The sequence below is a fragment of the Pseudomonas sp. UV AK001 genome (assembly GCF_046097675.1).
In the GTDB taxonomy this organism is placed as follows: domain Bacteria; phylum Pseudomonadota; class Gammaproteobacteria; order Pseudomonadales; family Pseudomonadaceae; genus Aquipseudomonas; species Aquipseudomonas kribbensis.
This window is the reverse complement of the sequence record NZ_JBJUVZ010000002.1, coordinates 227,785-338,783: the sequence shown is the minus strand read 5'-3', so window position 1 is coordinate 338,783 and position 110,999 is coordinate 227,785. Positions and strand designations below refer to the sequence as shown.

Here is a 110,999-nt window from a genome sequence, read left to right as displayed (position 1 = left end):
AGCCCCAGCGCACTCGCCAGCAGAACCACGGTGGCGACCATGTGCGCCGTTTTCAGGGCAGTTAACGTTTCCATTGTCGAATTTCCTTATGGCCTGCCCATCAGCGTAGCCGCTCAGCCAAGAAACAGCTGATAGGCCGGGTTGTCGCTTTCATCCCAGTACGGGTAGCCGATTTCCGCCAGTGCTGCGGGAACCAGATGTCGCTCGTCGTGAGGCACTTGCAGGCCGGCGACCACACGACCGTCCGCCGCGCCGTGGTTGCGGTAGTGGAACATCGAGATGTTCCAGCGCCCGCCGAGCTTGTTGAGGAAGTTAAACAGCGCGCCCGGACGCTCCGGGAACTCGAAGCGCAGCACCACTTCATCGACCACCTGCGCCGCGCGCCCGCCGACCATGTGGCGGATATGCAGCTTGGCCAGTTCGTTGTCGGTCAGGTCCAGTACCGGGAAACCCTGTTCGGTCAGGCTCGCCAGCAGCGCGCTGCGCGGGTCGTTTTCCGGGTGAGTCTGCACGCCGACGAAGATGTGCGCTTCGCTGCCGGTGTTGTAGCGGTAGTTGAATTCAGTGATCTGGCGCTTGCCGATGGCTTCGCAGAACGCCTTGAAGCTGCCGGCCTGCTCCGGGATGGTCACGGCGATGATCGCTTCGCGGCCCTCGCCCAGCTCGGCGCGCTCGGCGACATGGCGCAAGCGGTCGAAGTTGACGTTGGCCCCGGAATCGATGGCGACGAAAGTCTTGCCGCTGACGCCGCGCTGTTCGACGTACTTCTTGATCCCGGCCACGCCCAGAGCGCCGGCCGGTTCGGTGATCGAACGGGTGTCGTCGTAGATGTCCTTGATCGCCGCACAGATCTCGTCGGTGCTGACGGTGATCACCTCATCGACGTAATCCTTGCAGATATCGAACGTGTGCTGGCCGATCTGCGCCACTGCCACACCGTCGGCGAAGATGCCCACGGTCGGCAGCACCACGCGTTCGCCCGCCGCCATCGCAGCCTGCAGGCAGTTGGAGTCGTCGGGCTCGACGCCGATGACCTTGATGTCCGGCCGCAGGTACTTCACGTAGGCCGCGATGCCGGCGATCAGGCCGCCACCGCCCACCGGCACGAAGATCGCGTCCAGTGGCTGCGGGTGCTGGCGCAGGATTTCCATCGCCACGGTGCCCTGCCCGGCAATGGTGTGCGGATCGTCGTACGGGTGGATGTAGACGTAGCCTTTTTCATCGACCAGTTTCAGCGAGTAGGCCAGGGCTTCCGGGAACGAATCGCCGTGCAGCACCACTTTGCCGCCACGGGAACGCACGCCTTCGACCTTGATCTCCGGGGTGGTCTTGGGCATCACGATGGTCGCTTTCACGCCCAGCACTTTCGCCGCCAGGGCCAGGCCCTGGGCATGGTTGCCCGCCGACGCGGTGACCACGCCACGAGCGCGTTCTTCATCGCTCAACTGGGTCAGCTTGTTGTAGGCGCCGCGAATCTTGAACGAGAACACCGGCTGCAAGTCTTCGCGCTTGAGCCAGATGTCGTTGCCCAGCCGCTCGGAGAGCTGGCGAGCGTTCTGCAGCGGGGTTTCTACGGCAACGTCATAAACGCGCGAGGTGAGGATCTTCTTGACGTACTGTTCGAGCATCGGAAAGCATCACTGGCGATTGGGCGGGACCAACGAGTCTAACCCGGCTTTCGGCCGGACGACCACACGATTGCAGAGGTTTTAGCCCGGCTTGCGGCTATAATGCCGGCCTTTCCGTTCTTACCTTGCCCGCTTCCGGAGCCCGCATGACCCAGGATCAACTCAAACAGACCGTGGCCCAGGCCGCCGTCGACTTCATCCTTCCGAAACTCGACGACAAGAGCATCATCGGCGTCGGCACCGGCTCCACCGCCAACTGCTTCATCGACGCCCTGGCCCAGCACAAGGGTGCATTCGATGGCGCGGTCGCCAGCTCCGAAGCCACCGCTGCGCGCCTCAAGGGCCACGGCATTCCGGTGTACGAACTGAACACGGTCAGCGACCTGGAGTTCTACATCGACGGCGCCGACGAAAGCGACGAGCACCTGAACCTGATCAAGGGCGGCGGCGCAGCCCTGACCCGCGAGAAGATCGTCGCGGCCGTGGCCAAGACCTTCATCTGCATCGCCGACGGCAGCAAACTGGTGCCGGTGCTCGGCGCGTTCCCGCTGCCGGTGGAAGTGATTCCGATGGCTCGCAGCCACGTCGCCCGCCAACTGGTGAAGCTGGGCGGCGACCCGGTCTACCGTGAAGGCGTGCTGACCGACAACGGCAACATCATCCTCGACGTGCACAACCTGCAGATCACCAACCCGGTGGAGCTGGAAGCGCAGATCAATGCAATCGTCGGCGTGGTCACCAACGGCCTGTTCGCGGCGCGTCCGGCGGATCTGCTGTTGCTGGGTACGAGTGAAGGCGTGAAGACCCTCAAAGCTGAATAAACCAGGCTGCACACATATTTGTGGGCAGATGAAAAACCTGTGGGAGCTAGCTTGCTCGCTCCCACAGTGTTTTGTGGTGTTGGTTAATTCTGCGCAGGCTTCTTGAAGACGTAAAACAGATTCGGCTCGCTCACCAGATACAACGTCCCGTCGTCATCCATCGCGATGCCTTCCGCCTGCGGCACGGTTTTTTTCAGTCCCTGCCGACCACCGCTCAACGACATCGTGCTCAACGGGCGTCCGTCCACATCCAGCTCCAGAATCAACCGCGACTCGTCCGACAGCGCCAGCAGATGGCCGCTGCGTTCGTCGTATTGCAGGCTCGACAGGTCACGCACGAACATCCCGGCGTCGCGCTTGGGGTTGTTGATCACATGCACTGCGTAGGACTTTTCCGGGTTGAAGTGCGGAAAGCCGTGCACTTCATAGATCAGCATCGGGTCGCGCTCCTTGGCCACGAACAAACGCTTGCCCACCGAGTCGTAGGCCAGACCTTCGAAACCCTTGTTGCCGCTCATGTGTACGCCGAGTGTCATCTGCTCGGCGTCCGCCGCATCGAGGAACGCGGTGTCGTGCTCCAGATGAATTTTGATCAACCGCTGCTGACGCTCATCGCTGATGACGTAGGTATCGGCGCTGATGAACTCCACCGCCTCCGCATCGCCGAAGCCGATCAGTGCGACACGGCGCAGGATCCGGCCCTCCAGCGATAGCTCGATCAGCTCGGCATTCTTGTTGGTGACGGTGAACAGGCTCTTGCGCACCGGATCGTAGGTCAGCGCCGAGACGTCATCGTTAAGCCCTTCGATGACCCGGGCCTCGATGTCCACGCGGTACTGATCCAGATTGATCGCTTCGATGCTGTGGGGCTGCCAGTGGCTTTGCAGGTTGAACCAGGCGCGCTCGAACAGACGCAGGTATTGGCCGATCGCAATCAATGCGATCAGGGCAATCACCGAAAGGATGATCAGAAGTGGCTTGGGACGGACAAATCGACGCATGCGGGCTGGGCTCGGGATCAAAACAGGCGGATGAAATATCACGCCTGTCTGAATCGAAGCTTAAAGGCCACTTGCTCGAAACGACAGCCTTGCGGCGGCGGGCAGGTTATTTCTGCTTTTCGAAGCGGTAGAACAGGTTCGGCTCGCTGACCATGTACAGCGTGCCCTGCTCGTCCATGGTCACGCCTTCGGCGCGGGGAATGGTGTTCTTCAGGCCGTTGAAACCGCCGAGCAGGGTCATGAAGCTGACTTGCTCGCCCTTCTCGTCCAGCTCAAGCAGCAGATGCGAATCGGCGGACAGCACCAGGGTATGGCCGGTACGCGGGTCAATTGCCAGCGCCGAGAGGTTGCGGATGTCCAGATCGTCGTTCGGCAGCTTCTGCTTGTCGCCGGTGAGGGTCTGGCTGCCGTCGCTTTTCCAGGTGAACAGCGCCGGTGGCCGCTCTTCGCCCAGCAACAGTCGTTGATTGCGGGCGTCCCAGGTGATGGCTTCGAAGGCCTTGTTCTGGTTTTTCGACGGACCGAGGTCGTATTTCGGGAAATCGTCGCGCTTCAGCTCGCGGGTATTGGCATCGACCTTGACGATCGACAGCATGTGCTCACGCTCGTCGACGATGGCCAGCAAGCCGTTGCCCATGACCGTCACGCCTTCCGGGTTGATCCAGCCCACCAGCGGCATCTTGCGCAGCACGTCGCCCTGCAAGGTCAGCTCGACCAGGAACGGGTTCTTGCCCATCACCGAAAACAGGGTCTTGGTCTGCGGGTCGTAGGACAGGTCCGAGGCCTCGTCCTTTTCCATGCCCGGCAGCAATTTGCCATCGATCACCACCCGATAGTCCGGCAGCCAGACACTGTCCTTGCGCTCGGTCGGGCTTTCGAAGCGCTCGCGCACCCAAAGCAGGCCGCGGTCATCCCAATGCATGGCATGCGCCAGACCGTACGCGGCAGCAATTACCAGCAACAGCCAGTAATACCAGCGCAGGGCGAAACGTGAGCGACGGGCAGGGTTGAGCTGAGTTTGAGATGACATCAGAGGACGCGTTCCGAAAATTCAGGCTATGGGTAATAGCACAAAGAGGCCGGCTCAGACGCCAGGATGACCGGAATTATCCGGACAAGATGTGAAAAAAACGGCAAATGGCGGGATTGCCCTGCGTCTTTGCAGGCTCGATCACAAAACAAAAACGGGAGGTTGCCGGCTTGAGCATTCAACTCAAACCGGCAACCTCCCGCTCGGGAACGCGATACCCGGATCAGCGCACGCTGCTGGTGAAGCGACTGGCGCCCGGCAGTTCCAGCACGATGTCATCGCCAACGTTCAGCGGTCCCACGCCCACCGGCGTGCCGGTGAGGATCACGTCACCGGCCTGCAGCGAGAAGCAGCCGGCCATGTGCTGGATCATCGGCACGATCGGGTTGAGCATCGCGCTGCTGTTGCCGTCCTGGCGCACTTCGCCATTGATGGTCAGGCGGATGCCGATGTCGGTCAGATCGGCAAAAGTGCTGCCAGCCACGAACGGTGCGATCACCGCCGCGCCGTCGAACGACTTGGCGATTTCCCACGGCAGGCCCTTGGACTTGAGTTCGGCCTGCTTGTCGCGCAGGGTCAGGTCCAGTGCCGGAGCAAAACCGGAGATTGCGTCCAGCACTTCTTCACGACTCGGTTTGGTCGACAGCGGTTTGCCGATCAATACGGCGATTTCCGCTTCGTAATGCACGGAGCCGCGCTCGGTCGGAATGCTGAAACCGCCTTCCAGCGGTACCACGCAACTGCCCGGCTTGATGAACAGCAGCGGCTCGGTAGGGACCGGGTTGTCCAGTTCCTTGGCGTGTTCGGCGTAGTTACGGCCGATGCACACCACTTTCCCCAGCGGAAAATGAATCCGCGTACCGTCGACATACTGGTGCTGATAGCTCATTACCGACTCCTGCCTTCATTGATTCATCAGGGATTGCCAATCAAACCGCGAAGATCTTGCCCGGGTTCATGATGCCGTTCGGGTCGAACACCGCCTTGACCGCTTTCATGTATTCGATTTCCACCGGCGAGCGGCTGTAGGTCAAGTAGTCGCGCTTGGTCATGCCCACACCGTGTTCGGCGGAGATCGAACCGTTGTACTTCTCGACGGTTTCGAACACCCACTTGTTGACGGTGGCGCACTTGGCGAAAAACTCGTCCTTGCTCAGGTTGTCGGGCTTGAGGATGTTCAGGTGCAGGTTGCCGTCGCCTATGTGGCCGAACCAGACGATTTCGAAATCCGGGTAGTGTTTGCCGACAATCGCGTCGATTTCCCGCAGGAACGCCGGGACTTTCGACACGGTGACCGAGATGTCGTTCTTGTACGGCGTCCAGTGGGAGATGGTTTCGGAGATGTACTCGCGCAACTTCCACAGGTTCTGCAACTGGGTTTCGCTCTGGCTCATCACGCCGTCCAGTACCCAGCCCTGCTCCACGCAATGTTCGAAGGTTTCCAGGGCGCTGTTGGCCACTTCTTCAGTGGTCGCTTCGAATTCCAGCAAGGCATAGAAAGGGCAATCGGTCTCGAACGGTGCAGGGACATCGCCACGGCCCATGACCTTGGCCAGGGCCTTGTCGGAGAAGAATTCGAATGCGGTCAGGTCGAGTTTGCCCTGGAAGGCGTGGAGCACCGGCATGATCGAGTCGAAATCGGCGGTGCCGAGGACCATCGCGGTCAGGTTTTTCGGCGCGCGATCCAGACGCATGGTGGCTTCGACCACGAAACCGAGGGTGCCTTCGGCGCCGATGAACAGCTGGCGCAGGTCATAACCGGTGGCGTTCTTGATCAGGTCCTTGTTCAGTTCCAGCACATCGCCCTTGCCGGTGACGACTTTCATGCCCGCCACCCAGTTGCGGGTCATGCCGTAGCGAATGACCTTGATCCCGCCGGCATTGGTGCCGATGTTGCCGCCAATCTGGCTGGAACCGGCGGAAGCGAAGTCCACCGGGTAGTACAAATGATGTTCTTCGGCCGCGTTCTGCAGTTGCTCGGTGACCACGCCCGGCTGGCACACGGCGGTGCGGTCGGTGAGGTTGATGTCGAGAATCTGGTTCATGTAGTCGAACGAGACAACCACTTCACCATTGGCGGCCACGGCAGCGGCGGAAAGACCGGTGCGTCCGCCCGATGGCACCAGCGCCACTTTATGTTTGTTGGCCCAGCGGACGATGGCCTGCACCTGCTCGATGGTCTTGGGAAACACGATGGCGCTCGGCGCCGGGGCGAAGTGCTTGGTCCAATCCTTGCCGTACGCGTTCAGGGAGTCGGCATCGGTCAGGACCTTGCCAGGCTCGACCAGGGTCTTCAGTTCATCAATCAGGGCAGGATTGGTCATCGACAGAACTCTCGAACAATTCATGGTCATCCTGAGAACGCTTCACGTCGCAGGAATGAGTGATTAGCGGGGCGGCTATGCTAGCATACCGACCCCGCAGGCCAGTGCCCAACGGCGGTTCTGCGGTGACGGCTTTCTTGTCGTCAAGGTCAATGTCTGTTGACCATTTCCTGCCATTTTTCTCCGGGATACAGGTTTACGCAGATGAGCAAGACTTCTCTCGATAAGAGCAAGATCAAGTTCCTTCTTCTCGAAGGCGTCCACCAATCGGCTGTCGACGTCCTCAAGGCGGCGGGCTACACCAGCATTGAATACCTGACTGGCTCCCTGCCGGAAGACCAGCTCAAGGAAAAGATCGCTGACGCTCACTTCATCGGCATTCGTTCGCGCACCCAACTGACCGAAGAGATCTTCGATCACGCGAAGAAGCTGGTGGCAGTCGGCTGTTTCTGCATCGGCACCAACCAGGTCGACCTGGAAGCGGCCCGCGAGCGCGGCATCGCCGTGTTCAACGCACCGTACTCCAATACCCGCTCCGTGGCCGAGCTGGTGCTGGCCGAAGCGATCCTGCTGCTGCGCGGCATCCCAGAGAAAAACGCTTCCTGCCACCGTGGCGGCTGGATCAAGTCCGCAGCCAACTCCTTCGAGATCCGTGGCAAGAAACTGGGCATCGTCGGCTACGGCTCGATCGGTACTCAGCTGTCGGTCCTGGCTGAAGGCCTGGGCATGCAGGTGTTCTTCTACGACACCGTGACCAAGCTGCCGCTGGGCAACGCGACCCAGGTCGGCAACCTGCACGAGTTGCTGGGCATGTCCGACATCGTCACCCTGCACGTTCCGGAAACCGCTGCGACCCAGTGGATGATCGGCGAGAAGGAAATCCGCGCCATCAAGAAGGGCGGTATCCTGATCAACGCTGCACGCGGCACCGTGGTCGAGCTGGACCACCTGGCCGCTGCGATCAAGGACAAACACCTGATCGGCGCCGCCATCGACGTGTTCCCGGTCGAGCCGCGCTCCAACGACGAAGAGTTCGAAAGCCCGCTGCGTGGCCTGGACAACGTGATCCTGACCCCGCACATCGGCGGCTCCACCGCTGAAGCGCAGGCCAACATCGGTCTGGAAGTGGCAGAAAAACTGGTCAAGTACAGCGACAACGGTACCTCGGTATCGTCCGTGAACTTCCCGGAAGTGGCCCTGCCGGCTCACCCTGGCAAGCACCGTCTGCTGCACATCCACGAGAACATCCCGGGTGTGATGAGCGAGATCAACAAGGTCTTCGCCGAAAACGGCATCAACATTTCCGGTCAGTTCCTGCAGACCAACGAGAAGGTCGGCTACGTGGTCATCGACGTCGACGCCGAGTACTCGGAGCTGGCGCAAGAGAAGCTGCAACACGTCAACGGCACCATCCGTAGCCGCGTGTTGTTCTGATCCGGCGCTGAGCCACAAAAAAGGGAGCCCCTCGGGGCTCCCTTTTTCATGCCGGTGGAAAAATCATTCCACGGTGATGGTGATTTTCTTCGAGACCACGGGCGGATCGAAAGCCATGTGGTTCTTGTCGCCCAGCTCCAGCTGCAAGGTGTGCTTGCCTGGCGCCAGTTTGATCTCGGCGAAGGTCTGGGCCTTGCCGAAATGCATGTGGTTGGCGTCGGTCGGTACCACTGCGCCGGCCGGAACAATCTCCTTGGCGTCGATCAGCAGATGGTGGTGACCGGTATTCGGCGTGGCATCACCGGCCGGTGCCAGCGCGACATCCTTGGTGCCGAACTTGACGGTGAAGGTCTGCGAAACCTTTGCTCCGTCTTCGGGAGAAACGATGAACACTTCGGCCCCCTTCGGGGCAGGCGTGGCCGCACTGGCCAGCACCGAAACGCCCATCAGTAAACCAGCCAAAGCAGCACGTGACATGAATGTTTTCATTCTCTTCTCCAGTTTTTCCGTAAAATCCGCGCGGTCATGACAACTTCATGACCATTCGTTGTCGAAGGCACTCGACAACCATAGCAAAGCGAGCCTGACCAACAGGCCGCGACAATGATTTCAAAGGAGTGACCATGCGTTTTCTGCCTGGCCTGATCTGCCTGCTACCCCTTCTGAGCCCGCTGGCTCACGCCGAACTGATTGATGACGTCAACGACCGTGGCGAGCTGCGCATAGCCCTAGAGGCTAATACACCGCCCTTCAATTTCAAGGACGGCGACACACTCACGGGGTTCGAGGTCGAGCTTGGGCAACAGCTGGCCAACGAACTGGATGTACGCGCCGACTTCATCGTCACCGACGAAGCCGATCTGCTCCAGGGCGTCGAAAGCGGCAAGTACGACGTCGCGCTCAACCACATAGCACTGACCCCGGAACTCAAGGATCGTTTCGACGTGAGCCAACCTTACACGCAGGTCAATGCGCAGCTGCTGGCGAAAAAGGATGAACAGCCCCGCCCGCTGGTGCTGGTCCAGGCGCTGACGGAAGAGAAAACGAAGGTCGGGCCGCCGGTGGATCTGGCGATTCCGTTTCAGAAGGGCAACCCGGCGTTTCAGGCGAGTCTGGAGAATGCGTTGCAGCGGATCAGGGCGGACGGGCGGCTGGAGGCGTTGTCGAAGAAGTGGTTGAGCGTGCAGGCCTCTGAAGACCTGAAGTGACTGTGTCTAGTCGAGTGCCTTGAGCACTTGTGCAGCCTGCGGCAGTTCGAGTTCGCTGAAGACCTGCACCCCATGGCGCTTCAGCAACGCAGCAGTAACCCCCTCGCCACTCACTTTCACCCCACTGAACGTCCCGTCATAGGTCAGCAGATTCCCGCACGAAGGGCTGTTGGCCTTGAGCACCGCCACTCGGATCCCGTGTTTCTGCACCAGCGCCAGCGCCTGGCGGGCGCCATCGAGAAACTGCGCACTGACGTCCTCGCCTTCAGTGGTGATCACCGCCGCAAGGCCATCGAGCACTTCACTGCCCTGCCCGCCCGGAATCTCCGCCGCCGCCCGAGGCGTCGGCAAGCCGCCGGCCACTTCCGGGCACAACGGTACGACGCGTCCCTCGGCAATCCACCGTTCCAGCAGATCGAACGGCCCGCTGGCCCCACCGTCGTAACGCACGCGGTGGCCGAGCAGGCAGCGACTGACGAGGATCTTCTGCATCTCAGAACGGCTCGTTGCCACGGCGGCGGAACCAGCCGGTCAGCGACAAGCGTTCACGCTGCGCCGGCAACACTTCGTGGGGCACTTCACCGGAGAGGAACACCACCAGACAACCGCCGGTAGGTTGCACGTCATGGACCCGATCACCTTCCAGATACATGCGCAACTGCCCGCCATCCTCCGGCAGCCAGCCGTCGTTGAGGTAGATCACCGCCGAAACCATGCGCCGGTCATCGTCGCGAAAGCGGTCGACATGCTTGCGGTAGAACGCGCCCGGCGGGTACAGGGCGAAATGGCATTCGAAATCTTCCAGACCGAGGAACAGTCCGCGATTGAGGGCCTCGCGCAGGCTGTCCATCAGGTTCAGATAACGGTCGCTGGCCTCCGCCTGACCGGGATCGATCCATTGGATATGGTCGCCGCGAATGCCCTCGCGGACCTCCGAAAACGGCCCGCGTCCGACGCCCGCCGGTGCCAGTTCACCTTCGGCCTCACGTTTACGGCACTCGGCGGCCAGCGCGCGGGTCAGATCCGCAGGCAGGAATATGTTCTGCTGCGACCAGCCACGCTCGGCCAGGTCGTCGACGATACGTAACAGCAGCGGGTGTTCAGAGGATATTTGCATGGCGCGCATAGTATGCCTGCGGCAAGAATTCCGACAGAGCCACGCGGCGGCTTGATACGAATTCTCGACAAGTACTGGCACCGCACGGAGAATAGTCCGCTGCCGACAGGAGTCCCTATGCGCCGTTTGCTTTTTTCACTGTTGATGTTCTGCGTTTTGCCCGCCTGGGCAGACGGCCACGACCAGTTGTACAAGGTCGCCGGCTGGCCGGACCAACGTGCGCATTTCAATGACGCCCTGAGTGCCGCGCAACAGCGCTACCAGAGCAGCCTGCCGCCGGCGGTGTTTCAGGCGCTGGTGAACAACAGCAATCAGCGCTTTGCTCCGCAGGCCGTGGATCAACGCGCCGAAGCGCAACTGCGCAAGAACCTCGCCGATCCGAAACCGGCCCTGTCGTTCTTTCAGTCACCGCTGGGCAAGAAGATTGTCGCCGCCGAACTGCTGGCGACCCGTCGCGATCAATTGGCGAAAAACGCCAAGGGCCTGCCAAAGATGCCGGCCAGTGACAGTCGTTTGCTGATCATCGGCCACCTCGCCCAAGCCCTGCCCGCCCGCGAAGCCGGCGCCGAAGTCAGCCTGGCGATTGCCGGCGTGGCGGCGGACAGCCTAAGTTCGATGATCCCCGGCCTGCTCGGCGGTGGCCAGGCCCAAGGCATGTTGAACGGTCAACGTCAGCGCCTGATGGATCAGATCGGCGCCGACCTGAACAACACGCTGCTGTACGTTTATCGCGATCTGTCGGATGAAGAACTGGAGGAGTTCGCGACCTTCGCCGAATCCACCGAAGGCAAGGCCTACTATCAGGCCGCGCTGGCAGCGATTCGCGCCGGGTTGGCCGTCGGCCAGAGCACCTCGAACCTCAACCAGTGATCTAGGGATTGCGGCCCTTGATCCGCTTGTTCAGAAACTCGAAATACTCCTCGCGCATCGGCGCCGTTTCATTGGCCAGGTGATGCCGCGCCTCGGCCAGCAGCAGAATCTGCGGCCGGTCGAATTTCCACTTCATCACTTGCAGGTTGTGCTGCCAGTCCACGGTCATGTCTGCCTGCCCCTGGACGATCAGCGGCCGACGCGTACTCTTCTTCGCGTATTCCACCCGTTTGATCCAGCGTGACAACGCCCCGACCCACGCCGTCGGCAGGCGTTTGGGCTGCAACGGATCGGCCTGCAGGAACGGCAGGAAATCCGGGTCGTTGGAGTTCTCGCTGAAACGCCGGGCGATGCCCCGGACGAAGGGCCGCAACAGGTAATAACTGAACTGCGACCAACCCCAGGCCCGTGGACGCACCAGCGGCGCCAGCAAAATCAACTGGCCCTGGGCCGGGCTGTTCTCACCGTGATTGAGCACGTGATCGACAATGATCGCCCCGCCGGTGCTTTGCCCGCACAGGTGCCACGGCTGCGGCAACGCAATCGAGCGCGCCTCGGCGAACAAACCCTGCAGCGCATCCTGATACTCGGAGAAATCGCGGATGCTCGCCCGTGGCCCGCTCGACAGACCATGCCCGGGCAAGTCACAGGCAATCACCGCAAACCCCTGATCCAGCGCCCACTCGATCACATGCCGGTAAAGACCGGTGTGGTCATAAAAACCGTGCACCAGAAACAGCGTGGCCTTGGCCGTTTCCGCCGGCCACCAGCAATGGCTGACGAGTTCATAACCATCGACGTCGAAGCGGCCCATGCCACGCCAGACATCGCGCTCCGGGAAGTCGGTCTGGTAGAACCGCTGATACGCCTTCGCCTCCTCGGACAACGGCTGCCACTCGGCCAACGGCTTGAGGCTCGCACGCAGATGATCGGGATCGAAAGCAACAGACATGGGCAATTCCAGAACGGTAAACGGACTTTATCGGCCTGCGATATTCATCTGTAGAAGCAAGCATGGCAAGCTAGCGCGCCTCTGAGGATCGAAAACCATGCGCCCGCCCTACCGCACCGCACTGTTTGCCAGCCTGCTCGCCATCGTGTGTGCCGGCGTGCTGTGGGCTGCGTACGACTGGTTTCAGGGCCGCTATCTGCGGGCGTTCAGCGAACATACCGCGGTGTTTTCCGGCGACCCGCTGCGCCTGCCCGACGACCTCGCCGGCCCCGGCAATATCCGCCTGGTGCACTTCTGGGACCCGGCCTGCCCGTGCAACGTCGGCAATCAACAGCACCTGACCGAGATGGTCGAACAGTTCGGCCCCAAGGGCGTTGAATTCTTCGCCGTGCAGAAGGCCGGCAGCCACGGCCAGTTACCGGCCACCCTCAGCAACCTGAAGACCATCGCGGTGCTGCCCGGCTCCGAACAGATTCCCGCCAGCCCGGCCGTGGCGATCTGGGACCGCAGCGGCAAACTGGCGTACTTCGGCCCCTACAGCGAAGGCCTGACCTGTAATTCCAGCAACAGTTTTATCGAACCGATCCTGCAGGCGTTGAGTGACGATCGTCCGGTGAATGCCACCCACACGCTGGCGGTCGGTTGCTACTGCCCGTGGCCGGTGGAGACGAAGTAAGGCATTCCGGACATTTCAAGGACAGCGATGCACGGCACACGAGGCGTGTGCTAATTGTTTGCAGCCCGACGGGCGGCAATCCCGAATGCACAAGGAGTCACCATGAAACGCGTCTTCACCGTTCTTGCCTTGCTCATCGTTGTCCTGCTCGCCGCCGGCGGCTGGTACGTGTACAGCAAGCAACCGACGCGTCAGGGCCAGGTGGAACTGCGCAACCTGCAAGGCTCGGTGACCGTGCGTTACGACGAGCGCGGCGTGCCGCACATCCGTGCCGAAAACGAAACCGACCTCTATCGTGCCCTCGGTTATGTGCACGCCCAGGACCGGCTGTTCCAGATGGAAGCCATGCGCCGCCTGGCCCGGGGTGAACTGGCCGAAGTGCTGGGGCCGAAACTGCTCGACACCGACAAGCTGTTCCGCAGCCTGCGCATCCGCGAGCGCGCCGCCAGTTACGTGGCCGGTCTCGACAAGCAGTCACCGGCGTGGAAGGCCCTGCAAGCCTATCTGGACGGCATCAACCAGTATCAGGACTCGCACGCCGCCCCGGTCGAGTTCGACGTGCTGGGCATCCCCAAGCGGCCGTTCACCGCCGAAGACACCATCAGCGTCGCCGGCTACATGGCCTACAGCTTCGCCGCTGCGTTTCGCACCGAACCGTTGCTGACCTACGTGCGCGATCAGCTCGGCGCCGATTACCTCAACGTCTTTGACCTCGACTGGCAGCCCAAGGGCGTGCTCGCCAAGGGCCGCGCCGGCACTGCACCGGCCCTCGCTGCCGATGACTGGAAAGACCTGAACGCCCTCGCCCGCCTCAGCGAACAGGCACTGATCGACAACGGCCTGCCGCAGTTCGAAGGCAGTAACGCCTGGGTGATTGCCGGCAGTCGCAGCAAGGGCGGCAAGGCGTTGCTGGCCGGCGATCCGCACATCCGTTTCTCGGTGCCGTCGGTGTGGTACGAAGCGCAGCTGTCGGCACCGGGTTTTGAACTCTACGGCCATCATCAGGCGCTGGTGCCGTTTGCGTTTCTGGGGCATAACCTGGATTTCGGCTGGAGCCTGACCATGTTCCAGAACGATGACCTGGACCTGATCGCCGAGAAGGTCAATCCGGACAACCCGAATCAGGTCTGGTACCACGGCCAGTGGACCGACATGGTCAGCACCGAGCAGCAGATTGCGGTGAAAGGCCAGGCGCCGGTGACCATCACCCTGCGCCAGTCGCCCCACGGGCCGATCGTCAACGACGCCCTCGGCACTGCGGCCGGAAAAACCCCGATTGCGATGTGGTGGGCATTCCTCGAAACGCCAAACCCGATCCTCGAAGGTTTCTACCAGCTCAACCGCGCCGACACCCTGGCCAAGGCCCGTGCCGCAGCAGCCAAAGTGCAGGCACCGGGGCTGAACATCGTCTACGCCAACGCCAAGGGCGATATCGCCTGGTGGGCCTCGGCGCTGCTGCCCAAGCGGCCGGCCGGGGTCAAACCCGAATTCATCCTCGATGGCAGCAGCAATCAGGCGGACAAGGACGGCTACTTCCCGTTCAGCGCCAACCCGCAGGAAGAGAACCCGGCGCGGGGCTATATCGTCTCGGCCAACTTCCAGCCCGTGTCGCCGACCGGCATGGAGATTCCCGGTTACTACAACCTCGCCGACCGCGGCCAGCAGCTCAACCGCCAGCTCGCCGACAAGAACGTGAAGTGGGACAACGAAGCCAACCAGAAGCTGCAACTGGGCACTACCACCGGTTATGGCCCGCGCGTACTGGCGCCGTTGTTGCCGGTACTGCGTGAAGTGGTGACCGACCCGGCGCAGCTGAAACTGGTCGAGCAACTGGCGCGCTGGCAAGGCGACTACCCGCTGGATTCGGTCAGCGCCACGGTGTTCAACCAGTTCCTCTACGACCTGGCCGACGCGGCGATGCGCGATGAACTGGGCAACGACATGTTCGAGACACTGCTGTCGACCCGCGTGCTCGATGCAGCGCTGCCACGCCTGGCGGCGAACGCCGATTCACCGTGGTGGGACAATCGCAACACCCCGGGCAAGGAAACCCGCGCCGACACCGTGCGCACCGCGTGGCAGGCCAGCATCACGCATCTGAAGCAGACCCTCGGCGACGATGCCTCCGGCTGGCTATGGGGCAAGGCACACACGCTGACCCATGGTCATCCGCTGGGGCAGCAGAAGCCGCTGGACCGCATCTTCAACGTCGGCCCGTTCGCCGCACCCGGCTCCCACGAAGTACCGAACAACCTCTCGGCGAAGATCGGCCCGGCGCCGTGGCCGGTGACCTATGGGCCGTCGACCCGGCGACTGGTGGACTTCGCCGATCCGGCCCACAGCCTGACCATCAACCCGGTCGGCCAGAGCGGCGTGCCGTTCGACAGCCACTATGACGATCAGGCGGAGGCGTATGTGGACGGGCTGTATGTGCAAGCGCATTTCAGTGATGAAGAGGTGACGGCGAATACGCGCAGTACCTTGAAGCTGTTGCCGGCGCGAGCGGCGCAATAAGCGTCGCTCAAACCATCGCCGCAAAATTCAGCCGAAACTGATGCGGCGTCACCCCCAGCCGCCGGTTGAAGACACTGCGCATGTGTTGCGCATCGCGAAACCCGCACTGATACGCCACCGTCTTCAGCGGCGCCGTAGTGCTTTCGAGCATCACCCGCGCCGCATCCACCCGCGCCCGCTCGACGAACTCCGCCGGAGTGACTTTCGCTTCCCGGGTAAACACCCGGGAGAAATTCCTCGCACTCATGTTGGCGGCATTCGCCAGGTCGGCGATGGTCAGGTCGCCGGTGAGATTGGCCAGCACATACAGCTGCACCATCGCCACCGCCGACGTCGGTTCGGCATGCGGCGTGAGGAACGGGCTGAACTGCGACTGCCCGCCCGAGCGCTGGGTAAACACTACCAGCCGCTTGGCCACGCTCAGCGCCACTTCGGCACCGTAATCACGTGCCAGCAGGTAAAGCGACAGATCGATCCCCGCCGTCACCCCCGCCGAGGTGTAGAGCTGACCATCCTCGACGTACAACCGGTCGGCCTCGACCCGGCTCGACGGGCACAGCTGCGCCAATGCGTCGGCGTCGTTCCAGTGAGTGGTGACCGTGCGCCCGTCCAGCAGCCCGGCACGGGCGAGCATGAACGCACCGTTGCAGATCGAACCGAACCGCCGCGCCCGCCCGCAGGCCTCGCGCAACCACGCATCGAACGCCTCACCGAAATCCAGGAACGGCAACTGCGGTCCGCCGGCCACCAGCAGCAAGTCATAAGCTTCCCGCACGTCGCTGAAGTGCCGATGCGCACTCAGGGTCAGCCCGTTGGAACACGCCATCGGCCCGCACTCGACGCCGATCACCTCGAGCCGGTAATGATCCTGCGCCGCCAGAAAGCGATTGGCCTCGGCGAACACATCCATGGGCCCGCTGACGTCCAGCGCCTGCACGCCGGGGAACACCACGATGGCGACGGTTCTGTTCATGGCGATGTCGGCTCCCTGGGAATGGCGAATCAGTGCCAACCCTAGCCAATCCGCGCCGCAGAAGCGAGCTGGCACGATTTGCAGGTGGAATGGCAAGGATCGCAGCCATGGATCGATTGTCCGGTTTTTCCCCCGGGAACAGACTTTCTCCATCAGCGCCGTGACGGCGTTTTCGACGAGGAAGCTCAACATGACCACGACCATCGCCGGTATCAAGATCCCCGACAGCGCCCTCGCCCGGGCCACCACCGAGTACATCCGCGACATCGAATCCGACCTGCTTTACCACCACTCGCGCCGAGTGTTTCTGTTCGGTGCCTTGAGCGGTGAGCGCAAACAACTGGCCTACGATCCGGAGCTGTTGTACGTCGGCGCGATGTTTCACGACCTGGGTCTGGTCGAAGGGCACCGCAGCGATAACGAACGTTTCGAAGTCGATGGCGCCAACGCGGCGGCGGCGTTTCTCAAGCCTTACGGGTTGAGCGACGACGACATCGAACAGGTCTGGCTGTCGATTGCCCTGCACACCACGCCGGGCGTGCCGAAGCATCTGCGTCCGACCGTGGCGCTAGTGACGGCGGGTGTCGAGATGGATGTGCTGGGCATGGACTACGCGGCGTTCACCACGGTGCAGCGCGAGGCAGTGGTGCATGCGCACCCACGGGGCGAAGGCTTCAAGGAGTGCATCATCTGCGCGTTTGCCGACGGCTTGCGTCATCGCCCGCAGACCACGTTCGGCAATGTGAAGACCGATGTGCTGAAAGATCAGATGCCGGGGTTCAAGCCGATGAATTTCGTCGAGGTCATTCGCCAGTCTCCGTGGATTTCCTGACCGACATAAAAAAACCTCGCGGCCGTTACCGGTCGCGAGGTTTTTTGTGTTTGCAGACTTAAGCCGCTTCCGGCGTCTGCGCCCGGCGCACGTCCGGTTGTTTCCACGAATCGGCAGCGCTTTCTTCGATGGCTTGCTGGATCGCCTTGCGGCGCGCCTCTTCGGCACGGCGGCTGAAGAACCAGACCATGAAGGTCACCAGCGACACCGCCAGCAGAATCAGGCTGGCCACGGCGTTGATCTCGGGCTTCACGCCCAGACGCACCGCCGAGAACACTTCCATCGGCAGGGTCGTCGAGCCCGGACCGGACACGAAGCTCGCCAGCACCAGGTCGTCCAGCGACAGGGCGAACGACATCATGCCGCCCGCCGCCAGCGACGGCGCGATCATCGGGATGGTGATCAGGAAGAACACCTTCCATGGCCGCGCACCCAAGTCCATCGCTGCTTCTTCGATGGACAGGTCCAGCTCACGCAGACGCGCCGACACCACCACCGCCACATACGCCGCACAGAACGTCGTGTGGGCGATCCAGATGGTGACGATGCCACGCTCCTGGGGCCAGCCGATCATCTGTGCCATGGCCACGAAGAGCAGCAACAGCGACAGACCGGTAATCACCTCAGGCATCACCAGCGGCGCAGTGACCAGGCCACCGAACAGCGTGCGGCCCTTGAAACGGGTGATGCGGGTCAGCACGAACGCCGCCAGCGTACCCAGCGCCACCGCCGCGACGGCGGTGTAGCAGGCGATTTCCAGCGAGCGCACCACCGAGCCCATCAACTGGGTGTTGTCGAGCAGGCCGACGTACCACTTGATCGACCAGCCGCCCCACACCGTCACCAGTTTCGAGGCGTTGAACGAGTAGATCACCAGGATCAGCATCGGCAGGTAGATGAACAACAGGCCGAGCACCAGCATCAGGCTGGAGAAACGGAAGCGCTTCATTCTTTACCCTCCATTTCCTTGGCCTGACTGCGGTTGAACAGGATGATCGGCACGATAAGGATCGCCAGCATCACCACCGCCAGAGCGGACGCCACCGGCCAGTCACGGTTGTTGAAGAACTCTTGCCAGAGCACTTTACCGATCATCAGGGTTTCCGGACCGCCGAGCAGTTCCGGAATCACGAACTCGCCCACCACCGGGATGAACACCAGCATGCAGCCGGCGATGATGCCGTTCTTGGACAGCGGAACAGTGATTTTCCAGAAGCTGTTGAAGGTGCTCGAACCCAGGTCGGACGCGGCTTCCAGCAGGCTGGTGTCGTGTTTCACCAGGTTGGCGTAGAGCGGCAGGATCATGAACGGCAGGTACGAATAGACGACGCCGATGTACACCGCGAGGTTGGTGTTGAGGATCTGCAGCGGCTCGTCGATCAAGCCCATGCTCATCAGGAAACCGTTGAGCAGGCCGTTGTTGCTGAGGATGCCCATCCACGCATAGACGCGGATCAGGATCGCGGTCCAGGTCGGCATCATGATCAGCAGCACCAGCACCGTCTGCACTTCCTTGCGGGCACTGGCGATGGCATAGGCCATCGGGTAGCCGATCAGCAGGCACAGCAGCGTGCTGAAGAACGCCATCTTCAGCGAACCGAGGTAGGCCGAAATGTACAGTTCGTCGTCGCCGAGCATCGCGTAGTTGCCCAGATTCAGCAGCAACTGCAGCTTCTGCTCGGCGTAGGTGTAGATCTCGGTGTACGGCGGGATGGCCACGTCTGCTTCAGCAAAGCTGATCTTCAGAACGATGAAGAACGGCAGCATGAAGAACAGGAACAGCCAGATGAACGGCACCCCGATGACCAGCTGGCGGCCACCGGGAATTATTCGATTGAGCCGGCGTTTGAATTTGCGCATGTTCATGAGCGAAGTACCACGCCGCTGTCATCTTCCCAGTACACGTAGACCTGATCGCCCCAGGTCGGACGTGCGCCACGGCGTTCGGCGTTGGCCACGAACGACTGCACCAGCTTGCCGCTCGGCAGTTCGACGTAGAACACCGAGTGCCCGCCGAGGTAGGCGATGTCGTGCACCTTGCCGCTGGACCAGTTGTACTCGCAGGTCGGCATTTCGGCGGTGACCAGCAGTTTCTCCGGACGGATCGCGTAGGTCACGGACTTGTCCTGCACCGAGGTGCTGATGCCGTGGCCGACGTAAATCTGCCGGTCGAGGTCCTTGCAGGTGATGGTCGCGTGGCCTTCGGCGTCGTCGATCACTTCGCCTTCGAAGATGTTCACGTTACCGATGAATTCGCAGACCAGACGGCTGGTCGGGGTTTCGTAGATGTCGATCGGGCTGCCGATCTGGGCGATCCAGCCCAGGTGCATGATCGCGATGCGTTCGGCCATGGTCATGGCCTCTTCCTGGTCGTGGGTCACCATCACGCAGGTCACACCCACGCGCTCGATGATTTCCACCAGTTCCAGCTGCATCTGCGAACGCAGTTTCTTGTCCAGTGCGCCCATCGGCTCGTCGAGCAGCAACAGCTTCGGCCGCTTGGCCAGCGAACGCGCCAGCGCCACACGCTGACGCTGGCCGCCGGACAACTGGTGCGGCTTGCGCTTGGCGTACTGGCTCATCTGCACCAGCTTGAGCATCTCGGCCACGCGGGCGTCGATCTCGGCTGCCGGGATCTTGTCCTGCTTGAGGCCGAAGGCGATGTTCTGCGCCACGGTCATGTGCGGGAACAGGGCGTACGACTGGAACATCATGTTGATCGGTCGCTCGTACGGCGGCATGTCGGTGATGTCGACGCCGTCGAGGAAAATGCGCCCCTCCGTGGGCCGTTCGAACCCTGCCAGCATCCGCAGCAGAGTGGATTTGCCCGATCCCGAACCGCCGAGCAGGGCGAAGATCTCGCCCTTCTTGATTTCCAGGGACACATCGTCCACGGCAACCGTCTCGTCGAACTTCTTCGTGACCCGGTCGATTTTAACCAGCACCTGTTTCGGTGTCTGGTCGCCCTCGAGGGCTTTCTTATAGGCGCCGGAGGCAACTGCCATTTACGAAACTCCCAGAAAAAAAAGAGTGCAGTTCGCCCACGCAAGACGAACCCAGGATGGTTTGCGCGTTATTTACCCGACTTGACCTTGGTCCAGCTGCGGGTCATCAAACGCTGAATATTCGGTGGCAACTCGATCGACACATAGGTCTTGTCGAGGACGGCCTGCGGTGGATAAACCGCTTCGTCGGTGCGGATGGACTGCTCCATCAGCTTGTCCGAACCCGGGTTGGGGTTGGCGTAACCGACGTAATCACTGACCTGGGCGATCACCTCAGGTTTCAGCAAATAGTTGATGAAGGCGTGGGCCTCTTTGACGTTGGCCGAATCCTTCGGAATCGCCAGCATGTCGAACCAGAGCGCGCCGCCCTCTTTCGGAATGGCGTAGGCGATGTTGACGCCCTTCTTGGCTTCTTCGGCACGGTGCTTGGCCTGGAAGATGTCGCCGGAGAAACCGATGGCCACGCAGATGTCGCCGTTGGCCAGGTCGCCGATGTATTTCGAGGAGTGGAAGTAGGTCACGTAAGGACGCACCGCCAGCAACTTGGCCGTGGCCTTCTCGTAATCCTTGGGATCGGTGCTGTTGGCGTTCAGGCCCATGTAGTTGAGCACGGTCGGCATCATTTCATCGGCCGAATCGAGGAACGCCACGCCGCAGCTGTGCAGTTTCTTGATGTTCTCGGGTTCGAACAGCACGCTCCAGGAATCGATCTTGTCGACGCCGAGCACGGCCTTCACTTTGTCGACGTTGTAGCCGATGCCGTTGGTGCCCCACAGGTACGGCACGGCGTACTGGTTGCCCGGGTCGTTCTGTTCCAGGCGCTTGAGCAGCACCGGGTCGAGATTGGCGTAGTTCGTCAGTTGCGCCTTGTCGAGCTTCTGGAACGCGCCCGCCTTGATCTGCTTGCCGAGGAAGTGGTTCGACGGCACGACCACGTCGTAACCGGTACGCCCGGCGAGCAGTTTGCCTTCCAGGGTCTCGTTGGAATCGAACACGTCGTAGACCGGTTTGATCCCGGTTTCTTTCTGGAAATCGGCCAGGGTGGTCTCGCCGATGTAATCCGACCAGTTATAAATATGCACAGTACCGGCGGCTTGGGCACCGACAGCGAACGTCAGGCCGGCAGCGGCCAGCAGGGCATTGCGCAAAGAAGAAAAAATAGGCAAGTGGAGGTCCTCTAATTTAGTTGGGCCCAAGTTGCCCCGCGCTGCATGACAGTCACGGTTGCCCGGCAACAAAACCGGCGCGCAACTTACCCTCGAAAAACCGTTCCAGCAAAACTTTCTGTCATTTAATTGCACCGCTGGCCGCCCGGATGAAGGCGACGGCCAGCGGTTGCGGCTTCAAACCGGCTTATTTGCCGGATTTGATCTTGGTCCAGCTGCGCGTCATTTCACGCTGGGTTGCCGCCGGCAGATCGGCGATGGCATACAGCTTGGCCTGCACGTCGGCTGGCGGGTAGATGCCTGGATCGCTGGTGATGTCTTTCTCTACCAGTGGTGTTGCAGCAGCGTTACCGTTCGGGAAACGTACGGCGTTGGTGATGCCGGCCATGACTTCAGGCTTCTGCAGAAAGGTCATGAACTTGTAGGCGCCTTCAACGTTTTCGGCATCCTTCGGAATGGCGACCATGTCGAAGAAGCTGCCAGCGCCTTCCTTCGGAATGGCGTAGCTGACTTTCACCTTGTCACCGGCCTCGGCGGCACGGGACTTGGCCTGCTGCACGTCACCCGAGTAGCCGACCGCTACGCAGATGTTGCCGTTGGCCAGGTCCGAGATGTACTTGGAGGAGTGGAAGTAGGTGATCGAAGGACGAATCTTGAGGAACAGGTCCTCGGCTTTCTTGATGTCTTCTTTCTTTTGGGAGTCGGTTGGCAGGCCCAGGTAGTGCAGCGCGACCGGCAGCATTTCGGTTGGCGAATCGAGGAAGCTCACGCCGCAGCCCTTGAGCTTGGCGATGTTTTCCGGCTTCAGCAGCACGTCCCAGGAATCGATCTTGTCGACGCCCAGCGCAGCCTTGACCTTCTCCGGGTTGTAGCCGATGCCGATTGAACCCCACATGTACGGGAAGGCGTGCTTGTTGTCCGGGTCGCTGACCGACACGGCCTTGAGCAGGTCCTGGTTCAGGTTCTTCCAGTTAGGCAGCTTGGAGCGATCCAGTTCCTGGTACACACCGGCCTTGATCTGCTTGGCCAGGAAGTTGTTGGACGGCACGACCACGTCGTAGCCGGACTTGCCCGCCAGCAGCTTGGCTTCCAGGGTTTCGTTGGAATCGAATACGTCGTAGACGACCTTGATCCCCGACTCTTTCTCGAAGTTCGCGATGGTGTCCGGAGCGATGTAGTCGGACCAGTTGTAGACGTGCAGCACTTTGTCGTCCGCGTGAACCGCGCCCGCCATCATGCCCGCGACGGACAGGGCCAGAAGAGTCTTGCCAGCAAGCTTTTTACCTAATGCCTTCATGCGTCATGCTCCAAATTTTTCTTTTTTGAACCACTTTGTTCAGCGGCCGAACCCGGACAACTGGAACCGCGGCTAGTCTGGCAAGATACGAGGCGGTCTTTCAAGAAAAGACCAGCCTTTCCAACTGCTCCGAGCGACAGCGCAACAGCTCCATCGCTCAGAGCCTAGCACTTAGCCCTGCAATGCACTGAGGGTCAGGTCCAGGCACTTGCGGGCCTTGGTCACCAGTTCATCGATCTCCGCCTTGCTGATCACCAGCGGCGGCGCAATGATCATGGTGTCGCCCACGGCGCGCATGATCAGTCCGTTGTCGAAGCAGAACTGGCGGCAGATCATGCCCACACCCTTGCCTTCGTAGCGCTTGCGAGTGGCCTTGTCCTGCACCAGCTCGATGGCCCCCAGCAGACCGACTCCGCGTACTTCCCCCACCAACGGGTGATCGTTCAGTTCGCGCAGACGTTTCTGCAAATACGGTGCCGTTTCGTTGTGCGCGTTTCCGATAATTTTTTCGTCGCGCAGGATCCGGATGTTTTCCAGACCCACCGCCGCCGCCACCGGGTGACCGGAGTAGGTGAAGCCGTGGTTGAAATCGCCGCCCTCGTTGAGCACCGCCACCACTTCGTCGCGCACGATCAGGCCACCCATCGGGATGTAGCCGGACGTCAGGCCTTTGGCGATGGTCATCATGTGCGGCTTGAGATCGTAGAAATCGCTGCCGAACCATTCGCCGGTACGGCCGAAACCGCAGATCACTTCGTCCGCCACAAACAGGATGTCGTACTTGGCGAGGATTTCCTTGATGCGCGGCCAGTAGGTGTCTGGCGGAATGATCACGCCGCCGGCGCCCTGGATCGGCTCGGCAATGAAGGCACCGACGTTGTCGACGCCGACTTCGAGAATCTTTTCTTCCAGCTGATTGGCCGCCCAGATCCCGAACTCTTCCGGGGTCATGTCGCCGCCTTCGGCGAACCAGTACGGCTGGGCGATGTGGACGATGCCCGGAATCGGCAGGTCGCCCTGCTCGTGCATGTAGGTCATGCCGCCCAGGCTCGCGCCGGCCACAGTGGAGCCGTGATAACCGTTCTTGCGGCTGATGATGACTTTCTTGTTCGGCTGGCCCTTGATCGCCCAATAGTGACGAACCATGCGCAGCATGGTGTCGTTGCCTTCGGAGCCGGAACCGGTGAAGAACACGTGGTTCATGCCTTCCGGCGCCACGTCGGCGATGGCCTTGGCCAGTTCCAGTGCCGGCGGGTGCGCGGTCTGGAAGAACAGGTTGTAGTAAGGCAGTTCGCGCATCTGCTTCGCGGCAGCATCCGCCAGCTCATCGCGGCCATAACCGATCGCCACACACCACAGACCCGCCATGCCATCGAGGATCTTGTTGCCCTCGCTGTCCCACAGGTACACGCCCTTGGCGTTGGTGATGATCCGCGGACCCTTTTCTTTCAGCTGTTTGAAGTCGCTGAACGGGGCCAGGTGGTGCTCGCTGCTGAGGGCTTGCCACTCACGGGTTTGCGGGTTGTTGCTGGTCATGCCAATTCTCCTTGTTATCGGTGAAGGCGCGGCGGCTGGCCACCGCGCCCGGCGTATCAGACGGCGAAGAGCAGGTACTCACGCTCCCAGGAACTGATCACGCGCTTGAAGTTTTCATGCTCGGCCCGCTTGACCGCGACGTAGCCGGTGATGAAGGTCTTGCCCAGGTATTTCTCGATGGTTGCGCTGTTTTCCATACGCTCCAGCGCATCTTCGATGGTCAGTGGCAGACGCAGGTTGCGGCGCTCGTAACCACGGCCCACCACCGGCGCGCTCGGATTGATGCCTTCGACCATGCCGATGTAGCCGCAGAGCAGGCTCGCGGCGATTGCCAGGTACGGGTTGGCGTCGGCGCCCGGCAGGCGGTTTTCCACCCGGCGGTTCTGCGGGCCGGCATCCGGGACGCGCAGGCCCACGGTGCGGTTTTCTTCACCCCACTCCACGTTTACTGGCGCGGAGGTGTCCGGCAGGAAGCGGCGGAACGAGTTGACGTTCGGTGCGAACAGCGGCAGCAGCTCCGGGATCAGCTTCTGCAGGCCACCGATGTGGTGCAGGAACAGCTGGCTCATGGTGCCGTCGTCATTGGAGAACACGTTCTTGCCGGTTTCGATGTCGATGATGCTCTGGTGCAGGTGCATCGCGCTGCCGGGCTCGCCGGTCATCGGCTTGGCCATGAAGGTCGCGGCCACGTTGTGCTTGAGGGCGGCCTCACGCATGGTGCGTTTGAACACCAGAATCTGGTCGGCCAGGGACAGGGCATCGCCGTGACGGAAGTTGATTTCCATCTGCGCTGTGCCGTCCTCGTGGATCAGCGTGTCGAGGTCCAGCTCCTGCAGTTCGCACCAGTCGTAGACGTCTTCGAACAGCGGATCGAATTCGTTCGCCGCTTCGATGGAGAACGACTGGCGACCGATTTCCGGACGCCCGGAACGGCCGACCGGCGGCTGCAACGGATAGTCGGGGTCGTCGCTGCGCTTGGTCAGGTAGAACTCCATTTCCGGCGCCACGATCGGCTGCCAGCCCTTGTCGGCATAGAGTTTCAGGACTTTCTTGAGGACGTTGCGCGGCGACAGCTCGATCGGGTTGCCTTGCTTGTCGTAGGTGTCGTGGATCACCTGGGCGGTCGGCTCGATGGCCCATGGCACCAGGTACACGGCGTTCTGGTCGGGGCGGCAGATCATGTCGATGTCGGCCGGGTCGAGCAGTTCGTAATAGATGTCGTCTTCGACGTAGTCGCCGGTCACGGTCTGCAACAGAACGCTTTCCGGCAGGCGCATGCCTTTTTCGGCGATGAACTTGTTGGTCGGCGAGATCTTGCCCCGGGTGATGCCGGTCAAGTCGCCGATCATGCATTCGACTTCTGTGATCTTGTGGTCTTTCAACCAATCGGTGAGCTGGTCGAGGTTGTTGCTCATAAATGCCTCTGGGCTGAGTCTCCTGACACGTGTCAGGCAGGTTTGACGCACGGGGCGTCGCGTTAAAGGGGGCTTGTTTGCGCGCAGTACCGGCTTACGCCTGGCACCGCGCATCGACAATGAAGGAGGAGCTTACCTGCCCTTTACGCTGGCGTTGCATTTCCTGTGCACATACAGGGTGTGCAGAATCACGGGCACGGCGACGGGCGCGGTGCAGGCCGGGAGCAGGAAAGAGATCTATATTGAAAGGAGAACCGCTGAAGAGGATGCCCTTCCCCGCGTCCAGAATATCGGACGCCGGCGCCTGATCCGCCATGGACAAAGAGATCGCTGGCAGAATGCGAGCCTGGCTTTCGGCTGCGCTGCGGACGGACGTGTCGCCACTGATGTGATAAGCATGCAGACCGCACTGCACGGAGCAGTCGGTGACGCCGATTAACGGCAGGCGAGACATGAAGCACCCCGGTATTATTGCTGTTATGGGTTTGACCCGAGCTTAGCCTTGTTCATTTTTTTACACAACACCCCCGTAAAAAATACAACACGGCCTGCTCAAGCCTGCGGGTGGCGCGTCTTTCACGGATAAAAAAATGCCCCAAAGTGCCCCATAAATGCCCTCGCGGCGCTTTTTCGGGGCAAAAAAGGCCTCGCTTGACTTCGGCATGCCGTTCGGGTTGACTGAAACCAGAAAAGATCAATGATTGATATTTTTAACAACAAAGGTGTTGCATCATGTCGGTACCCCCGCGTGCCGTTCAGCTTAACGAAGCGAACGCGTTCCTTAAGGAACATCCTGAGGTTCTGTACGTTGACCTTCTGATTGCGGATATGAATGGTGTGGTGCGCGGCAAGCGCATCGAACGCACCAGCCTCCACAAGGTTTACGAGAAAGGCATCAACCTGCCGGCCTCTCTATTTGCTCTGGATATCAATGGTTCGACGGTGGAAAGCACCGGCCTGGGCCTGGACATCGGCGACGCCGACCGGATCTGCTATCCAATCCCCGATACCCTGTGCAACGAGCCATGGCAAAAGCGTCCTACCGCGCAGCTGCTGATGACCATGCACGAACTCGAAGGTGACCCTTTCTTCGCTGACCCGCGCGAAGTGCTCCGTCAAGTTGTTGCAAAGTTTGACGAGCTGGGCTTGACCATCTGCGCCGCATTCGAACTCGAGTTCTACCTGATCGACCAGGAAAACGTGAACGGCCGCCCTCAGCCGCCACGCTCGCCGATCTCCGGCAAACGCCCGCATTCGACCCAGGTTTACCTGATCGACGACCTCGACGAATACGTCGACTGCCTCCAGGACATTCTGGAAGGTGCGAAAGAGCAAGGCATCCCGGCCGACGCCATCGTCAAGGAAAGTGCCCCGGCGCAGTTCGAAGTGAACCTGCACCACGTCGCCGACCCGATCAAGGCCTGCGACTACGCGGTCCTGCTCAAGCGTCTGATCAAGAACATCGCCTACGACCATGAAATGGACACCACTTTCATGGCCAAGCCTTACCCTGGCCAGGCAGGCAACGGTCTGCATGTGCACATTTCGGTTCTCGACAAAGATGGCAAAAACATTTTTGCCAGCGAGGATCCCGAGCAGAACGCCGCGCTGCGTCACGCGATCGGCGGTGTGCTCGAGACCCTGCCCGCGCAGATGGCTTTCCTCTGCCCCAACGTCAACTCCTACCGTCGTTTCGGCGCACAGTTCTATGTGCCGAACTCGCCGAGCTGGGGCCTGGACAACCGCACCGTGGCCCTGCGCGTACCGACCGGCTCCGCCGATGCGGTCCGCCTGGAACATCGCGTTGCCGGCGCCGACGCCAACCCGTACCTGCTGATGGCTTCGGTACTGGCGGGCGTGCATCACGGCCTGACCAACAAGATCGAGCCACCGGCCCCGACCGAAGGCAACAGCTACGAGCAGAACGAGCAGAGCCTGCCGAACAACTTGCGCGATGCCCTGCGCGAGCTGGACGACAGCGAGGTGATGGCCAAGTACATCGATCCGAAGTACATCGATATCTTCGTCGCCTGTAAGGAAAGCGAGCTGGAGGAGTTCGAACACTCCATCTCCGACCTTGAGTACAACTGGTATCTGCACACCGTTTAAGCGGACTGCAGCACATGAAAACGCCGTTGGCTTCCCAGCCTGCGGCGTTTTTTTATTGGCCTCTGTGGCAGAGATTCAAGCTCTGCGTACAATGCCCGCTGCCCCGCAGGAGACTTTCATGACGCGTCCCGCCCCCGTCCGCAAACCCCGTGCCCGCAGTCAGGCGCGGATCGATTCGATACTCGACGCCGCGCGTACGCTGCTGGCCGCCGAGGGCGTGGCGAGCCTGTCGGTCTACAGCGTCGCCGAACGGGCGCAGATCCCGCCCTCCTCGGTCTACCATTTCTTCGCCAGCGTCCCGGCGTTGCTCGAAGGTCTGACGGCAGATGTCCACGCCGCCTTCCGTGCCTGCCTGCAAGCACCGATCGATCACGACGCCCTGCGCGACTGGCGTGACCTGTCCCGGCTGGTCGAGCAACGGATGCTGGAGATCTACGACGAAGACGCCGCCGCCCGCCAACTGATCCTCGCGCAGCACGGCCTGACCGAAGTCACCCAGGCCGACCGCCAGCACGACCTCGAACTGGGCGACCTGATGCACAAGCTGTTCGACCATCACTTCGAACTGCCCAAGCTACCGGATGACGTGGACGTGTTCGCGCTGGCCATGGAACTGGGCGACCGCGTCTACGCCCGCTCGGTGCAGCAGCACGGGCAGATCACCCCGCGCATGGCCGAGGAAGGGATGCGCGTGTTCGATGCCTACATCGGGTTGTATCTGCCGCCCTATCTGCCCAAGCGGGCTCTTTAGCACCGCACGATAGTCACAAAAAACCCCGAAGGGCTCACACCCTCCGGGGTTGTTTTTTACTCACAGGCTTACAACTTGGCGATGGACACCTCGGTGGATTTCACGAAGGCGATCACTTCGCTGCCGACCTCCAGTTCCAGCTCCTTGACCGAACGGGTGGTGATCACCGAAGTGACGATACCGGAAGCGGTCTGCACGTCGATTTCCGACAGCACGTCGCCGAGAACGATCTCCTTGATTGCGCCTTTGAACTGGTTGCGTACGTTGATGGCTTTGATAGTCATGGCATTGATTCCTGTCGTTTGCTTGAGTTATTGAGCCCAACGCAATTGCGTAGGCAAGGGTGAAACGGGTTCCGGCGCCGGCGGCTCGCCGGGCAGGGACAACACTCGGTTGAGCACTTCGGTTTCCAGCGCGGCCAGTCGATGGGAGCCACGGACCCGAGGGCGCGGCAGCTCCACTTGCAGGTCGAGACCGACTTCGCCGTCCTCGATCAGAATCACCCGGTCGGCAATCGCCACCGCTTCGCTGACATCGTGGGTCACCAGCAACACGGTGAAACCATGCTGTTGCCAGAGACGTTCGATCAGTTGCTGCATCTCGATCCGGGTCAGCGCGTCCAGTGCGCCCAGCGGCTCGTCGAGCAACAGCAGACGCGGTTGATGGATCAACGCCCGGGCCAGAGCCACACGCTGCTTCTGCCCGCCGGACAGCGCCGCCGGCCATTCATTGGCGCGATCCGCCAGACCGACCGCATCCAGCGCTTCCAGAGCTTGCGGACGCCAGTTGCCCTTGAGGCCAAGACCGACGTTGTCGATGATCTTTTTCCACGGCAGCAGCCGTGCTTCCTGGAACATCAGCCGGGTGTCTTCCCGGGCATCGCTGAGCGGTGCGGCACCTGCGAGCAAATCGCCGCCGGTGGGTTGATCAAGGCCGGCGAGCAGGCGCAGCAACGTGCTCTTGCCGCATCCGCTGCGCCCGACCACAGCGACGAACTGCCCCGCCGGAATGTGCAGGTCGATGTCACGCAACACCTGCCGCGCGCCGAAGGTCTTCTGCAGGTTGCGCACCACCAGCGGAATCCCGCGCAGCAGACGTGGAGGTTGTTGAGCCGTCATGCCGCACCTCCTTTCGCAACCTGATACGCCGGATGCCAGCGCAACCACACACGTTCAAGTCCACGGGCAGCGAGGTCGGCCAGTTTGCCGAGCACCGCGTAGAGCAGAATCGCCAGCACCACCACGTCGGTCTGCAGGAACTCCCGGGCATTCATCGCCAGGTAACCGATACCGGAGCTGGCGGAGATGGTTTCCGCCACGATCAGCGTCAGCCACATGAAGCCCAGGGCGAAGCGCACGCCGACCAGAATCGAAGGCAGCGCACCCGGCAGAATCACCTGCCAGAACAGGCTGAAACCGGACAGGCCATAACTGCGCGCCATCTCCACCAGCGCCGGATCGACATTGCGGATGCCGTGATAAGTGTTGAGATAGATCGGGAACAAAGTGCCCAACGCCACCAGAAAAATCTTCGCCGACTCGTCGATGCCGAACCACAGGATCACCAGCGGAATCAGCGCCAGGTGCGGCACGTTGCGGATCATCTGCACCGAGCTGTCGAGCAGGCGCTCGCCCCACTTCGACAGGCCGGTGATGAAGCCCAGCGCCAGGCCGATGCTGCCGCCGATGGTGAAGCCCAGCGCGGCGCGCCAGCCGCTGATTGCCAGGTGCGTCCAGATTTCGCCGCTGCGCACCAGGCTCACGCCGGCTTCGATCACCGCCACCGGTGCGGGCAGAATCCGCGTCGACAGCCAACCGGCCGACACCGACAACTGCCACACCGCCAGCAACAACACCGGCAACGCCCAGGGCGCGAGGCTGTGGATAAATTTCTTCATGGCAGCGCCTCAGCTCTGGGACGCGGCTTTGGGAAGAATGTCGTTGGCCACCATCTCGCCGAACGGGCTGACGTAACCGGCGCTCTTCGGCAGCTCCGGACGTTCGACATCGAGGTGCGGGAACAGCAGTTCAGCAACCCGATACGACTCTTCGAGGTGTGGATAACCGGAGAAGATGAAGGTATCGATACCCAGTGCCGCGTATTCCTTCACCCGTGCGGCCACGGTCGGGCCGTCGCCCACCAGCGCCGTCCCGGCACCGCCGCGCACCAGACCGACGCCGGCCCACAGGTTAGGGCTGACTTCGAGGTTGTCACGGCTGCCACCGTGCAGCGCGGCCATGCGCCGTTGGCCGACCGAATCGAACCGCGCCAGCGAAGCCTGGGCGCGTTTGATGGTGTCGTCGTCCAGATGCGAGATCAGGCGATCCGCCGCCTGCCAGGCTTCGGCGTTGGTTTCCCGCACGATTACATGCAGGCGAATACCGAAGCGTACGGTGCGGCCGAGCCTGGCCGCTTTGGCGCGAACCTGTTCAATCTTCTCGGCCACCGCTGCTGGCGGCTCGCCCCAGGTCAGGACCATTTCCACTTGTTCGGCGGCGAGATCCTGCGCCGCTTCCGACGAGCCACCGAAATACAACGGCGGACGCGGTTGCTGGATCGGCGGATAGAGCAATTTGGCGCCCTTCACGCTGATGTGCTCGCCGTCGTAATCCACGGTTTCGCCTTCCAGCACCCGACGCCAGATCCGGGTGAATTCCACCGAGGCCTGATAACGTGCTTCGTGATCAAGGAACAGCCCATCGCCGGCCAACTCCTCCGGATCGCCACCGGTCACCAGGTTGAACAGCGCACGACCGCCGGACAGACGATCCAGGGTCGCGGCCTGGCGCGCTGCCACCGTCGGGGAAATGATCCCGGGGCGCAGGGCGACCAGAAACTTCAGGCGCTGGGTCACCGGAATCAGCGATGCCGCCACCAGCCACGAATCCTCGCAGGAGCGGCCGGTGGGAATCAGCACGCCGCCGAAGCCCAGTCGATCCGCCGCTTGCGCGACCTGTTGCAGATAGCCGTGGTCGACGGCGCGGGCGCCTTCGGCGGTGCCAAGGTAATGGCCGTCGCCGTGGGTAGGCAGGAACCAGAAGATGTTGAGGCTCATGGAGTGGTCTCCTTGGGGATTCGATTTACTGGGCTTGGGTAACCGAGCTTTGGGCCACAGCGGCCGGTGGGGTCCAGATCACGTCCTTGATGCTCAACGGCTTGGGAATCAGCTTGAGCTGGTAGAAGGTGTCGGCGATTTTCTGTTGCGCGGCGACCACTTCCGGGGTCAGGAACAACGCGCCGTAGCCCTGGCGTTTCACCGAGGTCAGGGTGATGTCTGCCGGCAGGCCGAGCAGCGGCGCGACCTGCTGGGTCACGTCTTGCGGATTGGCCTTGGACCACTCACCGACGGCGCGCACTTCTTCCACGAGGGTCTTGATCACCTCGGGATTTTTCTGTGCGTAGGGTTTGGTCGCCAGGTAGAACTGGTGGTTGTCGACAATGCCTTTGCCGTCACGCAGGGTGTGCGCTTGCAGTTGTTGCTCGGCGGCGGCCTGGTACGGGTCCCAGATGACCCAGGCGTCGACGCTGCCACGCTCGAACGCGGCGCGGGCATCGGCCGGTGGCAGGAATACGGTTTGAATGTCGGTGTACTTGAGGCCGGCGTCTTCGAGCGCACGCACCAGCTGGTAGTGGACGTTGGAGCCTTTGTTCAGGGCGACTTTCTTGCCCTTGAGATCCGCCACCGATTTGATCGGCGAGTCTTTCGGCACGAGGATCGCTTCGCTGTTCGGCGCGGGTGGCTCGTAAGCGACATAGAGCAGATCGGCACCGGCCGCCTGGGCGAAGACCGGCGGGGTTTCGCCGGTGACGCCGAAGTCGATCGAGCCGACGTTCAGGCCTTCCAGCAGTTGCGGGCCGCCGGGGAATTCAGTCCATTGCACGTCGACGCCTTGGGCGGCGAGGCGTTTTTCCAGGGTTCCCTTGGCTTTGAGCAGCACCAGCGTGCCGTACTTTTGATAACCGATCCGAAGCGTCTCGGCCTGGGCTTGAGTGATGGCGCCGAAGGTGACAGCCGCAGCAAACAGAGCGACCAGACCACGACGCAAAAATACAGTGCGCATAGCGCTCTCCTTTTTGCTGTTGGGTTTTGGCTGCACCTGCTTGCCCGTTGGCGGGCGAGTAAGGCCAGTACTTCAAGTTTCGATGTGGCTCAAATGCTCCAGCGAGCACTCAACAAACGTTCATTCAACAATCCAGGTTCCAGCGGTTTCGGCCGGCGGGCCATGGCGCTGACAAACTGGTCCAGCGCTTCATGCAGCCGCTGTTCCAGGGCCGGCGCCAACTGCGCCGCTGCACTGCCTTCGCCGTAGGCGATCTGGCTGTCCTCGGCAAAAATCCCTTGCAGCATTTCCTGGGCCTTCAAGGCCGACAGCACAGGCTTGAGGGCGTAATCGACCACCAGCATGTGGGCGATGCTGCCGCCCGTTGCCATCGGCAGGACAATCTTGTGGTTCAGGGCGCGTTCCGGCAGCAGATCCAGCACGGTCTTCAGTGCGCCGGAGAACGACGCCTTGTAGACCGGGGTGGCGATCAGCAGGCCATCGGCGTTTTCAATCTGTTGCAGCAGGTCGAGCACCTTCGGACTGTCGAAGCGGGCGTGGAGCAAGTCTTCGGCCGGGAAGTCCCGCACCTGATAACTCACCACTTCCACCCCTTGCTGCTGCAACCAGCGTTGCGAGCGCTCCAGCAACACCCCGGAACGGGAGCGTTGACTGGGACTGCCACCGAGTGAGACGACCAGCATTCAGACGATTCCTTGAGCATTACCGGCGATTCGCGGGTTGCGATCTCGCTTCAATGAGAGTGACCTTATCAGCTGATTCATATATCCATAAATCATATTTATTCATTTGGTTATTCTTTATGGAGATATACGTTTCACTTTTCTCCGGGCAAAAAAACAGGCCGTGAAAACGGCCTGAAACCCTGCATCGTGGTTTTTGCTGATCGCCCCCACGCAGAACCCGGGAACGATCCGAGGAAGGTTATTTGTTCGGCTGTGGCGTCAGGCGCAGGTACGGCTTCACCGCGCGGTAGCCCTTCGGAAAGCGTTGCTTGATTTCGTCTTCGTCCTTGAGCGACGGCACGATCACCACCTCCTCACCGTCCTGCCAGTTGGCCGGGGTGGCCACCTTGTAGTTGTCGGTGAGTTGCAGCGAGTCGATCACCCGCAGGATTTCGTGGAAGTTGCGCCCGGTGCTCGCCGGGTAGGTAATGGTCAGGCGGATCTTCTTGTTCGGATCAATCACGAACAGCGAGCGCACGGTCAGGGTATCGCTGGCGTTCGGGTGGATCAGGTCGTAAAGATCGGACACCTTGCGATCGGCATCGGCCAGGATCGGGAAGTTGACGATAGTGTTCTGGGTTTCGTTGATGTCTTCGATCCACTTGTGGTGCGAATCCACCGGATCGACCGACAGCGCGATGGCTTTCACGCCACGTTTAGTGAACTCATCCTTGAGCTTGGCGGTGAAGCCCAGCTCGGTGGTGCACACCGGGGTGAAGTCCGCCGGATGGGAAAACAGCACGCCCCAGCTATTGCCCAGCCATTCGTGGAAACGAATCTTGCCGGCGCTGGAGTCCTGTTCGAAATCGGGGGCGATATCGCCGAGTCTGAGGCTCATGGTGCTGCTCCTGATGAGTTGTTGGAGACCTCAACTGTAGCTCGGGATTTGGCATTCATAAAAAGAATAAATAACTAGACATCTAGATCATTTACGAATATTAAACTTCTGTTCACTGGACGCTCGCCGGCAACGCGCCGAACATCGGCCCCAAGGTTCGAGAAGGCCTTGAGTTGCTGTAAAGAGGGAAATGTCGGGAAAGGTCTACGGGGGTGGGCCTGACCCGAAAACACAAAAGCCCCGTCCGGCGTGATGCCGGACGGGGCTTTTTTACGTCGGTGGCTCGAGCGCTATTACAGCAGCGGGATCGAGTAGCTGACGATCAGGCGGTTTTCGTCCTGGTCGCGCTGACCCGGGATATCGTTGCGCCAGGTAGCGTTTTTCCACATGAAGCCCAGGTTCTTGGCCGGACCTTCTGGAATCACGTAACCAATGGTCAGGTCGCGTTCCCACTCGGTTGCGCCATTGCCGTTTTCGCGGCCGTTGGAACCGACGGTGTCGATATCGCTACCGCGCAGGTAGACCAGACCGGCAGTCAGGCCTGGCAGGCCGACTTTGGCGAAGTCATAGGAGTAGCGAGCTTGCCAGGTTTTCTCACCGGCACGACCGAACTTCTGGATCTGCATGTCAGTGATGGTGTAGTTCGACGAACCGTCGCCCTGGTTCAGCCATGGGAAGTCAGAGCTGCCGTTGGAAACCTGATAGCCGCCACCGAAGGTGTGACCTTCAACGGTGTACAGGAACAGGCCGCTATACAGGTTGTTGTCAACCGGGCCTTTGCCGCTGGCGTTGCCGACGTAGTTACCGTTGCTGAAGTAAGCTGAGGTATTGCCGTTGGCGCCGTCATCGGTGCTGTGGAAATAGCGGAAGTCAGACTTCAGCACGCCCGGGCCGATTGCCCAGTTGTGAACCAGACCCAGGAAGTGTTGCTTGTAGAAGTCTTCCAGGTTGCCGTAGTAGTACTGGGCTGTCAGGTCTTTGGTGATCTTGTAGTCACCACCGGCGTAGTAGAACTTGTTGCTGTTGGCCACGCGCGCGTTGGCACCGCCAATGGACAGGTTCTCGTTGTTGCTGGAGTTACGACCTTTGACCGCTTCGATCTGACCGCCGATCAGGGTCAGGTCCTTGATGTCGCTGGAGGAGATCTGACCACCCTGCCAGGTTTGTGGCAGCAGACGACCGTCGTTGGTCACGATGACTGGCAGTTTTGGCTGCAGGGTGCCCAATTTCAGTTCGGTCTGGGAAATCTTGGCCTTGGCGGTCAGGCCCAGACTCGAGAAGTTATCAACCGCTTCGCCGTTGGACTTGCTCGGGAAAACAGTGCCGCCGTAGGAAGTCGAGGTTGCACCGTTGGTGCCGCCACCCGAGTCCAGGCGAACGCCCAGCAGGCCAATGGCATCCAGACCGAAGCCCACGGTGCCCTGGGTGTAACCGGAGATGAAGCGCAGGTCGAAGCCTTGGCCCCATTCTTCGTTCTTGCTCTGCACGCCGGAAGCAGTTCTGGCAGCGCTGTCACGGTTGTCAGTGTTGATGTAGAAGTTACGCAGCCCCAGTGTGGCCTTGCTGTCTTCGATGAAACCGGCTGCGCCTGCCTGCTGCGCAATAACCCCTACGGCCACGGCCAGGGCCAAGGTGGACTTGTTCATGTATCGCTCCTCTCGTTTCTAATTCTTGTGTTCCTGGTCCGGAGTCTGATGCCCCTGGATCCTAAGATGCGCGATTAGCGCCAGACCGTGACTGACAAGTCAATCGTAACCTTGTGCGTCTACGACCAAGGTCTAATCGCAGTTATTTGGTCCTTGCAGGGTAAAGACTTCCTGATAAACCCAAAAAGAATTTATTCATTCTTTTTCATACCATTCAGGAATATGGCCGAACAGTGGCCATCTGTACCGGGATACAGCGTATCGGCGCCTAAGCTCATTCCTAAATGGTATTTGTTAGCCTTTTTTTAGATCGTTTAGCTTTGGCGAAACCCCGATTCGTCAAACCCTATCGAAAAGGCGACGCCATCATGGCCAAACGCGCACTATCTAGTCAATTTGTTACAGTTTGTGTGTCAGCGCTGATTTCTTTTTCTGTCCATGCTTCCAGCCTCACTGTCGGCTACCAGACCGGCATCGATCCAAGCAAAGTCCCCCAGGCCGACGGCATTTACGAGAAGACCATAGGCGAAAAAATCGATTGGCGCCGTTTCAACAGCGGCCCGGAAGTAGTGACAGCCATCGCCTCCGGTGACGTACAGATCGGCAACCTCGGCTCCAGCCCGCTGGCGGCCGCCGCTTCGCGTAATCTGCCGATTGTTGCCTTCATCGTTTCGGCACAGATCAATGCCGCCGAAGCTCTGGTGGTGCGCAACGGCAGCGGTATCGACAAACCCGAAGATCTGGTGGGCAAGACCATCGCCACACCGTTCGTGTCCACCTCCCACTACAGCCTGCTCGGTGCACTCAAGCACTGGGGCCTGGACACCTCGAAAGTCAAAGTGGTGAACCTGCAACCCGCAGAAATCGCGGCCGCCTGGAAACGCGGCGACATTGACGGTGCCTTTGTCTGGTCGCCGGCACTGGGTGAAATCCGCAAGACCGGCAAGACCCTGACCGACGCCGCACAGGTCGGCCAGTGGGGCGCGCCAACCTTTGAAGTCTGGGTTGCACGCAAGGACTTTGCCGAGAAGCATCCGGAGGTCGTGGCCAAGTTCGCCAAGGTGACCCTGGACTCCTTCGCCGACTACGCCGCCCATAAAGACAGCTGGACCGCCGACTCGGTGCCGGTGCAGAAAATCGCCAAACTGACCGGTGCCAACGCCACCGATGTCCCGGAATTGCTCGCGGGTTCGGCCTTCCCGGACGCCAAGGCGCAACAGACCACGGCGCTGCTGGACGGCGGCACGGCGAAGGCGATTGGTGAGACGGCGAAGTTTTTGAAGGAACAAGGCAAGGTCGAAAGCGTACTGCCCGATTACTCGCCTTATGTCAGTGCGAAGTTTGTAGCGGAGTAAACAAATTGCCCCCACGCATCCCGTGGGGGCAATCGCACATCACAGGGACTTTTCGAAGATCTTCGAATTGCGCTGATAGTTATAGAGAGAAGCCCGGGCCGCCGGCAGACGCTCGACGCTGCTCGGTTCGAACCCGCGCTCGCGGAACCAGTGGGCGGTGCGGGTGGTGAGGACGAACAGCGTCTTCAGGCCCTGCGCCCGGGCACGGGTCTCGATGCGCTCGAGCAGTTCATCACCGCGACCGCCATGGCGGTACTCCGGATTCACCGCCAGACACGCCAGTTCACCGGCATCCGAATCGGCAATCTGATACAGCGCCGCACAGGCGATGATCATCCCTTCACGCTCGACCACGCTGAACTGCTCGATCTCGCGCTCCAGCACTTCACGGGAGCGACGCACCAGAATCCCCTGCTCTTCCAGCGGGCTGATCAGGTCGAGCAGACCACCGACGTCTTCAATCGCCGCCTCGCGCACCAGCTCGAATTGCTCCTGGGCCACCAGCGTACCGCCACCGTCGCGGGTGAACAGTTCGGTCAGCAGCGCGCCGTCCTCGGCATAGCTGACGATATGACTACGCGCAACGCCGCCACGGCAGGCTTCGGCGGCGGCATCCAGCAGTTCCGCCTGATAGTTGCTGCCCAGGCGCTGCAAATGCGCCGGCACCTGTTGCGGGCGCAGTTCGCGCACCAGTTTGCCGTTTTCGTCGATCAGGCCGAGGTCAGCACCGAACAGCAGCAGCTTGTCGGCACCCAGATCGATGGCGGCGCGGGTGGCGACGTCTTCGCAGGCCAGGTTGAAGATTTCACCGGTCGGCGAGTAACCCAGCGGCGACAGCAGCACGATGGAGCGCTCGTCGAGCAGGCGGTTGATACCCTTGCGGTCGACCCGGCGCACTTCACCGGTGTGGTGATAGTCGACACCTTCCAGCACGCCGATCGGCCGCGCGGTCACGAGGTTGCCGCTGGCCACCCGCAGGCGCGAGCCCTGCATCGGCGACGAGGCCATGTCCATCGACAGCCGCGCTTCGATGGCGATGCGCAGTTGACCGACCGCATCGATCACGCACTCAAGCGTCGCGGCATCGGTGATGCGCATGCCGTGGTGGTAATGCGGGGTCAGGCCACGAGCCGCGAGGCGGGTTTCGATCTGCGGGCGGGAACCGTGCACCAGCACCAGTCGCACGCCGAGACTGTGCAGCAGCACGATGTCATGGACGATGTTGCCGAAATTCGGATGCTCCACCCCGTCGCCGGGCAGCATGACGACGAAGGTGCAGTCGCGGTGGGCATTGATATAAGGAGACGCGTGGCGAAGCCAATTGACGTATTCGGGCATGAACCTGGGCCTGTAATAAATAGCAGCCGGAAAAAGGGCGAAACGGAAAACGCACAGCGGGCTGATGGTTATCGTCGGAACAGGCTTGGCGACACGCGCGCTCTCCTCATGAATACGGGTTGGCAGGACGGCAATTTATACAGCTTTGAGACAGTAATGTTCGATCAACTGCCGCAATAGATGCACGGTAGGCTGCAAACGTGACATTTCAAGGTACTCGTCCGGCTGGTGGGCGCAGGCGATGTCGCCGGGACCGAGCACGATGGTTTCGCAGCCAAGGCGCTGAAGATAAGGCGCTTCGGTGCCGAACGCTACCGCTTCGGCCGCATGGCCGGTGAGTTTTTCGGCGATTCGCACCAGCTCGGCGTCCTCGGACTGCTCGAACGGCGGTACCTCGGGAAACAGCGGCGCGTAATCGATCTTCACCTGATGCCGCTCGGCAACCGGGTTGAGCTTGCGCAGGATCTCGGCCCGCAGCACCTTCGGGTCCATCCCCGGCAACGGCCGCAGATCGAACTCAAGCGAACACTGGCCACAGATGCGATTGGGGTTGTCGCCTCCATGGATGCAGCCGAAATTCATGGTCGGCTGCGGCACACTGAACTGCGGGTTGTTGAATTCGCGCTGCCACAGCAGCCGCAGGCCACGCAGCTCGCCGATGGCGTCGTGCATGGCTTCCAGGGCGCTGTGCCCCAGGCGCGGATCCGACGAATGGCCGCTCTGCCCGAGGATATCGATGCGCTCCATCATGATGCCCTTGTGCATGCGGATCGGCTTGAGCCCGGTCGGCTCGCCGATCACTGCCGCACGGCCCAGCGGCCGCCCCGCTTCGGCCAGCGCCCGGGCACCGGACATCGAGCTTTCTTCATCACAGGTAGCGAGGATCAGCAGCGGTTGCTTGAACGGCTGGTCGAGCAGCGGTTGCACGGCTTCGATGATCAGGGCGAAAAAGCCCTTCATGTCGCAACTGCCGAGGCCGACCCAGCGGCCGTCGATTTCGGTGAGTTTCAGCGGGTCGGTTTTCCACAATGCATCGTCGTAGGGCACCGTGTCGCTGTGCCCGGCCAGCACCAGCCCGCCGGGGCCGCTGCCGAAACTGGCGAGCAGGTTGAACTTGCCGGGGCTGACCTGCTGGATTTCGCAACTGAAGCCCAGATCACCCAGCCATCCGGCGAGCAGATCGATCACCGCTCGGTTGGATTGATCCAGGTTCGGTTGGGTGCAGCTGACCGACGGCACGGCGATCAGTGCAGCGAACTGGTCTTGCATGGATGGCAAAGGCATCGCTGACTCCAACTCCCGGATTGAAGTCCATCATAGAACCATCCGGCGCCGAGAATAAACCGCCGCAAAGCGTAGGAAGGTTCAGTCCTGTACACTGCACGACCTTGGCAGCCACACATTCCCCCGGCTGCGCTCCCGATCCTGGATTTTCCGGCCATGCAGAAAGAAACCGAAATCAAACTCCGCGTCAGCCGCGAAACCCTCGCCGCCCTGCGCGAGCACCCTCTCCTGAAAAAACGCAACAAAAGTGGCTGGGAACGCCGTGAGTTGATGAATCAGTACTTCGACACGCCCGAGCGTGACCTGGCTCGGGCCAAGGTTGCCCTGCGCCTGCGCAAGGACGGCGAAGAAGTGATTCAGACCCTCAAGACCCGTGGCCAGAGCGTCGCCGGTCTGTCCGAGCGTAACGAATACGACTGGCACCTGCCCAAAGCCAAGCTGGACGTGAAGAAACTCGACGGCGAATGCTGGCCCGAGTCCCTCGCCGAGCTGGACAAGAAAACCCTGAAACCGATCTTCACCACCGATTTCGTCCGCGAACGCGCCGAAATCGCCTGGGGCCGTGGCAAGACCAAAGTGGTCATCGAAGCCGCGCTGGACCTGGGCCATGTGGTGGTCGGCAAACAGAAAGAAGAAATCTGCGAGCTGGAACTGGAACTGCGCGAAGGCGAGCCTGCCGCGCTGCTGGAACTGGCCGCCGAACTGGCCGAAACCCTGGCCCTGATGCCGTGTGACATCAGCAAGGCCGAGCGCGGCTATCGCCTGTACGACGCCAACAGCTACTCGCTGAGCCTGCCGGCGCCGGCCATCACTGCTGAAACCCCGCTGGACGACGCCTTCGCCGCCCTTGGCTGGCACCTGCTCGGCAGCAGCCAGCGCCTGGCCGAACAGTACCGTTTCAACGGTCACTGGCGCCTGCTGCAGGACTGGGTCGAGAACCTCGCGGAAATGCGCGCCCTGCTCAGCAGCCTCGGCCAGGCCGCACCGCGTCAGTCGACCCACGATCTGCGTGTGGCACTGGACGCCTTGCTGGAAGACTGGCGTCCGCTGGTACAAGTCGGCCTTGAAGACGAAGACGTGCGCAAAGCCGCGCCGGAGCAGTTCCTCGAAGAACTGGAAGACCCGCGCTGGGGCCTGTTCTCGCTGAACACCTCGCGCTGGTTGCTGGCCCGCACCTGGGCTGCCGACCGCAACACCCGTGGCAATCGCCAGGGTGCCGCGCAATTGCAAAGCTGGTTGCCGCGTCTGCTGGGTGAAGAAGCCACTTCGCTGCAATTGCAGCGTTATCAGCAGCAGCCGGAAGATCTGGCCGAGCAACTGCCGCGCATCGAACGCATCCAGGTCTGGCTGCACCACGCGCGCAACGTGCTGGAGATCCCGGAAATGGATCGTCTGTACGGCGAGCTGAACAAACTGGCGCAACTGGCCAACGAGCCGACCATCACCGATGAACTGCTCGATGCACGCAAGCATCAGGCGATTGCGGTTTACCAGAATCGCGCCTGGAAAATGCTGCTGCGCATGTAATCCCCGGATGATGATCGTTCCCGCTCAAGGGAACGATCATCAGCGCAGTACCGGCAGGCTCGTCGTCGACTTGATCTCCGACAGCGCCACGATCGAGTTCACTTCCTGAATCCCCGGCACCAGCGACAGCTTCTCGAAGAAGAACCGCTCATACGCCTCGATGTCCGCCGCGACGATCCGCAGCAGGAAATCCACCGCCCCCATCAACACGTAGCACTCCAGCACTTCCGGAAAGCCGCGAATCGCCTCGGTGAACTCAGTGAAGTTCGAACGGCCGTGGGCGTTGAGTTTGATCTCGGCGAAGATCTGCGTGTTCAGGCCGATTTTCTTGCGATCGAGCAAGGTCACCTGACCGCGAATGATCCCCTCCTCCTTCATCCGCTGAATCCGCCGCCAGCACGGCGACTGCGACAGGCCCACCTGTTCGGCGATCTGTGCGCTGGACAGGGAAGCGTCCTCTTGCAGCAGGGCGAGAATGCGCCGGTCGTAGCTGTCCAGTTCGCTGTGCATAAATAATCCTCAAAATCAGCCAACAGCGAATCGATCTGCCTTATCAATCGCCTGATCAGCTCATCTTAGACAAGAAATGCCCGGCATCGAATGTAAAAATTTCTCCACTGATTCCGGAGACCTGCCATGCCGCACCTCGAAGCCGTCAACACCCCAGCGCCCCGTGCCGATGTGTGGAACGTCAGCAACGCCCATTGCCTTGCGCAGTACCAGATTCTGGCCGAGGCCGAGCCGGATCTGCTGGTGCGGGTGCTGAACCTGTTCGCCCTGCAGTTCCTCACCCCGGAACAGGTCAATGTCCAGCGGCTGGACGACCTGCTGTCCATCGACATCGTCATGGGTGGCCTGAGCTGGCATCGCGCCCAGGTGATCGCGGAAAAACTTCGTAACCTGATCAGCGTCTGCTCGGTGAATCTGCAGAACCCCGATGTGGCGTGGGATGCGCCAGCTCAGGCGGCTGGCTGACAAAAGCGGAAACGCCTTTGTCGGGTAGTGGCCCAACGGTCGGCGGGGCCACGACTATCCTTTGCGGACTGTCGTTCAAAAGGAGCCCGCATGTCCGTTCAACTCGCCACTCAGGACCGCTGGCTGGATCTCAATGATGTATTGCGTGAACTGGTCGCCCAGGGCTTCATCAGCCAGGACTCGGCCGAACACGCGCTGAATGCCCGCCGTCGCCAGGCGACCCACGGTCAGATGCATCCGCTGGAATTCATCGCCGGCCAGCAACTGGACGACCTCAGCCGTCCGGGCAAACACCTGGACCTGGAAAGCCTGACCCTGTGGCTGGCGCAGCAGGCCGGCCAGCCGTACCTGCGGATCGATCCGCTGAAGATCAACGTCGCCGCCGTGACGCCGCTGATGTCCTACGCCTTCGCCCAGCGCCACAAGATCCTTGCGGTGTCGGTCGACCGCGATGCGGTGACCGTGGCCAGCGCCCAGCCTTACGTCAGGGGCTGGGAAGCCGATCTGACCCACGTGCTGAAACTGCCGGTCAGACGGGTGGTGGCCAACCCGGCGGACATCCAGCGCTTCAGCGTCGAGTTCTTTCGCCTTGCCAAATCGGTCAGCGGCGCCAGCAACTCCGACCAGCCGGGCAGCAACCTCGGCAACTTCGAACAACTGCTAAATCTCGGTGCCAGCGATCAGGAGCCGGACGCCAACGACGCGCACATCGTCAACATCGTCGACTGGCTGTTCCAGTACGCCTTCCAGCAGCGGGCCAGCGATATCCATATCGAACCCCGGCGCGAGCAAGGCACGGTGCGGTTTCGCATCGACGGCGTGCTGCACAACGTCTATCAATTTCCGCCACAGGTGACGATGGCCATCGTCAGCCGTCTGAAAAGCCTCGGCCGGATGAACGTCGCCGAGAAGCGCAAACCCCAGGACGGTCGGGTCAAGACCAAGACCCCGGACGGCGGCGAGGTCGAGCTGCGCCTGTCGACCCTGCCCACGGCGTTCGGCGAAAAGATGGTGATGCGGATCTTCGACCCGGAAGTGCTGCTCAAGGATTTCGACCAGCTCGGGTTTTCCGCCGACGACCTGCGGCGCTGGCAGGACATGACCCGCCAGCCCAACGGCATCATTCTGGTGACCGGCCCGACCGGTTCGGGCAAGACCACCACGCTCTACACCACCCTGAAAAAACTGGCGACCCCGGAGGTCAACCTCTGCACCATCGAGGACCCGATCGAGATGGTCGAGCCGGCCTTCAACCAGATGCAGGTGCAGCACAACATCGACCTGACCTTCGCCGCCGGGGTGCGAGCGCTGATGCGGCAGGACCCGGACATCATCATGATCGGCGAGATCCGCGACCTGGAGACCGCCGAAATGGCGATCCAGGCCGCATTGACCGGACACCTGGTGCTCTCGACCCTGCACACCAACGACGCACCCAGCGCCATCAGCCGTCTGCTGGAACTCGGCGTGCCGCATTACCTGATCAAGGCCACGGTGCTCGGGGTCATGGCCCAGCGACTGGTGCGCACACTGTGCCCGCACTGCAAGGCGCCGTTGCCTGTCGCCGAAGAGGACTGGCAAACCCTGACCCGGCCGTGGCAGGCGCCGCTGCCGGGCAACGCGCAACGGGCCATCGGCTGCCTCGAATGCCGCGACACCGGCTATCACGGCCGCGCCGGGGTCTACGAAATCATGCAACTGACCGACAGCCTCAAGGGGCTGATCAGCCCCGATACCGATCTGACGGCGCTCCGCCGCCAGGCCTTCAAGGAAGGCATGCGCAGTCTGCGGCTGTCCGGCGCGCAGAAAGTCGCGGCGGGCCTGACGACCATCGAGGAGGTGCTGCGGGTAACACCGCAGAGCGAGCAGAAATAGCCCCTCACGGAACCGGATCGTCGAAATGACGATCCAAGCCGTTATTCAACATCAGTGGAGTCATCCCTCATGCGTCTCAAACTTGCTGTCGCCACCCTTGCCCTGCTGTCTCTGCCCGTCGGTTCGGCAATGGCTGACAGCTTTTGGCGTAACGTCATTTCGTCCGGCGCCACCACCGGCTCGACGTACCTGACCTTCAAGGATCACAAGCTGATCGTCGCCGCCCAGGATGACGCCGGCAGCTTCGTCGCCAGCGATGGCGGCATCCGTGGCCCGTACCTGGAGGCCGCCATGCAGAAAGTCCGCGCCGACAACCCGGGCCTGCAGGCGACGGACATGGAACTGGCGAACGCGATCCTGGCGAAGAACGCCGTGGCTTCGGAATAAATCTGTCGCCCACAAAAATGCCGCTCATTTGAGCGGCATTTTTTTGCCCGCCATTCAGCGGTAATCGTCTACCGGCACGCAGGCGCAGAACAGGTTGCGATCGCCATAGACGTTGTCCACCCGGTTCACCGCCGGCCAGTATTTGTGCGCCTTGGTATGCGCATCCGGGGTGATGCCCTGCTCGATACTGTAAGGCCGCTCCCAGACGCCGGTGACATCGGCCAGCGTATGCGGCGCCCGCTTGAGCGGATTGTCCTCGGCCGGCCAGTTGCCGTTCTGCACTTCGGTGATTTCCGCACGAATGCTCAACATGGCGCCGATGAACCGGTCAAGTTCAGCCTTGGATTCACTCTCGGTCGGCTCGACCATCAAGGTGCCCGGCACCGGAAACGACATGGTCGGTGCATGGAAGCCGTAATCCATCAGGCGCTTGGCGATGTCTTCCTCACTGATGCCGGTCTGCGCTTTCAGCGGCCGCAGATCCAGAATGCATTCATGGGCCACCCGATCATTACGCCCGGTGTAGAGCACCGGAAAGGCGCCGGACAGATGCTGTGCCAGGTAATTCGCCGCGAGGATCGCCACTTCGCTGGCGTCCGCCAGTTGCGGCCCCATCATCGCGATGTACATCCAGCTGATCGGCAAAATGCTCGCACTGCCCCAGGGTGCCGCGCTCACCGCGCCGTTCTGCGGCTGCGGCCCGTCGATCGGCACCACCGGGTGATTGGCGACGAACGGTGCCAGATGCGCGCGAATGCCGATCGGTCCCATGCCCGGCCCGCCTCCGCCGTGGGGAATGCAGAAGGTCTTGTGCAGGTTCATGTGCGAGACGTCGGCGCCGATATCCGCCGGCCGCGCCAGTCCGACCTGGGCATTGAGGTTGGCGCCGTCCATGTACACCTGGCCACCGTGCTTGTGGATAACTTCGCAGATTTCGCTGATGCCCTCCTCGTACACGCCGTGGGTCGACGGGTAGGTCGCCATCAGGCATGACAGCTTGTCCCCGGCCTCGGCAGCCTTGGTCTTCAAGTCCTCCAGATCGACGTTGCCAGCTTCGTCGCACTCGACGATCACCACGCGCATCCCGGCCATCTGTGCCGAGGCAGGATTGGTGCCGTGGGCCGATGACGGAATCAGGCAGATGTCGCGCCCGCCCTGGTGGCGGCTTTCGTGGTATTTGCGGATCGCCAGCAACCCGGCGTATTCGCCCTGGGCCCCGGAGTTGGGCTGCATGCAGATGGCATCGAACCCGGTGATCGCGCACAACCAGCGTTCCAGCTCTTCGATCATCAGCGTGTAACCGACGGCCTGCTCCCGGGGCACGAACGGGTGCAGGTTGGCGAACTGCGGCCAGGTGATCGGGATCATCTCGCTGGTGGCGTTGAGTTTCATGGTGCAGGAGCCGAGCGGGATCATCGACTGGTTGAGCGCCAGATCCTTGTTTTCCAGTTGCTTGAGGTAGCGCAGCATCTCGGTTTCGCTGTGATGGGCGTTGAACACCGGGTGGCGCAGGTACGGCGAGCTGCGTTGCAGGTGGTCAGGAATCCCGGACACCAACGCTTCGGCATCGAGTTCTTCGACGTTCAGCCCATGATCGACCCCCAACAGCACATCGAACAGTTTGCCGACGGTGCTCTCGTCACAGGTTTCATCGAGGCTCAGGCCCAAGTGGCCGCGACCGAGAATCCGCAGATTGATCTGCGCAGCCTGAGCGCTTTCGATGATCGCGGTCTGCGCGCCGCCGACGTCCAGGGTCAACGTGTCGAAAAAATGCTCGTTGACGCGTTTGATACCATGCCGTTCGAGGCCGGCAGCGAGGATGCAGGTCAGCCGATGGACTCGCTGGGCAATACGTTTGAGGCCTTCCGGCCCGTGGTACACGGCATAGAAACTGGCGATGTTGGCCAGTAGCACTTGAGCGGTGCAGATGTTCGAATTGGCCTTCTCCCGGCGAATATGCTGCTCTCGGGTCTGCAGGGCCATGCGCAGCGCAACGTTGCCCCGCGCGTCTTTCGAGACACCGATGATGCGCCCGGGAATCGCCCGCTTGTACTCCTCGCGACTGGCGAAAAACGCCGCATGCGGCCCGCCGTACCCCATCGGCACGCCAAAGCGCTGGGACGAGCCGAACACCACATCAGCGCCCAGTTCCCCCGGGGGCGTCAGCAGCAACAGACTCAGCAAGTCGGCCGCCACACAGGCCAACGCCTGTTGCGCATGCAGGTGATCGATCAACGGACGCAGGTCGCGGACCTCGCCGTGGGTGTCGGGATATTGCAGCAGAGCGCCGAATACCTGGTGCTGTTTCAAGTTATCCACAGTGTCGACGATCAGCTCGAAACCGAAGCCTTCGGCGCGGGTCTGCACCACGGAAATGGTTTGCGGATGACAGTTTTCATCGACGAAAAACAGATTGCTCTTCGACTTCGCCACGCGTTTGGCCAGCGCCATGGCCTCGGCGGCCGCAGTGGCCTCATCGAGCAGCGAAGCGTTGGCCAATTCCAGACCGGTGAGGTCGATGGTCAGTTGCTGAAAATTGAGCAACGCTTCGAGCCGGCCCTGGGCGATTTCCGGTTGATACGGCGTATACGCGGTGTACCAGCCGGGATTTTCCAGCACGTTACGCAGAATGACCGTCGGCGTGAGGGTGCCGTGGTAACCCATGCCGATGAGGCTGGTCCAGACCTGATTCTGTTCGGCGTACCCGCGCAGTTTCGCCAGCGCGGCCTGCTCGTCCAGCGCGGGTGGCAGGTCCAGTTCACGGTTGAGGCGGATGGCGGGCGGGACGGTCTGCTCGATCAGTTCGATCCGGCTGCCCAGGCCCAGGCTGTCGAGCATGGCCTGCTGCTCGGCGGCATCGGGGCCGAGGTGGCGGCGCAGGAAGGCATGGGGGTCGCGTAACTGGCTCAAGGACGGCAACTGGGACATGACGGGCTCTCTCTTGGCTGGCGCTCGGCGTCAATGCAACACGGTCAAACCAGCATAGCAGTCGATACCGTCGCGGACGGCTTGGCGGCGGGTGGTCGAACGGGGCATGCTGTGGCACCTGCAACACGCGCCCAACCCCTGGATGATCGAATCCTCATGAGCCAACTGCCGTTTTTGCCGTTTTCCAAACCTGTCATCGACGAAGCCACCATCGCCGCCGTCGGCGATGTCCTGCGTTCCGGCTGGATCACCAGCGGGCCGAAGGTCCAGGCCTTCGAAGCGCAACTGTCGGAGTATTTCGGCGGGCGTCCGGTACGTACCTTCAACTCCGGCACCTGCACCATGGAGATTGCCCTGCGCATCGCCGGCATCGGACCGGGTGACGAAGTGATCACCACGCCGATCTCCTGGGTGGCCACGGCCAACGTGATTCTTGAAGTGGGCGCCACCCCGGTGTTCGCCGACATCGACCCGGTCACCCGCAACATCGACCTGGATAAACTGGAAGCGGCCATCACCCCGCGCACCAAAGCCGTCATTCCGGTCTACCTCGCCGGGCTGCCGGTGGACATGGAGCGCCTGTACGCCATCGCCAAAAAGCACAATCTGCGCATCATCGAAGACGCCGCCCAGGCCCTGGGTTCGAGCTGGAACGGCCAGCGCATCGGCGCCACCGGCGACTTCGTGTCATTCAGCTTCCAGGCCAACAAGAACGTGACCTGCTCCGAAGGTGGCTGCCTGGTGCTGAGCACACCCGAGGAAGCGCGTCTGGCGGAGAAATATCGCCTGCAGGGCGTCACCCGCACCGGCTTCGACGGCCTGGATGTCGATGTGCTCGGCGGCAAGTTCAACATGACTGACATCGCAGCGACCATCGGCCTCGGCCAGTTCGCCCACATCGAAACCCTGACCGCCCATCGTCAGGAACTGGCTCGCCACTACTTCGAATGCTTTGGCGACGACTTCGAAGCCACGTACGGCGCGCAACTGCCGCCGGCCGATTTCACCAACAGCAACTGGCACCTGTTCCAGCTGGTATTGCCGGAGCGCAAGGACGGCTTGCCGGCGCGGGCCACGTTCATGGAGCAGATTCAGGCGCTGGGCATCGGCATCGGTTATCACTATCCGCCGATCCACCTGCTGAGCCTGTACCGTGAGCGCGGTTTCAAGGAAGGCATGTTGCCGGTGGCCGAGCGCGTGGGCCGGTTGATCGTGTCGTTGCCGATGTTCACGACCATGACCAAAGCCGATGTCGAGCGCTCGGTGGCGGCGGTCAAAGCGGTGTTGGGCAACGCCTGAGTCATCCCCCTAAAAGCTGCACCCACAAAAAAGCCCCGACGGATCGGGGCTTTGCGGTATTGCTTGAAGCTTACTCGCCGATGGACTGCTTGTAGGCAGCGGCGTCGAGCAGCTTGTCCAGCTCGGACTTGTCGCTTGGCTTGAGCTTGAAGATCCACGAGCTGTACGGTTCTTCGTTCAGCAGCTCCGGCGAATCGGCCAGCTCTTCGTTGACCGCAATCACTTCACCGCCGACCGGGGAGTAGATGTCGGAAGCGGCCTTCACCGACTCGACAACACCCGCCGCATCACCGGCAGCAAACACCTTGCCGACTTCAGTCAGCTCGACAAACACCACGTCGCCCAGCGCTTGCTGTGCGTGATCACTGATGCCCACGGTGACGGTGCCGTCGGCTTCCAGGCGCGCCCATTCATGACTTTCGGCAAAACGCAGGTCGGCGGGGATATTGCTCATGCTCGGTGTCCTCAAGAAATTGTCAGCGGTCGTGCCCGCCGGAAAAGGTTAGATCAAGGTTTTGCCGTGACGGACGAAGGTCGGTTTGACCACTCGCACCGGATACCACTTGCCACGGATTTCCACTTCGGCGCGGTCGGCAGTCGCCATCGGTACACGCGCCAGGGCAATCGACTTGCTAAGCGTAGGAGAGAAACTACCACTGGTGATCTCCCCTTCGCCAACATCAGCGATACGAACCACCTGATGCGCACGCAAAACCCCGCGTTCCTCGAGCACCAGACCCACCAGTTTGTGCTGCACGCCGGCGGTTTTTTCCGCTTCCAGCGCATTGCGACCGATGAACCGGCGCGTGGCCGGTTCCCAGGCGATACTCCAGGCCATGTTCGAGGCCAGCGGCGAAACGTCCTGATGGATGTCCTGACCGTAGAGGTTCATCCCCGCTTCCACCCGCAAGGTATCGCGAGCGCCGAGGCCAATGGGAGAAATGCCGGCGCCCACCAGATCGTTGAAGAATCCGGGGGCCTGATCGGCCGGCAGGGCAATTTCCAGACCGTCCTCGCCGGTGTAACCGGTGCGTGCAATGAACCAGTCGCCATCGACCTGACCTTCGAACGGCTTGAGCATCTGGATCAGATTGGCGCGGGACTGGGTTACCAGCTCGGCAATCTTGTGTCGGGCATGGGGGCCTTGAATGGCAAGCATCGCCAGATCCGTGCGCTCGCGCAGTTGCACGTCGAAGCCGGTGAGATGAGCCTGCATCCACGCCAGATCCTGATCGCGTGTCGAGGCGTTGACCACCAGTCGGTAACCGTCCTCGAGGCGATAGACGATCATGTCGTCGACGATGCCCCCGCGCTCGTTGAGCATGGTGCTGTACAACGCACGGCCGGGGCTGTGCAGGCGTTCGACGTCATTGGCCAGCAAATGCTGGAGCCAGGCCTTGGCCTGGTTACCGGCGACATCGATCACGGTCATGTGGGATACATCGAACACCCCGCAATCGCGGCGCACCTCGTGGTGCTCCTCGACCTGCGAGCCGTAATGCAGTGGCATGTCCCAACCGCCAAAATCGACCATCTTCGCGCCGAGGGCGAGGTGCAGGTCATACAGAGGCGTACGCTGTCCCATGGGTTTCTCCTTCCGGGCGTGGCGAAGGTGCGGAGCGCTGCTGCACGGTTTGAAAGCCCCGAAAGAGAAGGCTTTCAGCCGATTTCAGCGACAGGGTCTGTCAGACGGACCGCACCGAATGCCGCGCATTGTAGCCGCATGATTCAGGACTGACGACTAAGTGTTTCTGTGCGCCGAGCGGCGGATAAGTCCGATGACCGGCAACAAGCCGACCAGCACCAGGGTCAGCGCCGGCAACGACGCCCTCGCCCATTCGCCTTCGCTGGTCATCTCGAAGATGCGCACGGCCAGCGTGTCCCAGCCGAACGGGCGCATCAGCAGGGTGGCGGGCATTTCCTTGAGCACGTCGACGAACACCAGCAACGCGGCGCTGAGGGTGCCGGGCAGCAGCAACGGCAGATACACTTTGAAAAACAGTCGCGGCCCACTGACACCCAGGCTACGTGCCGCTTCAGGCAAAGAAGGCCGTATACGCGCCAGACCGCTTTCCAGTGGCCCGTAGGCCACCGCCACGAAGCGCACCAGATAAGCCATCAGCAACGCCGCCAGACTGCCCAGCAGCAACGGCTTGCCCGCACCGCCGAGCCAGCCGGACAGTGGAATCACCAGTTCGCGATCCAGATAACTGAACGCCAGCATGATCGACACCGCCAGCACCGAGCCCGGCAACGCGTAGCCGAGGTTGGCCAGACTGACGCCGGAACGGATTGCCGGAGTCGGTGCCAGTCGCCGGGCGAATGCCAGCAACATCGCCACACTGACCGTGATCAACGCCGCCATGCCGCCCAGATACAGGGTGTGCAGAATCAGCCCGGCGTAGCGCTCATCCAGATCGAAACGCCCGCGCTGCCAGAACCACACCACCAGTTGCAGCACCGGGATGACAAACGCACAGGCGAACACCAGACCGCACCAGCCGGTTGCCGCCCAGGCCTTGGGCCCGCGCAGGTGATACAGCGCCTTCACCCGCGGCCGCTCGTTGCTCGCCCGATTGGCGCCCCGGGCGCGACGTTCGCCGTACAGCACCAGCATCACCACCAGCAGCAACAGGCTGGCCAGTTGCGCGGCGCTCGACAGACTGAAGAAGCCATACCAGGTCTTGTAGATCGCGGTGGTGAAGGTGTCGAAGTTGAACACCGAGACCGCGCCGAAATCTGCCAGGGTTTCCATCAACGCCAGCGCCACACCGGCACCGATGGCCGGCCGCGCCATCGGCAATGCCACCCGCCAGAACGCCTGCCACGGCGACTGGCCGAGCACCCGCGCCGCTTCCATCAGGCCTTTGCCTTGAGCAAGAAACGCAGTGCGGGCCAGCAGGTAAACGTAGGGGTAGAACACCAGCACCAGCACCAGAATCACTCCACCGGTGGAGCGCACCCGTGGCAGACGCAGACCGGTGCCAAACCATTCTCGCAGCAGGCTTTGCACGGGACCGGCGAAGTCCAGCAGGCCGACGAACACGAACGCCAGCACGTACGCCGGGATCGCGAACGGCAGCATCAGCGCCCAGTCGAGCCAGCGCCGGCCGGGGAATTCGCAGAGGCTGGTGAGCCAGGCGAGGCTGACACCCAACAGGGTCACGCCGATGCCAACGCCGAGGATCAGCGTCAGGGTGTTGCCCAGCAGGCGTGGCATCTGGGTTTCCCACAGGTGCGACCAGATCTGCTGGTCGATGGTCTGCCATGACAGCAGGAGGACGCTGAGAGGGAGCAGCACCAACGCGGCGATGGCGAAGACGATGGGGTACCAGCGGCGCTGGGCGGGGTGGGCCACTTTTAGAACTCTGGAGGGATGTAGGTGTTCTTGGTTTTTTTGTTTCAGGTCAGGATTGTCGCCCTCACCCTAACCCTCTCCCAGGGGGAGAGGGGACTGACCGTGGTGATCTTTCGAGTTACGCCGACCTGATAAATCGAGCCAAACTCAAGTTTCGAAAACAACCCAAATCGGCTCCCTCTCCCCCTGGGAGAGGGCTGGGGTGAGGGGCTGGATCTTGAAGTAGTCGATGAACTTCCCGAGAACTCAGTTCCAACCCGCCCGATCCATCATCCGGATCGCTTCAGCCTGTCGCTTGCCCGCCACTTCAACCGGCAGCGTATCAGCCACAAACTGTCCCCACGCCGCCACTTCTTCCGAAGGCTTTACCGCCGGATTCGCCGGGAATTCCTGGTTCACGTCAGCGAAGATCTTCTGCGCCTCAGGCGTGGTCATCCACTCCACCAGCGCCTTGGCTGCTTCAGGGTGCGGTGCATGTTTAGTCAGGCCGATGCCCGACAGGTTGACGTGCACACCGCGATCCGCCTGGTTCGGCCAGAACAGTTTCACCGGCAGATCCGGCTTCTGCTTGTGCAGGCGACCGTAGTAGTAGGTGTTGACGATGCCGACGTCGCACTGGCCGGCGTTGATCGCTTCCAGTACCGCGACGTCGTCGGAGAACACATCGGTGGACAGGTTGTTGACCCATCCCTTGAGGATTTTCTCGGTCTTCTCGGCACCGTGGACTTCGATCATGGTGGCGGTCAGCGACTGGTTGTAGACCTTCTTCGCCGTGCGCAGGCACAGGCGGCCTTCCCAGTTCTTGTCGGCCAGCGCTTCGTAGGTGGTCAGTTCGCCCGGTTTCACACGCTCAGTGGAATAGGCGATGGTCCGTGCGCGCAGGCTCAGACCGGTCCAGGCGTGGCTGGACGAGCGATATTGCAGGGGAATGTTGGCGTCGATGGTTTTCGAGGTGAACGGCTGGAGAATGCCCATCTGTTCGGCCTGCCAGAGGTTGCCGGCATCGACGGTCAGCAGCAGGTCGGCGGTGGCGTTCTCGCCTTCGGCCTTGATCCGCTGCATCAGCGGCGCTTCCTTGTCGGTGATGAACTTGATCTTCACCCCGGTCTTGGCGGTGTAGGCATCGAACACCGGTTTGATCAGCTCATCGATGCGCGACGAGTAGACCACCACCTCTTCGGCGGCCTGGGCAGCGGTGCTGCCAATCAGGGTCAGGGCCAGTGCGGTCAGAACACGCTTGGATGCCAACATGGGAGTGATCTCTCGGTCGGGGAAAAGTGGTCCAAATGATAAGGACTCACATTTACCAGCTCAATCGATCACTTTCCCAAGGAGTTACCAGATGTTGCACGATATTCGTCAGACCTTGGCAAGCGCCGGCAAGTCCCCGGTCAGCCCCAACGCTTCACGCACAAACAGCGCTTTGGCCTCGGGCATCTGCTCGACGATTTTCAGCCCGGTGTTGCGCAACCAGCGCAGCGGCAGCGGATCGGCCTGGAACAACCGCTCGAAGCCTTCCATCGCCGCCATCAGCGCCAGGTTGTGCGGCATGCGCCGACGCTCGTAGCGGCTCAGCACTTTCACATCCGCCAGGCGTTCACCACGTTCGTTGGCTTGCAGCAGCACTTCGGCCAATACAGCGGCATCGAGGAAGCCAAGGTTCACGCCCTGCCCCGCCAGCGGGTGAATGGTGTGCGCCGCATCGCCGATCAGCGCCAGGCCTTCGGCCACGTAACGCTTGGCGTGACGTTGACGCAGCGGCACGCACAGCCGCGGGTCGGCGCTGATGACGTCGCCGAGGCAACCTTCGAAGGCACGCTCCAGTTCACGGCAGAAATCCGCTTCATCCAGCACCATCAGTCGCTCGGCTTCGCTCGGCGTGGTCGACCAGACGATCGAGCACCAGTCCTGCTGACCGTCACGCTCCAGCGGCAGAAACGCCAATGGTCCGTGATCGGTGAAACGCTGCCATGCGGTCATGCGGTGTGGTTTGCTGCTGCGCACGCTGGTGACGATGGCGTGGTGCAGGTAATCCCACTCGCGAGTGGCGACGCCAGTCAGACGGCGCACGGCAGAATTGGCGCCATCTGCCGCGATCACCAGCGGCGCGCGCAGGGTTCGACCGTCGGCCAGGGTCAGCAGCCAGTCGTCACCGGAGCGGCGCATCTGCTCCAGCCGCGCATTGGCCAGCAGGCCCAGATCGCAATCGTGCAGACGGTCGAGCAAGGCATCCTGTACCACGCGGTTTTCGACAATGTGGCCGAGCACCTCGGCGTGCACGCTGCTGGCCGAAAAGTGGATCTGCCCGGTGCCGCTGCCGTCCCAGACGTGCATGTCGGTGTAAGGACTGCTGCGACGGTTGACGATGCCGTCCCATACGCCGAGGCGATCGAGGATCCGCTGACTGGCCGCCGACAGCGCACTGACTCGCGGCTCGAACGGCGCATCGTCATCGAAGGGTTTGACGCTCAGCGGGCTGCCGTCGAGCAGCAGCACTTCCAGCCCGCTGCCCTGCAACGCCAGCGCCAGGGCGCTGCCGACCATTCCGGCTCCGACAATCAGCACATCTGCGCGCATTTCCATGCTTTAAGCCTGTCTCGCTTGCGGCTTGAGCCGCACGTAAAGGGTTTTACCGACCCGCGCCACCAGGTTGCCGGCGCCGTCATGAATGTCGACCTGCAACTGCGGCAGGTATTTCTCGCCACTGGCGGTCTGCCGACGGATCTCGTCGAGCAGGGTGTCGTCGATGTTGAACCGGGCGAACACCGGGCCTTTGCCCGGCGCAATGAAGTCAATGTCCGCTGCCTTGTCCCAGACGATGTACTTCGACCCGAGGTTCTCCATGAGCATCAACATGAAGAACGGATCGACCATCGAATACAGACTGCCGCCGAACTGGGTGCCGACGTAATTGCGGTTGTACCAACCCAGGCCCATCGAGACCTGGATGTCACGAAAGTCATCGCTGATGTGCTTCACCCGGACCCCGGCGCCGAAGTACGGCGGGTAGAACGTCATGATCCAGCGCATCAGCCGCGCCTTGCCAAACTGTCTGATCAGCCACTCACGCATCCGGCCGCGTCCCCAGCCCCATGGCCTGACGGGCGAACCAGCGTTTGGCCGGCGGCAGCAGATCGAGGCCGAGCAGGCCGATGTTGCGCCCCAGCGACACCAGCGGCTGAGTGCTGCCGAACAGGCGCGTCACCTGATCGGAGAAACCTACGGTGAGGTCCTGATCGAGGCGCTGGCGCTCGCGATAGGCCTGCAGCGTGGCGAAATCTCCCAGCGGTTTGTCGCTGGCCAGCAGCGCGGCAGCCAACGCATCGGCATCGCGCAGGGACAGGTTGAAACCCTGACCGGCAATCGGATGCAGGCTGTGGGCGGCGTTGCCGAGTACGGCGAGGTGCGAACGCACCTGCTCTTCGGCTTCCACCAGCGACAGCGGGTACAGATGCCGCGCGCCGACCTGCTTCAAAGTGCCGAGACGGTAACCAAACACGCCTTGCAGCTCGCTGAGGAAATCACGATCACTCAGGTCTGCCAGACGTTGCGCGTCCATGCCCAGACGGGTCCAGACCAGCGCGCAGCGGTTTTCCGGCAGCGGCAGCAGCGCCATCGGGCCTTCGTCGGTGAAGCGCTCGAAGGCCATGCCGTTGTGCGCTTCACTCGGGGTGATGTTGGCGATCAGCGCGCTCTGGTTGTACGGGCGCTTGCGCACGTTGATGCCAAGTTGTTCGCGAAGGCCGGAACGGCCGCCATCGGCGAGCACCGCCAGATCGCATTCGACCGTGGTCTCATCGTTGAGGGTCAGGCGATAGCCGTCCGGCAGCGGCTCCATACGGATGACTTCCGCCGGGCAGCGCCAACTGATCACGTCTTTGTCGAGGTGTTGCCACAGGCTGTGGCCGAGCCAGGCGTTTTCCACGACATAGCCGAGCGCCGGGACGCCCTCTTCCATCGCCGACAGTCGGGCGGTGGAAAAACGTCCACGGTCGGACACATGAATCTGCTTGATCGGCTCGGCGCGGCGGGAGATTTCCTGCCACACGCCCAGCCGCTGATAGATCTGCCGCGAGCCGAAGGACAGCGCCGACGAACGTGCGTCGTAGCTCGGCTGCCAGCTGTCGCCGGGGGCGAACGGTTCGATCAGCACGATCTTCCAGCCCCGGGCCTTGGCCCCGGCCTGCAAGGCCAACGCCAGACTGGCACCGACCAGACCGCCACCGATGATTGCCAGATTGACCCGACTCATGCCGCGTGTGTCCGTGCTTGCGCCATCAGGGCTTCGATCTCGGCGACGGTTTTCGGCACACCGCCGGTCAGGATTTCACAACCGCTCTTGGTCACTACCACGTCGTCCTCGATGCGCACGCCAATGCCGCGCCATTTCTTCGCTACGTTCTGATTGTCCGGGGCGATGTAGATGCCCGGCTCCACGGTCAGCGCCATGCCGACTTCCAGCACCCGCCATTCGCCGCCGACCCTGTACTCGCCGACGTCATGCACATCCATGCCCAGCCAGTGGCCGGCGCGGTGCATGTAAAACACCTTGTAGGCCTCGGAGGCGATCAACTCGTCCACCTCGCCCTGCAACAACCCCAGCTGCACCAGCCCGGTGGTGATGACCCGAACAGTCGCTTCGTGCGCCTGGTTCCAGTGCTTGTTCGGGGCGATTTCGGCGAACGCGGCTTCCTGGGAGGCCAACACCAATTCGTAGATCGCTTTCTGCTCGGCGGAAAACTTGCCGTTGACCGGCCACGTCCGCGTAATGTCGCTGGCGTAGCAGTCGATTTCGCAACCGGCGTCGATCAGCACCAGGTCACCATCCTTGAGCAGCGCGTCATTCTGCTGGTAATGCAGGATGCAGCTGTTGCGCCCGGCAGCGACGATCGAGCCATAAGCCGGCATCTTCGCCCCGCCCTTGCGGAACTCGTAATCCAGCTCGGCTTCGAGGCTGTATTCGTAGAGGCCGGCACGGCTGGCCTGCATTGCCCGAATGTGGGCCTGAGCGGAAATCCGCGCCGCTTCGCGCATCACCTTCACTTCTGCCGCCGATTTATACAGGCGCATGTCGTGCAGCAGGTGATCCAGGGCAACGAATTCGTTCGGCGGCTGGGCACCGAGGTGCGCCTTGGAGCGGATCACGTTGATCCAGTCCATCAGGTGACGGTCGAATTCCGGGTTGCTGCCCATGGCCGAATACACCCGGTCGCGACCTTCGATCAGGCCCGGCAGGATGTCGTCGATATCAGTGATGGGGAACGCGTCGTCGGCGCCAAAGTCGCCAATTGCGCCTTCCTGGCCGGCGCGCAGGCCGTCCCAGAGTTCGCGTTCGGCATTGCGCTCACGGCAGAACAGTACGTATTCGCCGTGCTCGCGACCGGGCATCAGGACGATGACTGCCTGCGGCTCGGGGAAACCGCTCAGGTACTGGAAGTCGCTGTCCTGGCGGTAGACGTGCTCGACGTCACGGTTGCGAATGGCAACCGCGGCGGCGGGCAGGATGGCGATGCTGTTGGGTTCCATCTGCGCCATGAGTGCCTTGCGGCGACGGGCGTATTCCGCTTTCGGGATATGGATCATGGGCAGATGGCTTTCCCTGGCACGCGATCAGTGCAGCGACGGCTTGGCGGCTGGCGGCACGTCGGCTTTCTTGGTTTCGGAGAACAGCAGCAGCGGCGCTACACGCAGGTACTCCATGACTTCCATGTAGTCGCTTTCGCCGTCTTCGGATTCTTCCAGGGCATCTTGCACCTGGGAGATCGCTGCCAGATCCTGCAACACCTCGGTGGCCTCGGTGCTCAGCATGCTGCTGTCGCGGCAGTTCAGGCCGAAACCGGTGAGGAAACCCTGGCACCATTCGCCCAGTGCGGCGGCACGATCGGCCAGCGGCACATCGTCGGTCGGCAACAGCAGCACGACGGTCACGTCGTCGCCGGTGAGCTCGCCCTTGACCATTTCCTGCAGGCCGATGAGCGCGTTGCGAACGTTGTCCTGCGGCTCGCTTTCGAGCAGCTCGGCGGCGTCGATCAGCCATTCTTCGGCATTGAAGCCGGCACCGGCGCAGCTGCGGCCGAGCAGCAGGCCATGCAGTTCGGCAGGCGAGACGTTGTGACCGCTGGCAGTCAGCAGGGTGGCGAAGGCTTGGTACGGGGAATTCTGAATGGGCATGGGCAGCTAGGCGCCAGACGGCGCTATGTCTAGAATGAAGGCCTTGTATCCTACATCGACAGACTCGCCAAGACCATTAAAGGCTGTCCCCCAGCCAAACCCATCAGACCGAATCAGTGGACACAATGGAAGACACCGACCTGCAAGCGCTGATGGCCAGACTCGAACTGCTGATTACTCGGGTCGAGCAACTAAAGAGTCAAAACGCACTCTTACTAGCTCAGGAAAAGACCTGGCGCGAGGAACGCGCGCACCTCATTGAAAAAAACGAAATCGCCCGGCGTAAGGTCGAGTCGATGATTTCGCGCCTCAAGGCCCTGGAGCAAGACTCATGAGTTCAAGCAATAGCGTTACCGTGCAGATCCTCGACAAAGAATATTCGATCATCTGTCCCCAGGAAGAACGCAGCAATCTGGTCAGTGCCGCGCGTTACCTGGACGGCAAGATGCGCGAGATCCGCAGCAGCGGCAAAGTCATCGGCGCCGACCGCATCGCCGTGATGGCCGCGTTGAACATCACCCACGATCTCTTGCACAAAGAAGAGCGCCCGGACATCCAGGCCAGCGGCTCGACCCGTGAACAGGTGCGTGACTTGCTCGATCGTGTCGATCTGGTGCTGGCCGACGATCCGGACATCAGCAAGGGCTGATTCGCCAGGCCGCTTGAGGTATACTCGCCGCACTCCCTGGGGTGCTTGCCAGTTGACGATGTCCCTGAGCCGATTTGCACTACCCTGGGGGTTGCACGTTGGGCTGGTGTGCATGTCCGCCAGACGGAAAGCCTTAAAGCCTACTGCATCCTCCACCTTGAACTCTCGGGTTCAAGGGCTAAGTCGACAGCGGCTCATCCGGGGAGCCTGATTCGAATCCGATGCCGGTGCATGCCGGCATCGGATTTTTTATGCGTACGTTTTCGTCCCCACCCTGCCGAAGCCGACCATGACCGAACCCGCGCTGCTGCCCCGTCCCCAACTGCGCCGCCTGCTGCGCAAGGCCCGCCGCTCCCTGACACCAAGTCAGCAACGCGCGGCCGCCGAAGGTCTGTACAAACAACTCGCGCAGGACCCGCACTTTCGCCGGGCGAAACACATTTCCCTGTACCTGCCCACCGACGGCGAGATCGACCCGCGCCTGTTGCTGCGCGCCGCCCAGCGTCGCGGCAAGAAAACCTACCTGCCGGTGTTGAGTGCCTGGCCGCGGACCAAAATGGTCTTTCAGCAGATCCGCCCCGGCGAAAAGCTGCGGCCCAACCGTTTTCGTATTCTCGAACCTCGGGTCAATGTCGCCCGTCAGCGCAAGATCTGGGCACTGGATCTGGTGTTGTTGCCATTGGTAGGGTTTGACGATGTCGGCGGGCGACTGGGGATGGGCGGCGGATTCTACGACCGCAGCCTCGCGTACCTGGCTCGCCGCCAGAACTGGCGCAAGCCGACGCTGCTGGGGCTGGCCCATGAATGTCAGAAAGTCGAACGACTGGCGCAGGCCAGCTGGGATGTACCGTTGCAGGGAACGGTGACCGACAAGGCGTGGTATTTCGCAGGATAGACGCCGCGAGGGAATCAGCGGCGTCGGGAAGACGGGATCAGCGTTTGAACGCTGTCGACTGCTGTACTTGTTGCGCCACTTCAATCGGAGCATCGGCCTTGTTGGCCCACAGACTTTGCGCATAACCGGTGGTCACGACGCCAAGGCCGAACAAAATCACCAAAGTCCACAGCAAATCCGGTTTGCGTTTCATCGATTGCCCCCCTCAAGGCACATCATCACGATGACAGCAGCGGTTTCCATTCGTAGGCCGTGCAGCAGCGTCAAGCTTTAAAGGCCGGCATTTTGCGACAACGTGAACCTCTGCGCAAATGCTGGCGTCAACCGACTGTCGGTTTGTCATAAAATTGCCCGACAACCTGCCCAATGACCGTTTCAGGAGCAACCACCATGGCCTACTGGCTGATGAAATCCGAGCCCGACGAACTCTCGATCAAGGGTCTGGAAAAACTCGGCAAGGCGCGCTGGGACGGGGTGCGCAACTATCAGGCGCGCAATTTCCTGCGGGCCATGGCGGTGGGGGACGAGTTCTTTTTCTATCACTCCAGCTGCCCTGAGCCGGGCATTGCCGGAATCGGCAGGATCATCGAAGCCGCGTACCCGGATCCCACCGCACTGGAACCGGAGAGCCATTACTTCGACCCCAAAGCCACGCCGGAGAAAAACGCCTGGAGCGCGATCGATGTCGCCCATGCCGAGACGTTTGCCCGGGTGTTGAAGCTCGATTATCTGAAGCAGCAGACCGCGCTGGCCGAGATGCCACTGGTGCAGAAGGGCTCGCGGCTGTCGGTGATGCCGGTGACGGCCGAGCAGTGGGCGGCGGTGATCGCGTTGCGTTGATCGCTTCTTCGCAGGAGCCGGAAGCCGACTCCTGCGGGTCCAGCCTTACTGAATGATCAGGTTGTTGAACAGCAGATCTTCAACCACCGGCTTGCCGGTCTCGTCATTCATCACTTGCTGGGTCTGCTTCAAGGCTTCCTGACGCAGCTTTTCCTTGCCTTCGATGCTGCCCATCGCGTCGGTGGTCTGCTGAGTGAACAGCGCCACCAGTTGATTGCGGATCAGCGGCTCGTTGGCCTTGACCAGTTTGGTCGCCTCGTCGCCGGTCACCCGCAACGCCACGTCGGCCTTGTAGACCTTGAGCTTCGGCGTGCCGTCCAGCCCGTAGTTGCCCACGAACGGCGGGCTCAGGGTGATGTAGTTGACCTTCGGCGCCTCGCCTTCTTTGGCTTCTTCGGCCAGCGCTGCCACAGGCAGAGACAGGGCCAGCAACAACATGATCCACGCTTTCACAATTCGCTCCTTATCCGGTTTGCGGCCTAGCATAACGACCCGCCGCGCAAGCACAAGCTTATGGCGGACTATCAGGGCCGGGCATGCTCGTTGACCCGTTGACTGCCACACCTACACTTATCGGCCATCACTCCCAAAGGAATAGCCCTGATGAAAGCCGTGCTGTGCAAAGCCTTCGGCCCTGCCGAATCGCTGGTGCTGGAAGACGTCGCCAGTCCTGTCGCGAAGAAGAACGAAATCCTGCTGGACGTGCACGCCGCCGGGGTCAACTTCCCGGACACGCTGATCATCGAGGGCAAGTACCAGTTCAAGCCGCCCTTCCCGTTTTCCCCGGGTGGCGAAGCGGCTGGCGTGGTCCGCGAAGTCGGTGAAAAGATCAGTCACCTCAAGATTGGTGACCGGGTCATGGCCCTGACCGGCTGGGGCAGCTTTGCCGAGCAGGTCGCCGTGCCGGGCTATAACGTGCTGCCGATTCCACCGTCGATGGATTTCAACACCGCCGCCGCGTTCAGCATGACCTATGGCACCTCGATGCACGCGCTCAAGCAGCGCGGCAACCTGCAACCGGGGGAAACCCTGCTGGTACTCGGTGCCTCCGGAGGTGTCGGCCTGGCCGCCGTGGAGATCGGCAAAGCCATGGGCGCCCGGGTCATCGCCGCCGCCAGCAGCGCCGAAAAACTCGCCGTGGCCAAGGCCGCTGGCGCCGACGAGCTGATCAACTACAGCGAAACCAGCCTCAAGGACGAAATCAAGCGCCTGACCGACGGCCAGGGCGCCGACGTGATCTACGATCCGGTCGGCGGCGACCTGTTCGACCAGGCCATCCGCGCCATCGCCTGGAACGGCCGCCTGCTGGTGGTCGGCTTCGCCAGCGGACGCATCCCCGAACTGCCGGTCAACCTCGCCCTGCTCAAGGGCGCGGCCGTGCTCGGCGTGTTCTGGGGCTCCTTCGCGCAGCGTCAGCCACAGGACAACGCGGCGAACTTCCAGCAACTGTTTGGCTGGTTCGCCGAGGGCAAGCTGAAGCCGCTGGTGTCGCAGGTCTATCCGCTGAGTGAGGCGGCACAGGCGATCAATGATCTTGGACAGCGCAAGGCTGTGGGCAAGGTTGTGGTGCAGGTGCGCTGAGACAACCCGAAGGGCGCCTGGAAAGCGCCCTCACTCACTACCTGCATTCAACAGTCAATTACCGCCCACAAAAAACGAAACATATATGTACCGCACTTGCTGGATGCTCTCCCATTTATTGTGCCAAAACAAAACATGGAGAGTTATTTATGCAAAGACCACCTCCGCATGACATCGGCCCGATTTATATTGGCGACCAACCAAAGCCGATAGACGCAGTACATATCAAACGACCACCACAGGATTATTCCTTAAGTCCACACGACAGGGCACTGAGCATAGTTCGCCAGCCTTATTTAGCGCAGCGATATGACAGCGCCAAATATTTTAATGCGGTACTTAAACTAGATCTGGTTACCACAGCCGAAAAGCTAAAACCCATAATAGAAGAGGAATACAGAGTCACCATTCAGTCGCTCCCCCGGGCATTGGATCACGAAGTATCCAACATAACAAAAAACCACCATACAGCCAGTTCACCTCACTCCATAGAGTCGAAGAAACATGAGAAATACATTGTAGATTTACTGACACTTGGAAAAGATGCCGAACGCAAAAGCGTTATCAATCAAGCTAATGCATTTTACGGTAGCGACCCATTAGCCAGATCCATGCATGACTTGCTCGCATCGATCGAACGAGTCCCCAAGCAACGACCTTCCCATGTTTTTCAGGCTTGGAGCACTTCCTACGCGGCCGCTTACTCGGCATTGGTTTTATCTGAATCCATTCGATTGTTAACTGAGAAGTCCAACCAACTCTCCACCACAATTGCAGTGTTGGAATCTCAGCAGGCTGCAGCCCGACAAGCAGAGATCGCGGCCAGAGCCGCTGCGGAACAACGCGCCGCGCAAGCTCAGGCAGCACAAGAAACAGCAATAATCAAACGAGAGAAAGCACAAGCCGAGGCTGAGCACGCGGCCAAGATCGCAGCCCAGATCGCGCAAGCTGAACTAGAAGCCAGAGAAGACGCACTGCAGGAAGCGAGAAAAAAGGAAGCCAGGCAACGTAAAGCAGCACAGCAAGCCGATCGGAGAAGAAAACAGGTCGAAGCTTCGATCGTTGCAGCTGAGTTTGATTCGAAGCTGCGTCAACTCTCTCAAAACCGACCAGAAGGCATCGATGAGAAACTGCGTTGGACAAAAGACCGTTATCAAGCGCTCCATGCCGCATACCTCACAGTGTCCAAAGCGGAAAGAGAGGTCGGTGGCTACTACAAGACCCCGGGAAGCGAAAAACGTTGGAGCGCATTGAATAACGCTAAAGAAGAAATCAAGGCGTTAACTCGCCAGAAACACAAAATCGATAAAGTACAAATACCCTTGATTGACGGCACGAGTGCTGCCGTTCGACCACTTGTCATCACCGCAGACGGCCTGATTTCCGGGTATGAAGGCTCACCTTTCTCACTCGCTGAAGCACTCGGTTCCCTGAATGACCTACGCACGACCCTCACCAGCGGGCCAATCGGCGTCTTTCTGGCTTCAATTTTCTACACTCCGACACTTGGTAACGGCGAGCTACAGCGCAATCCCTTGGTAGTCACCATACCGCTGTCTCAGTTTTATCCCGAGCGTGAATACTCCCCATCTGGAACACCTGCTCTCCTCTACTGGCTGCGGCACCGCGTAGTGGCATCCGCCCGAGGAGAACACACACGACTCTATCTTGAGTCGCCCAAAAGCCGCTTTGGAGTGCGGGTCAGGCAAGCCAGTTTTGACCCCCAAACAAAACGTTACACGTTTACTACCGAGGGCTTGATCCCGATTACGCTGAGCTGGACGCCTGATTCACCGCCAGGTGATGAGTTATTGAACAGCACCGATCTGCCGGCTACCGACTCCGGTATCCGAATTTATCCCGGAGCGAGAGTCACACAAATCGAGGGGCGAGTAGACGAACACCCCTCCTGCGACTTTGACGATCCTGATGATTACATCCTGGAGTTTCCGATAGAGTCGGGGATCGAACCCATCTACATAATGGCCACTCGCGGCGGCCCGCATTATGAACCAGGTACGGCGACAGGCGAAGGACAGGTGGTTGGAGAAAACTGGTTGGGTAACGCGACACAACCAGGTGGCTCGCCGGTTCCTGCCCAGATCGCCGATCAGTTGCGTGGCCAGGAGTTCAGGAGTTTTGATAGATTCAGGGAAAGCTTCTGGAAAGCGGTTGCGGCGGATGAATTGCTACGGCGGCAGTTCGGTAAAGTCGATTTGGAGCAAATGGCCAATGGCGCAGCTCCTTATGCGGAACCTTGGGACACCGTCGGCAGCAGAGAAAAAATTGAAATTCACCACAAGCACCGAATCGCTGATGGCGGAGAAGTATACGGTCTGGAAAACCTGAGGATCCTAACTCCAAAAGCGCACATAGAACTGCATAAAGAAGGTACTCCACAATGAATTTCAAAGATAAGTTAGAGGATTACACTGAGGCAGAATTCTTAATTTTTTTAAGAGGTTTTTTCGAGAACGACAGTGGACTTTCGGGTGATGCCTACAGTGAGTACTCCTCTAAGCGGATGCGACATTTTGAAAAAGTAACAGAACACCCAAGGAAACGGCTGGTTTTAACTCGCCCAATAGGGCGCGAAGATAGCCCAGAGGGAGCGCTTGAAGAAATCAAGGAGTGGCGCCTGGCAAACGGCAAACCTGGCTTTAAACCAGAGTAATAAAAAATAGCGCCACACACTGTGGCGCTGTCTAGCTACAAATCAAAGTAACTCTCGAATCTCCACAGGCAGCAGACTCATAAACTCTTGTGCCGGGTTCTCTCGACAACTTCTTACGATCATCGGAACTCGCTTGTTCATCTTCGCAATCATCGCCAAACGTTCCTCATCCGACAATTGACGCCTGTTGATTGAATTTGAAAGATAAGCCCGCGTATACACAAAAATTTCCGAATCTACCCAATCGAACTCACTCATATTTCCAAGGCTATCGGTCACGGCCCGGCATTTAACTGCTTTCAGCCATTGGTTGATATGAAGTGGCTGTTCATCGAGGTGAAAAATCATTGGTGCGACGATTTCCTGCTCCTCAGGTTTCTCACCTTCAACCACCCAGGGTTTGAACCGCCACTGCATTATCGCGACTCGAACCGCTTCGGCCAGGTCAGGGTGAGTGCTTTCCCGAATCGTGATGTCGCCGACCGAGCCATCCGCCCTGACGATAAAACTGACCTTCACCTCCCCCGTGATGCCCGCCCGTTGCAGCATTCGAGGATAGACCGGTTTGGGATTGTTTTCCGGGATCAAAAACTTCTCGGAGGCCAGCGCAGAACCTCCGACCACCATAAACAGCCAAGCAAAAAACCACCGCATGGTCCCGCCCCCTTACTTGTGATTCACCCTATTCGGCAACATCACAAAGGTTACGGAGTGATGATTTTCAATTGAATGGCGCAGCTTCTGCGTTGAATGCAGGACATTGCCTAAAAGGTGAGGGGAAACCGGGCGAAAACGCCGCGCGAACGTCCATAGGTAATTTTTCTGACAGATTAGTTTCCCTGGTTGCCGTCCTCAGCATCACCCGGCAACAGGTGCTCCAGAACCTTCCGGCTATCAGCCTTGATGATCCGGCCCTTGTCATCGAAGCGCAGCACGAGCATCCAGTCGTACACCTCGTCCGGCCATTTTTTCTGGCCCATCAGGGCCGTGCTGTCGCCACCGAACGCGCTAATCAGCTTGTTGATGCGCCCGTGATGCCAGGCGATCAGGATGACCGGCGCCTGATTGCTCTTGCGCAACAGCTTGACCAGTTCATGCACGTCGCCGTTGATGTAAGGCTGCTCGATAGACAGGTTCAGACGCTCGGCCAGCGGCGTCAGGGTCAAACGTGAGCGGGAGCTCTCGGGACTGTCGCCGGCGGCAATCAGCCGTTCCGGAGTCAGTGTCTGGCCATCGAGCTTCAATGGATTGAAGTAGTCGGCATAGGCGCGAGCTCGCTCTTCGCCCCGGACATTGAGCACCGATCCTTCAGTCGGCTTTTCCGCATGGCGGATGATCAGCACCGTGGCATTGCGCAAACCGGACCGGGCCGGGTGATCGGCGTAAATCAATCCCAGCACCGCAACGGCGATAACCGCCGCCGCCAATAATCGGCGCATGAGCATGCGAACCTTCAAAGCCATCATTCATCTCTGCTGATCAGTCGATCGACGGATCGCGAGTCTAAGCCAGCCCATGTTCATAAGTGGTGAAAACGCCCTGTTCTTACAGCAGAGCGACAGGTTCGTAAAAGAACGTGCGACTTCCAACATTTTCCGCTGTTTTGCCGATGCGAACCGGTGCTATTTTCGGTAACGAAACTGTAACATTCGCATCCGCAGTCAAAACAAGAAATCTGGAGCTCTTGAATGTTTGCTTTCTTTCGACCTGCCGCACATCAGGCTCCATTGCCTGAAGAAAAAATAGACAGTACCTACCGACGCCTGCGCTGGCAGATCTTCGCCGGTATCTTCTTTGGCTACGCGGGTTACTACCTGCTGCGCAAAAACTTCTCCCTGGCCATGCCGTACCTGATCGACGAGGGTTACACCCGCGGCGAACTGGGTCTGGCGATGTCGGCCATCGCGATTGCCTACGGTCTGTCCAAGTTCCTCATGGGCCTGGTCTCCGACCGTTCCAACCCGCGCTACTTCCTGCCGTTCGGCCTGCTGGTCTCGGCGGGGGTGATGTTCATTTTCGGTTTCGCACCTTGGGCAACGTCCAGCGTGACCATGATGTTCATCCTGCTGTTCATCAACGGCTGGGCCCAGGGCATGGGCTGGCCGCCGAGCGGACGGACCATGGTGCACTGGTGGTCGCAGAAGGAGCGCGGCGGCGTGGTGTCCGTGTGGAACGTGGCGCACAACGTCGGCGGCGGCCTGATCGGCCCGCTGTTCCTGATCGGCATGGGCCTGTTCAACGACTGGCACGCGGCGTTCTATGTACCGGCGGCGGTAGCCCTGGCGGTGGCGGCATTTGCCTTCATTACCATGCGTGACACCCCGCAATCGGTTGGCCTGCCGCCGATCGAGAAGTACAAGAACGACTACCCGGAAGGCTACGACGCCAGCCACGAAGACGAATTCAGCGCCAAGGAAATCTTCGTCAAATACGTGCTGCGCAACAAAATGCTCTGGTACATCGCCCTGGCCAACGTCTTCGTCTACCTGCTGCGCTACGGCGTACTGGACTGGGCGCCGACCTACCTCAAGGAAGCCAAGCACTTCGACGTCGACAAGACTTCGTGGGCGTATTTCTTCTATGAGTGGGCGGGCATTCCGGGCACGCTGCTGTGCGGCTGGATGTCGGACAAGATCTTCCGTGGCAACCGTGGCCTGACCGGCATGGTGTTCATGGCCCTGGTGACCGTGGCGACCCTGGTTTACTGGCTGAACCCGGCCGGCAACCCGACCATCGACATGATCGCGCTGTTCTCCATCGGCTTCCTGATCTACGGCCCGGTGATGCTGATCGGCCTGCAGGCGCTGGAACTGGCACCGAAGAAAGCCGCCGGCACTGCCGCAGGCTTCACCGGTCTGTTCGGTTACCTGGGTGGTTCGGTCGCGGCCAGTGCAGCGATGGGCTACACCGTGGACCATTTCGGTTGGGATGGCGGTTTCGTGCTGCTGGTGGGCGCTTGCCTGCTGTCGATGGCCTTCCTGGCCCCGACCCTGTGGCACAAGCAAGTCGCCAGTCAGAGCCGCGAAGCAGTCGCCTGATCGGCTTTTGACTTGCAGCGCTTGAGCCGCGCCTCCAGATTCCGGTCTGGCATGGCGTGGCTGCGCAGGGCGTGAGCGGTCTGCTCGACATAATCGCGAGTGGTGCCGTAACGCCCGCAAGCGCTTTCGAACACCTGGCTCAGCACATGATCCGGCAGATTGCCGGCATAGCTGGGCAGGTGTCGCTCCAACACGAATCCCAAGGCCTGCACCTGACTGCCATCTTCGAGACGGCAGTTGAGCCAGTGTGGGCGATAGGACGGGAACGGCATTTCGCGTTTCCACAGCGCGTACAGCGCACTGTCCAGGTTGTCTTCCGGCAACCGGTAGGCGAAGCCGCTGCACGAACCGCCGCGATCCAGACCGAACACCAGCCCCGGCATTTCCGGCGTACCGCGATGTTCGTGGGACCACAGGTACAAGCCGCGATGGTAGCCATGCACCCGTCCGCGAACCCGCTCCACCGCCGAACACTCCGGCCGCCAGATCAGCGAACCATACGCGAACAGCCACACCGGCCCGCCCTTGTGGCGTGCCATGGTCGATTGCATGGAAGCGAGAAGTTGTTCGTGAGTCAGCTGCGGCCCCAGATCGAGCCGCGGAGGGTAAGCCAGATTCAGAAAAGCAGATTCTATGGCTGTCATGACGGAAGTGTTCGGCCCCGCAAGTATTACAAGATGTAAGCACAATTCGCTTGATAGAACATATAGCAGTAACTGTAAAACGAAAAGTGCTAAAGGATGTATGACACCTTTGATAGCGCTAATTCGGGGTTATCCGCGAGGGCTATCTTGTTTGATATAGCCTAATACCATGGCGCAAATATCTTAAATACCCGAATGAAATATCGTTAAGCCCTCGCTTCGTTCAGGATTCGTTCATGAAGTCCCGGGATTTTTCCTACTAAAATTTCGGACTTCCCATATTTACCGTCGCTGATCGCCTGCGTAAAACGGCTTTCCTCTGGCGCAAGCCAACCCGTTCAACCGAGGCTGCACGATGAACATACCGAGGCTTTTGGCCGCACTGTTATTGGTTCAGACCGGCCAGGCACTGGCCACGGATGACTCCCAGGAAGACAAAGGTTTCTGGTACGCACAAACCAGTGTCTACACCAAACATTACTCACCCGACCCCGAACACAATAATCATCAGGACTTGATCGGCATTGAACGCAATCAAGCTTCCGGCTGGGTATTTGGCGGGGCAACTTTCCGCAACTCGTTCAGCCAGCGCTCCAATTACGCCTATGCCGGCAAACGCTTTGAGAGCGCCGATTATCCGGTGTACGTGAAACTCACGGGCGGGTTGCTGCAGGGCTATCGGGGTGACTACAAGGACAAGATCCCGCTCAATCACTTCGGCGTTGCGCCGGTGATCATTCCGTCGATTGGCACCCACTATGGCCCGCTGGGCGCCGAGTTGGTGTTTCTCGGCGCCAATGCGGCCATGGTGACGACGGGCGTACGCTTCTAAAGCGACTCAGGCAGGCTCAATCGTGCGACTCAATTCGCGCGGCTCAAGAGCGCGGCGCATACGCAAACACGTCGGCGCGCATCTGGTGGGCATCCATCCCGGCTTCCACCAGCGCATCCAGGGTGCCGTAGACCATCGCCGGCGAGCCACTGGCGTAGACGTGCAGGGATTTCAGATCCGGGAAGTCCTCGCACACCGCCTCATGCAACATTCCGCAGCGCCCTTCCCAGCCGCACTGATCGCTGACGACCTTGTGCAGGAACAGGTTGGGCAGCTTCAGCCATTCGTCCCAATGCTCGATTTCATAGAAATCTTCCGGACGACGCACGCCCCAGTACAAATGCACCGGATGCTTGAAGCCGTTGGCCCGGCAATGTTCGATCAGGCTGTGGATCTGGCCCATGCCGGTGCCGGCTGCGATCAGCACCAGCGGCCCGTCCGGCAATTCCGCGAGATGGGTGTCGCCGAACGGCAGTTCGACCCGCACCATCGAATTGCGCTGCAGTTGCTCGATCAAGCTCAGGGCACTGGCTTCGCGGGCCAGGACGTGGATTTCCAAATCTCGACCGCCGTGGGGCGCCGAGGCCATGGAAAAGGCTGATTTCTCGCCGCTCTCGCGTTCGATCATCAGGTACTGACCGGCGTGATAACGCGGCGGCTTGCCGGCCGGCGCCCGCAGTCGCACGCGCCAGGTATCGCCACCGACGTCCCGGCATTCGATGACCTGACACGACAGGCTGCGCACCGGCAGTTCTCCCAGCGCAAGCACGCCATCCCACAGCAGGATGCAGTCTTCCAGCGGCTGCGCTATGCAAGTGTAGAACTCGCCGTGGTCATGCACTTTGCCGGCCTGTTCGACCCGGCCTTCCACCAGCAGCGCCGCGCATACATGACAATTGCCGTTGCGGCAACTTTGCGGGCATTCGTAGCCCAGGCGCCGCGCACCATCGAGAATCCGCTCTCCGGGCCGTATCTCGAGCACCGCTCCGGAGGGCTGCAGGGTTACACGCATCAATCTATTCCTAACTGATTCCAGATGGCATCGATCCGTTGGGTGACGGCATCATCCTTGACGATGACGCGGCCCCACTCGCGAGTGGTTTCGCCCGGCCACTTGTGGGTGGCATCCAGGCCCATTTTCGAGCCAAGTCCCGACACCGGCGAAGCGAAGTCGAGGTAGTCGATCGGCGTGTTGTCGATCATCACCGTGTCGCGCTTGGGGTCCATGCGCGTGGTGATGGCCCAGATCACGTCGTTCCAGTCCCGCGCGTTGATATCGTCGTCGGTGACGATAACGAACTTGGTGTACATGAACTGTCGCAAAAACGACCAGACACCCAGCATCACGCGCTTGGCGTGGCCCGGATACGACTTCTTCATCGTCACCACGGCCATGCGGTACGAGCAGCCTTCCGGCGGCAGGTAGAAGTCGGTGATCTCCGGGAACTGCTTCTGCAGGATCGGCACGAACACTTCGTTCAGCGCCACCCCGAGGATCGCCGGCTCATCCGGCGGACGGCCGGTGTAGGTGCTGTGGTAGATCGGTTTGATCCGGTGAGTGATGCGCTCGACGGTGAACACCGGGAAGCTGTCGACTTCGTTGTAGTAACCGGTGTGGTCGCCGTACGGGCCTTCATCGGCCATCTCGCCCGGATGGATAACGCCTTCAAGGATAATTTCGGCGGTGGCCGGCACTTGCAGGTCGTTGCCACGGCACTTCACCAGCTCCGTGCGGCTGTCGCGCAGCAGACCGGCGAAGGCGTATTCGGAGAGGCTGTCCGGCACCGGGGTGACCGCACCGAGAATGGTCGCCGGATCCGCGCCGAGCGCCACCGAAACCGGAAACGGCTGGCCCGGGTGTTTCTCGCACCACTCACGGAAATCCAGCGCGCCGCCACGGTGGCTGAGCCAACGCATGATGACCTTGTTGCGGCCAATCACTTGCTGACGGTAGATGCCGAGGTTCTGCCGGTCCTTGTTCGGGCCTTTGGTGACCGTCAGGCCCCAGGTGATCAGCGGCGCCACGTCGCCCGGCCAGCAGGTCTGCACCGGCAGCATCGCCAGATCGACGTCGTCGCCTTCGATGACCACTTCCTGGCAGGGTGCGTCTTTGACGACTTTCGGCGCCATCGCAATGATCTTGCGGAAGATCGGCAGCTTCGACCACGCATCCTTCAAGCCCTTCGGCGGCTCCGGCTCCTTGAGGAACGCCAGCAGCTTGCCGATCTCGCGCAGTTCGCTGACGGACTCGGCGCCCATGCCCATGGCGACCCGTTCGGGGGTGCCGAACAGGTTGCCAAGCACCGGAATGTCATAGCCGGTCGGCTTCTCGAACAGCAGCGCCGGGCCCTTGGCCCGCAGTGTGCGGTCGCACACTTCAGTCATTTCCAGCACCGGCGAGACGGGAATCTGGATGCGTTTCAACTCTCCGCGCTGCTCAAGCTGCTGCACGAAATCCCGAAGATCCTTGAATTTCATTGACGATGGCACCCTCAAAATAGGCGTACATCCTACCTGCTATGCCGGTCGCTGGCAGCCCGTCACTGCTTACTTGGCTGCATTCACCTGGCCTTTTGCGAGTTTTTTCCCGGACTGAAGACCGACAAACAACGGTTCAAGGATCGGTGCCACCAGCCGTGCCCCGACTTCCGAGAGGTGATTGTCATCGGTATACAGGGAGTAGCCATCGAGCTCGACGCGGCACAGACCGCTTTCGTCGCACAACCGTAGCGCCGGATCGACCACCCGTACCGCCGGATCCTTGGCCAGTTGGGCGAACAACTGGCTGATGAAGGCCTGGCGTTTGTGATGCTCATCGACACTCTGGCCAACGCCCTCTACCGAGTGGTCCAGCATTGCCAGCCGTGTGAGCCGATACGGTGGGCTGAAGGCCTGCAACGGCACCTCCTTCACCAGCCAGACCCGATGGCCGCCCGCCCGCAGCTGCGCAACCCGCGCCCGCAGGCCGTCGGCCAAGCGCTGTTCGGCGGCGCTGCGGTCATATTTGCCGTCGCCCGTTCTGAGCACATGACCAAGATCGCCTTTGGCATCGCCGTACAGATAGAGACTCCAGCGCGCGACCAGCACCACATCGCTGACCCGCTGTGCGCTCAAGCCCTGCTCGACCCGTCGGTTGAAACGCGCACAAACCCCGTCATGCTCCAACCCTTCAACCGGGATACAACCGGGAGAGCTGGCGAGATTCACGCTGACGCCGTGGGCTTTCGCGCCATCATCGAATATCGGAATCAGCGCCGTGGCATGACTGTCCCCCCAGACCATGGCCTGAGTCGGCAGGTTTTCCACACCGTAATGACAGAACAGTTTGTCGTCCGGCGTCTTGTCGTCCGCCAGGCAGGCCATCAGTTCCGGGCGCCATTCGCGCCCCTTGGCGTATTGCAGTGCCTGTTCGGACAGGCGCCACGGCAAACCATCGGTCCAGCGCAACGCCTGTCCAGCCAGGCCGATCACCAGGATGCCGCACAAGCCTGCCAGCAGAATCTGCCGGCGTCCGGCGAGCAAGCGTCGTTCGCGAAACGGCGTCTCGACGAATTTCCACGACAGATAGCCCAGCACCAGCGTCAACAGGATCAATCCTGCGACATCCAGTGCGCCGGGTTCTTCAACGCTGGCGTAGCTGGAAAACACGAATACCGGCCAATGCCAGAGGTACCAGGAATAAGAGATCAGACCGAGGCCGACCATTACCCGACTGCTCAGAATGCGCCCCACTGCGGTTTCGCGATGACCGTTGGCCAGAATCAGCAGCACCACGCCCAGCACCGGCAACAACGCGGTCGCACCCGGGAACGGCGTCGACTTGTCATAGACGAACACCGCCAACAGGATCAGCCCCATGCCCGACAGGCTCAACAGCTGCGCTGCCAAAGGCTTCAAACGCCACGCCTGTTTCGGCGCCACCGCCAGCATCGCACCGGCCAGCAACTCCCAGGCTCGCATCGGCAACAGGAAGAAGGCTTTTTCCGGGTAATGATTGACCGCCCACACGCTCAGCCCGAAGGACAACAGCAACACGCCGAACAACGCCAGTCGCCAGTGTTTCAGCCGGCTCGACAACAGCGTCAGCAGCAACGGGAAAACAATGTAGAACTGTTCCTCCACCGCCAGCGACCAAGTGTGCAGCAGTGGCTTGAGATCGGACGCGACGTCGAAATAGCCGTCCTGGCGCATGAACAGAATGTTCGAGACAAAGGTCACCTGGTAGCGCACCGACCGCCCCAGCTCCTCGTAGTCCTTGGGCGCCAGCAGGAACCAGCCCACCGCCATCACTGCAATGATCATTGCAAACAGCGCCGGCAGAATCCGCCGCGCACGCCGCGACCAGAACTCGACGAAGCTGAACCGGCCGGCCTGGCGCTGGTTCCAGATGATCGAGGTGATGAGGTAACCGGAGATCACGAAAAACACGTCCACACCGACAAAACCGCCGGTGAAACCCGGGACGCCAAAGTGGAACAGCACCACGGCAATCACCGCGACTGCGCGCAAGCCGTCGATATCCCTTCGATAAGCGAGTGTGCTCATAAATCTTTAATGCCAATCATGTGGTTGTTTTTTGTACAGCCTCAGTCGCTGCGTCTTGTTTTGCCAACTCACTGACCTTACCAGATCGCAAACCTCCCATCGTCCGGACAAAAAACAGGCAAAAAAATGGCGCCCCCTGAGGGACGCCATTTCTGGACTCGACCGACGATGTTACTTGCGCTTCATCGACAGGAAGAATTCGTCGTTGGTCTTGGTCGTTTTCAGCTTGTCGACCAGGAACTCGATGGCCGCCACTTCGTCCATCGGGTGCAGCAGCTTGCGCAGGATCCACATGCGCTGCAGTTCGTCGTCGGCGGTCAGCAACTCTTCACGGCGAGTGCCGGACTTGTTGATGTTGATGGCCGGGAACACACGCTTCTCGGCGATGCGACGGTCCAGAGGCAGTTCCATGTTGCCGGTACCCTTGAACTCTTCGTAGATCACTTCGTCCATCTTCGAGCCGGTTTCTACCAGCGCGGTGGCGATAATGGTCAGCGAGCCGCCTTCTTCGATGTTCCGCGCAGCACCGAAGAAACGCTTCGGCTTCTCCAGGGCGTGGGCATCGACACCACCGGTCAGCACCTTGCCGGAGCTCGGGATCACGGTGTTGTAGGCACGGGCCAGACGGGTGATGGAGTCGAGCAGGATCACCACGTCCTTCTTGTGTTCGACCAGGCGCTTGGCCTTCTCGATCACCATTTCAGCAACCTGCACGTGACGGGTCGGCGGCTCGTCGAAAGTCGAGGCAACCACTTCGCCGCGCACGGTGCGCTGCATCTCGGTCACTTCTTCCGGACGTTCGTCGATCAACAGCACGATCAGGTGAACTTCAGGATTGTTACGGGCGATGTTCGCTGCGATGTTCTGCAGCATGATCGTTTTACCGGCTTTCGGCGGTGCAACGATCAGACCACGCTGGCCTTTGCCGATCGGGGCGCACAGGTCGATCACTCGACCGGTCAGGTCTTCGGTGGAACCGTTACCGGCTTCCATCTTCATGCGCACGTTCGGGAACAGCGGGGTCAGGTTCTCGAAGAGAATCTTGTTCTTCGCGTTCTCGGGACGATCGAAGTTGATCGTGTCGACCTTGAGCAGGGCGAAATAACGCTCGCCTTCCTTCGGCGGCCGGATCTTGCCAACGATGGTGTCACCGGTGCGCAGGTTGAAACGGCGGATCTGGCTCGGCGAGACGTAGATGTCGTCAGGGCCGGCGAGGTAGGAAGCGTCAGCGGAGCGCAGGAAGCCGAAGCCGTCCTGGAGAATCTCCAGCACGCCATCACCGGAGATTTCCTCACCGCTTTTAGCGTGCTTTTTCAGCAGGGAGAAAATCACGTCCTGCTTGCGCGAACGGGCCATATTTTCTATGCCCATCTGTTCGGCCAATTCGAGCAGTTCGGTAATCGGCTTTTGCTTGAGTTCAGTCAGATTCATATAGGAATGACGTAATCATTTATGGAGGGGGGGAAATTAAGCTTTTGGCTTAATGAGGCCGCGCCGCGGAGAAGGCGACAGGATCGCGTACTTGTTCGAAAAGGAGTGCGTCGGCGACGGCTAGCAGGGGGCAGTGGAGAAACCAGTGCGGGGCCGAATGTATCACCTGAGTTTCGGAGCGTCTAGCCCTGAATACGCAAAAAGCCCCGCAATTTGCGGGGCTTTTTGAGGACAGTCTTTACCGCGACGCTTAGATGTTGGCGTCGAGGAAAGCAGCCAGTTGCGACTTCGACAGAGCGCCGACCTTGGTCGCTTCCACGTTGCCGTTCTTGAACAGCATCAGGGTAGGAATACCACGTACGCCGTGCTTGGCCGGGGTTTCCTGGTTCTCGTCGATGTTCAGTTTGGCAACGGTCAGCTTGCCTTTGTAGGTCTCTGCAATCTCGTCCAGAACCGGAGCGATCATTTTGCAAGGGCCGCACCATTCAGCCCAGTAGTCGACCAGGACAGCGCCTTCGGCCTTGAGTACGTCGGCTTCGAAGCTAGCGTCGCTAACGTGTTTGATCAGATCGCTGCTCATGGAATTCTCCAGGTTGTAAGCAAAAAAACGTGGCCCATCATAGCCGCCCTTCCCTTGTTCAGGAAGCCGCAGATGATTGAGTCTTGCTATGGCACTCGATGAGTTTGGGTATAGCTCAAGTCACGCGCCGGCGGGGGCGATGAAGGAAATTCCGGTGCGCAGCGCCGCGTTGCGCACGTGCTCCTGCATGGCTTTCTGGGCGGCAGCGGAGGCCCGGCGGGCCAGGGCGCGGAGGATCTTGCGGTGTTCCTGCCAGGTTTCCATGGCCCGTTCGGCGCGGATGAACGGTAGCTTCTGGCTCTCCAGAAAGATCTCGGCGCTGGCGGTTAGGATGCTCAGCATCGCCTGATTGCCGCTGGCCCGCAGGATCCGCTGGTGGAATTCGAAGTCCAGTTTCGCCGCCGCCTCGAAGTCGCCGGCACGCAGTTGCTCACGCATGGCGGCGACATTGTCTTCCAGCTCGTCCAGATCGATCGTGCTCAGCGTCACCGCCGCCAAGCCGGCCGCAAAACCTTCCAGCGCATAGCGCAACTGAAAGATCTCCAGCGGCGAGGCCTGAGCTGCGAACGGCCAGGCCGGCGCCCCCTCCCCGCGTGGCAGCTCCACCGGCGACTGCACGAATACGCCCTTGCCCGGCTGGATGCTGACGACGCCCAGCGCACTCAAGGACGACAACGCTTCGCGCAACGACGCCCGGCTGACCCCCAGCTGCACCGCCAGATCCCGTTGCGAGGGCAGCGCATCGCCGGGGCCGAAGCCCTGCTCGGTAATCAGTTTGCGGATCGCTTGCAGCGCCACTTCGGGTACGGCGCGGGAGATCGAGTTCATGGTTTTCCAGACGGACCAGGCCAAGGTGCGGCCAGTTGTAAAGCTATTCGAGGCATCAGGCAAGTCGTGCCCCAGTGGGGTTCGACGGTGCGTGTCGATGCGCTATCGCAGTGCGAAACCCGACCTGACTGTTCAGACCAGTAAGACCGAACAAACCCGCTAAACCCGTGGCTTTGCGGGGCCAGACCACTGGCTTGGCACGGCCCGTGCTCTGTCCGATCGCAGATTTCACTTCCCGCCGATCCGGAGATTGTCCATGACGAAGCGTTACAGCGCCCTCCTCGCCGCCCTGTTTGCCGGTCTGATGCTGAGCCAGGCCCCCGCCCATGCCGACGGTCTGGACGACGTGGTGAAACGCGGCACCTTGAAAGTTGCCGTGCCTCAGGACTTCCCGCCCTTCGGTTCGGTCGGCCCGGACATGAAGCCGCGCGGCCTCGATATCGACACCGCGAAACTGCTGGCCGAACAGCTCAAGGTCAAACTCGAACTGACCCCGGTCAACAGCACCAACCGCATCCCGTTCCTCACCACCGGCAAGGTCGATCTGGTGATTTCCAGCCTCGGCAAGAACCCCGAGCGCGAGAAGGTCATCGATTTCTCCCGTGCCTACGCGCCGTTCTACCTCGCCGTATTCGGCCCGCCGGACGCAGCTGTCAGCACCCTGGACGACCTCAAGGGCAAGACCATCAGCGTTACCCGTGGCGCCATCGAAGACATCGAACTGACCAAGGTCGCCCCCGAAGGCGTGACCATCAAGCGCTTCGAAGACAACAACTCGACCATCGCCGCCTACCTCGCAGGCCAGGTCGATCTGATCGCCAGCGGCAACGTGGTGATGGTCGCAATCAGCGAAAAGAGCCCGAAACGCGTACCGGCTCTGAAAGTGAAGCTCAAGGATTCGCCGGTCTACGTCGGCGTGAACAAGAACGAGCCGGCGTTGCTGGGCAAGGTCAACGAGATCCTGGCCAGCGCCAAGGCTGACGGCGCGCTGGAAAAGAACGCGCAGACCTGGCTCAAAGAGCCGCTGCCAGCCGACCTCTGACCGGCGACGCGGGAGACTTTCATGGCCTATCAGTTCGATTTCTTGCCGGTGGTGGAAAACACCGACCTGCTTCTGCGCGGGGCGCTGTTCACCCTTGAGCTGACGGCCATCGGCGCGCTGTTTGGCGTGAGCGTGGGCATCGTCGGGGCGCTGGTGCGGGCGTGGAACATCCGCCCGTTCTCGGCGATTTTCGGCGTGTATGTGGAGTTGATCCGCAACACGCCGTTCCTGGTGCAACTGTTCTTCATCTTCTTCGGCCTGCCGTCCCTCGGCGTGCAGATTTCCGAGTGGCAGGCGGCGGTGCTGGCGATGGTGATCAACCTCGGCGCGTACTCGACCGAGATCATCCGCGCCGGCATCCAGGCGATTCCGCGCGGGCAACTGGAAGCAGCGGCCGCCCTGGCGATGAGCCGTTTCGAAGCGTTCCGCCACGTGGTGCTGCTGCCGGCGCTGGGCAAGGTCTGGCCGGCGCTGAGCAGCCAGATCATCATCGTCATGCTCGGCTCGGCAGTGTGTTCGCAGATCGCCACCGAGGAGTTGAGCTTCGCCGCCAACTTCATTCAGTCGCGCAACTTCCGCGCTTTTGAAACCTATGCCCTGACCACCCTCATTTATCTGTGCATGGCACTGCTGATTCGTCAGCTACTGAACTGGCTCGGCCGGCGCTACCTGTCGAAAAGCAGCGCAAGGAGCAGCCAATGAGCGACTTCACGTTCTGGGACATCCTGCGCAACCTGCTCACCGGCCTGCAATGGACGCTGGCGCTGTCACTGGTGGCGTTCATCGGCGGCGGGATCGTCGGATTGCTGATCCTGGTCATGCGCATCTCGAAAAACCCGCTGCCCAGCAGCATTGCCCGCACCTGGATCGAACTGTTCCAGGGCACGCCGCTGTTGATGCAGCTGTTTCTGGTGTTCTTCGGCGTAGCGCTGGCCGGGGTCGAGATTTCGCCGTGGATGGCGGCGGCGATTGCCCTGACGCTGTTTACCAGCGCCTACCTGGCGGAGATCTGGCGCGGTTGCGTCGAGGCGATTCCCAATGGCCAGTGGGAAGCCTCGTCGAGCCTGGCGCTCAATCCGCTGGAGCAACTGCGCTACGTGATCCTGCCGCAAGCGCTGCGTATTGCGGTGGCGCCGACCGTGGGCTTCTCGGTGCAAGTGGTCAAAGGCACCGCCGTGACTTCGATCATCGGCTTCACCGAACTGACCAAGACCGGCGGCATGCTCGCCAACGCCACCTTCGAACCGTTCATGGTCTACGGCCTCGTTGCCGCCGGCTACTTCCTGCTCTGCTACCCCCTGTCCCTCAGTGCGCGCTACCTGGAAAGGAGACTGTATGCCTCTGCTTAGAATTTCCGCCCTGCATAAATACTACGGCGATCACCACGTGCTCAAAGGCATCGACCTGAGTGTCGAGGAAGGCCAGGTGGTGGCGATCATCGGCCGCAGCGGCTCGGGCAAATCCACCCTGCTGCGCACCCTCAACGGTCTTGAATCGATCAACGACGGCGTGATCGAGGTCGACGGCGAATACCTCGACGCCGCCCGCGCCGACCTGCGCAGCCTGCGGCAGAAAGTCGGGATGGTATTTCAGCAGTTCAACCTGTTCCCGCACCTGACGGTGGGCGAAAACGTGATGCTCGCGCCGCAGGTGGTGCAGAAAGTGCCCAAGGCCAGGGCGCAGGAACTGGCGCGGCAGATGCTGGAGCGCGTCGGCCTGGGTGAAAAATTCGATGCGTTCCCGGATCGTCTCTCGGGTGGCCAGCAACAGCGCGTGGCGATTGCCCGGGCGCTGGCGATGTCGCCCAAGGTGCTGCTGTGCGACGAGATCACCTCGGCGCTGGACCCGGAACTGGTCAACGAAGTGCTCAGCGTGGTCCGCCAGCTCGCGAAGGAAGGCATGACGCTGATCATGGTCACCCACGAAATGCGCTTCGCCCGGGAGGTCGGGGACAAACTGGTGTTCATGCACCAGGGCAAGGTTCATGAGGTGGGCGATCCGAAGGTACTGTTTGCCGACCCGCAGACGCCGGAGCTGGCGAATTTCATCGGAACTGCAGAAGCCACAGGCTGAAAGCAGGCCGTCAGTGCGCTAAATCAAGGGTTTGAACCATGCGCGTTGGCGGCAGCCTTTGATCGTGGCACGATGTCAGGGTTATCGACCGAGACCCCCAGACCATGCCGCAATCCCAAGCCAAGAATCTGTCCCTGATCGCCGCGATCGACCTGGGCTCCAACAGCTTCCACATGGTCGTGGCCAAGGCCCAGAACGGCGAAATCCGTATTCTCGAACGTCTCGGGGAGAAGGTTCAGCTGGCCGCCGGCATCGACGATGAGCGCCATCTCAACGAAGAATCCATGCAGCGCGGGCTCGATTGCCTGAAGCGTTTTGCCCAACTGATCAACGGTATGCCGCTGGGCGCCGTGCGGATCGTCGGCACCAACGCGTTGCGCGAAGCCCGTAACCGCCTGGAGTTCATCCACCGCGCCGAAGAAATCCTCGGCCACCCGGTGGAAGTCATCTCCGGCCGTGAAGAAGCGCGTCTGATCTACCTCGGCGTGTCCCACACCCTCGCCGACACCCCGGGCAAGCGTCTGGTCGCCGACATCGGCGGCGGCAGTACCGAATTCATCATCGGCCAGCGTTTCGAGCCGCTGCTGCGCGAAAGCCTGCAAATGGGCTGCGTGAGTTTCACCCAGCGCTACTTCAAGGACGGCAAGATCACTCCGGCCCGCTACGCCCAGGCCTACACGGCGGCGCGGCTGGAAATCATGAGCATCGAACACGCCCTGCACCGCCTGACCTGGGATGAAGCCATCGGCTCCTCGGGCACCATCCGCGCCATCGGCCTGGCGCTGAAGGCCGGCGGTCACGGCACCGGCGAAGTGAACGCCGAAGGCCTGGCGTGGCTCAAGCGTCGTCTGTTCAAGCTCGGCGACGTCGACAAGATCGACTTCGAAGGCATCAAGCCTGACCGCCGCGCGATCTTCCCGGCCGGCCTGGCGATCCTTGAAGCGATCTTCGACGCCCTCGAACTGCAACGCATGGACCACTGCGAAGGCGCGCTGCGTGAAGGCGTGCTCTACGACCTGCTCGGCCGCCATCATCACGAAGACGTGCGCGAACGCACCCTGACCTCGCTGATGGAGCGCTACCACGTCGACCTGGAACAGGCCGCACGTGTGGAACGCAAAGCCCTGCACGCCTTCGATCAGGTGGCCGTGGACTGGCAGCTGGACGATGGCATCTGGCGCGAACTGCTGGGCTGGGCGGCGAAAGTGCACGAAGTCGGGCTCGACATCGCTCACTATCACTACCACAAGCATGGCGCCTACCTGATCGAGCACTCGGACCTCGCCGGGTTCTCCCGCGAAGACCAGCAAATGCTCGCCCTGCTGGTGCGCGGCCACCGCCGCAACATCCCCAAGGACAAGTTTGCCGAATTCGGTGAGGACGGCGACAAGCTGATCCGCCTGTGCGTGCTGCTGCGCTTCGCGATCCTGTTCCATCACATTCGCGGCACCCAGACCATGCCGCAGGTCGCACTTCATGCCAATGGCGACAACCTCGACGTGGAATTCCCGGAGAACTGGCTGGATGAAAACCAGCTGACCCAGGCGGATTTCGCGCTTGAAGCCGAGTGGCTGACTCGGGTGGGGATTGTTCTGACCGTGCACTGAGTCAAAGGCAGGCACAAAAAAGGCGATCCGGATGGATCGCCTTTTTTATTGCCTTGAGACCTGCGGTCAGCTGCTGACCGGCAGAATCGGGCTGCCCAACCGCTCCAGCAGCGTCGCCTGCGCACTGCGCGGGTTCTGGTTGCCGGTCGGCGTGTTGCGGATGTAGCGGCCGTCCGACTGCAGGCTCCAGCTATGGGTGTTGTCGGTCAGGTACAGCTCCAGCTCTTTCTTGACCCGGGTCAGCAGCTTCTTGCCTTCCACCGGGAAGCAAGTCTCGACGCGCTTGTCGAGGTTGCGCTCCATCCAGTCGGCGCTGGAGAGGAACATCTGTTCCTCGCCGCCGTTGAGGAAGTAGAACACCCGGGTGTGTTCAAGGAAGCGGCCGATGATCGAGCGCACGTGAATGTTGTGCGAAACCCCGGCGATGCCCGGACGCAGGCAGCACATGCCGCGCACCACCAGGTCGATGCGCACGCCGGACTGGCTGGCCTTGTACAGCGCGCGGATGATCTTCGGATCGGTCAGCGAGTTGAACTTGGCGATGATGTGTGCCGGTTTGCCGTCGAGCGCGAATTGCGTCTCGCGGGTGATCATGTCGAGCATGCCCTTCTTCAGGGTGAACGGCGCGTGCAGCAGCTTCTTCATGCGCAGCGTCTTGCCCATGCCGATCAACTGGCTGAACAGTTTGCCGACGTCTTCGCACAAGGCATCGTCGGAAGTCAGCAAGCTGTAGTCGGTGTACAGACGCGCGTTGCCGGCGTGGTAGTTACCGGTGCCGAGGTGCGCGTAACGGACGATCTCGCCGGCCTCGCGACGCAGGATCAGCATCATCTTGGCGTGGGTCTTGAAGCCCACCACGCCGTAGATCACCACCGCACCGGCCGCTTGCAGACGGCTGGCCAGTTGCAGGTTGGATTCTTCGTCGAAGCGCGCTCGCAGCTCGATGACCGCCGTCACTTCCTTGCCGTTACGCGCGGCGTCCACCAGCGCATCGACGATTTCCGAGTTGGCGCCGGAGCGGTACAGGGTCTGGCGCACGGCCAGAACGTGCGGGTCTTTCGCGGCCTGACGCAGCAGGTCGACCACCGGGGTGAACGACTCGAACGGGTGCAGCAGCAGGATGTCCTGTTTGCTGACGACGCTGAAAATGTTCTCGCTGTTCTGCAGCAGTTTCGGGATCTGCGGCGTGAACGGCGTGTATTGCAGCTCCGGATGGCTGTCCAGACCGGTGATGCTGAACAGGCGTGTCAGGTTGACCGGGCCGTTGACCTGATACAGCTCGGTCTCGCTCAGGTTGAACTGCTTGAGCAGGTAGTCCGACAGGTGTTTCGGGCAGGTGTCGGCGACTTCCAGGCGCACGGCGTCACCGTAACGACGGGAGAACAACTCGCCACGCAGGGCGCGGGCCAGGTCTTCGACGTCTTCGGAGTCGAGCGCCAGGTCGGCGTTCCGGGTCAGGCGGAACTGGTAGCAGCCCTTGACCTTCATGCCCTGGAACAGGTCATCGGCGTGAGCGTGGATCATCGACGACAGGAACACATAGTTGTCGCCAGGGCCGCCGACTTCTTCCGGCACCTTGATGATCCGTGGCAGCAGACGTGGCGCCGGGATGATCGCCAGACCGGAGTCGCGACCGAAGGCGTCGATGCCTTCGAGTTCGACGATGAAGTTCAGGCTCTTGTTCACCAGCAACGGGAACGGGTGCGTCGGGTCGAGGCCGATCGGGGTGATGATCGGCGCGATCTCGTCGCGGAAATAACGGCGCACCCAGGTCTTGAGCTTGGTCGTCCAGTAGCGGCGACGGATGAAGCGCACCTGATGCTTTTCCAGCTCCGGCAGCAGGATGTCGTTGAGGATCGCGTACTGGCGGTCTACATGACCGTGCACCAGCTCGCTGATGCGGGCCAGGGCCTGATGCGGTTGCAGACCGTCGGCGCCGGCCTGTTCACGGGCGAAGGTGATCTGCTTCTTGAGGCCGGCGACACGGATTTCGAAGAATTCGTCGAGGTTGCTGGAGAAGATCAGCAGGAACTTCAGCCGCTCCAGCAACGGGTAGGACTCGTCCAGCGCCTGTTCCAGCACGCGGATGTTGAACTGCAGTTGCGACAATTCCCGGTGGATATACAGGCTGCTGTCATCCAGGCCGGGAATCGCGATCGCCGGCGCCGCCGCTGCGGGCTCTGACGTCGGCGCGGGTGGCGCGGGCTCCAGTTCCGGCGGGGTTTCGGTAATCTGCTCGACCACGGGTTGAGCTTCTTTTACGGCAACTTCAGTGAGTCCTTCGGTATTCATCGAATGTTCCTGGGAGGGCTATTTCTGCTCTCGTAACAATTGAGCGGCACGGACAGCAAAGTAAGTCAGGATGCCATCAGCGCCGGCACGTTTAAAGGCGGTCAGGGATTCGAGGATCACGCCTTCGCTCAACCAGCCATTCTGGATCGCCGCCATGTGCATGGCGTATTCGCCGCTAACCTGATAGACGAACGTCGGCACTTTGAAGGCATCTTTTACCCGGAACAAAATATCCAGGTAAGGCATGCCGGGTTTGACCATGACCATGTCCGCGCCTTCAGACAAGTCCGCACCCACTTCGTGCAGTGCTTCATCGCTGTTGGCCGGGTCCATCTGGTAGGAAGCCTTGTTCGCCTTGCCCAGGTTCGCGGCCGAACCCACGGCATCGCGGAACGGACCGTAATAGGCACTGGCGTACTTGGCCGAGTAGGCCATGATCCGCACGTTGAAGTGACCGGCCAGTTCCAGCGCCTCGCGAATCGCCTGGATGCGACCGTCCATCATGTCCGACGGGGCCACCACCTGGGCGCCAGCGGCGGCGTGGGACAAGGCCTGTTTGACCAGTGCATCGACGGTGATGTCGTTCTGCACATAGCCTTCTTCATCGAGAATGCCGTCCTGACCGTGAGTGGTGAACGGATCGAGGGCGACATCGGTGATCACCCCCAGCTCCGGAAAGCGATCACGCAGGGCGCGGGTGGCGCGCTGGGCGATACCTTCGGGATTCCACGCTTCGGCGGCATCGAGGGATTTGAGTTCAGGTGGCGTGACCGGGAACAGCGCCAGCGCCGGAATCCCCAGCTCGACCCATTTCGCCGCTTCTTCAAGCAGCAGGTCGATGGTCAGGCGCTCGACACCCGGCATCGAAGCCACGGCTTCGCGACGGTTCTCACCGTCCAGCACGAACACCGGCAGGATCAGGTCATCGACCGTCAACACGTTCTCACGCACCAGCCGCCGGGAAAAATCATCACGGCGATTGCGACGCAGGCGGGTGGCAGGGAACAGGCGGTTGGCTGGGGTAAAGCTCACGGCAGACTCCTGAGCCCGCGCAGACGGGCGAGTGTGGCAGTTATAAGCGGCCATTATGACGGTCGTATTACAGTTATGTGCACCCCTGTGACATGTAGCCGCAATCCATTGTCGTTGTAGGAAATGTTAACGTCGAGACACATTTCGACACTTTCCTGAATGTGTCCGAAGGGTTAGGCTGCGCGTTCATTTCGCCAGCACCCAGACAATGCTCCAACAATTTCTGCATGACTTCGGCTACTTTGCCCTGTTTCTCGGCACGTTCTTCGAAGGCGAAACCATCCTGGTGCTCGCGGGCTTCCTCGCGTTCCGTGGTTACATGGACATCAACCTGGTGGTGGTCGTGGCGTTCTTCGGCAGCTATGCCGGCGATCAGCTGTGGTACTTCCTGGGCCGCAAGCACGGGCGCAAGTTGCTGGCGCGCAAACCGCGCTGGCAAATGATGGGCGACCGCGCACTGGAGCACATCCGCAAGCACCCGGACATCTGGGTCCTGAGCTTCCGCTTCGTTTACGGCCTGCGCACGGTGATGCCGGTGGCGATCGGCCTGTCGGGCTACCCGCCGGGACGCTATCTGCTGCTGAACGGCATTGGCGCAGCGATCTGGGCCGCCGCCCTGGCCGCGGCCGCGTACCACTTCGGTGCGGTGCTTGAAGGCATGCTGGGCAGCATCAAGAAATATGAACTGTGGGTACTCGGCGCGCTGCTGGTGCTGGGTGTCGGCCTGTGGCTGCGCCGCCGGTTCAAGAATGCCCGGCTGGCCAAGAAGGTCTACGAGGACGAGCAGGCCGAACAACTGGCCAAGGCCGAACGGCATAAAGCCGAACAGGCCAAATCCGCCGAACCTAAGACGCCAGCCGAGTAAACCGCTGGCGGCAGTAATACAGCCCGATGCCACTGAGCAGGCTGTAACCGAGCAGGCCGGCCCAGACCTCGGGGTTGGCCGGCCATAGCCCGACCTGCGGCGCCAGCCACACCAGCGGCAGATTCGCCGCCAGCCGCAGCAGCTCCAGCCTCAACGCCCACGGGCGATTTTCCAGGGCCGCGCCCAACACGAACAAACCGAACGCCACCGCGCCCCAGCCCAGTAACAGAGCGCCGGTCGACAGGCTGCGCTCCAGATTCATCAGGTAACTGCCCAGCGCCACATACACGCCGAATTGCAGCAGCACGTACCACTGCTGTCGGACGCCCAGCGGCACTTCGAATTTGCGGAAACGGCTCAGGTCCGGCTTGTGCATCGGGTACTTCTCCGCCACGTCCGCCGGACGCCATCCGGTGCGCATGAACCAGATCCGGATCTTGTCCCACATACGCTCGGCCCGGCGCGCGTCGTCCCACAACTGCGCGTAAAACTGCAGGTTGGCCCACAGAGGATTCCAGCTCGCCAGCGGTGTGGTCACGCCGAAAATCACCGGTTCATTGTCGTCCTCTTCCTGGAACGAGCCGAACAGGCGGTCCCAAATAATGAACACCCCGCCGTAGTTGCGATCCATGTAGAGAGCGTTCTGCGCATGGTGGGCCCGATGATTGGACGGCGTGACGAAGCACCATTCGAACCAGCCGAGCTTGAGAATGTGCTTTGTATGCACCCAGAACTGATACAGCAGGTTCATCGCCGCGACGCTGACGAACACCAGCAGCGGCACACCGAGCACGGCCATCGGCAGGTAAAAGATCCAGCCCAGCAGAAACCCGGTGCTGGTCTGGCGCAAGGCGGTGGAAAGGTTGTAGTCCTCGCTCTGGTGATGCACCGAATGCGCCGCCCAGAGAATGTTCCGCTCGTGCCCCATGCGGTGCAGCCAGTAGTAGCAGAAGTCGTAGAGAACAAAGGCGAAGGCCCACACCCAGACACTGTCCACCGGCAACCTGACCAGCGCCAGATGCTCCAGGGCAAAGCCGTAAGTCACCAGCCCCACGCCTTTGGTCAGCAGGCCGGTGGTGGTCGACAACACCCCGGTGCTGATGCTGTTCACCGCATCGGCCAGGCGATAGTTGCTCACCCCGCGCCAACGGTCGGCGATCAGCTCGGCTGCAATCAATACAAAGAAAAACGGCACCGCATACAGAATGAAATTCACGACGCACCCTGATCGAGATCCGTGCGGACAGATCCTACGTGTAGCCGCGACTCGACCCTATGGCAACGAACGACAAATTAGTGGACATTTAGCGCCATGAATCTGGAGAGAAACCCATGAGCAAAAAAGTTGCAGTGATCCTGTCCGGTTGCGGCGTGTACGACGGCGCCGAGATCCACGAAAGTGTCATCACCCTGTTGCGCCTCGACCAGCGTGGCGCTCAGGTGCAGTGCTTCGCCCCGGACATCGCGCAATTGCATGTGATCAACCACCTCACCGGCAAAGAGATGCCGGAGTCGCGCAACGTGCTGGTGGAATCGGCGCGCATCGCCCGGGGCAACGTCAAGGATGTCCGTGAAGCCGATGTCGATGATTTCGATGCGCTGATCGTGCCCGGCGGTTTTGGTGCAGCCAAGAACCTGTCGAACTTCGCCGCCGACGGCGCTGGCTGCTGCGTTCAGCCGGACGTGCTGGCGCTGACCGAGGCGTTTGCCGAAGCGGGGAAACCGGTGGGCCTGATGTGCATTTCGCCGGCACTGGCCGCCAAGATCTACGGCCCGGGCGTAACCTGCACCATCGGCAACGACGCGGAGACGGCCAAGGCCATCGGCAAGATGGGCGCCACCCACGAAGACTGCGCGGTGACCGACATCATCGAAGACAAGGCGCGCAAACTGGTGACCACCCCGGCCTACATGCTGGCGCAGTCGATCAGTGAGGCGGCTTCGGGGATCAACAAGCTGGTGGATCGCGTACTTGAGCTGACCCACGAAAACGACGCCTGAGCACCTCTTCCACTGGATCAATACTGAACCCTGTGGGAGCGAGCTTGCTCGCGAAAGCGATGGGCCATTCAATATTGTGTTGTTTGGCCTGACGCCTTCGCGAGCAAGCTCGCTCCCACAGGTCTTGTATGAGGCTCAGGATTGGCGCGCCAGCCGCGTCAGGATCCGGTCCAGCGCATTGGCGAACGCCTGCTTCTCCCGGTCACCGAACGGCGCCGGGCCGCCGCTGACCTGGCCCTGCTCACGCAGATCGGTGAACAGGTTGCGTGTCGCCAGCCGTTCACCCATGTTCTGCGCGTCGAATTCCTTGCCTCGCGGATCCAGCGCTGCAACGCCCTTCTTCACCAGCCGGTCGGCCAGCGGAATGTCGCTGCAGATCACCAGCTCGCCCGGCACCGCGTGTTCCACCAGATAATCATCCGCCGCATCGGGGCCGCTCGGCACCACGATCAGCTTGACGATGGCCAGTGCCGGTTTGCTCTGCGGCTGCCCTGCCACCAGCACCACTTCGAAGCGGCGCTTGAGGGCGAACTTGACCACCAGTTCCTTGGCCATCTTCGGGCAGGCGTCGGCATCGATCCATACGCGCATCATCTCAGGCCGCCACCCGACGCTTTTCCGCCACCCGGCTGCGGCCGTACAGCACGACAATTGCCGCAATTGCCACAGCCTGCGCCGTCAGCGAGTAGGCGTCGGCATGAATCCCCAGCCATTCGAAATCGAAGAACGCCACCGGCCGGGTGCCAAAGATCCCGGCTTCCTGCAATGCCTTCACACCATGACCGGCAAACACCACCGACAGCGCGCACAGCAGCCCCGCGTTGATGCTGAAGAACAGCGCCAGCGGCAGTTTCGCCGAGCCCCGCAGGATCACCCATGCCAGACCGAACAGCAGCACCAGCGCTGTCGCACCACCGGCCAGTACCGCGTCATGCCCGGCAGGACCGGCCTGCAGCCACAGGGTTTCGTAGAACAGGATCACTTCGAACAATTCGCGGTACACCGAGAAGAACGCCAGGATCGCGAAGCCGAAACGCCCGCCGCCACCGACCAGGCTCTGCTTGATGTAATCCTGCCAGGCCGCCGCGTGCCGGCGGTCGTGCATCCACACCCCGAGCCACAGCACCATGACACTGGCGAACAGCGCCGTGGCGCCTTCCAGCAGTTCACGCTGGGAGCCGCTGACATCAATCACGTACGCCGCCAGCGCCCAGGTGCCGAGCCCGGCCAGCAGCGCCAGACCCCAGCCGACGTTGACACTGCGCACCGCCGATTGCTGGCCGGTGTTACGCAGGAACGCGAGGATCGCCGCCAGCACCAGAATCGCTTCCAGGCCTTCGCGCAGCAGAATCAGCAACCCGGAGATGTAGCTCAGCGACCAGCTCAGGCCGTCGCTGCCCAGCAAATCGGCGGACTCCTTGAGCTTGGCCTTGGCCGCATCGAGACGCTGCTCGGCCTGCTCCACCGGCAAGCCGTCCTGCAGCGATTGCCGGTAGGCCATCAGGGATTTTTCTGTGTCCTTGCGTACATTGGCGTCGACGTTATCCAGCGAACTTTCGACCAGTTCGAAACCTTCCAGATAGGCGGCGACGGACAAGTCATAAGCCTGATCACGCTCGCCGGCGCGGTACGCAGCGAGGCTCTTGTCCAGGGTCGCGGCGGTGTAGTCGAGCAACTGCGCCGGGCCACGCTTGACCTGCGGCGGTTGTGCCCGCTGTGCACGGAAGGTCGCGGCGGCGGCCGGACCTTCGGCGGCCTGCACTTCGGCCGGTGTCTGACGGGCGAGGTCGGCGATGTTGTAGGTCTTTTCGGATTTGGCCGTGGCCGGGTCGGCACTGAACTGGGCGATGTAGGTCGCCAGATCCCAGCGCTGACGGTCGTCCAGTTGGTCGGCGAAGGCCGGCATGTCGGTGCCTTCGACGCCCTGGCCGAGAGTGTTGTAGATCGCGTAGAGGCTCAGATGATCCAGACGCCTGGCATCGCGCAGGTTGGCCGGCGCGGGCTCCATGCCGACACCCGCAGGGCCATCGCCGGCCCCGTTGGCGCCATGACACACCGAGCAGTGCTGGGTATAGAGCGGCGCGCCACGGGTGGGGTCCGGGGTGATGATCGGCGCCTGGCTGACTTCATAGGCCACCGCCAGTTTCGCCCCCAGTTGTCGGGCCTGACGGGCGACGTCCGCGCCGTCCTGCTTCGCGCTGATCGCAGCCAGCAGAGCGTCGATGCCCTGCTCCAGGCCGGCCTTCTCCGGTTTGGCCGGCATGCCGGCAATCAAGCCTTGCAGCGCCCGGGTGAACTCCAGTTGTTCACGGTATTCGGCATCGTCGATGACCTTGCCTGCCTCTACCGTTGGCGGGTAATCGGCGCTGATGTAATCGAGCAGGTGCAGCGCTTGCGGCGCGCCTTCCACGGTATCGGCCAGCAGATTGAAGCTGCTCAGGGCAAACAACGGGAACACCAGCCAGGCCAGGAATCGGGACGAGGCAGTCATGAAGGGGTCTCAATTGGAAATGCGAAGTAACACATTGTTCACGTCGCGGAAGCCCGACTCAAGCTTTCTCTCCAATCCCCGGCACATGGCCATCGCCCGCCCCTATAATCCGACACCTTTCGCCTCACTGTTCAAGGAAGAGCTGCACTCCATGCGCCCATGCCTGCTGTTCCCGGTGTTAATCGGCACGCTCCTGCTACTGGGCGGATGCGCCGCCTACCGCAATTACGATCTGGAGATGCAGCAGACCAATGACCGGTTGATGCTCGGCGACTATCAGGGCGCCCTGGATGTGCTGGAGTGGCACAATCCCTGGGAAGACAAGGACCTGCTCTATTACTTCGAGAAGGGCTCGATTCTCAGCTTCGCCAACGCACGCCCCCAGAGCCAGGCAGCCTGGCGCAGCGCCGACCGCATGGTGTTTCAACGTGAAGAAGCCGTGCCTTCCGCCCCCATGAAGCTGCTCAACCGGTTTGCCTATGAAATGGGCACCATGCTGGTCAACGACAAGTTGAGCCGCTACGACGGCTACGACTACGAGAAGGTCATGCTGACCACACAGATGGCCCTCAACCAGTTGGGCGAAAGTGATTTCGACGGCGCCCGTGCCGACATCAAGAAAACCCACGAACGTGAAGCACTGATCGCCCGCCAGCGGGAGCGCCAGTACGAAGAGCTCGAGGAACAGGCCAAGGCTCAAGGCATCGTCGTGAAATACAAGGATCTGCAGGGCTATCCCGTCACCACCCTGGATGCGCCGGCAGTGATCGAACTGAAGAACGGCTACCAGAGTGCTTTCAGCCATTACCTGGCCGGTTTCACCTACGAAGCGCTGGGTGAGCGGGATCTGGCCGCACCGGGTTATCGCCAGGCCATCGAGCTGCGCCCGAACATCCCGTTCCTCGAACAGGCATTGCGCAATCTCGACAGACCGCCGGCCAAGGATGATGAAAGCGATGTTCTGATCGTCGTCCAGAGCGGTCTGGCACCGGCCCGCAGCTCGGTCACCGTGCCGATCCCGGTGCGCCTCAATGAAAACCTGGTCATTACCGCGCCGATCTCGTTTCCCGTTCTGGTGCCGGATACCGTCACTCCGGCGTTCGACCACATCATGGTGGATGGTCGCAAGCGCCCGCTGACCGCGATCAACAGCGTCACCGACATGGCGTTTCGTACGTTGCGCGATGACATGCCGGCGATCATTTCCCGGGCGATGTTCCGCGCCAACATGGCCGCTATTTCCCAGGCTCAGGAAAACGAACGCAATCCGGCCAAGGCCTCGCTGGTCGTCACCGAACACGACCCCTTTGAGGAGGCCGACACCCGAACCTGGCGCACGCTCCCCGACAAGACCCTGGTGGCACGCATACGACTGAAGAAAGGCGATCATCAATTCAATGCGCCCAATGCACCCGGAGCGCCATCGGTCACCCTGCGCATCGACCGCGATCACCAGTTGGTCAATTTGCGGGTTCTGCGGGATATCGCCAACGTAATCGGCAATGCCAGGCTGCCGGATAAGTAATGGCATCTAACTAACCGGTGCAATTAAAAAGCTATTACATGGCCAGCATCGCCCGCTTATAATGCCGCGCCCTCGTTATCGCGATGCGGCATTAAAGCTCCTCTGTTTATGAGGAATTGGCAGGAGGCCAGCGCCACTGCCGATCGGTCCCAGCAGCCCGACCCGCACCCGAGGCTGTCGCTACTCATGGAAGAAGTACCCCATGGCATTCCGCGCTCCCACTCTGATCGCGCTTGGCGCAGTCACTCTGCTGTCCGGCTGTTCGGCGTTTCGCAACTACGATTCCGAACTGGCCCAGACCAACCAGCAACTGGCCACCGGCAACGTCGACGCCGCCCTGACCCTGCTGGAAAAGAACAACACCGGCCCGGACAAGGACCTGCTCTATTACTTCGAGAAAGGTGAACTGCTGCGCGCCAAGGGCGACCTGTCCGGCAGCCAGAACGCCTGGACCAGCGCCGACCAGGTGGTCGGTAAGTGGGAAGATTCGGTCAAGCTCGACACCGACAAGTACCTGGCCCAGTTCGGCAGTTTCCTGGTCAATGACAAGGTCCGTCGCTACGAAGGCTACGACTACGAAAAAGTCATGCTGACCACGCAGATGGCCCTGAACCTGCTGGCGGTCAACGATTTCGACGGCGCCCGCACCGCGATCAAGAAGACCCACGAACGTGAAGCCGTGATCGCCGACCTGCGTGACAAGGAATACCTCAAGAGCGAAGAGGAAGCCGAGAAAGAAGGCATCAAGACCCAGTACAAAGACCTGCAGGGCTACCCGGTCGCCAGCCTCGACGCCCCGGAAGTGGTCGGCCTGAAGAACAGCTACCAGAGTGCGTTCAGCCACTATCTGGCCGGTTTCGTCTACGAAGCCCTGGATGAAAAAGACCTGGCCGCGCCGGGTTACCGCAAGGCGGCCGAGCTGCGTCCGAACACGCCGCTGCTGGAGCAGGCGCTGGTCAACCTCGACAAACCGGTCAAGAGCGATGACAGCGACGTCCTGATCGTGGTGCAAAGCGGTCTGGCACCGGCCCGCGACTCGATCCGCGTACCGCTGCCGCTGCCGATCTCCAACAACGTGGTGATCACCCCGCTGTCGTTCCCGATCATCAAGCCTGACACCTCGACCGCGACGTTCGCGCAGATCGGCGTCGACGGCCAGCAACTGAACCTGACCGCTCTCAACAGCACCACCGCCATGTCCCGCCGCGCCCTGCGCGATGACATGCCGGGCATCATCGTGCGCACCATGGTGCGGGCAATCACCAAAGGCGTGGCGCAGAAGAAGATCAACGAAACCAACCCGCTGGCGGGTCTGGCCGTGGGTATCTCTTCAGCGGTACTCGAAGGTGCCGATACCCGTACATGGCGTACCCTGCCGGACACCACTCAAGTGGTACGTCTGCGCCTGAAAAAGGGTGAGCACCAGGTTACTTTGCCGAGCGCCGTAGGTGGCACGCAGATCAAGGTCACCGTCGATCAGCGTTATCAGGTCATCACCCTGCGCGCCGTCGGCAATCAGGTGTTCGCCGCCGGCCTTGCCGCCCACGTGACCCCGAGCGCCGGCACCACCGCCGTAGCCAGCCTCAAACAACCTTAAGAACGGAGTCTTTGCATGCGTTTCAAACTCTTCGCTGTCGCCGCCCTCGCCGTGCTGGCCAGCGGCTGCGCCACCCCGCCACCACCGGAGCCGGGCAGCGCCGCGAGCAAGGTCGTGGCCATGGGCCCGCAGAAACACATTGCGGTCGGCGCCATGCGCGTCGCCCGCGAGAACGGCTTCATGACCGTCAATGTGCAGTTGACCAACACCCTCAACAGCAACAAGACGTTCTATTACCGCTTCGCCTGGCTCGGCGCGGAAGGCTTCCCGATTGCCGAAGAAGAAGTCTGGAAGAGCCAGATGATGTACGGCGCCCAGACCAGCTTCATCCAGGGCATCGCCCCGACGCCGAAAGCCGTGGACTTCCGTCTTGAATTGAAGACGCCTTAAGCCCGACACCCTATTCCCGATTCAGAGAGCATTCCCATGTTTGGACGCTTTTCCTTCATCGCTGTCCTCGCCCTGCTGGCCTCCGGTTGCGCCAACACTTCGCCGACCCTGGGCAGCAAGAACATCAGCTACGGCGACACCAAGGCCGTTGAAACCGTGACCAACGAGTTCGGCTCGACCGACCTGCAGATGATCGCCGAATCGATGACCCGCTCCCTGGCCCAGTCCGGCATTCTGCAGGGCCGCCCGGTGGTTCAGGTCTACGACGTGAAGAACAAGACCAGCGAATACATCGACACCCGCGAAATCACCACCAGCATCAAGACCCAGCTGATGAAATCCGGCACCGCCCGCTTCGCCAGCGACAACACCGCGATGCAGAGCCAGGTCGACCAGCTCAAGCTGCAAAACCAGAGCGGTCTGTACAAGAAGAGCACCGTGGCCAAGACCGGCAACATGATCGCCGCCAAATACCGTCTTGAAGGTTCGATCAGCTCGATCGTCAAGCGCAGCAGCGACTACAAGGACGTCTTCTACAAATTCAGCCTGCAACTGATCGACGTTGAAAGCGGTCTGGCCGAGTGGATGGACGAGAAAGAGATCCGCAAAACCACGGAGCGTTAATCGATGCGCGCATGGATTGGCATGATGGCCCTGGCTTGCGCGTTCAGCGCGCAAGCGGCCCCGAAAGTCGCGGTAACGGATCTGGCGTACCAGGAACGCGTGGAGCAATACATCCACATCGTTTCGTCGAAGAACAATTACCGCGAGGGTTACTACAGCTCCAGCGGTTCTTCGAGCTACAACGAATTCGAAGCCAACACCAGTTACATCGAGCAGGCCGAACTGCGCAAATTCACCGGCGACATCAAGGGTGAAATCCTGCGCACCGGCATGTTCCAGTTGATTCAGGGCACGCCTTACACCGCCTCGTCCAAGGGTGACATCTACGATGTGATCAAGCGGATCAAGGCCGGCAACTTCAAGGGCGCCGACTACGTGCTGTTCGGTACGGTTTCCGACATCGACTTCACCCAGGACATGAACGAGCTGGCCAACACCGACAGCTATTCAGCCGTACTGGGCCTGACGCTGGTGGCGGACTTCAGCCTGATCAACACCAAGACCTACGAAATCACCTCGGCCTTCACGGCCATGGGCGAAGCACAGGACACCAAACTGGTGAACCACCGCGACATCAAGATCTCGCTCAACCGCCCACGGGTGGTGCGTGATGTCTCGAAGGCGCTGGGCGAAGACGTGGCCGGACAACTGAGCATGCAGCTCGGCGGTGGCGGTTACGAGCAGCCGCGTGAACCGCAACAACGCAACAATCTGCCGCGTGATACGGCGCCGGTGATTCTTCACTGACCGGCTGCCGCAAACGAAAAAGGCGACCTCGAAAGGTCGCCTTTTTTATGCCTGCCCGCTTTACGCGGCGGCTTTGCGCAACGTCGCCATGAACGCCGCTGCACCGATGAACAGCCCGGCAAAGGTGCGGTTCATGCGTTTTTGCTGGGTCGGTGTGCGCAGCAGACGCAGCACCTTCGACGCCAGCCCGGTGTAGCCGGCCATGACGATCAGGTCGACGCAGATCATGGTCACGCCGATCACCACGTACTGAATCAGCAGCGGTGCATGCGGATTGATGAACTGCGGCAGCACCGCCAGCATGAACACCAGGGCCTTGGGGTTGCTGATGTTCACCAGGAAGCCACGGAACACCAGTGCCATCGGCCGGCCGATCGGGCGTACGGCCGCGTCATCGCTCATGTCCATCGGCAGTGCGCGCCACTGCTTGATCGCCAGGTAAACCAGATAGGCGACACCGAACCATTTGATCGCATGGAACGCGGTGGCCGAAGCCGTGAGGATTGCGCCGACACCGGCGCCGACGATGGCAATCTGCAGGGCCAGGCCCAGTTGCAGGCCCAGGGCGTTCCAGTAACCGCGCCAGAAACCGTATTGCAGACCGCTGGACATCGACGCAATCGCGCCGGCGCCCGGAGAAAGGCTGATTACCCAACACGCGGCAAAAAACGCCAGCCATGTTTGAAGCTCCATCGCACACCTCGACTCAGACTCGTGACAAACGTCCAAGCTAATGGGATTCGGGCGGGATGACTACCGATTTTTTTCAGGATGTTGCGGCCGCCGACCAACGTGGCCGGCGCCCGATCACTTTTCGAAACCGCTGGAAGGAAACACATCCGACCCGCGCCAGCGTCTTACCGAGCGCTGGAAGAACAGGCTGTTGGGCACCTGCACCATGGCGCTGCCGGTGCCGAGTTCTTCGGCTTCGATCAGTGTGGTGTAGAGCAGATTGATCGCCACCACCCGGCCTTTGACGCCGGGCTTGTCGGTAGTGTCCACCAGCTCCACCACATCGCCCAGACGAAACGGGCCGACGGTGAAGATCAGAATCGCGCAAAGCAGGTTCGACAACACGCTCCACATGGCGAAGAACGCCACGGCCGCAACGGCGACGAAACCGGACAACGCCGTCCACAGCACGGTGGCAGAAACACCAAGACGCTCCAGCACGAAGATCAGCGCACTGCCCATGATCAGCCAGCGCAGGCCACCGCGCAGCGGCATCAGCAACTGCGGCGGGAACGGATACTTCTCGCCCAGTCGCGTCAGGAACCGCGCGACAACACGTTGAGCGAAGTACCCCGCCAGCAGGATCAGCAGAATCTGCACGCCCAGCCAGATCGGCTCGATCCACACCGCCGGCAGCGGCAGCTTGAACGCCTCCATCAGGACAGCGCCTCCAGCTCCGACTGCATGCTTTCCAGGGTTTCCAGTGCCTGCATCCACGCCTCTTCAAGTTCGCCTTCGCGGACTTTCAGTTTGGCCTGTTCGGCCAACAGGTCGCGCAATTCGTTCTTGCGCGCCGGCTCGTAGAGGTCGCTGTCGCCGAGGCTGGCATCGACCTTGGCCAGTTTCTCGTGCAGTTTCCCGAGTTCGGCTTCGAGCTTGTCAGCTTCGCGCTTGTGCGGCGCCAGTTGCTGACGCAATGCAGCGGCGGCCTGGCGCTGGGCCTTCTTGTCGGTCTTGTCCGGGTTGACCGGCGTGTTGCTGACCGGGGCGTTGCGCTGACGGTACTCCACCAGCCAGCGCGCGTAGTCTTCGAGGTCGCCATCGAACTCTTCGACCTTGCCGTCGGCGACCAGGAAGAAGTTGTCGGTGGTGCTCTTGAGCAGGTGCCGATCGTGGGAAACCACCAGTACCGCGCCACTGAACTCCTGCAGCGCCATGGTCAGCGCCAGGCGCATTTCCAGGTCCAGGTGGTTGGTCGGTTCGTCGAGCAGCAACAGGTTCGGCCGCTCCCAGGCGATCAACGCCAGGGCCAGACGGGCCTTTTCGCCACCGGAGAAATTCAGCACCGGCTCGTCGATCCGCGCGCCACGGAAGTCGAAACCACCGAGGAAGTCGCGCAGGGTCTGCTCACGCTCGGTCGGCGCCAGACGTTGCAGGTGCAGCAACGGGCTGGCCTTGGCATCCAACGAATCGAGCTGATGCTGGGCGAAGTAGCCGACCACCGTGTTCTCGCCGCGAGTCAGGCGCCCGGCCAGCGGCGACAGCTCGCCGGCGAGGTTCTTGATCAGGGTCGATTTACCGGCGCCGTTGGGGCCGAGCAAGCCGATCCGCGCACCGGGGGTCAGTTGCAGCTTGACCTTCTCCAGTACGGTTTTCTCGCCGTACCCCAGACGCGCATCGGACAGGTCGATCAGCGGGCTGGAGATCTTGGTGGACTCGCGGAACACGAAGTCGAACGGCGAATCGACGTGAGCCGCCGACAGCTCTTCCATCCGCTCAAGGGCCTTGATCCGGCTCTGGGCCTGACGGGCCTTGGTGGCCTGGGCCTTGAACCGGGCGATGTAGCTTTCCATGTGCGCACGCTGCGCCTGCTGCTTCTCGTAGGCTTGTTGCTGCTGGGCCAGACGCTCGGCGCGGGCGCGTTCGAACGCGGTGTAGCCGCCACGGTAGAGCACCAGCTTGCGCTGATCGACGTGGGCCACGTGATCGACGACTTCATCGAGGAAATCCCGGTCGTGGGAGATCAGCAGCAAGGTGCCGGGGTAACTTTTCAGCCATTCTTCGAGCCAGATGATGGCGTCGAGGTCAAGGTGGTTGGTCGGTTCGTCGAGCAGCAGCAGGTCCGATGGGCACATCAAAGCCTGCGCAAGGTTCAGACGCATCCGCCAGCCACCGGAGAAATCTCCTACCTGACGATCCATCTGCTCGTTGGTGAAACCGAGACCGGCCAGCAACTTGCGCGCCCGCGCATCGGCGGTGTAGCCGTCGGCGCTGTCGAGTTCGGCGTGCAGGCGCGCCAGAGCAGCGCCATCGTGGGCCTCTTCGGCCGCTGCGAGGTCACGCTGGACCTCGCGCAGGCGCAGGTCGCCATCGAGCACGTAGTCGACCGCCAGACGCTCGAGGGTGTCGACCTCCTGGCGCATGTGGGCGATACGCCAGTCGGCCGGCAGCAGGCAGTCGCCCGAATCCGGGTGCAACTCACCACGGAGCAAGGCGAACAGACTGGATTTGCCGGCGCCGTTGGCACCGATGAGGCCGGCTTTGTGGCCGGCGTGCAGGGTCAGCTCGGCGTCTTCTAGCAGACGTTGCGGGCCACGCTGTAAAGTCAGGTTCTGAAGTCGGATCATAATGGCGGCGGAGTCTACCAGCTTCGTCCGCAACTGGCGCGAGTAGCACGATGTCCTCTGACCTGTGGAGCTTTGCCCTTGCCGTCTACGCCCGTCCCGGCGTGGAGGATGCCTGCCTGCGCCTGCAATCGGCGGGGGCCAATGTGTGCCTGATGCTGTGTGGTTTGTGGCTGGAACAGCGCGATGCGACCTGCGATGAGGGGCGTGCGAAACAGCTTCAAGAGCTGACCACTCCCTGGGACAAAGAGGTGGTTCAACCGCTACGCGCGATGCGCATGCAGTGGAAAAACCTGGCCGACACCGATCCTGTGCTCAAGGGTATGCGCGAGCAGATCAAAGGGTTGGAGCTGGAGGCGGAGCGTGCGCTGCTATCACGACTTGAAGGTGTTGCGCAGGGATGGAAGCGTAACTCGAAGGAATCGAGTGACTGGCTGGAGGTGCTGGTCGGCCCTGCAGCCAACCTGAACCGCGACGCGCTGCAAGTGCTGCGCGTCGCGGCGACCGGCGCTTAGGAAGCGCTGGACGGGTTGCTGGCGACGCTCGACACCGGCGCCGAGGATGGCGTGGTTGCGGTGGTCGAGGTAGTGGCGGCCGATGCAGGTGCTGTGGTTGCAGCCGGGGTTGCCGGAGCGGCAGGTTTGGCAGCAGGAGCGGTGGCCGGTTTGGCTGCAGCTGGCTTGGCAGCGGCTGGTTTTTTCACTGCTGGTTTTGCAGCAGGTTTTGCGGCTGGCTTGGCGGCCGGTTTAGCGGCGGTCGCTGGCTTGGCGGCGGCAGTTGCAGGCTTGGCAGCGGCAGCCGGTTTGGCGGCTGGTTTCGCAGCAGGCTTGGCAGCAGCAGGTTTGGCCGCTGCTTTTACCGCAGGCTTGGCCGCCGGTTTCGCTGCAGCTTTGGCAGCGGGTTTGGCTGCAACCGGTTTGGCAGCGGTTTTGGCCGCAGGCTTGGCAGCAGCCGTTCTGGCCACTGGTTTTGCTGCCGGTTTGGCGGCGGTTCTGGCGGCTGGTTTAGCGGCCGGTTTGGCAGCTGCGGTTTTTGCCGGAGCCGCTTTTGCAGCAGCGGTTCGCGCAGCAGGTTTGGCAGCGGCGGGTTTTGCTGCAGCCGGCTTGGCGGCAGCAGGTTTTGCAGCGGTGGTTTTAGCCGCAGGTTTCGCAGCGCTTGCGGCTGCGGGTTTCTTCGCTGCAGGTTTTGCGGCGGCTTTCACTGGCGCTTTGGCCGGTGCTTTTGCAGCAGGTTTGGCGGCCGCTTTTTTCGCAGGCGCCGCTGCCGGTTTGGCCGAACGCAGGGACAGCGCCTTGCCGACGGCTTCCTGTACACGACCGACACCCTGGGCCAGTTTCAGGCTTTCCTGGGCATCGCGCTTGAGTTGCAGAATGTAGCTGCGGGTGTCGGACTGACGATCCTTCAGCGCATCGAGCAGGTCTTCGAGTTCCTTCACGGCAGCCTTGGCCTTGGTCTGCGCCTTGGCTTTACCGGCTGTGGCTGCGTCCTGCAATTTGGTGCGGGATTTGTGCAGTTTTTCTTGTGCCTTGCCGCGTTGCTTTTCCAGTTTGGCGAGCAGTTTTTCAGCATCAGCCAAGGCTTGGGAGCAAGCGTTTTCCAGATGTTCGAGCAGGCTGCCCGAGAGCTGTTGGAGTAAGTGCAACGGAGTGTTTACAGGCTTCTTGGTGGCCGACATGGTTTACCTCCTGGCTGACGTGAGTGCGGCTCATACTAGACCTCTGCTGCTACCGCCGCTAGGGCATGTTGACAGTATCGAATGCACTCGGTTGCAGGCTTACGAAAAACTTCTGCACATTGCTCAAAGCAGTTCACCGTTGCAGAGCTTCGCGCTGGCATAATCCACCGCAATTCAGGACGGAGAGTGCCCATGTCGCGCTACCTTTTTTTATCCCTCTGCATGATCTTTTCGGCGGTCCAGGCCGACGAAAAAAACACCGCGAACGATGCCCACGATCTGGCCTACAGTCTCGGCGCAAGCCTTGGTGAACGGCTGCGCCAGGAGGTTCCGCAACTGCAGATCCAGGCCTTGATCGAAGGTTTGCAACAGGCCTATCAGGGCAAGCCGCTGGCACTGAGCGAAGCGCGCATCGAACAGATTCTGGCCGATCACGAATCGCAGACAGCCGAGCATGCGGCCATGCCTTCGACTGAAGCGGCGATGGAAAACGAGCGACGCTTTCTCACTGCTGAAAAAGCCAAGCCTGGGGTGAAAGAGTTGTCCGACGGCATCCTGCTTACCGAGCTGACGCCGGGCAATGGTGCGAAGGCCGGCCCCGATGGAAAGGTGCAGGTGCTGTATATCGGTCGGCTGCCGGATGGCACCGTGTTCGACCAGAACACTCAGCCGCAGTGGTTCAATCTCGACAGCGTGATCGCAGGCTGGCGCACCGCTTTGCAAAACATGCCGGTGGGTGCGAAGTGGCGCCTGGTGATTCCATCGGATCAGGCTTACGGCGCCGACGGTGCCGGCGACTTGATCGCGCCGTTCACACCGTTGGTGTTCGAAGTCGAATTGCGTGGCGCTACCAGCTGATCGCCCAATAAAAAACGGTGCGCTGTTGGCGCACCGTTCTTGTGTCTTGCAGGACCGGTTCAGGCCTGAACCGGATCCTCTTCCTTGTGGGCGGTATGCAGCACTTCGATCAGGCAGTCTTCCAGTTCGAAGCGCTCGTGGAGCAGCCCACCCAGCTCCTTGAATTTTTCGGCAACGCATTTGCCTTCATCGCAAAGATCGTTGAAAGCCAGCAGTTTTTCCGTGATGACATCGATGCGCGGGTAGATCGTCTCGGCCAGTTCCAGGCCGCGCTTGTCGTTGAAGGCCTTGGCCTCGCCCGTCAGCTGTTCGTAGATTTCGAAATGCCCGGCCGACACGTAATCGACCAGTACGCCGCAGAATTCCTGCAAGGGCTTTCGATCTTCGGACAGTGCCTGAGGTTCTGCGCCCAGCTTGTCGTAGGCGGCGATCAGTTCCTCACGCTCCTGGAGCCAGCGGTCGATCAGCAGATGAACTCCACCCCAACGTTCCTGAGCATTCTGACAACTTTCGAGCATGGCGATCTCTCTTCCCTTGTGGGTCATGCTGCCCTACACCCGCGCCCCTTCTTGTGGCTGTTGCTTTGAGAGGCGTTCAGGCAGAGCGTCATCGAGCAACACAAATCCAATGACACGTGCGGGCCAGATTATGCCCGCACGCCTGTGGCTTCAAGGTACGCAGGAGAGAAAGTTCATACAAGTGTTTAATCCCTGACCAGCCCCCGGTGCGACGCTTCGCCGCTGAGCGGTCGCTGCAGAGCGCTCCAGGCCAGTCGCAGCAACTGGTAAACCGCCAGGATCGACAGCGCGACGAAGAACAGCAGGCTCCACTCCGGAACGCTCAGGTCAAACAATGTCCAGGACAATTGCGCGCAATCCTCGCTGTCGTTGAACATCCGCGCCAGGGCGCAGAGCCAGGGCAGAGAACTGAAAAGCTCTTCCGGGTTGGGTGCGCACTGCGTCAGATGATGCATCGAGTCACTCTGCAGCAGCACCTGCCGCCAGGCCGCCATCGTTCCACCCAGAGCGGCTGACAACGCGCCAGACCAGTAGAGCGACAGACCGAAACGACCGGGCCCATGCACAGCCGCCACGCCACAGCAAGCGGTAAGAATACTCAGGAAAAGCCGTTGCACCAGGCACAGACTGCACGGCACGAGACCCACCACGTACTCGAGGTAATAGGAAGCTCCCAGCGCCAGTGTGCCCGCCGTGAAAGCCATAAAAAACAGGGAGCGTGAGCAGGTCAACGACATGGGTTATCCGTAACAATTTAGACAGGCAGTTACGGTAGAGGAAAGGGCCTCGGCCTTTCAAGGCAGGTCACTGGCGACACTTCACCAGAGGTGTAGGGAAATCCCGACAGACGCGAGAGGAAAAGATGTAGGCCTCTGTAGGACTCTGCCTCAGAAGTGAAACAGCGGTAACTATTCAGTCGAGAACATGGGCGAGGGAGCGCGCCCCCTCATCCATTCAGGCGTGAGCCTGCACCGGTAAAGGCGCGGCCAGCAGACGCTCGTCCAACAACCCCAGACCTTCCTGGAACAGCTGATTGCTGCGCTCGGTATCACCGAGCCGGGCCAGCAGTCGAGCCAGCTCCGCACAGGCTTCCGGGTTGCGCTGTGTGCGCAGGCTGCTTTCCAGATAGTCCCTCGCCTTGCCCCACAGGCTGGCTTGCAGGCACAGGCGGCCGAGCGTCAGCAGCAGGCTCGGGTCGGCGGGATGATCCTTGAGCCAGCCCTCGGCCACCTGCAGTTGACGCGCCGGATCACTGCCGCGCACCAGGCCATAGAGGCGCGCCAGGTGGCTGTCGTACTTGCGTTTGAGGGCGCCGCGCAACACCTCTTCCGCCTCGACCTGAGCACCGAGTTGACGCAGTTGTTCGGCGTAGGCCAGTACCAGCGGCGACTCCTGGCGTTGCGACGAAGTCAGTTGCTGCCAGGCGCGGTTGAGTGATTGCAGACCGACTGCGCCATCTTCTTCGCGATGTGCCGCCAGCGACAGATTCTCTCCCCAGGCGCGACGTTCCAGCTCGGCCAGTTCGGCAGGCGGCAGGACTTTGTCCTTGCGCAGCTCGGGCAACATGCGGATTACCGCCGACCAGTCACCGCGCTGCTGATGCAGACGCTGCAACTGACGCAGGGTCTGGACGTTGTGCGGATGACGTTCGCGCATGGCCTGCAAGGTCACCAGCGCACCTTCCGTGTCGCCACGGTCGGTTTGCAGTTGTGCGTGGCTCAAGGCGATCGCCAGTTCAGCCTGAGGCTGACGTTCGAGCGCACGCTCCAGCAGACGGTCACTTTCCTCGTAATTGCCTTGCTCGTTGGCGGCACGGGCGGCACCGAGGTAATACAGCAATGGCTGGCGCTCGGCCTCGGCAGCCCGATAGAGATGGCGCTGGGCACTGGCCCAGCGACCTTCAGCCAGATCCAGTTGACCGTGCTCGATCGCCACTTGCACACGACGACTGCGGTTGCGACGCGACCATGGATTGACCACGCCACCCGAGGTCAGCACCAGTTCAACCAGCGCCTTGATGCCCCAGATCAGCAGCCACAGCACCGCCACCAGCGCCAGGGTCGCCCACAGGCTCGACTCATAGCGGAAGCTTTTATAGGCCACCAATACGTAACCGGAATGCTCGGCGATTGCCAGACCGAGAGCCGCCGCTGCAGCAATCACCAGAAACACGATGACGTACAGGCGCTTCATGGCGTGGCCTCCTGCGCGGTGGCGGCAGGTTTGGCAAAGGGCTTCACCGAGTCTTCAGCGTTGACGTTACGACGCTCAAGATAGGCCTGTACGGCGCTGAGGGTGCCCGCCAGGTCCGGTGTGACAACCGTGACCGGTTGCTTGCTCAGCTCCGCCACTTGTTCGAGCATGATTTTGCTCTGCGGGTTGTCCGGGTTGAAATTGCCCTTGAGCACGTCCCGCGCCTCAGTCAGTGCCTGGGTGTAGACAGCTGCCTGACCGTTGAGCGCCGCCCATTGCGCCTGTTCCAGAGAGAGACTCAGGGCCAGGCGTACCTGACTCAGACTCTGCCCTGCGAGCAGTGGCCGTACGTTTTTATCGGCATTGAAATCGATGCGGATGTAGCGCGAGATCTGATCCCACCACTGCGACCAGCGACTGGCACCATCACCATCGGAGGTCAGGCCCAGCAGCGAATCGCCGCGATCCTTGTATTCGGGCGCCAGTTCGGTGAGTCCGATGACCTGATCGCGCAGGGCGCCCAGCTTCAGGAACAGACCGGTACGATCGGGCTGCTCGGTACTGCGCAACGCCACCAGGGTTTTCGCCACTTGCTCACGCGCGGCAAACGAACCCGGATCGTTTTGCTCCTTCAGAATATCGTCGGCACCCTGCACCAGAGCCTGAGCGCTGCTGATGTCCTGCAAGGCAGAAAGACGCAGGCTGGCCAGTCGCAGCAGATGCTCGGCCTCGGCCAGACGCCAGTCCTTGCGGCTTGCTCCGAGAACGGTTTCCAGACGCTGATTGAGGCGCTGCTGATCGCCCTGCAGTTGTGTGACCAGACGCTGGCGCTCGGCGAGCTCGTCGGCACCGGGCAACTGTCCCAGACGCTCGGTCAGACGCTGCTCGTTGAGTTTCAGGGTCTGGGCCTGATCATTCAACGCCTGCACCTGACTCAATTGCTCCTGCGTGCTGGCTTGCAGGTGTCGCACCTGCCAGACGCCCCAGCCACCCACCGCAACACCGGCGGCGCCGAGCAGCAGCGCGACAATGGCCAATCCGTTGCCTCGGCGCGGTTCAGCGGCCGGTGGCGGTGCATCAACCGGTGCATCGATCACAGGTTGAACGTCATCTTTAGGCAAGGCTGTTTCGCTCACGTATCCATCCTTTGCATTAGAGAACGGGCACGGGATGCTCCCGTAACGCCGTCAGCAAGGCCGCGGCACTGGCGCCGCGACAATCCACAACTGTTCGGGCCCCGGCGGCACGTGCCTGCTCGGCGACCCTTGGGCTTGGAACAAACAACGGCATCTGCGCAAGCGCCGGCCATGTATCACCGGCCAATTGACGCAGGTGCTCAAAACCCTGTCCACTGCTGACCACCAGCCCGTTCAGGCGTTCCGCCTCAATCCGTCGGGGCAGTTCCCGCGGCGGATAGTCCGGCAGGTCACGGCGGTACAGTTCCAGATACTCGACACTAGCACCAAGCGCGCGCAGGCGCTCGGCCAGCAGCTCCCGACCGCCCTCTCCGCGCAGGATCAACACCTGTGCGCCGGGCTGTGCAACGACCTCGAGCAGACGCGGCAATTGCAGCAAGGCTTCGCTGTCATCGCCTTCGTCGGGGCAATGCGCATCGAGACTCCGATCTCGAAGAATCTGCGCCGTCGCTGCGCCAACACTGAACCAGGGCATGGCCGGCACGGCATCGATCAATTGCACAGCGATGCGCGCCGCCGGTTTGCTGACCACGATCACTGCGCTGTAGCGCGACAACCCGGCGAACGTCTGGCGCATTGTGTCAGAGACCGGCAGCGGCGCGATTTCCAAAAGCGGCAGGCAACTGCTGAAAACCCCCTGCCCGGCCAGCATCTCGGCCAGCGCCTCGCAATCGTCAGCGGGGCGCGTCAGCAGCAGGCGCCAGGTCGTCACTCGTGACCTGCCTCGCCGTAGACAGCCTTGAGAATGTCGTCGGCACCCTGGCGCAGCAAATCTTCAGCGACTTGCACGCCCAGCGCTTCAGCGTCAGAGCGCGGCGCCCGGGCTTCGGCACTCAACAGCTTGCCGCCGCTCGGCTCGCCGACCAGGCCACGCAGCCACAATTGCTCGCCTTCGAGCACGGCATAACAGGCGATCGGCACCTGGCAACCGCCATTCAAATGTTTGTTGAGGGCACGTTCGGCGCTCACACGGTCAGCCGTATCGGCGTGATGCAAAGGTGCGAGCAAGGCATGGATTTCGGTGTCGGCACTGCGGCATTCGATACCGACTGCGCCCTGGCCACCGGCCGGCAGGCTGTCGTCGACGCTGATCGCAGAAGTGATGCGATCTTCGAAACCGAGGCGAATCAGACCGGCCGCCGCGAGGATGATCGCGTCGTACTCGCCGGCATCGAGCTTGGCCAGACGGGTGTTGACGTTGCCGCGCAGGAAGCGGATTTCCAGGTCCGGACGACGGGTCAGCAACTGTGCCTGGCGACGCAGGCTGGACGTGCCGACGATGCTGCCGGCCGGCAACGCATCAAGGCTGGAAAAAGTATTGGAGACAAAGGCGTCGCGCGGGTCTTCGCGTTCGCAGATGCAGAACAGGCCGAGGCCTTCGGGGAAGTCCATCGGCACGTCTTTCATCGAATGGACGGCAATGTCGGCTTCGTTTTCCAGCAGCGCGGTTTCCAGTTCCTTGACGAACAGGCCCTTGCCACCGATTTTCGACAGGGGGGAATCGAGCAGCTTGTCGCCGCGACTGACCATGGGCACCAGCGTCACCAGCAATCCCGGGTGGGCTGCTTCCAGACGGGCTTTGACGTATTCGGCCTGCCAGAGGGCCAGTGCACTTTTGCGGGTGGCGATGCGGATTTCGCGAGAGGACATGGATCAATCCGTACTGAATAGATACGGCGGATAATAACAGCTCAGCCAAATCCACTTTGACCTGAATCAGAAACGGCGTGGCCTCCCTGGCCGGCAATGCCTGGTGAAGAGAATAGTAAACCGCCCGACGCCCTCGGGCTAAAGCCCTTGCATCATCTTGCGCACGCCCGCCACATGGCGGCGGCTGACGATCAGCGCGTCACCGTTCAGGCCCTTGAGGAACAACTGGAAGTGGCCCAGCGGCGTCCGTTGCAAGCGCTCGATGCGGTCGCGGGCGACCAGCGCATTGCGGTGGATCCGCACGAAGCGCTCGCCGAACTCGTCCTCCAGCGCCTTGAGCGGCTCGTCCAGCAGCACTTCACCGGCTTCGTGACGCAGGGTCACGTATTTGTGATCGGCAATGAAATACACCACCTGATCCAGCGGGATCAGTTCGATGCCTTTGCGGGTGCGGGCGCTGATATGACTGCGCGGGCCATTGCCGCTTTCGGCGGCGGGACGGGTCAGGGCCGATAGCTGAGCCCGATTCGGACGTTCGGCCCTTTTCAGGGCTTCCTGCAGATGTTCGGTTCTCACGGGTTTCACCACATGGCCCACGGCGCTGGCCTGCAGGGCCTCCAAGGGAAATTCATCGATACCGGAGCAGAACACCACGGCGGGCGGGGTTTCGCGTTCGCACAGCCGGGCAGCCACTTGCAGGCCGTCGAGGCCCGGCATGCGGATATCGAGCAGCACGATATCCGGCTTGTGGCTGTCGATCAGTGCCAACGCCTCTTCGCCATTGGTGGCGCTGGGCTCCAGGACTGTGTAGCCCTCGAGCTCGCTCACCATTCGGGCGAGGCGCTCGCGGGCCAGTGGTTCGTCATCAACGATCAGGACATTCATATTGCGCTGGATTCCTGCGTGAGTCTCGCACAAGGATAGCGTAGACAAGTGGAGTGACGTCCGTCACCGCGATCCACGCTAAGACTAGCGCGAGCGCCAAAAAGTGCCGTACGTCGGCCGGCAATATTTGCCGACACCCGGGACGCACCCCTCGAAGCTCGCGTCTGTCTGCGTTTTACGCAGGGTATGCCGATGGTCAAAACACCCACCCCTCTCTTCTTATAGTCGGCGACCAGACCTTTGCACGATCCACAGTCGTGCCGACCCTTAGTCCTACTGTAGACGCTCGTCGGGCCGATATTGCTCAATCGGAAAATATCCTTGCGCAAATCCCCCGGAACCGGCGGCGACTATGAACGCAGAGATGAGAAAAAAACGTATCGACCAGTGTCAACGACAGGATTGGCAACCCTGTTATTATCCGCGCCAGCGTTTCACGCCTTCTTTCTTCAAGCCGATACGAGCGAATTCATGAGCACTGACAAGACCAATCAGTCCTGGGGCGGCCGCTTCAGTGAACCCGTCGACGCCTTCGTCGCCCGCTTCACCGCCTCCGTCACTTTCGACCAGCGCCTGTATCGCCACGACATCATGGGCTCGATTGCCCACGCCACCATGCTGGCCAAGGTCGGTGTGCTGACGGATGCCGAGCGCGACAGCATCATCGATGGCCTGAAGACCATCCAGGGCGAAATCGAGGCCGGCCAGTTCGACTGGCGCGTGGACCTCGAAGACGTGCACATGAACATCGAGGCACGCCTGACCGACCGCATCGGCATCACCGGCAAGAAGCTGCACACCGGCCGCAGCCGCAACGACCAGGTCGCCACCGACATCCGTCTGTGGCTGCGCGACGAGATCGACCTGATCCTGGCCGAGATCACCCGCCTGCAAAAAGGCCTGCTGGAGCAGGCCGAGCGTGAAGCCGCGAGCATCATGCCGGGCTTCACCCACCTGCAGACCGCCCAGCCCGTGACCTTCGGGCACCACATGCTGGCCTGGTTCGAAATGCTCAGCCGCGACTACGAGCGTCTGGTCGACTGCCGCAAGCGCACCAACCGCATGCCGCTGGGCAGCGCCGCGCTGGCCGGCACCACCTACCCGATCGACCGCGAATACACCGCACAACTGCTGGGCTTCGACGCTGTCGGCGGCAACTCGCTGGACAACGTGTCCGACCGTGACTTCGCCATCGAATTCTGCTCGGCCGCCAGCATCGCGATGATGCACCTGTCGCGCTTCTCCGAAGAGCTGGTGCTGTGGACCAGCGCGCAGTTCCAGTTCATCGATCTGCCGGACCGTTTCTGCACCGGCAGCTCGATCATGCCGCAGAAGAAAAACCCGGACGTACCGGAGCTGGTACGCGGCAAGACCGGCCGTGTGTTCGGCGCCCTGATGGGCCTGCTGACCCTGATGAAAGGCCAGCCGCTGGCCTACAACAAGGACAACCAAGAAGACAAGGAACCGCTGTTCGACGCCGCCGACACCCTGCGCGACTCGCTGCGTGCCTTTGCCGACATGATCCCGGCGATCAAACCGAAACACGCGATCATGCGTGAAGCGGCGCTGCGCGGTTTCTCCACCGCCACAGACCTGGCCGACTATCTGGTACGCCGTGGCCTGCCGTTCCGTGACTGCCACGAGATCGTCGGCCACGCCGTGAAGTACGGCGTCGACACCGGCAAGGATCTGGCGGAAATGAGCCTGGAAGAACTGCGTCAGTTCAGCGACCAGATCGAGCAGGACGTGTTTGCCGTGCTGACCCTGGAAGGTTCGGTGAATGCCCGTGACCACATCGGCGGCACTGCGCCGGCGCAGGTCAAGGCTGCCGTTGCTCGCGGTCAGGCATTGATCGCCAGCCGCTAAAAGCATCGCGGGCAAGCCGAATCATCGACTTGCCCGCGAACTCGCTTCAGAACAAATTTCTATTTTTTGGCTGCGATCATCGCCAAAAATGTCGGCATCGCCGCTTCCTTGTCCGCTGCAATCTTCTGCACATGCGGATTCTGCTCAAGTCGCTCCAGCAACGCCTTGGCCTTCGGCATGTCCGCCAGCAGATCCAGACCAAACAGCTTGTGCCCCACCGCAGCCGCCAGCGGCACGCTGTAGAGGAAGTACAGGTCAGCGATGCTCAGGCTGTCGCCCGCCACATACGGGGCGAACTTGCCGTGGCGGCCCAGCGCCGCAAAACCCAGCAGCAATTCAGACTTGGTCTTCTCCTTGATCGCCTCCGGCAGCGCCGCGCCGAAGAACGCTTCGCCGTAACAGGCCCGGGCCGGCAGCTCGATATACAGCTCGATTTCCTTGGCCACCGCCAACACTTGAGCGCGCGCAAACGGCTCGGCCGGCAGCAGCGGAACACCCGTCCGGGTGCTTTCGAGGTATTCGAGCATCACCATCGTTTCATTGATGTAGCCACCTTCAGCCCCCAGTACCGGCACCTTGCCGCGTGGGCTGATGGCCAGAGATTCCGGCGTTGGCGTCGGGTAGAAGGTGACCTCCTCGAACGGCAGGCCCTTTTCCAGCAGCGCCAGTTTGACCATGTTGTAGTAGTTACTGACTGAGAATCCGTAGAGCTTGAACATCACATAGCCTCCAGGCCGTGCGGGGTGGGCAGTGCCTGTTTATAGATCGCTCCGGGGAATCCCGCCAGCAGCATCACGCCGCTGAATGCGGGTAAACTGGCGCCTTTCCTTGAGGAGCCTGCCATGAGCGAGCCGACAGACATCGATAACGACGAAGAAGAGTTCACCGAGAGCACTTTGATCGAAGCCATCGAAAACCAGATCGAAAGCGACAACCCGCCTGCAGCCAAGGCCACGTTCAACAAACTGACCCTGGTCGGCTACGAGCGCGAAGACATCCTGAACCTGATGGCCCACGTGCTGGCCTACGAAATCGACGCCATGCTCGATGAAGACCGCGCGTTCAATACCGAATGGTACGAAGCGGCCCTTCGCGCCCTGCCTGAGTTGCCACCGGAAAAGCCGTAACCGGGCAACCCGATGTGGGAGCAGCCTGGCTCCCACACAATTTGTCACCCTTCCTTCAGGCCTTCCCCCGGCCCCTGACTACACTGGAATCCACCCCCGAGACAAAAACCCTGGCGCACACTGGACACGCCGCGCCGGCAGGTTCACCTTAGGGGCGCTGTCGTCCAATTCCTAGAAAGTCTGGAGTCCTTATGTCGCTTACCCCTGAGTTGGTTGCCGAACTGGAAGTCCTCGCACTCTTCAACCTGGACAGTTCCCAGGAAGGTCTGAAAATTCATCAGACCGCTGCCCCGAAGCACATTGCTGCTGCACAACGCCTCTTTGAAAAAGAACTGACAGACCAGCCTGATGGCGGTTACCTGACCAGTCTCGGTCGCGATGCCGCACAAAACGTGCAGACCGTACTGACGATTCTGAAAGAGCAACAAACCGCCTGACCCTCCCGACTTTGCCCACGGAAACCTCCGCCACGGGATTTCCGCGGGC

109 protein-coding genes and 1 other RNA gene (1 of these 110 running past the window's edge) are annotated in these 110,999 nt (G+C 61.2%); 42 read left to right on the top strand and 68 right to left on the bottom strand.

What is annotated here, in order from left to right; translation table 11 throughout:
- Together ACKLNA_RS09580 and ilvA are read right to left on the bottom strand one after the other, a co-directional pair.
- Positions 1–74, bottom strand: partial view of a DUF2269 domain-containing protein gene (locus tag ACKLNA_RS09580; protein ID WP_119427503.1) — the 5' end (the start) only. 352 nt of this gene lie to the left of the window's left edge; only the first 74 of its 426 coding nucleotides appear in the window; the start codon lies at positions 72–74; its stop codon lies off the left edge, out of view.
- 39 nt (positions 75–113) lie between these two features.
- The gene (gene ilvA / locus ACKLNA_RS09575) at positions 114–1,628 is read right to left on the bottom strand and encodes a threonine ammonia-lyase, biosynthetic (RefSeq protein WP_114886161.1); all 1,515 of its coding nucleotides are present in this window, start codon (positions 1,626–1,628) and stop codon (positions 114–116) included.
- A gap of 146 nt (positions 1,629–1,774) precedes the next feature.
- Between ilvA and rpiA the strand changes: the two genes are divergently transcribed.
- The gene (gene rpiA / locus ACKLNA_RS09570) at positions 1,775–2,449 is read left to right on the top strand and encodes a ribose-5-phosphate isomerase RpiA (RefSeq protein ID WP_408985718.1); all 675 of its coding nucleotides are present in this window, start codon (positions 1,775–1,777) and stop codon (positions 2,447–2,449) included.
- 83 nt (positions 2,450–2,532) lie between these two features.
- Here rpiA and ACKLNA_RS09565 read toward each other — a convergent pair whose 3' ends face one another.
- The 4 genes from ACKLNA_RS09565 to ACKLNA_RS09550 all read right to left on the bottom strand — a co-directional run bounded on the left by ACKLNA_RS09565 (position 2,533) and on the right by ACKLNA_RS09550 (position 6,804).
- A complete protein-coding gene (locus ACKLNA_RS09565; protein ID WP_408985717.1) occupies positions 2,533–3,450 on the bottom strand; it encodes an SdiA-regulated domain-containing protein in 918 nt (305 codons plus the stop codon).
- A gap of 106 nt (positions 3,451–3,556) precedes the next feature.
- On the bottom strand, positions 3,557–4,480 hold the full coding sequence (locus ACKLNA_RS09560) for an SdiA-regulated domain-containing protein (RefSeq protein WP_408985716.1): 924 nt from the start codon (positions 4,478–4,480) through the stop codon (positions 3,557–3,559).
- A 223-nt stretch (positions 4,481–4,703) separates the two neighbouring features.
- A complete protein-coding gene (locus tag ACKLNA_RS09555; protein WP_085709017.1) occupies positions 4,704–5,369 on the bottom strand; it encodes a fumarylacetoacetate hydrolase family protein in 666 nt (221 codons plus the stop codon).
- A 40-nt stretch (positions 5,370–5,409) separates the two neighbouring features.
- Positions 5,410–6,804, bottom strand: a complete 1,395-nt coding sequence (locus tag ACKLNA_RS09550) for an FAD-binding oxidoreductase (protein ID WP_408985715.1) — start codon at positions 6,802–6,804, stop codon at positions 5,410–5,412.
- A 204-nt stretch (positions 6,805–7,008) separates the two neighbouring features.
- On the opposite strand from ACKLNA_RS09550, the gene serA reads away from it, so the two are divergent.
- Complete coding sequence (gene serA, locus ACKLNA_RS09545) at positions 7,009–8,238, top strand: phosphoglycerate dehydrogenase (protein ID WP_085709015.1); 1,230 nt, start codon at positions 7,009–7,011, stop codon at positions 8,236–8,238.
- Positions 8,239–8,301: 63 nt separating this feature from the next.
- Here the strand turns inward: serA and ACKLNA_RS09540 are convergent, their stop codons facing one another.
- Positions 8,302–8,727, bottom strand: coding sequence for a DUF4399 domain-containing protein (locus ACKLNA_RS09540; protein WP_085709014.1), 426 nt, complete (start codon positions 8,725–8,727; stop codon positions 8,302–8,304).
- A 134-nt stretch (positions 8,728–8,861) separates the two neighbouring features.
- Here ACKLNA_RS09540 and ACKLNA_RS09535 point away from each other — a divergent pair, with 134 nt between their 5' ends.
- Complete coding sequence (locus ACKLNA_RS09535) at positions 8,862–9,446, top strand: transporter substrate-binding domain-containing protein (RefSeq protein ID WP_408985714.1); 585 nt, start codon at positions 8,862–8,864, stop codon at positions 9,444–9,446.
- A gap of 6 nt (positions 9,447–9,452) precedes the next feature.
- Here ACKLNA_RS09535 and ACKLNA_RS09530 read toward each other — a convergent pair whose 3' ends face one another.
- Both ACKLNA_RS09530 and ACKLNA_RS09525 read right to left on the bottom strand, forming a co-directional pair.
- Entirely contained in the window at positions 9,453–9,938 is a 486-nt protein-coding gene (locus ACKLNA_RS09530) for a DUF523 domain-containing protein (protein WP_408985713.1), read from the bottom strand.
- 1 nt (position 9,939) lies between these two features.
- Complete coding sequence (locus tag ACKLNA_RS09525; protein WP_085709011.1) at positions 9,940–10,572, bottom strand: 2OG-Fe(II) oxygenase; 633 nt, start codon at positions 10,570–10,572, stop codon at positions 9,940–9,942.
- Between the two features lie 108 nt (positions 10,573–10,680).
- Between ACKLNA_RS09525 and ACKLNA_RS09520 the strand changes: the two genes are divergently transcribed.
- Entirely contained in the window at positions 10,681–11,433 is a 753-nt protein-coding gene (locus ACKLNA_RS09520) for a DUF2059 domain-containing protein (protein WP_408985712.1), read from the top strand.
- Between the two features lies 1 nt (position 11,434).
- Here ACKLNA_RS09520 and ACKLNA_RS09515 read toward each other — a convergent pair whose 3' ends face one another.
- On the bottom strand, positions 11,435–12,385 hold the full coding sequence (locus ACKLNA_RS09515; RefSeq protein ID WP_408985711.1) for an alpha/beta hydrolase: 951 nt from the start codon (positions 12,383–12,385) through the stop codon (positions 11,435–11,437).
- Between the two features lie 97 nt (positions 12,386–12,482).
- Between ACKLNA_RS09515 and ACKLNA_RS09510 the strand changes: the two genes are divergently transcribed.
- Positions 12,483–13,061 (top strand): DUF6436 domain-containing protein, encoded by a 579-nt coding sequence (locus ACKLNA_RS09510; protein WP_114886176.1) that lies wholly within the window; start codon positions 12,483–12,485, stop codon positions 13,059–13,061.
- Between the two features lie 102 nt (positions 13,062–13,163).
- Complete coding sequence (locus ACKLNA_RS09505) at positions 13,164–15,575, top strand: penicillin acylase family protein (protein WP_408985710.1); 2,412 nt, start codon at positions 13,164–13,166, stop codon at positions 15,573–15,575.
- Positions 15,576–15,582: 7 nt separating this feature from the next.
- Here the strand turns inward: ACKLNA_RS09505 and ACKLNA_RS09500 are convergent, their stop codons facing one another.
- Positions 15,583–16,548, bottom strand: coding sequence for a GlxA family transcriptional regulator (locus tag ACKLNA_RS09500; protein WP_408985709.1), 966 nt, complete (start codon positions 16,546–16,548; stop codon positions 15,583–15,585).
- A gap of 190 nt (positions 16,549–16,738) precedes the next feature.
- On the opposite strand from ACKLNA_RS09500, the gene ACKLNA_RS09495 reads away from it, so the two are divergent.
- Positions 16,739–17,380, top strand: coding sequence for an HD domain-containing protein (locus tag ACKLNA_RS09495; RefSeq protein WP_408985708.1), 642 nt, complete (start codon positions 16,739–16,741; stop codon positions 17,378–17,380).
- A 58-nt stretch (positions 17,381–17,438) separates the two neighbouring features.
- Here the strand turns inward: ACKLNA_RS09495 and ACKLNA_RS09490 are convergent, their stop codons facing one another.
- From ACKLNA_RS09490 to ACKLNA_RS09455, 8 genes are all read right to left on the bottom strand, one after another.
- On the bottom strand, positions 17,439–18,329 hold the full coding sequence (locus ACKLNA_RS09490) for an ABC transporter permease subunit (RefSeq protein WP_249482978.1): 891 nt from the start codon (positions 18,327–18,329) through the stop codon (positions 17,439–17,441).
- Entirely contained in the window at positions 18,326–19,207 is an 882-nt protein-coding gene (locus ACKLNA_RS09485; protein WP_170931574.1) for an ABC transporter permease subunit, read from the bottom strand. Before ACKLNA_RS09485 ends, ACKLNA_RS09490 begins: the two co-directional genes overlap by 4 nt.
- 35 nt (positions 19,208–19,242) lie before the next feature.
- Positions 19,243–20,385, bottom strand: a complete 1,143-nt coding sequence (locus ACKLNA_RS09480) for an ABC transporter ATP-binding protein (protein ID WP_085708998.1) — start codon at positions 20,383–20,385, stop codon at positions 19,243–19,245.
- Positions 20,386–20,453: 68 nt separating this feature from the next.
- A complete protein-coding gene (locus tag ACKLNA_RS09475; protein WP_085708997.1) occupies positions 20,454–21,551 on the bottom strand; it encodes a polyamine ABC transporter substrate-binding protein in 1,098 nt (365 codons plus the stop codon).
- A 187-nt stretch (positions 21,552–21,738) separates the two neighbouring features.
- A complete protein-coding gene (locus ACKLNA_RS09470; RefSeq protein ID WP_085708996.1) occupies positions 21,739–22,848 on the bottom strand; it encodes a polyamine ABC transporter substrate-binding protein in 1,110 nt (369 codons plus the stop codon).
- Positions 22,849–23,019: 171 nt separating this feature from the next.
- Complete coding sequence (locus tag ACKLNA_RS09465; protein WP_408985707.1) at positions 23,020–24,384, bottom strand: aspartate aminotransferase family protein; 1,365 nt, start codon at positions 24,382–24,384, stop codon at positions 23,020–23,022.
- A gap of 56 nt (positions 24,385–24,440) precedes the next feature.
- Entirely contained in the window at positions 24,441–25,799 is a 1,359-nt protein-coding gene (locus tag ACKLNA_RS09460) for a glutamine synthetase family protein (protein ID WP_011336448.1), read from the bottom strand.
- A 94-nt stretch (positions 25,800–25,893) separates the two neighbouring features.
- Positions 25,894–26,253: a glutamine amidotransferase gene (locus ACKLNA_RS09455; RefSeq protein ID WP_408985706.1), complete on the bottom strand. Its 360-nt coding sequence runs from the start codon at positions 26,251–26,253 to the stop codon at positions 25,894–25,896.
- Positions 26,254–26,531: 278 nt separating this feature from the next.
- Between ACKLNA_RS09455 and ACKLNA_RS09450 the strand changes: the two genes are divergently transcribed.
- Both ACKLNA_RS09450 and ACKLNA_RS09445 read left to right on the top strand, forming a co-directional pair.
- Positions 26,532–27,908 carry a glutamine synthetase family protein gene (locus ACKLNA_RS09450; protein ID WP_085581012.1) on the top strand — a complete coding sequence of 459 codons (1,377 nt, stop codon included), beginning with the start codon at positions 26,532–26,534 and terminating at the stop codon, positions 27,906–27,908.
- A gap of 118 nt (positions 27,909–28,026) precedes the next feature.
- A complete protein-coding gene (locus tag ACKLNA_RS09445; protein ID WP_119429287.1) occupies positions 28,027–28,659 on the top strand; it encodes a TetR/AcrR family transcriptional regulator in 633 nt (210 codons plus the stop codon).
- A 68-nt stretch (positions 28,660–28,727) separates the two neighbouring features.
- Here the strand turns inward: ACKLNA_RS09445 and ACKLNA_RS09440 are convergent, their stop codons facing one another.
- The 8 genes from ACKLNA_RS09440 to ACKLNA_RS09405 all read right to left on the bottom strand — a co-directional run bounded on the left by ACKLNA_RS09440 (position 28,728) and on the right by ACKLNA_RS09405 (position 35,929).
- Positions 28,728–28,943, bottom strand: a complete 216-nt coding sequence (locus ACKLNA_RS09440) for a molybdopterin-binding protein (protein WP_007953520.1) — start codon at positions 28,941–28,943, stop codon at positions 28,728–28,730.
- 27 nt (positions 28,944–28,970) lie between these two features.
- Complete coding sequence (ssuB, locus tag ACKLNA_RS09435; RefSeq protein ID WP_085708992.1) at positions 28,971–29,777, bottom strand: aliphatic sulfonates ABC transporter ATP-binding protein; 807 nt, start codon at positions 29,775–29,777, stop codon at positions 28,971–28,973.
- Positions 29,774–30,556: an aliphatic sulfonate ABC transporter permease SsuC gene (gene ssuC / locus ACKLNA_RS09430; protein ID WP_248739888.1), complete on the bottom strand. Its 783-nt coding sequence runs from the start codon at positions 30,554–30,556 to the stop codon at positions 29,774–29,776. The genes ssuB and ssuC overlap by 4 nt, the downstream gene beginning before the upstream one ends.
- Before the next feature lie 9 nt (positions 30,557–30,565).
- Positions 30,566–31,714 (bottom strand): FMNH2-dependent alkanesulfonate monooxygenase, encoded by a 1,149-nt coding sequence (gene ssuD, locus ACKLNA_RS09425; RefSeq protein WP_408985705.1) that lies wholly within the window; start codon positions 31,712–31,714, stop codon positions 30,566–30,568.
- Positions 31,715–31,739: 25 nt separating this feature from the next.
- Positions 31,740–32,720, bottom strand: coding sequence for a sulfonate ABC transporter substrate-binding protein (locus ACKLNA_RS09420; protein WP_408985704.1), 981 nt, complete (start codon positions 32,718–32,720; stop codon positions 31,740–31,742).
- Between the two features lie 89 nt (positions 32,721–32,809).
- Positions 32,810–33,403: an NADPH-dependent FMN reductase gene (gene ssuE / locus ACKLNA_RS09415; RefSeq protein ID WP_085731495.1), complete on the bottom strand. Its 594-nt coding sequence runs from the start codon at positions 33,401–33,403 to the stop codon at positions 32,810–32,812.
- 241 nt (positions 33,404–33,644) lie between these two features.
- On the bottom strand, positions 33,645–34,283 hold the full coding sequence (locus ACKLNA_RS09410; RefSeq protein WP_085708987.1) for a peroxiredoxin: 639 nt from the start codon (positions 34,281–34,283) through the stop codon (positions 33,645–33,647).
- A 293-nt stretch (positions 34,284–34,576) separates the two neighbouring features.
- Positions 34,577–35,929 (bottom strand): OprD family porin, encoded by a 1,353-nt coding sequence (locus ACKLNA_RS09405; protein ID WP_408985703.1) that lies wholly within the window; start codon positions 35,927–35,929, stop codon positions 34,577–34,579.
- A 365-nt stretch (positions 35,930–36,294) separates the two neighbouring features.
- On the opposite strand from ACKLNA_RS09405, the gene tauA reads away from it, so the two are divergent.
- Positions 36,295–37,284 carry a taurine ABC transporter substrate-binding protein gene (tauA, locus tag ACKLNA_RS09400; protein WP_408985874.1) on the top strand — a complete coding sequence of 330 codons (990 nt, stop codon included), beginning with the start codon at positions 36,295–36,297 and terminating at the stop codon, positions 37,282–37,284.
- 39 nt (positions 37,285–37,323) lie between these two features.
- Here the strand turns inward: tauA and argA are convergent, their stop codons facing one another.
- Together argA and argE are read right to left on the bottom strand one after the other, a co-directional pair.
- On the bottom strand, positions 37,324–38,622 hold the full coding sequence (gene argA, locus ACKLNA_RS09395; RefSeq protein WP_007951778.1) for an amino-acid N-acetyltransferase: 1,299 nt from the start codon (positions 38,620–38,622) through the stop codon (positions 37,324–37,326).
- Between the two features lie 135 nt (positions 38,623–38,757).
- Positions 38,758–39,906: an acetylornithine deacetylase gene (gene argE / locus ACKLNA_RS09390; RefSeq protein ID WP_408985702.1), complete on the bottom strand. Its 1,149-nt coding sequence runs from the start codon at positions 39,904–39,906 to the stop codon at positions 38,758–38,760.
- A gap of 156 nt (positions 39,907–40,062) precedes the next feature.
- Between argE and ACKLNA_RS09385 the strand changes: the two genes are divergently transcribed.
- Entirely contained in the window at positions 40,063–41,433 is a 1,371-nt protein-coding gene (locus ACKLNA_RS09385) for an inorganic triphosphatase (protein ID WP_408985701.1), read from the top strand.
- 39 nt (positions 41,434–41,472) lie between these two features.
- Here the strand turns inward: ACKLNA_RS09385 and ACKLNA_RS09380 are convergent, their stop codons facing one another.
- A complete protein-coding gene (locus ACKLNA_RS09380; protein WP_007951785.1) occupies positions 41,473–41,943 on the bottom strand; it encodes an Lrp/AsnC family transcriptional regulator in 471 nt (156 codons plus the stop codon).
- Between the two features lie 126 nt (positions 41,944–42,069).
- Between ACKLNA_RS09380 and ACKLNA_RS09375 the strand changes: the two genes are divergently transcribed.
- From ACKLNA_RS09375 to ACKLNA_RS09365, 3 genes are all read left to right on the top strand, one after another.
- On the top strand, positions 42,070–42,408 hold the full coding sequence (locus ACKLNA_RS09375; RefSeq protein WP_408985700.1) for a hypothetical protein: 339 nt from the start codon (positions 42,070–42,072) through the stop codon (positions 42,406–42,408).
- 90 nt (positions 42,409–42,498) lie between these two features.
- The gene (locus ACKLNA_RS09370; protein WP_408985699.1) at positions 42,499–44,283 is read left to right on the top strand and encodes a GspE/PulE family protein; all 1,785 of its coding nucleotides are present in this window, start codon (positions 42,499–42,501) and stop codon (positions 44,281–44,283) included.
- A gap of 69 nt (positions 44,284–44,352) precedes the next feature.
- Positions 44,353–44,670 (top strand): DUF2388 domain-containing protein, encoded by a 318-nt coding sequence (locus ACKLNA_RS09365; protein ID WP_007951791.1) that lies wholly within the window; start codon positions 44,353–44,355, stop codon positions 44,668–44,670.
- A gap of 54 nt (positions 44,671–44,724) precedes the next feature.
- Here the strand turns inward: ACKLNA_RS09365 and gcvP are convergent, their stop codons facing one another.
- Positions 44,725–47,598 carry an aminomethyl-transferring glycine dehydrogenase gene (gene gcvP / locus ACKLNA_RS09360; RefSeq protein WP_408985698.1) on the bottom strand — a complete coding sequence of 958 codons (2,874 nt, stop codon included), beginning with the start codon at positions 47,596–47,598 and terminating at the stop codon, positions 44,725–44,727.
- Between the two features lie 156 nt (positions 47,599–47,754).
- On the opposite strand from gcvP, the gene ACKLNA_RS09355 reads away from it, so the two are divergent.
- Complete coding sequence (locus ACKLNA_RS09355) at positions 47,755–48,897, top strand: DegT/DnrJ/EryC1/StrS family aminotransferase (RefSeq protein ID WP_408985697.1); 1,143 nt, start codon at positions 47,755–47,757, stop codon at positions 48,895–48,897.
- A gap of 70 nt (positions 48,898–48,967) precedes the next feature.
- Here ACKLNA_RS09355 and gcvH read toward each other — a convergent pair whose 3' ends face one another.
- The 9 genes from gcvH to ACKLNA_RS09310 form a co-directional block, all read right to left on the bottom strand.
- Positions 48,968–49,351, bottom strand: a complete 384-nt coding sequence (gene gcvH / locus ACKLNA_RS09350; RefSeq protein WP_085708978.1) for a glycine cleavage system protein GcvH — start codon at positions 49,349–49,351, stop codon at positions 48,968–48,970.
- Between the two features lie 48 nt (positions 49,352–49,399).
- Positions 49,400–50,482, bottom strand: coding sequence for a glycine cleavage system aminomethyltransferase GcvT (gcvT, locus tag ACKLNA_RS09345; protein ID WP_408985696.1), 1,083 nt, complete (start codon positions 50,480–50,482; stop codon positions 49,400–49,402).
- A gap of 156 nt (positions 50,483–50,638) precedes the next feature.
- The gene (locus tag ACKLNA_RS09340) at positions 50,639–52,255 is read right to left on the bottom strand and encodes an ABC transporter permease (protein ID WP_408985695.1); all 1,617 of its coding nucleotides are present in this window, start codon (positions 52,253–52,255) and stop codon (positions 50,639–50,641) included.
- A 246-nt stretch (positions 52,256–52,501) separates the two neighbouring features.
- Positions 52,502–53,506, bottom strand: a complete 1,005-nt coding sequence (locus tag ACKLNA_RS09335) for an extracellular solute-binding protein (protein ID WP_408985694.1) — start codon at positions 53,504–53,506, stop codon at positions 52,502–52,504.
- Between the two features lie 108 nt (positions 53,507–53,614).
- A complete protein-coding gene (locus ACKLNA_RS09330) occupies positions 53,615–54,832 on the bottom strand; it encodes a 2-octaprenyl-3-methyl-6-methoxy-1,4-benzoquinol hydroxylase (RefSeq protein WP_408985873.1) in 1,218 nt (405 codons plus the stop codon).
- A 9-nt stretch (positions 54,833–54,841) separates the two neighbouring features.
- On the bottom strand, positions 54,842–55,327 hold the full coding sequence (locus ACKLNA_RS09325) for a DUF4442 domain-containing protein (RefSeq protein WP_408985693.1): 486 nt from the start codon (positions 55,325–55,327) through the stop codon (positions 54,842–54,844).
- Positions 55,320–56,507: a 2-octaprenyl-6-methoxyphenyl hydroxylase gene (gene ubiH, locus ACKLNA_RS09320; protein ID WP_085708972.1), complete on the bottom strand. Its 1,188-nt coding sequence runs from the start codon at positions 56,505–56,507 to the stop codon at positions 55,320–55,322. The genes ACKLNA_RS09325 and ubiH overlap by 8 nt, the downstream gene beginning before the upstream one ends.
- Positions 56,504–57,838 carry a Xaa-Pro aminopeptidase gene (pepP, locus tag ACKLNA_RS09315; RefSeq protein ID WP_408985692.1) on the bottom strand — a complete coding sequence of 445 codons (1,335 nt, stop codon included), beginning with the start codon at positions 57,836–57,838 and terminating at the stop codon, positions 56,504–56,506. Before pepP ends, ubiH begins: the two co-directional genes overlap by 4 nt.
- Positions 57,839–57,865: 27 nt before the next feature.
- Entirely contained in the window at positions 57,866–58,426 is a 561-nt protein-coding gene (locus tag ACKLNA_RS09310) for a YecA family protein (RefSeq protein WP_085708970.1), read from the bottom strand.
- A gap of 125 nt (positions 58,427–58,551) precedes the next feature.
- Here ACKLNA_RS09310 and ACKLNA_RS09305 point away from each other — a divergent pair, with 125 nt between their 5' ends.
- The 4 genes from ACKLNA_RS09305 (at position 58,552) to ACKLNA_RS09290 (ending at position 59,970) form a co-directional block, all read left to right on the top strand.
- Positions 58,552–58,761, top strand: coding sequence for a TIGR02449 family protein (locus ACKLNA_RS09305; RefSeq protein WP_007940359.1), 210 nt, complete (start codon positions 58,552–58,554; stop codon positions 58,759–58,761).
- On the top strand, positions 58,758–59,075 hold the full coding sequence (locus ACKLNA_RS09300) for a cell division protein ZapA (RefSeq protein ID WP_007967943.1): 318 nt from the start codon (positions 58,758–58,760) through the stop codon (positions 59,073–59,075). The genes ACKLNA_RS09305 and ACKLNA_RS09300 overlap by 4 nt, the downstream gene beginning before the upstream one ends.
- A 30-nt stretch (positions 59,076–59,105) precedes the next feature.
- A non-coding RNA gene (gene ssrS, locus ACKLNA_RS09295) (6S RNA) lies at positions 59,106–59,284 on the top strand.
- Between the two features lie 80 nt (positions 59,285–59,364).
- On the top strand, positions 59,365–59,970 hold the full coding sequence (locus ACKLNA_RS09290; protein ID WP_134828460.1) for a 5-formyltetrahydrofolate cyclo-ligase: 606 nt from the start codon (positions 59,365–59,367) through the stop codon (positions 59,968–59,970).
- A gap of 37 nt (positions 59,971–60,007) precedes the next feature.
- Here ACKLNA_RS09290 and ACKLNA_RS09285 read toward each other — a convergent pair whose 3' ends face one another.
- The gene (locus ACKLNA_RS09285; RefSeq protein ID WP_007911192.1) at positions 60,008–60,163 is read right to left on the bottom strand and encodes a hypothetical protein; all 156 of its coding nucleotides are present in this window, start codon (positions 60,161–60,163) and stop codon (positions 60,008–60,010) included.
- Between the two features lie 197 nt (positions 60,164–60,360).
- Here ACKLNA_RS09285 and ACKLNA_RS09280 point away from each other — a divergent pair, with 197 nt between their 5' ends.
- Positions 60,361–60,810, top strand: coding sequence for an EVE domain-containing protein (locus tag ACKLNA_RS09280; protein ID WP_408985691.1), 450 nt, complete (start codon positions 60,361–60,363; stop codon positions 60,808–60,810).
- 45 nt (positions 60,811–60,855) lie between these two features.
- On the opposite strand, the gene ACKLNA_RS09275 is transcribed toward ACKLNA_RS09280, so the two are convergent.
- Complete coding sequence (locus tag ACKLNA_RS09275) at positions 60,856–61,263, bottom strand: flagellar basal body-associated protein FliL (RefSeq protein ID WP_065259922.1); 408 nt, start codon at positions 61,261–61,263, stop codon at positions 60,856–60,858.
- 150 nt (positions 61,264–61,413) lie between these two features.
- Here ACKLNA_RS09275 and ACKLNA_RS09270 point away from each other — a divergent pair, with 150 nt between their 5' ends.
- The 3 genes from ACKLNA_RS09270 to ACKLNA_RS09260 all read left to right on the top strand — a co-directional run bounded on the left by ACKLNA_RS09270 (position 61,414) and on the right by ACKLNA_RS09260 (position 65,065).
- Positions 61,414–62,391 carry an NADPH:quinone oxidoreductase family protein gene (locus tag ACKLNA_RS09270; RefSeq protein WP_085708967.1) on the top strand — a complete coding sequence of 326 codons (978 nt, stop codon included), beginning with the start codon at positions 61,414–61,416 and terminating at the stop codon, positions 62,389–62,391.
- A 149-nt stretch (positions 62,392–62,540) separates the two neighbouring features.
- A complete protein-coding gene (locus tag ACKLNA_RS09265; protein WP_408985690.1) occupies positions 62,541–64,796 on the top strand; it encodes an S-type pyocin domain-containing protein in 2,256 nt (751 codons plus the stop codon).
- Positions 64,793–65,065, top strand: coding sequence for a bacteriocin immunity protein (locus ACKLNA_RS09260; RefSeq protein ID WP_408985689.1), 273 nt, complete (start codon positions 64,793–64,795; stop codon positions 65,063–65,065). The genes ACKLNA_RS09265 and ACKLNA_RS09260 overlap by 4 nt, the downstream gene beginning before the upstream one ends.
- Before the next feature lie 42 nt (positions 65,066–65,107).
- Here ACKLNA_RS09260 and ACKLNA_RS09255 read toward each other — a convergent pair whose 3' ends face one another.
- Positions 65,108–65,719: an energy transducer TonB gene (locus tag ACKLNA_RS09255; protein WP_408985688.1), complete on the bottom strand. Its 612-nt coding sequence runs from the start codon at positions 65,717–65,719 to the stop codon at positions 65,108–65,110.
- A gap of 176 nt (positions 65,720–65,895) precedes the next feature.
- Complete coding sequence (locus tag ACKLNA_RS09250; protein WP_408985687.1) at positions 65,896–66,528, bottom strand: flagellar basal body-associated protein FliL; 633 nt, start codon at positions 66,526–66,528, stop codon at positions 65,896–65,898.
- A 225-nt stretch (positions 66,529–66,753) separates the two neighbouring features.
- Between ACKLNA_RS09250 and glpT the strand changes: the two genes are divergently transcribed.
- Positions 66,754–68,103: a glycerol-3-phosphate transporter gene (gene glpT / locus ACKLNA_RS09245; protein WP_169432397.1), complete on the top strand. Its 1,350-nt coding sequence runs from the start codon at positions 66,754–66,756 to the stop codon at positions 68,101–68,103.
- On the opposite strand, the gene ACKLNA_RS09240 is transcribed toward glpT, so the two are convergent.
- A complete protein-coding gene (locus ACKLNA_RS09240; protein ID WP_085708964.1) occupies positions 68,079–68,747 on the bottom strand; it encodes a gamma-glutamylcyclotransferase in 669 nt (222 codons plus the stop codon). The genes glpT and ACKLNA_RS09240 overlap by 25 nt on opposite strands.
- A gap of 355 nt (positions 68,748–69,102) precedes the next feature.
- Here ACKLNA_RS09240 and ACKLNA_RS09235 point away from each other — a divergent pair, with 355 nt between their 5' ends.
- Positions 69,103–69,579: a sn-glycerol-3-phosphate transporter gene (locus ACKLNA_RS09235; protein ID WP_408985686.1), complete on the top strand. Its 477-nt coding sequence runs from the start codon at positions 69,103–69,105 to the stop codon at positions 69,577–69,579.
- A gap of 43 nt (positions 69,580–69,622) precedes the next feature.
- Here ACKLNA_RS09235 and ACKLNA_RS09230 read toward each other — a convergent pair whose 3' ends face one another.
- From ACKLNA_RS09230 to ACKLNA_RS09205, 6 genes are all read right to left on the bottom strand, one after another.
- Positions 69,623–70,591: a CDP-6-deoxy-delta-3,4-glucoseen reductase gene (locus ACKLNA_RS09230; protein ID WP_085708962.1), complete on the bottom strand. Its 969-nt coding sequence runs from the start codon at positions 70,589–70,591 to the stop codon at positions 69,623–69,625.
- Positions 70,591–72,057 (bottom strand): 4-hydroxy-3-polyprenylbenzoate decarboxylase, encoded by a 1,467-nt coding sequence (ubiD, locus tag ACKLNA_RS09225; protein WP_007951823.1) that lies wholly within the window; start codon positions 72,055–72,057, stop codon positions 70,591–70,593. Before ubiD ends, ACKLNA_RS09230 begins: the two co-directional genes overlap by 1 nt.
- Before the next feature lie 69 nt (positions 72,058–72,126).
- On the bottom strand, positions 72,127–74,124 hold the full coding sequence (locus ACKLNA_RS09220; protein ID WP_408985685.1) for an acyltransferase family protein: 1,998 nt from the start codon (positions 74,122–74,124) through the stop codon (positions 72,127–72,129).
- A 171-nt stretch (positions 74,125–74,295) separates the two neighbouring features.
- Positions 74,296–75,555, bottom strand: a complete 1,260-nt coding sequence (gene rho / locus ACKLNA_RS09215; RefSeq protein ID WP_007951825.1) for a transcription termination factor Rho — start codon at positions 75,553–75,555, stop codon at positions 74,296–74,298.
- Between the two features lie 250 nt (positions 75,556–75,805).
- Positions 75,806–76,135, bottom strand: a complete 330-nt coding sequence (gene trxA / locus ACKLNA_RS09210) for a thioredoxin TrxA (RefSeq protein WP_003206727.1) — start codon at positions 76,133–76,135, stop codon at positions 75,806–75,808.
- Positions 76,136–76,255: 120 nt separating this feature from the next.
- Entirely contained in the window at positions 76,256–76,963 is a 708-nt protein-coding gene (locus ACKLNA_RS09205) for a FadR/GntR family transcriptional regulator (protein ID WP_408985684.1), read from the bottom strand.
- Positions 76,964–77,219: 256 nt separating this feature from the next.
- Between ACKLNA_RS09205 and ACKLNA_RS09200 the strand changes: the two genes are divergently transcribed.
- The 5 genes from ACKLNA_RS09200 (at position 77,220) to ppx (ending at position 81,685) form a co-directional block, all read left to right on the top strand.
- Positions 77,220–78,005 carry a transporter substrate-binding domain-containing protein gene (locus ACKLNA_RS09200; RefSeq protein WP_114886232.1) on the top strand — a complete coding sequence of 262 codons (786 nt, stop codon included), beginning with the start codon at positions 77,220–77,222 and terminating at the stop codon, positions 78,003–78,005.
- Between the two features lie 21 nt (positions 78,006–78,026).
- Positions 78,027–78,707: an amino acid ABC transporter permease gene (locus ACKLNA_RS09195; protein WP_408985683.1), complete on the top strand. Its 681-nt coding sequence runs from the start codon at positions 78,027–78,029 to the stop codon at positions 78,705–78,707.
- Positions 78,704–79,354 carry an amino acid ABC transporter permease gene (locus ACKLNA_RS09190; protein ID WP_408985682.1) on the top strand — a complete coding sequence of 217 codons (651 nt, stop codon included), beginning with the start codon at positions 78,704–78,706 and terminating at the stop codon, positions 79,352–79,354. The genes ACKLNA_RS09195 and ACKLNA_RS09190 overlap by 4 nt, the downstream gene beginning before the upstream one ends.
- Positions 79,341–80,078: an amino acid ABC transporter ATP-binding protein gene (locus ACKLNA_RS09185; protein ID WP_248739869.1), complete on the top strand. Its 738-nt coding sequence runs from the start codon at positions 79,341–79,343 to the stop codon at positions 80,076–80,078. Before ACKLNA_RS09190 ends, ACKLNA_RS09185 begins: the two co-directional genes overlap by 14 nt.
- Before the next feature lie 104 nt (positions 80,079–80,182).
- Positions 80,183–81,685, top strand: coding sequence for an exopolyphosphatase (gene ppx / locus ACKLNA_RS09180; RefSeq protein ID WP_119429256.1), 1,503 nt, complete (start codon positions 80,183–80,185; stop codon positions 81,683–81,685).
- Between the two features lie 66 nt (positions 81,686–81,751).
- Here ppx and ppk1 read toward each other — a convergent pair whose 3' ends face one another.
- Positions 81,752–83,977, bottom strand: coding sequence for a polyphosphate kinase 1 (gene ppk1, locus ACKLNA_RS09175; protein WP_408985681.1), 2,226 nt, complete (start codon positions 83,975–83,977; stop codon positions 81,752–81,754).
- A gap of 18 nt (positions 83,978–83,995) precedes the next feature.
- A complete protein-coding gene (gene hemB, locus ACKLNA_RS09170) occupies positions 83,996–85,009 on the bottom strand; it encodes a porphobilinogen synthase (protein WP_192559265.1) in 1,014 nt (337 codons plus the stop codon).
- Positions 85,010–85,217: 208 nt separating this feature from the next.
- Here hemB and ACKLNA_RS09165 point away from each other — a divergent pair, with 208 nt between their 5' ends.
- Positions 85,218–85,874, top strand: a complete 657-nt coding sequence (locus tag ACKLNA_RS09165) for a DedA family protein (RefSeq protein ID WP_085708953.1) — start codon at positions 85,218–85,220, stop codon at positions 85,872–85,874.
- On the opposite strand, the gene ACKLNA_RS09160 is transcribed toward ACKLNA_RS09165, so the two are convergent.
- Complete coding sequence (locus ACKLNA_RS09160) at positions 85,855–87,090, bottom strand: sterol desaturase family protein (RefSeq protein ID WP_408985680.1); 1,236 nt, start codon at positions 87,088–87,090, stop codon at positions 85,855–85,857. The genes ACKLNA_RS09165 and ACKLNA_RS09160 overlap by 20 nt on opposite strands.
- Before the next feature lie 116 nt (positions 87,091–87,206).
- Here ACKLNA_RS09160 and elbB point away from each other — a divergent pair, with 116 nt between their 5' ends.
- Complete coding sequence (gene elbB / locus ACKLNA_RS09155) at positions 87,207–87,875, top strand: isoprenoid biosynthesis glyoxalase ElbB (RefSeq protein WP_085708951.1); 669 nt, start codon at positions 87,207–87,209, stop codon at positions 87,873–87,875.
- Positions 87,876–88,010: 135 nt separating this feature from the next.
- Here elbB and ACKLNA_RS09150 read toward each other — a convergent pair whose 3' ends face one another.
- Entirely contained in the window at positions 88,011–88,466 is a 456-nt protein-coding gene (locus ACKLNA_RS09150; RefSeq protein WP_085746828.1) for a YaiI/YqxD family protein, read from the bottom strand.
- A gap of 4 nt (positions 88,467–88,470) precedes the next feature.
- On the bottom strand, positions 88,471–90,366 hold the full coding sequence (locus tag ACKLNA_RS09145) for an FTR1 family protein (protein WP_408985679.1): 1,896 nt from the start codon (positions 90,364–90,366) through the stop codon (positions 88,471–88,473).
- 151 nt (positions 90,367–90,517) lie between these two features.
- Here ACKLNA_RS09145 and ACKLNA_RS09140 point away from each other — a divergent pair, with 151 nt between their 5' ends.
- From ACKLNA_RS09140 to ACKLNA_RS09120, 5 genes are all read left to right on the top strand, one after another.
- The gene (locus ACKLNA_RS09140) at positions 90,518–91,891 is read left to right on the top strand and encodes a COG3014 family protein (RefSeq protein ID WP_408985678.1); all 1,374 of its coding nucleotides are present in this window, start codon (positions 90,518–90,520) and stop codon (positions 91,889–91,891) included.
- 202 nt (positions 91,892–92,093) lie between these two features.
- Positions 92,094–93,488 (top strand): COG3014 family protein, encoded by a 1,395-nt coding sequence (locus ACKLNA_RS09135; protein ID WP_408985677.1) that lies wholly within the window; start codon positions 92,094–92,096, stop codon positions 93,486–93,488.
- A 15-nt stretch (positions 93,489–93,503) separates the two neighbouring features.
- Complete coding sequence (locus ACKLNA_RS09130) at positions 93,504–93,878, top strand: YcfL family protein (protein ID WP_085708948.1); 375 nt, start codon at positions 93,504–93,506, stop codon at positions 93,876–93,878.
- A gap of 36 nt (positions 93,879–93,914) precedes the next feature.
- On the top strand, positions 93,915–94,502 hold the full coding sequence (gene lpoB / locus ACKLNA_RS09125) for a penicillin-binding protein activator LpoB (RefSeq protein ID WP_408985676.1): 588 nt from the start codon (positions 93,915–93,917) through the stop codon (positions 94,500–94,502).
- A gap of 3 nt (positions 94,503–94,505) precedes the next feature.
- Positions 94,506–95,249: a penicillin-binding protein activator LpoB gene (locus tag ACKLNA_RS09120; RefSeq protein WP_408985675.1), complete on the top strand. Its 744-nt coding sequence runs from the start codon at positions 94,506–94,508 to the stop codon at positions 95,247–95,249.
- Positions 95,250–95,309: 60 nt separating this feature from the next.
- Here ACKLNA_RS09120 and ACKLNA_RS09115 read toward each other — a convergent pair whose 3' ends face one another.
- From ACKLNA_RS09115 to ACKLNA_RS09105, 3 genes are all read right to left on the bottom strand, one after another.
- Positions 95,310–95,942, bottom strand: coding sequence for a LysE family transporter (locus ACKLNA_RS09115; protein WP_085708946.1), 633 nt, complete (start codon positions 95,940–95,942; stop codon positions 95,310–95,312).
- 114 nt (positions 95,943–96,056) lie between these two features.
- Complete coding sequence (locus ACKLNA_RS09110) at positions 96,057–96,638, bottom strand: mechanosensitive ion channel family protein (protein WP_085708945.1); 582 nt, start codon at positions 96,636–96,638, stop codon at positions 96,057–96,059.
- Entirely contained in the window at positions 96,638–98,548 is a 1,911-nt protein-coding gene (locus ACKLNA_RS09105; RefSeq protein WP_408985674.1) for an ATP-binding cassette domain-containing protein, read from the bottom strand. The genes ACKLNA_RS09110 and ACKLNA_RS09105 overlap by 1 nt, the downstream gene beginning before the upstream one ends.
- 50 nt (positions 98,549–98,598) lie before the next feature.
- Between ACKLNA_RS09105 and ACKLNA_RS09100 the strand changes: the two genes are divergently transcribed.
- Entirely contained in the window at positions 98,599–99,060 is a 462-nt protein-coding gene (locus ACKLNA_RS09100; RefSeq protein ID WP_408985673.1) for a TIGR02444 family protein, read from the top strand.
- On the opposite strand, the gene ACKLNA_RS09095 is transcribed toward ACKLNA_RS09100, so the two are convergent.
- The gene (locus ACKLNA_RS09095; RefSeq protein ID WP_408985672.1) at positions 99,057–100,220 is read right to left on the bottom strand and encodes an AlgP family protein; all 1,164 of its coding nucleotides are present in this window, start codon (positions 100,218–100,220) and stop codon (positions 99,057–99,059) included. The two genes, ACKLNA_RS09100 and ACKLNA_RS09095, sit on opposite strands and share 4 nt — an antisense overlap.
- A 192-nt stretch (positions 100,221–100,412) precedes the next feature.
- Here ACKLNA_RS09095 and ACKLNA_RS09090 point away from each other — a divergent pair, with 192 nt between their 5' ends.
- Complete coding sequence (locus ACKLNA_RS09090; RefSeq protein ID WP_119426766.1) at positions 100,413–101,078, top strand: FKBP-type peptidyl-prolyl cis-trans isomerase; 666 nt, start codon at positions 100,413–100,415, stop codon at positions 101,076–101,078.
- 59 nt (positions 101,079–101,137) lie between these two features.
- Here the strand turns inward: ACKLNA_RS09090 and rsd are convergent, their stop codons facing one another.
- The 7 genes from rsd to ACKLNA_RS09055 all read right to left on the bottom strand — a co-directional run bounded on the left by rsd (position 101,138) and on the right by ACKLNA_RS09055 (position 107,520).
- Positions 101,138–101,596 (bottom strand): sigma D regulator, encoded by a 459-nt coding sequence (gene rsd / locus ACKLNA_RS09085; RefSeq protein ID WP_085708939.1) that lies wholly within the window; start codon positions 101,594–101,596, stop codon positions 101,138–101,140.
- Positions 101,597–101,781: 185 nt separating this feature from the next.
- The gene (locus ACKLNA_RS09080) at positions 101,782–102,333 is read right to left on the bottom strand and encodes a disulfide bond formation protein B (protein WP_408985671.1); all 552 of its coding nucleotides are present in this window, start codon (positions 102,331–102,333) and stop codon (positions 101,782–101,784) included.
- A gap of 217 nt (positions 102,334–102,550) precedes the next feature.
- Positions 102,551–103,789, bottom strand: a complete 1,239-nt coding sequence (locus tag ACKLNA_RS09075) for a heme biosynthesis protein HemY (RefSeq protein ID WP_408985670.1) — start codon at positions 103,787–103,789, stop codon at positions 102,551–102,553.
- Positions 103,786–104,925, bottom strand: coding sequence for a uroporphyrinogen-III C-methyltransferase (locus ACKLNA_RS09070; RefSeq protein ID WP_408985669.1), 1,140 nt, complete (start codon positions 104,923–104,925; stop codon positions 103,786–103,788). The genes ACKLNA_RS09075 and ACKLNA_RS09070 overlap by 4 nt, the downstream gene beginning before the upstream one ends.
- Before the next feature lie 16 nt (positions 104,926–104,941).
- Positions 104,942–105,697, bottom strand: coding sequence for a uroporphyrinogen-III synthase (locus tag ACKLNA_RS09065; protein WP_408985668.1), 756 nt, complete (start codon positions 105,695–105,697; stop codon positions 104,942–104,944).
- Positions 105,694–106,635: a hydroxymethylbilane synthase gene (hemC, locus tag ACKLNA_RS09060; RefSeq protein ID WP_248739857.1), complete on the bottom strand. Its 942-nt coding sequence runs from the start codon at positions 106,633–106,635 to the stop codon at positions 105,694–105,696. Before hemC ends, ACKLNA_RS09065 begins: the two co-directional genes overlap by 4 nt.
- 138 nt (positions 106,636–106,773) lie before the next feature.
- Positions 106,774–107,520: a LytTR family DNA-binding domain-containing protein gene (locus tag ACKLNA_RS09055; protein WP_085708933.1), complete on the bottom strand. Its 747-nt coding sequence runs from the start codon at positions 107,518–107,520 to the stop codon at positions 106,774–106,776.
- Between the two features lie 471 nt (positions 107,521–107,991).
- Between ACKLNA_RS09055 and argH the strand changes: the two genes are divergently transcribed.
- Complete coding sequence (gene argH / locus ACKLNA_RS09050) at positions 107,992–109,386, top strand: argininosuccinate lyase (protein ID WP_103368168.1); 1,395 nt, start codon at positions 107,992–107,994, stop codon at positions 109,384–109,386.
- 59 nt (positions 109,387–109,445) lie between these two features.
- Here the strand turns inward: argH and ACKLNA_RS09045 are convergent, their stop codons facing one another.
- Positions 109,446–110,105, bottom strand: a complete 660-nt coding sequence (locus tag ACKLNA_RS09045; RefSeq protein ID WP_408985667.1) for a glutathione S-transferase family protein — start codon at positions 110,103–110,105, stop codon at positions 109,446–109,448.
- A 123-nt stretch (positions 110,106–110,228) separates the two neighbouring features.
- Here ACKLNA_RS09045 and ACKLNA_RS09040 point away from each other — a divergent pair, with 123 nt between their 5' ends.
- Together ACKLNA_RS09040 and ACKLNA_RS09035 are read left to right on the top strand one after the other, a co-directional pair.
- Positions 110,229–110,513 carry a hypothetical protein gene (locus tag ACKLNA_RS09040; protein WP_408985666.1) on the top strand — a complete coding sequence of 95 codons (285 nt, stop codon included), beginning with the start codon at positions 110,229–110,231 and terminating at the stop codon, positions 110,511–110,513.
- A gap of 191 nt (positions 110,514–110,704) precedes the next feature.
- Entirely contained in the window at positions 110,705–110,950 is a 246-nt protein-coding gene (locus ACKLNA_RS09035) for a TIGR02647 family protein (protein ID WP_007951883.1), read from the top strand.
- The last annotated feature ends 49 nt before the right edge of the window (positions 110,951–110,999 follow it).

What these genes read in the sequence shown, in the direction of transcription:
- ACKLNA_RS09375 (WP_408985700.1), top strand. Translation starts at nt 42,070, where the DNA reads ATGCCGCACCTCGAAGCCGTCAACACCCCAGCGCCCCGTGCCGATGTG.
- ACKLNA_RS09260 (WP_408985689.1), top strand. Translation starts at nt 64,793, where the DNA reads ATGAATTTCAAAGATAAGTTAGAGGATTACACTGAGGCAGAATTCTTA.
- ssuD (WP_408985705.1), bottom strand. Translation starts at nt 31,714, where the DNA reads ATGAGCCTCAACATCTTCTGGTTCCTGCCTACCCACGGCGACGGCCAT.
- ACKLNA_RS09325 (WP_408985693.1), bottom strand. Translation starts at nt 55,327, where the DNA reads ATGCGTGAGTGGCTGATCAGACAGTTTGGCAAGGCGCGGCTGATGCGC.
- ACKLNA_RS09190 (WP_408985682.1), top strand. Translation starts at nt 78,704, where the DNA reads ATGAGCGACTTCACGTTCTGGGACATCCTGCGCAACCTGCTCACCGGC.
- ACKLNA_RS09530 (WP_408985713.1), bottom strand. Translation starts at nt 9,938, where the DNA reads ATGCAGAAGATCCTCGTCAGTCGCTGCCTGCTCGGCCACCGCGTGCGT.
- ACKLNA_RS09445 (WP_119429287.1), top strand. Translation starts at nt 28,027, where the DNA reads ATGACGCGTCCCGCCCCCGTCCGCAAACCCCGTGCCCGCAGTCAGGCG.
- serA (WP_085709015.1), top strand. Translation starts at nt 7,009, where the DNA reads ATGAGCAAGACTTCTCTCGATAAGAGCAAGATCAAGTTCCTTCTTCTC.
- ACKLNA_RS09145 (WP_408985679.1), bottom strand. Translation starts at nt 90,366, where the DNA reads ATGACTGCCTCGTCCCGATTCCTGGCCTGGCTGGTGTTCCCGTTGTTT.
- ACKLNA_RS09055 (WP_085708933.1), bottom strand. Translation starts at nt 107,520, where the DNA reads ATGAATGTCCTGATCGTTGATGACGAACCACTGGCCCGCGAGCGCCTC.
- ACKLNA_RS09505 (WP_408985710.1), top strand. Translation starts at nt 13,164, where the DNA reads ATGAAACGCGTCTTCACCGTTCTTGCCTTGCTCATCGTTGTCCTGCTC.
- ACKLNA_RS09460 (WP_011336448.1), bottom strand. Translation starts at nt 25,799, where the DNA reads ATGAGCAACAACCTCGACCAGCTCACCGATTGGTTGAAAGACCACAAG.
- pepP (WP_408985692.1), bottom strand. Translation starts at nt 57,838, where the DNA reads ATGATCCATATCCCGAAAGCGGAATACGCCCGTCGCCGCAAGGCACTC.
- ACKLNA_RS09095 (WP_408985672.1), bottom strand. Translation starts at nt 100,220, where the DNA reads ATGTCGGCCACCAAGAAGCCTGTAAACACTCCGTTGCACTTACTCCAA.
- ACKLNA_RS09560 (WP_408985716.1), bottom strand. Translation starts at nt 4,480, where the DNA reads ATGTCATCTCAAACTCAGCTCAACCCTGCCCGTCGCTCACGTTTCGCC.
- ACKLNA_RS09150 (WP_085746828.1), bottom strand. Translation starts at nt 88,466, where the DNA reads ATGCGCGTATGGATCGATGCCGACGCCTGCCCGAAGATGGCCAAGGAA.
- ACKLNA_RS09335 (WP_408985694.1), bottom strand. Translation starts at nt 53,506, where the DNA reads ATGTTGGCATCCAAGCGTGTTCTGACCGCACTGGCCCTGACCCTGATT.
- ACKLNA_RS09480 (WP_085708998.1), bottom strand. Translation starts at nt 20,385, where the DNA reads ATGGCAGTTGCCTCCGGCGCCTATAAGAAAGCCCTCGAGGGCGACCAG.
- ACKLNA_RS09490 (WP_249482978.1), bottom strand. Translation starts at nt 18,329, where the DNA reads ATGAAGCGCTTCCGTTTCTCCAGCCTGATGCTGGTGCTCGGCCTGTTG.
- ACKLNA_RS09565 (WP_408985717.1), bottom strand. Translation starts at nt 3,450, where the DNA reads ATGCGTCGATTTGTCCGTCCCAAGCCACTTCTGATCATCCTTTCGGTG.
- ACKLNA_RS09140 (WP_408985678.1), top strand. Translation starts at nt 90,518, where the DNA reads ATGCGCCCATGCCTGCTGTTCCCGGTGTTAATCGGCACGCTCCTGCTA.
- ACKLNA_RS09290 (WP_134828460.1), top strand. Translation starts at nt 59,365, where the DNA reads ATGACCGAACCCGCGCTGCTGCCCCGTCCCCAACTGCGCCGCCTGCTG.
- ACKLNA_RS09495 (WP_408985708.1), top strand. Translation starts at nt 16,739, where the DNA reads ATGACCACGACCATCGCCGGTATCAAGATCCCCGACAGCGCCCTCGCC.
- ubiH (WP_085708972.1), bottom strand. Translation starts at nt 56,507, where the DNA reads ATGAGTCGGGTCAATCTGGCAATCATCGGTGGCGGTCTGGTCGGTGCC.
- ACKLNA_RS09370 (WP_408985699.1), top strand. Translation starts at nt 42,499, where the DNA reads ATGTCCGTTCAACTCGCCACTCAGGACCGCTGGCTGGATCTCAATGAT.
- ACKLNA_RS09200 (WP_114886232.1), top strand. Translation starts at nt 77,220, where the DNA reads ATGACGAAGCGTTACAGCGCCCTCCTCGCCGCCCTGTTTGCCGGTCTG.
- ACKLNA_RS09450 (WP_085581012.1), top strand. Translation starts at nt 26,532, where the DNA reads ATGTCGGTACCCCCGCGTGCCGTTCAGCTTAACGAAGCGAACGCGTTC.
- ACKLNA_RS09535 (WP_408985714.1), top strand. Translation starts at nt 8,862, where the DNA reads ATGCGTTTTCTGCCTGGCCTGATCTGCCTGCTACCCCTTCTGAGCCCG.
- ACKLNA_RS09205 (WP_408985684.1), bottom strand. Translation starts at nt 76,963, where the DNA reads ATGAACTCGATCTCCCGCGCCGTACCCGAAGTGGCGCTGCAAGCGATC.
- ACKLNA_RS09120 (WP_408985675.1), top strand. Translation starts at nt 94,506, where the DNA reads ATGCGCGCATGGATTGGCATGATGGCCCTGGCTTGCGCGTTCAGCGCG.
- ACKLNA_RS09270 (WP_085708967.1), top strand. Translation starts at nt 61,414, where the DNA reads ATGAAAGCCGTGCTGTGCAAAGCCTTCGGCCCTGCCGAATCGCTGGTG.
- ACKLNA_RS09110 (WP_085708945.1), bottom strand. Translation starts at nt 96,638, where the DNA reads ATGGAGGCGTTCAAGCTGCCGCTGCCGGCGGTGTGGATCGAGCCGATC.
- ACKLNA_RS09115 (WP_085708946.1), bottom strand. Translation starts at nt 95,942, where the DNA reads ATGGAGCTTCAAACATGGCTGGCGTTTTTTGCCGCGTGTTGGGTAATC.
- ACKLNA_RS09135 (WP_408985677.1), top strand. Translation starts at nt 92,094, where the DNA reads ATGGCATTCCGCGCTCCCACTCTGATCGCGCTTGGCGCAGTCACTCTG.
- rsd (WP_085708939.1), bottom strand. Translation starts at nt 101,596, where the DNA reads ATGCTCGAAAGTTGTCAGAATGCTCAGGAACGTTGGGGTGGAGTTCAT.
- gcvT (WP_408985696.1), bottom strand. Translation starts at nt 50,482, where the DNA reads ATGGGACAGCGTACGCCTCTGTATGACCTGCACCTCGCCCTCGGCGCG.
- ilvA (WP_114886161.1), bottom strand. Translation starts at nt 1,628, where the DNA reads ATGCTCGAACAGTACGTCAAGAAGATCCTCACCTCGCGCGTTTATGAC.
- ACKLNA_RS09365 (WP_007951791.1), top strand. Translation starts at nt 44,353, where the DNA reads ATGCGTCTCAAACTTGCTGTCGCCACCCTTGCCCTGCTGTCTCTGCCC.
- ACKLNA_RS09540 (WP_085709014.1), bottom strand. Translation starts at nt 8,727, where the DNA reads ATGAAAACATTCATGTCACGTGCTGCTTTGGCTGGTTTACTGATGGGC.
- ACKLNA_RS09080 (WP_408985671.1), bottom strand. Translation starts at nt 102,333, where the DNA reads ATGTCGTTGACCTGCTCACGCTCCCTGTTTTTTATGGCTTTCACGGCG.
- ACKLNA_RS09280 (WP_408985691.1), top strand. Translation starts at nt 60,361, where the DNA reads ATGGCCTACTGGCTGATGAAATCCGAGCCCGACGAACTCTCGATCAAG.
- elbB (WP_085708951.1), top strand. Translation starts at nt 87,207, where the DNA reads ATGAGCAAAAAAGTTGCAGTGATCCTGTCCGGTTGCGGCGTGTACGAC.
- glpT (WP_169432397.1), top strand. Translation starts at nt 66,754, where the DNA reads ATGTTTGCTTTCTTTCGACCTGCCGCACATCAGGCTCCATTGCCTGAA.
- ACKLNA_RS09285 (WP_007911192.1), bottom strand. Translation starts at nt 60,163, where the DNA reads ATGAAACGCAAACCGGATTTGCTGTGGACTTTGGTGATTTTGTTCGGC.
- ACKLNA_RS09470 (WP_085708996.1), bottom strand. Translation starts at nt 22,848, where the DNA reads ATGAAGGCATTAGGTAAAAAGCTTGCTGGCAAGACTCTTCTGGCCCTG.
- ACKLNA_RS09440 (WP_007953520.1), bottom strand. Translation starts at nt 28,943, where the DNA reads ATGACTATCAAAGCCATCAACGTACGCAACCAGTTCAAAGGCGCAATC.
- ACKLNA_RS09550 (WP_408985715.1), bottom strand. Translation starts at nt 6,804, where the DNA reads ATGACCAATCCTGCCCTGATTGATGAACTGAAGACCCTGGTCGAGCCT.
- ACKLNA_RS09130 (WP_085708948.1), top strand. Translation starts at nt 93,504, where the DNA reads ATGCGTTTCAAACTCTTCGCTGTCGCCGCCCTCGCCGTGCTGGCCAGC.
- rho (WP_007951825.1), bottom strand. Translation starts at nt 75,555, where the DNA reads ATGAATCTGACTGAACTCAAGCAAAAGCCGATTACCGAACTGCTCGAA.
- ACKLNA_RS09380 (WP_007951785.1), bottom strand. Translation starts at nt 41,943, where the DNA reads ATGCACAGCGAACTGGACAGCTACGACCGGCGCATTCTCGCCCTGCTG.
- ssuB (WP_085708992.1), bottom strand. Translation starts at nt 29,777, where the DNA reads ATGACGGCTCAACAACCTCCACGTCTGCTGCGCGGGATTCCGCTGGTG.
- ACKLNA_RS09330 (WP_408985873.1), bottom strand. Translation starts at nt 54,832, where the DNA reads ATGCGCGCAGATGTGCTGATTGTCGGAGCCGGAATGGTCGGCAGCGCC.
- gcvH (WP_085708978.1), bottom strand. Translation starts at nt 49,351, where the DNA reads ATGAGCAATATCCCCGCCGACCTGCGTTTTGCCGAAAGTCATGAATGG.
- gcvP (WP_408985698.1), bottom strand. Translation starts at nt 47,598, where the DNA reads ATGTCCCAGTTGCCGTCCTTGAGCCAGTTACGCGACCCCCATGCCTTC.
- hemC (WP_248739857.1), bottom strand. Translation starts at nt 106,635, where the DNA reads ATGTCCTCTCGCGAAATCCGCATCGCCACCCGCAAAAGTGCACTGGCC.
- ACKLNA_RS09045 (WP_408985667.1), bottom strand. Translation starts at nt 110,105, where the DNA reads ATGTTCAAGCTCTACGGATTCTCAGTCAGTAACTACTACAACATGGTC.
- ACKLNA_RS09555 (WP_085709017.1), bottom strand. Translation starts at nt 5,369, where the DNA reads ATGAGCTATCAGCACCAGTATGTCGACGGTACGCGGATTCATTTTCCG.
- ACKLNA_RS09500 (WP_408985709.1), bottom strand. Translation starts at nt 16,548, where the DNA reads ATGAACAGAACCGTCGCCATCGTGGTGTTCCCCGGCGTGCAGGCGCTG.
- ACKLNA_RS09040 (WP_408985666.1), top strand. Translation starts at nt 110,229, where the DNA reads ATGAGCGAGCCGACAGACATCGATAACGACGAAGAAGAGTTCACCGAG.
- ssuE (WP_085731495.1), bottom strand. Translation starts at nt 33,403, where the DNA reads ATGCTGGTCGTCTCACTCGGTGGCAGTCCCAGTCAACGCTCCCGTTCC.
- rpiA (WP_408985718.1), top strand. Translation starts at nt 1,775, where the DNA reads ATGACCCAGGATCAACTCAAACAGACCGTGGCCCAGGCCGCCGTCGAC.
- ACKLNA_RS09410 (WP_085708987.1), bottom strand. Translation starts at nt 34,283, where the DNA reads ATGAGCCTCAGACTCGGCGATATCGCCCCCGATTTCGAACAGGACTCC.
- ACKLNA_RS09465 (WP_408985707.1), bottom strand. Translation starts at nt 24,384, where the DNA reads ATGACCAGCAACAACCCGCAAACCCGTGAGTGGCAAGCCCTCAGCAGC.
- ACKLNA_RS09515 (WP_408985711.1), bottom strand. Translation starts at nt 12,385, where the DNA reads ATGTCTGTTGCTTTCGATCCCGATCATCTGCGTGCGAGCCTCAAGCCG.
- ACKLNA_RS09510 (WP_114886176.1), top strand. Translation starts at nt 12,483, where the DNA reads ATGCGCCCGCCCTACCGCACCGCACTGTTTGCCAGCCTGCTCGCCATC.
- ACKLNA_RS09265 (WP_408985690.1), top strand. Translation starts at nt 62,541, where the DNA reads ATGCAAAGACCACCTCCGCATGACATCGGCCCGATTTATATTGGCGAC.
- ACKLNA_RS09250 (WP_408985687.1), bottom strand. Translation starts at nt 66,528, where the DNA reads ATGGCTTTGAAGGTTCGCATGCTCATGCGCCGATTATTGGCGGCGGCG.
- ACKLNA_RS09520 (WP_408985712.1), top strand. Translation starts at nt 10,681, where the DNA reads ATGCGCCGTTTGCTTTTTTCACTGTTGATGTTCTGCGTTTTGCCCGCC.
- ACKLNA_RS09300 (WP_007967943.1), top strand. Translation starts at nt 58,758, where the DNA reads ATGAGTTCAAGCAATAGCGTTACCGTGCAGATCCTCGACAAAGAATAT.
- ACKLNA_RS09525 (WP_085709011.1), bottom strand. Translation starts at nt 10,572, where the DNA reads ATGCGCGCCATGCAAATATCCTCTGAACACCCGCTGCTGTTACGTATC.
- ACKLNA_RS09240 (WP_085708964.1), bottom strand. Translation starts at nt 68,747, where the DNA reads ATGACAGCCATAGAATCTGCTTTTCTGAATCTGGCTTACCCTCCGCGG.
- ubiD (WP_007951823.1), bottom strand. Translation starts at nt 72,057, where the DNA reads ATGAAATTCAAGGATCTTCGGGATTTCGTGCAGCAGCTTGAGCAGCGC.
- trxA (WP_003206727.1), bottom strand. Translation starts at nt 76,135, where the DNA reads ATGAGCAGCGATCTGATCAAACACGTTAGCGACGCTAGCTTCGAAGCC.
- ACKLNA_RS09195 (WP_408985683.1), top strand. Translation starts at nt 78,027, where the DNA reads ATGGCCTATCAGTTCGATTTCTTGCCGGTGGTGGAAAACACCGACCTG.
- ACKLNA_RS09220 (WP_408985685.1), bottom strand. Translation starts at nt 74,124, where the DNA reads ATGAGCACACTCGCTTATCGAAGGGATATCGACGGCTTGCGCGCAGTC.
- ACKLNA_RS09075 (WP_408985670.1), bottom strand. Translation starts at nt 103,789, where the DNA reads ATGAAGCGCCTGTACGTCATCGTGTTTCTGGTGATTGCTGCAGCGGCG.
- ACKLNA_RS09420 (WP_408985704.1), bottom strand. Translation starts at nt 32,720, where the DNA reads ATGCGCACTGTATTTTTGCGTCGTGGTCTGGTCGCTCTGTTTGCTGCG.
- ACKLNA_RS09355 (WP_408985697.1), top strand. Translation starts at nt 47,755, where the DNA reads ATGAGCCAACTGCCGTTTTTGCCGTTTTCCAAACCTGTCATCGACGAA.
- ACKLNA_RS09310 (WP_085708970.1), bottom strand. Translation starts at nt 58,426, where the DNA reads ATGCCCATTCAGAATTCCCCGTACCAAGCCTTCGCCACCCTGCTGACT.
- lpoB (WP_408985676.1), top strand. Translation starts at nt 93,915, where the DNA reads ATGTTTGGACGCTTTTCCTTCATCGCTGTCCTCGCCCTGCTGGCCTCC.
- ACKLNA_RS09305 (WP_007940359.1), top strand. Translation starts at nt 58,552, where the DNA reads ATGGAAGACACCGACCTGCAAGCGCTGATGGCCAGACTCGAACTGCTG.
- ACKLNA_RS09035 (WP_007951883.1), top strand. Translation starts at nt 110,705, where the DNA reads ATGTCGCTTACCCCTGAGTTGGTTGCCGAACTGGAAGTCCTCGCACTC.
- ACKLNA_RS09385 (WP_408985701.1), top strand. Translation starts at nt 40,063, where the DNA reads ATGCAGAAAGAAACCGAAATCAAACTCCGCGTCAGCCGCGAAACCCTC.
- ACKLNA_RS09235 (WP_408985686.1), top strand. Translation starts at nt 69,103, where the DNA reads ATGAACATACCGAGGCTTTTGGCCGCACTGTTATTGGTTCAGACCGGC.
- ACKLNA_RS09185 (WP_248739869.1), top strand. Translation starts at nt 79,341, where the DNA reads ATGCCTCTGCTTAGAATTTCCGCCCTGCATAAATACTACGGCGATCAC.
- ACKLNA_RS09105 (WP_408985674.1), bottom strand. Translation starts at nt 98,548, where the DNA reads ATGATCCGACTTCAGAACCTGACTTTACAGCGTGGCCCGCAACGTCTG.
- ppx (WP_119429256.1), top strand. Translation starts at nt 80,183, where the DNA reads ATGCCGCAATCCCAAGCCAAGAATCTGTCCCTGATCGCCGCGATCGAC.
- ppk1 (WP_408985681.1), bottom strand. Translation starts at nt 83,977, where the DNA reads ATGAATACCGAAGGACTCACTGAAGTTGCCGTAAAAGAAGCTCAACCC.
- ACKLNA_RS09100 (WP_408985673.1), top strand. Translation starts at nt 98,599, where the DNA reads ATGTCCTCTGACCTGTGGAGCTTTGCCCTTGCCGTCTACGCCCGTCCC.
- argA (WP_007951778.1), bottom strand. Translation starts at nt 38,622, where the DNA reads ATGCCCGAATACGTCAATTGGCTTCGCCACGCGTCTCCTTATATCAAT.
- ACKLNA_RS09230 (WP_085708962.1), bottom strand. Translation starts at nt 70,591, where the DNA reads ATGCGTGTAACCCTGCAGCCCTCCGGAGCGGTGCTCGAGATACGGCCC.
- argE (WP_408985702.1), bottom strand. Translation starts at nt 39,906, where the DNA reads ATGCCTTTGCCATCCATGCAAGACCAGTTCGCTGCACTGATCGCCGTG.
- argH (WP_103368168.1), top strand. Translation starts at nt 107,992, where the DNA reads ATGAGCACTGACAAGACCAATCAGTCCTGGGGCGGCCGCTTCAGTGAA.
- ACKLNA_RS09455 (WP_408985706.1), bottom strand. Translation starts at nt 26,253, where the DNA reads ATGTCTCGCCTGCCGTTAATCGGCGTCACCGACTGCTCCGTGCAGTGC.
- ACKLNA_RS09090 (WP_119426766.1), top strand. Translation starts at nt 100,413, where the DNA reads ATGTCGCGCTACCTTTTTTTATCCCTCTGCATGATCTTTTCGGCGGTC.
- ACKLNA_RS09255 (WP_408985688.1), bottom strand. Translation starts at nt 65,719, where the DNA reads ATGCGGTGGTTTTTTGCTTGGCTGTTTATGGTGGTCGGAGGTTCTGCG.
- ACKLNA_RS09405 (WP_408985703.1), bottom strand. Translation starts at nt 35,929, where the DNA reads ATGAACAAGTCCACCTTGGCCCTGGCCGTGGCCGTAGGGGTTATTGCG.
- ssuC (WP_248739888.1), bottom strand. Translation starts at nt 30,556, where the DNA reads ATGAAGAAATTTATCCACAGCCTCGCGCCCTGGGCGTTGCCGGTGTTG.
- ACKLNA_RS09165 (WP_085708953.1), top strand. Translation starts at nt 85,218, where the DNA reads ATGCTCCAACAATTTCTGCATGACTTCGGCTACTTTGCCCTGTTTCTC.